The following is a 110,943-nucleotide window of genomic DNA, read 5'->3' on the forward strand; positions in this document are numbered from 1 at the left end:
GGCGGCTTTAGCGCGGTGGTCCCACCTGACCCCATGCCGAACTCAGAAGTGAAACGCCGTAGCGCCGATGGTAGTGTGGGGTCTCCCCATGCGAGAGTAGGGAACTGCCAGGCATCAATTTAGACCAATAAGCGTGAGTTAACCGCTTGTTGCAAGAAATAAGCGTGCTGATATGGCTCAGTTGGTAGAGCGCACCCTTGGTAAGGGTGAGGTCCCCAGTTCGACACTGGGTATCAGCACCAGTAATAAACCGATAACTCGGTAACAGATTTGCCAGGCGGCTTTAGCGCGGTGGTCACACCTGACCCCATGCCGAACTCAGAAGTGAAACGCCGTAGCGCCGATGGTAGTGTGGGGTCTCCCCATGCGAGAGTAGGGAACTGCCAGGCATCAATTCAGACCATTTATGGTCATGACCTTCCCGGTGACAGGGAAAGGGCGAAACACCTGATATCAGAAGCAACATTCTGAATTCAGTACAGAATCGGTGGAGCGGTAGTTCAGTTGGTTAGAATACCTGCCTGTCACGCAGGGGGTCGCGGGTTCGAGCCCCGTCCGTTCCGCCACTTAAACATGAGGCCCTGAGTCATAAGACTCAGGGCTTTTTTGTGTCTGTAATTTGTCTATTGTTGCTTAACAGACAAAGGTGTTGTGACTGTTAGCGGCTTTTTCGTCAATAATTCCTCTGTCATACTCTTCGCAACTTAGCAAACAACAGCAGTAAAAGAGGATTTATGACACTTCCAGCATTTGGTTTAGGCACCTTCCGCCTGCAGGGCGACGTGGTAATGGCTTCAGTGAAAAACGCGCTGGATCTTGGCTATCGTGTGATTGATACCGCCCAAATTTATGACAATGAAGCCGCTGTGGGTCAGGCTATCGCAGAGAGTGGAGTGGCACGCGACCAGCTGTTTATCACCACGAAAATTTGGGTGGAAAACCTCAGCGCAGAAGCAGTGATCCCAAGCCTTAAAGAGAGTCTAAGCAAGCTACGTACTGACTACGTGGATCTGACCTTGATTCACTGGCCATCACCAGGTGCGGCTGTCTCCGTAGCGGAAACCATGCAAGCGCTGGTTGCTGCTAAAGAAGCTGGTCTGACTCGCCAGATTGGAATTTCCAACTTCACTACAGCGTTGATGCAGCAAGCTATTGAGGCCGTGGGTGTTGAGCAGATCGCAACCAACCAAATCGAACTTCATCCTTACCTGCAAAACCGTAAGGTGGTAGATTTTGCTCGTGAGAAAGGTATCCACATCACCTCTTATATGACGTTGGCTTACGGTAAAGCGCTGAAAGAGCCGGTGATAATTGATATTGCCGCTAAGCATCAGGCTACGGCAGCTCAAGTAGTACTGGCATGGGCAATGCAGGAAGGGTGTGCGGTTATTCCTTCTTCTACTAAGCGAGCGAATCTGGAAAGCAATATGGCTTCAGTGGATCTTCGCCTTGATGCTGAGGATCTGGCGAAGATCGCCACATTGGATCGTGCAGAGCGTATGGTCAGCCCTGAAGGTCTGGCGCCAGACTGGGATTAATCCTCCAACCCGTCACTGCTGCGCTCTCTAAGCCCTGGGGAGCGCTGTTTTCACCCAATCATCCAGAAAATCGACAAATGAACGGATCCTCTTACTGACCGCCCGGTCGCTGTAATACACCGCGTTAAAAGGCATTCCTATTGGCAGGATCTTATCAGCCAGTAATTCCACTAACGTCCCCTGCTGAATTTCCTTATTAATCATGAACTCAGACAGACAAGCAATGCCGTTGCCGCCTAAGCAGAGATGCTTGATCGTTTCGCCGCTATTAGAGGTGGGATCTGCGGTGATGTCGTAGAGCTGTCCATCCGCTTTCGCAATCGGCCAACGGTTTAGGCTTAAGGGTTCAACAAACCCCATGCAGGTATGATTCGACAGGTCCTCTGAACACTGCGGTATTCCGTATTGCTGTAAGTAATCAGGACTGGCAACAATCTTGCGGTAGCTGGTGAAAAGAGGGCGGGCCCGCAAGCTAGAGTCCGTCAGGTTGCCTGCTCTGATAGCAATATCCACCTTCCTCTCTATCAGATTAATAAAGGTCTCGGAAGAAACCAGAGAAAGAGTGACTTCAGGATAGCGTTCCCGGAAGGGTTTGATCATCGGCATCAACAGGTGCAGGACGACCGGCGTAGCAGCATCAATCCGCAGCAAACCCTGTGGCACCTGTCGGCTTTCCATCAACTCGTTCTCCGCCGCGGCCATCTCCTGCAAAACAGACTGGACCCGACGAAAATAGATTTCACCCTCCTGAGTGAGGTTGACCTGCCTTGTGGTGCGGGTCAGTAACTCCACACCCAACTTAGTTTCCAGCTTTTTAACCGCCCGGCTCACGGCAGAGTTTGCCATTTCCAGCTGCTCTGCTGCCCGGCTGAAACTGCCGCTCTCAACAACGGCGACAAAAATTGCCAGTTCTTCTGAAGTGGCCTTCATTATTGCTCCTTGAGCAAAATTCTGCGGATTCTTTGAATTATTTTGTTATTTAAACATGCTCGGATCCTGAGCGCTATGAAAACTGAGCTGGCTATGAACAGGCAGATGCCACTGGCCTTGTTATCATTTGTTTACTGACTGAAGGCAGTTATTAGTTTGATCCGATTGAAAGTCACTCCTAAAGCCCCTATAACTGAGTGACGCTATGACTACTTCAGCAGTAAATAAGGCCCGTTAGAGTGCGAAAAAAGACCTATGCCATGAGATATGTAGCAGGACAGCCAGCGGAACGTATTTTTCCGCCTGGTGCAATGCTGCACGTTGGCGAAGCCTTGCCGCCGGGTACTCCCCTGACCACCGAATCCTCGCTGCGTGTGCTGGTGTGGAATATCTTCAAACAGCAGCGTGCCGACTGGCTCTCGGTTTTGCAGAATTTCGGTAAGGATGCGCATCTGGTGTTGTTGCAGGAAGCGCAAACCACACCGGAGCTGGTGCATTTTGCCACCACCAATTATCTGGCCGCCGATCAAGTGCCGGCCTTTGCTTTGCCTCAACATCCTTCTGGTGTGATGACGCTGGCTTCTGCCCATCCGGTTTATTGCTGCCCTCTGCGTGAAAGAGAACCTTTATTAAGGTTGTCTAAATCCGCCCTGGTAACGGCCTATGCGCTGCCAAATGAGCAGATGCTGATGGTGGTTAACATCCATGCCGTCAACTTCAGCCTGGGCATAGACGTCTACAGCAAACAGCTGGGGCCGATAGGTGAGCAGATTATTCATCATCAGGGGCCGGTAATCATGGCGGGAGACTTCAACGCCTGGAGCCGTCAGCGCATCAACGCGTTATATAATTTTGCCCGCGACATGGGGCTGGAAGAAGTAAGTTTTACCGACGATCACCGGCGCAAAGCTTTTGGTCGTCCGTTAGATTTTGTGTTTTACCGCGGATTGGGCGTGGCTGAAGCCTCCGTGCTGGTCACCCGCGCCTCCGATCACAATCCCCTACTCGTTGAATTCCATCCCGGTAAGCCTGCGCTTCTTTAGGGAATATCTGGCCTGCCGTCACGGGCAGGTCGACCAATCGTTCTGCCCATAACTCCAAAAATCAGTAAGGAACACAGAGATATGGCTACACATCATCACGATAACGTCGACAAACAGTTTGGTGACCAGGCAAGCGCCTATCTGAGCAGTGCCGTGCACGCCAGCGGCCGCGATTTAGTGCGTCTGGGTGAACGTCTGTTTGCAGAAAAGGATGCCCAGGTACTCGATTTGGGATGTGGTGGCGGACATGCCAGCTATGTGGCGGCTCAGCACGTAAAAAGTGTGGTGGCTTACGATCTCTCCGCGAAAATGCTAACGGTGGTGGCTGAAGCCGCAAAAGAGCGTGGCTATGAGCATCTGTCAACGGTGCAGGGATATGCGGAATACCTGCCTTTTGCAGACGAATCCTTTGATATCGTCATCAGCCGTTACTCAGCGCACCACTGGCATGATGTGGGGCGGGCACTGCGCGAAGTGAAGCGCATCCTGAGGCCAGGCGGTAAAGCGATCTTTATGGATGTGAATGCACCGGGCAATGCCGTGCTGGACATCTGGTTACAGACCGTTGAGGCGCTGCGAGACACTTCCCACGTGCGTGATTACAATCCGGGCGAATGGCTGACGATGTTCACTGAAGCCGGTTTGGCGATCGCCGCCGTTAGTCATGACCGACTGGATCTGGAGTTCAGCAGCTGGATTGAGCGGATGCGCACGCCAAAGGTCATGGCGGATGCCATCCGGGCTTACCAGCAGTCTGCTTCCGAAGAGGTGCAGCGCTACTATGCTCAGCAGCCGGACGGCAGTTTCAGTACTGACGTGATCTTTATTGAAGCGTTCAAACCTTAAGCCATCGGGGCATAAAAAAAGCCAATCGTGAGATTGGCTTTTTTATTGGTCATCAGTCTTAACTGTCTGGCGTGTTGGTGTTGGTCACAAACAGTGTCAGCTTATCGCCTGGCTGCAGGTTCTGTGAACCGCTGGTGTTCCAGCGCATCACATCCTTAATTTCAACACCGTGCCCTTTAGCAATGCTGGCCAGAGAATCACCTTTACGAACTTTATAGGTGATGCTGTTGCCATTATCGGCCAGTTTGGTCGCGTTGCCGCTACCGCCCGTGCTCAGGGTCTGTCCTGGTCTGATACTCGCGCCACGCAGGTTATTTGCGCGCTGCAGGTCTTTAACCGAGACATTCAGACGTTTGGCGATCCCAGACAGGGTATCGCCATTGCGAACCTTGTAAGAACCGGCTGTCGTGTTGTTAGCCAACGCGGTTGGCTGCACGGCAGCAATATCGCCTGTTGCCAGCGAGTTACGCAACTGCGCTACGTTTGACTTCGGTACCATAATGTACTGAGGTCCCCCTTTCGGTGCCGTAGTGCCGCGTTTGTAGCCCGCGTTAAAACTCTTCAGTTTACTCAGTGACATGCCCGACATTTCTGCCGCCTGCGTCAGTTCAATCTGTTGGCCTACCTCGACTCGCGCCAGAGCACGGGTTTCATTAGGCGCCGGCAGACGTAAACCGTAACGCTTGTTATTCTTCAGGATTTCACCCAAAGCCAACATTTTTGGCACGTAGACCGTGGTTTCGCGTGGCAGAGATAAATGCCAGAAGTCCGTCGGTTTCCCTCGGGCTTTGTTGGCTTTTACCGCTTTCATGACGCGTCCTTCACCGCTGTTATAGGCGGCGATGGTCAGTAACCAGTCACCGTCAAACATCTTGTTCAGACGTTCCATCATGTCCAGCGCAACCTTGGTGGAAGCCACAACATCGCGACGTCCGTCATACCACTGGTTCTGCTTAAGACCGTAGTTTCGCCCCGTCTGCGGTACAATCTGCCAGATGCCTGCGGCATTGGCGGCTGAGGTCGCATGGGGGTCAAAAGCGCTCTCCACTATGGGTAGTAGTACTAGTTCCATCGGCATTTTACGTTGCTTAATCTGCTCGACAATCCAGTACATATACGGCTCTGCCCGTAATGTTACATCGTGGAGATAGCTCTTGTTTCTTAAATATTTTTGTTTTTGTTCGCGTATCCGGGCATTTTCCGGAACCTTCATCTTCAGCTCGGTACTGATGAGATTCCACAAATCTTTATCCTGCGTAACGCTGGTTCCATCATCCTGCCAACGCGGGGATAACAACCGATCTGTGTCCTGCTCTGCTTCATTCTGACCTGCTGAAGACAAACTCTGTGCATGCTGTTCAGGGATGTTGGTGTCATGCTTTGACGCCTGACAACCCACCAGCAAGACCGAGGCGAGTAATATCGCTTTAGCCTTCATATGTGTGTCATTCTTCGCTTAAAAGACGAGCAACTATACTTGCTCGCCCATAGCAACACAACCGGAAAAATCAAAAACGGTCTTTCTTCTCGCGTAGAGTTGCAAATACTTGCCACTCATGTTGTGGAGATGTTTCATAACCGATAAGTCTTTGCAATTCATGCTCTTGCGTTCTTAGAAAAACATTAATTTGTCGCTCTAATTCCAGCTTTGTGGGCACGGAAACGCCGTTTTTCGCGCGTAACTCCTTAATATCACGGTAATAGCTCTCTATCTTCGTATCCTGCGGTAAAAGGGCATGCGCAAAGGTTAAGTTTGATAAAGTATACTCATGCGCGCAACATATCAGAGTGTCGGCGGGAAGCTGGTTAAGCTTCTGAAATGATTCGTACATTTGCTCTGGTGTGCCTTCGAATAATCTGCCGCAGCCGCCAGAGAACATTGTATCGCCGCAGAAAAGGTAAGGGGAGCTGAAATATGAGATGTGTCCTAAAGTGTGCCCTGGTGTGTATATCACGCTGAATTCGGTATTCAGCACAGTGATTTTATCCCCTTCACTGACGATCTCTGTCGCGCCTTTTTCGGCGGTTTCGTTGGGTCCATAGACCACCATGTCCGGGTATTTTTGCAGCAGGTCTTTCACCCCGCCAACATGATCGTGATGATGATGAGTGAGCAGGATCGCCACTGGCTGCCAGTGATTTTTTGCCAGAACGGCAAGCACTGGAGCCGCTTCGCCTGGGTCAACGATCAGGCACTGCCCCTGTTCGTTATTTAATGTCCAGATGTAGTTGTCCTGAAGTGCCGGAATGCTGGTAAGATTCATCATCGCCTCTATTATTGGCTGAAATGGAAAGAAGATGGTAAAGCATGAAGCCCGCTAAAACACGCCAAATTCGTCAGGTGCCAGACTCGTGGGCGGAGATCCCATGGGGGGAGTTTTATCGTGATGCCCTCAACAAGCACCTGCAGCCTTGCCTCGCCAAACTCTACGGTTTTCACCTGCTAAAGGTGGGACATCTTAGCGCTGAAATTGACACGGAAAGCTGTGGTATCTCGCATCAGGTGAATGTCGGGCTGAGCGGGGAAGATCTGCATGTCAAAGCCGATCCAATGAGTCTGCCTTTTGAGTCTAAATCCGTTGATGCCTGCCTGCTGGCGCACTGTCTGGCGTGGAGCAGCGATCCACACCGCATTCTGCGGGAAGTGGATCGAGTGCTGATCGACGACGGTTGGATCATCATCAGCGGCTTCAACCCCTTCAGCGTGTTGGGGATAGGAAAACTGATCCCTGGCATTCATAAACGAGTGCCGTGGAACAGCCGGATGTTTACGCAGATGCGGCTAATGGACTGGCTGAGCCTGCTGAATTACGAAGTGGTTCAGCGGACGCGGTTCCAGGTTGTGCCGTGGAACCGGCAGGGCGGGAAAGTGATCAGCACCCATTTTCCAGCGCTGGGTTGCCTGAGCATTATTGTGGCGCGCAAGCGCACCTTCCCGTTGATCATGAATCCGGCCAAACGAGCTGCGGCGAAAAGAAGGATCACTTCGGCGGTTGGTGCGACCAGCCAGTTTCGCACCAGGCAGCGACATCAGGATTCTGACTTGTAGCCCACATCTTCCTGAGTAGGGTTGCCTGCGGCCGCGCGGGCTAACTCGTCACACTGTTCGTTCTCAACGTGTCCTGCATGTCCTTTTACCCATTCCCATTTGATTTCATGATGGCTGAGGGCACTGTCCAGTCGCTTCCAGAGGTCGACATTCTTCACCGGTTTTTTATCGGTCGTTTTCCAGCCGCGCTTTTTCCAGTTATGGATCCAGGTGGTAATTCCCTGACGGACGTACTGGCTGTCGGTACTTAACACCACTTCGCACTTCTGAGTTAAGGCTTCCAGCGCGACGATGGCGGCCATCAACTCCATGCGGTTATTGGTGGTTAAAAAATAGCCTTCACTGAAGGTTTTTTCGTGCTTACCATAGCGTAAGATAGCGCCATAACCGCCCGGTCCGGGGTTGCCAAGGCAAGAACCGTCGGTGAAAATTTCTACCTGCTTAGTCATCTCTGGTAGACTCCCTGCTGAAAAACGCCAAGTCTGACATAAACGGGTCCTATGAGCACAGTAAATACAACGCGTCAGATCGTACTCGATACTGAAACCACCGGTATGAACATGATTGGGGTGCACTATGAAGGGCATCGCATCATTGAAATCGGTGCCGTTGAGGTAGTGAACCGCCGTCTGACAGGCAATAACTACCATGTTTATCTCAAGCCCGATCGGCTGGTGGATCCTGAAGCCTTCGGCGTGCACGGCATTGCCGATGAGTTCCTCGCAGATAAACCCACGTTTGCCGACATAGCCGATGGCTTTCTTGAATATATTGATGGCGCAGAACTGGTGATCCACAACGCGTCGTTTGATATCGGCTTTATGGACTACGAGTTTGCCAAGCTTGGGCGCAGCATTCCGAAGACAGAAACCTTTTGCCGCATCACCGACAGTCTGGCGATGGCCCGTAAAATGTTCCCCGGTAAGCGAAACAGCCTGGATGCGCTCTGCTCACGTTATGAAATAGATAACACCAAACGAACCCTGCACGGCGCACTGCTGGACTCCGAAATTCTGGCTGAAGTGTTCCTGGCGATGACCGGCGGTCAGACGTTACTGAAGTTTTCGATGGAAGGCGATCAGCAGCAGCAAAGCAACGGGGATACTGTCCACCGTATTACGCGTCCGGCTTCGGGTTTAGTGGTGTTATCCGCCAGCGAAGCGGAAAACATGGCGCATGAAGAGCGGCTGGATCTGGTGATGAAGAAGGGCGGAAGCTGCCTCTGGCGCGCATAAGTGCTGAAAAGTTCAGATTAAATCAGTGAAAAGGCGAAAAAACAGGCAGTCGATCGAAAACCCCTATAAAAAGCGTTGACGGGGGGGAGGGCTCACCGTAATATTCGCCCCGTTCCCGACGGGGAACATCGGTGGAGCGGTAGTTCAGTTGGTTAGAATACCTGCCTGTCACGCAGGGGGTCGCGGGTTCGAGCCCCGTCCGTTCCGCCAAGTATCCAGAAAGCCTGATTCAGTAATGAATCAGGCTTTCGTCGTTTCAGAGGCCAGAAAAAATCCGGCCCCTACTTTTTACCTCTTCTCTACAGCAACCTTACCGCCAAAGCTCTGGCTGCTGACCACACGATCCTCACGAGCAATCCAGCGATAGAATCCACCGGCCAGCGCTACGCCGATAAACCAGCTGAAGTTGGCCACTTCATGCAGGGAAGGGATAAAGCTGATCACCAGACCAATCAACACCGAAGGCACCAGCGCCACGATGGCTTTTGGGTTGAATCCGCCGCGATACCAGTACTGGCCCTGTGGCGTGTCATCAAACAGATCCTTCACGGAAATCTGGCTGCGCTTAATCAGATAGAAGTCGCAAAGCAGGATACCGAACAGCGGGCCAATGAACGCGCCCAGCACATCCAGCGTGTAGTGAATCAGTTCAGGTGACTGGAACAGGTTCCACGGCGTTAACAGCACAGAACCGACGGCGGCAATCATCCCGCCGGTGCGGAAACTGATTTTCTGCGGTGAGCAGTTGGAGAAGTCGAAAGCCGGGGAAACAAAGTTAGCGACGATATTGATACCGATAGTCGCGGTGATCATCGTCAGCAGACCAATGGCTACCGCCAGATCGTTGCCCACACGGCTGACCGTTTCAATCGGGTCAGTGATCATATGGCCGAACAGTGACTGAGTTCCGGAAACAATCACTACGGTAACCACAGAGAACAGCAGGAAGTTGAACGGCAGGCCCCAGCGGTTGCCGCGACGGATTTCGCCCATGCTCTTGCCGTAACGTGAAAAGTCGCCGAAATTCAGTAGCGGGCCAGAGAAATAGGAAACCACCAGCGCTGTAGCGGTAATCATCTCCCAGATTTGCTGACCTCCGGTCAGTTGCTTGCTGGCCAGCGTCAGTGAAATACCGTCAAAGCCCGTCTTGTACACAATCCAACCGGCCAGAGCCACCATCACCACATAGACCGCAGGTCCGGCGATATCGATAAAGCGCTTAATGGCGCTCATGCCGTGCCAGAACACCATTGCCTGTGCCAGCCACATAATGCCGAAGCAAATCCAGCCAAGCTGAGACAAACCAAGCCAGGAAGCGTGGGTCATTGTAGCCAGAGAAGGCCAGAACTTCAGTGACACCAGCATCAGGGCATTGGCGGCAAGATAGGTTTGGATCCCGTACCAGGCAAAGGCAATCAGCCCGCGAATGACTGCCGGGATGTTGGCACCAAACACGCCAAAGGCCTGACGGCAGATAACGGCATAAGGGACGCCCGCCATCTGGCTGGGTTTGGCGACGAGGTTGGCACAGATTTGCACGATGCAGATACCGACCAGCAGGCAAAGCAGGACCTGCCAGCTAGCCAGACCGAGCGTAAAGAAGCTCGCTGCTACCACGTAGCCTCCCATACTGTGCACATCAGACATCCAGAAAGAAAAGATGTTGTACCAGCTCCAGTTCTGGTCGCGAGTAGGCGCCAGGTCTTCGTTACACAGCCGTGGGCTGTAGTTTGCGTGGGCTTCAACCGCCGACGCCTGGGTGACATTCTGACTATTTGGCATGAAACCTGCTCCTGTGAAGGGTACTAAACGCAAATCGGTTTAAGGGGACATTGCAGGAATCAGGCCAAAATCGTTTTCTTGTATACAAAACTTGATAATCATGTGTACGATTCTTTACGGAACTGATGTTTACCGGAGTAGGTAATGAAGAGTGAAACCGGCCTGAAAACGGCCTCTGACCTGAACGACAAGGACGAGCCTATCTATCAGGCGTTGATGTCGGCCATTGTGGAGCACCAGCTGCCGCCGGGCAGTAAGCTGCCGGAAGAAGCGCTGGCTGATGTGTTTGGCATCAGTCGCACCGGGATCCGCAAGGTGCTTCAGCGCCTCGCCGCGGTGCAAATGATCGTCCTCACGCCCAAACGTGGTGCACAGGTAGCGACGCCTTCGGTGGAAGAAGCTCAGGATATTTTTCGCACCCGTGCCTTAATTGAATGCGCCAATCTGCCCGCTATCCTCGAACGCTGTCAGTCCACGCATCTGGTGGCGCTGGAGAAGCTGAATCGCCAGGAGCAACAGGCTCACGAGGCGCATGACGGGCCGGCCGCGATCCGTCTTTCCGCTGCTTTTCATATTCAGCTGCAGGCCATCTCCGGCAATCAAGTGCTGACTGAAATGGTCACGCGCTTAACTCAGCGATCTTCTTTGGTGATTGCGGCTTATGGCGCGCCGTGGCAGCAGGGCTGTCGCTGTGACGACCACGATCGGCTGATTGAGCTGCTGAGACAAAAAGCGCTGCAGCCTCTGTCTGACTCAATGCAGCAACATTTCGATCATATTGTGGCCAGTCTGCACTTTGAACGCAGTGGTGAGCTGCTGCCTGATTTTGGCCGCTTGTTTGCAGGCTTTGGAGTGAAAGCATGACGGCGAAGCAGATCATTCAGGTGATCAACCCGAACACCAGCCAGGCGATGACCGAGACGATTGGCGCTGCTGCGCGCGCCGTCGCTGCGCCAGGTACAGAGATTCTGGCGGTTTGTCCTTCACAGGGCGTGCCGTCTATCGAAGGTCATTTTGATGAAGCCATCGCCGCCATTGGTGTGCTGGAACAGATTAAGGCCGGTCGCGAGCAGGGCGTCAGCGGGCATGTTATCGCCTGCTTTGGTGATCCTGGTTTATTAGCCGCGCGAGAACTGGCTCAGGGGCCGGTGATTGGCATCGCGGAAGCCGCGATGCATATGGCCACGATGGTGGCGACACGCTTCTCCATTGTCACTACTTTGCCGCGCACGGTAATCATTGCACGACATTTGCTACAGCAGTATGGCTTTGAACAGCATTGCGCCGCGCTACACGCCATCGATTTGCCGGTGTTGGCACTGGAAGATGGTACCGGTCTCGCACAGGAGAAAGTGCGCGAAGGCTGTATACAAGCCAAGCGGCTGGATGGCAGCGGAGCCATTGTGCTCGGCTGCGGTGGTATGGCCACACTGGCGCGAGAATTAACGCTTGAGTTGGGCATCCCGGTCATTGATGGCGTGGGAGCGGCAGTAAAAATGGTGGAGTCGCTGGTGGCGTTGGGGTTATCGACCAGCAAACACGGCGACCTGGACTATCCTGTAAGAAAACACCTGTCGGGGCAGTTTGCCTCTCTGAAACTGGATTGAGTCGTTCCGACATAAGGACTTTGACCATGAATGATGCCGTAGAGAAAAAAGAGTACAGCTTCAATAAAAACTACCCTCGTGATCTTCGCGGGTATGCGGGCAATCCTCCCCACGCCGCCTGGCCGGGCAAAGCGCGGATCGCCGTGCAGTTTGTGCTGAACTATGAAGAAGGCGCAGAGAACAACGTGCTGCACGGTGACGCTGGTTCCGAGCAGTTCCTTTCCGATATCATCGGCGCGGCGAGCTATCCAGAGCGGCATATGTCGATGGACTCGCTGTATGAATACGGTTCGCGTGCCGGTTTCTGGCGCATCCACAATGAGTTTCAGAAGCGTGGTTTGCCGTTAACGGTGTTTGGTGTGGCGATGGCACTGGCGCGTCATCCTGAAATCGTGGAAGCGATCAAAGAAGCCGATTACGACGTGGTGAGCCACGGCTGGCGCTGGATCCACTATCAGTCAATGGATCCTAAAGCGGAACGCCAGCACATGCAGCAGGCGGTGGACACCTTAAAAGATCTGTTTGGTAAAGCGCCAACAGGTTGGTATACCGGGCGAGACAGCCCTAACACCCGCAGGCTGGTGGTTGAGCAGGGCGGATTTACTTACGACAGCGATTATTACGGCGATGATTTGCCGTTCTGGACTCAGGTCACCTGTCAGGATGGCACGGTGAAGCCCCATCTGATCATCCCGTACACGCTGGAAACTAACGATATGCGCTTTGCCACGCCGCAGGGCTTTAACACCGCAGAGCAGTTTTACACCTATCTGAAAGACAGCTTTGATGTGCTGTATGACGAGGGCGAAACCTCGCCGAAGATGTTATCGATTGGTATGCACTGTCGCCTGCTGGGGCGGCCTGGTCGTTTCAAAGCGTTGTTGCGCTTCCTCGATCATATTCAGCAGCATGAAAACGTCTGGATCTGTACCCGCCAGCAAATCGCCGAGCACTGGGTGAAAACCCATCCGGCGCCCGAAGCCTGAGTTTCTCTTAAGTCGCGATGTGCAGAGCGGTAAATGACACGACCTCCAGCAAGCGGAGGTCGTTTTATGGCAGTCAGTTACAGCATGATCCCTGAATATTTACGTAGCGAGACATTCAAATCTAAAAATACTGCGGGGAATGGGCGGAATGATCCGCCCGAAAAATGTCAGACCATCAAACTGACCTGAGCCGCCACGATGCGCCACCCACAAGGCAGCTTGACCCACGTCTGCTGCTGGCGGCCAATCTTATCCGTCCCTTCACGGGTGAACTCGGTGCTGCAAACCGCATAATCTTCGCCAAAGGTGGTGATCACCGTGTTGCGAAGATCCCGATTCAGACCTTGTGAGGGCCGTGAAGCGCGATATTCGCGGATCTGCTCAATGCCATACAAATTCTCCCCGGCACCTAAGCGCACGGTACGATCGTCGTGCCAGAACAACTCATCCAGCACCGCCGTATTATTGCTGATTAAGGCTTCTTCGTAACGGTAAAAAGCCGCAGTGACTTCAGCCAGAATTGCCGGGCGATCGATATATTCACTCTTCATTATTTTGTGCTCAAGTTAGCTGGGGCTGCTAGCGCAATACCCATTTTTTCCAGTGCCCAGGCCGCGCGCAAACAAGCCTCTTCTTTGAAAGGTGCCGCAATCAATTGCAGACCCAGAGGTAAACCGCCAGGCGTTTGCAGTGGCACGGTGGTCACCGGCAGGCCAAGGAACGAAATTGGTTGAGTCAGCATTCCCATGCTGGCGCGGATCGGCAGATCGGTGCCATTGATGTGCATCGTTTCCTGGCCGATCGGCGTAGCCGTACTCGGTGTAGCAGGGGCAATCAACACATCAAACTGCTCAAACAGCGGCAAGACCTGCTGCCTGAAGTGATGGCGGAAACGCTGTGCCTGCACATACCAGGCGGACGGGATCATCGCACCGGCAAGCAGACGCTCACGCGACAAAGGCTCGAAACGTTCAGGCATCGTGCGCAGCGCTGGCAAATACTGGTTGCCGCCTTCAGAGGCGGTGATAATAAACGCCGCAGTGCGCGCCAGTTCAGCTTCCGGGAACAGCACTTCATCCTGAGCATTCAGGGCTTTCGCGGCAACCGCGACGGCGGCTCGCGCTTCGTCACTGCACCAGGTCTGGAAATAGCCGCCCAGAACGCCACAGCGCAGGCCTTCAAGTCCGTGTTCCAGCAGGCGATGAGCGGGGTGAATCGCTTTTTCCGCCTGGAAGCTGTCCAGCGGATCTCGCCCTTGCAGGACATCGTAAACCACGGCCAGGTCTTCAACCGAACGGGCAAAAGGACCGATATGATCAAGACTGGCGACAAAAGGATGGCTGCCACTGCGGGAGAGACGACCAAAGGTGGGTTTCAGGCCGAAGATGCCACACAGTGAAGCAGGCACGCGGATGGAACCATTAGTGTCCGTTCCCAGCGAAAAGTTAACCAGACCAGCGGCAACCGCGGCAGCAGAACCACCAGAAGATCCTCCGGCAATCCGCTTCACATCACGTGGGTTTTTAGTCGCGCCGTAATGGGTGTTCTCGGTGGTGAAGCCGTAAGCATAGGCATCCATATTCAGCATGCCGGAGAGCAGGGCACCCGATTCCGCCAGCTTGTTAACAGCGAAACCATCCTGTTTGGCTGCCTGTCGATCGCTGAACAGGCTGGCACCAGCAAGGGTAGAGTGACCGGCAACATCAAACAGATTTTTCACCGCGTAAGGCACGGCGGCCAGCGGAGGCAGTTGGCGTCCCTCTTTACGCAGACGATCGAGGCGATCGGCTTCGTTCAACATGCGATCCTGCGTCACTTCAGTCCAGGCGTTGATCGCTGGATTGGTCGCTTCAATGTTGCTCAGCGTCTGCTGTGCAATTTCACGGGCGCTTAACTCGCCTTTCGTCAGCGCGCCCTGAAGCTCTTTAATGGTCAATGAGGCCGGATTCATGCTTTATACACTCCTGCCACTTCCAGACGGTCATCCAGTGGGAAGGCCATCAGCGGCGCGGCCATCCCGGCGATACGGGTAAACTGTATTAGCAGTTCGGCACGTCGCTCATCATCCAACGGAACGCCCAGAACCTGCTCCATTTGTGCCACATAGGCTGCCCAGTCGGGCGAAGTTTGCTTCATGATCTTCTCCTGTTAAAAACCGGCAGCGCTGCCGTTGCTTCTTGGATCACAGGCCCCTTCCAGCATACCGTTGGTATGACGGACAATGGCTCCGGCGTGGCCAACGGCCTCGCTGTAGTCAGGCAGAGCTTCAACCTCATGACCCAATGCGCGAAGTTGTGCAAAAGTCTCAGCGGAAAAACGGCTTTCCAGCTTCAGCGAATCTGAAGACTGGCCCCAGGTGCGGCCCAGCAACCAGCGCGGTGCGCTGATGCACTGCTGAAGCGGCATGCCCTGAACAACATGACGGGTGAAAATAGCCGCCTGAGTCTGCGGTTGCCCGTCTCCCCCCATCGAACCATACACCAGGGTGCGGCCATCATTCAGGCGTGCAGCCGCCGGATTGAGCGTGTGGAACGGCTGCTTTCCTGGCACCAACGTTAACAGATGATCGGGATCGAGGCTGAAGGCCGCGCCCCGGTTCTGCCAGGTAATCCCGGTGTCTGGCAGCACCACACCGCTGCCAAACTCGTGATAAATACTCTGAATAAAGGACACAGCCATGCCGCTGCTGTCCATCACGCCCATCCAGACAGTGTCGCCAGGGCCTTTGCCTGTTCCCCAGGGGGCGGCTTTCTGATCATCGATTTTTTCGGCCATCGTTGCCAGCACATCAGAATCCAGCAGCGCCTGCATCTCTTCGCTCATGTGCAGCGGATCGGTGAGGTAGCGATCGCGCAGGCTGAAGGCGAGTTTGGTCGCTTCCACAATGCGGTGCACGGTCTGTGCTTCATCGGCTTCGGCCATATTTAACCGGTCGGTAATGCCCAGAATCGCCAGAGACACCAGCCCTTGAGTTGGCGGCGTCATATTGTAGACCTCGCCATACTCATGCTGAATACGCAGCGGAGTCCGGCGTTTAGCTCGGTGATTATTCAAATCTTCCAGGGTAACAGGCATCCCCAGACGCGACATCTCGCTGGCCAGTTTGTTGGCAAGCGGACCACGATAAAAACTTTCCAGCCCGTCTTCAGTCAGCAGGCTGAGCGTATTTGCCAGATCTGGCTGGGTGAAACGGCTTCCTGCTTTCGGCACTTCGCCATCCGGCAAATAGGTGTGAGCAAAGCCAGGCTGCTTAGCGAGTTCATGGTATTTGCTTTCGGTGGCGGAAGACTGTGACTGAGTGACAGGAATGCCATCGGCAGCATAGCGAATGGCATCAGCAAGCAGTCTGGCAACCGGGGTAGGCGTGCCGCCAAACTCCGCCGAGACGTTTAATGCTTCAGCCCAACCGCTGACGGTGCCGGCTACGGTCAGCGCGGCTTTAGGGCCACGATGGGGAATAGCGGCAGCCCCTTCGTAGAAGGCGAGGTCGGCCAGCGATCCGGCGGCCCCGCTGGCATCAATGGCGATCGGCTCGCCCTGCGGTGGGACGATCAACCAAAAGCCGTCTCCTCCCAGACCGTTCATGTGCGGGTAAACCACGGCAATTGTGGCGGCTGCGGCCACCATCGCCTCAATGGCATTGCCTCCTTCACGTAAGACAGCCAGCGCGCTTTCGCTTGCCAGATGGTGCGGAGCCACGGCCATGCCCAGCGGGGCGATATTACTCTGAATCATTCCAGTCTCTTTTTTTAGGGTTACAGGGGAACAAGGAAGCAAGAGATGTTCCAGTTTGTCAGGTTGCAGGTTCTTAGCCGTGGAAAACTGCCGGGCGTAGCGGAAGAGAGAGACAAAATTCTCGTCTGACGGCAGAATGGTTTTTCCCGGATGGGCACGTTATTTGTATATGTTAGGTTCTCTGAAACAAAAGTTACAAGGTCAATGCCATGAAGCAGCTCGATGAACGTTTGAGAAGTCACTATCCGCAGCTTTCCCCACAGGAGCAACGTGTAGGTGATTTTGTTTTCGATCACTTTGATGATTTGATCAGCTATAACAGTGCCGAACTCGCCCGTCTTAGCGGCGTTTCTAAGGCAACGGTCAGCCGCCTGTTCAAGCGGTTAGGCTATGAAAAATATAAAGATATGCGCGATGAACTGCGCACGTTGCGCCAAAGCGGGATGCCGCTAACCGACAACCGTGACGCCGTGCAGGGCAACACGCTTCTCGCCCGCCATTACAAGCAGGAGATGGCAAACCTCACTCAGTGGGTTAACGAAGTGGATGCCACGCAATTTGGCGAAGTGGTCCAGCATCTGGCTACCAGTAAGCGAGTCTTTGTTGTTGGGCTGCGTAATGCTTATCCGGTTGCGCTGCATTTCAGGCAGCAACTATTACAGGCCAGAGGCGGCATTCAGGTGTTACCACAGCCCGGGCAGACGCTGTCTGAAGAGCTGGTGGAAGTGACGCAGGAAGATATGGTTGTGGTGCTCGCTTTCCGCCGCCGCCCCCGAATTATCAAGCCCTTGCTGCAACAGCTGCAGCATGATGGCATCCCAACACTGGTGATCTGCGAACCTCAGGCTCAGGCCATTATTGCTCTGGCCCGCTGGCAGCTTTGCGCACCGCTGGACAGTGTCTCCGCCTTTGACAGCTACGCCTCGGCGAACAGCTTAATCAACCTGCTGGCGAATGCTGTCCTGCACGAACTTTTAACCGAAGGCCGTCAGCGTATCCACCAGATTGCCGACCTTTACAGCCATCTGGACGAGCTGGAACAACGCTGATGGGGCACCGTTTTGGTGCTTTGCCTTTTTATGGGGCGATCTCCGCCCGCTACATTCTTGCTTCCTCTTCGCCCGGTTAAAAAGGGCTGCCACAAGAATAGCAAACGATTGCCTGGCAATTAACTGCCCCTAAAACCTTAACTTCCCGTTTCATAGCTGTTTTTATCCGCAGATCCGCTCCCCGATCTCTGCCGCTTTACTTCGCGTAAAAAAATTCCCGACCTTTTTTTCTCGCTGGCACATTAGTTGCAAATAAATTATTCAAGAATCTTTCGTTTCATGTTTTTATTACTCGGGGAACACCTAATGAAGAAAGCATTACTGGCAGTGGTTGGCGCGGCACTGATGTTGACGCAGGTGACTCATGCCATGGCCGATCAGTTGCAGGACATTGAAAAGCGTGGCGTTCTGCGCGTAGCCGTGCCACAGGACTTCCCGCCATTTGGCTCGGTGGGCACCGATCTGCAGCCGCAGGGTTACGATATTGATATGGCGAAATACCTGGCGAAGCAGATGAAACTTAAGTTGCAACTGGTGCCAGTGAGCAGTGCCAACCGCGTTCCTTACCTGCAGACCGACAAAGTGGACCTGGTGATTTCAAGCATGGGTAAAAACCCGGAGCGCGAAAAAGTTATCGCCTTCAGCCGGGCCTATGCGCCGTTCTTCCTTGGCGTATTTGGGCCGAAAGACGCGCAGCTGAAAGATGCCGCGGCTTTGAGCGGCAAAACGATAGGCGTGACCCGTGGTGCGGTAGAGGACATGGTGCTGACCGATGTGGCGCCAAAAGATACCCAGCTGAAGCGTTATGAAGATAACAACACCACGCTGTCTGCTTACCTGTCTGGTCAGGTGCAGTATGTCGCAACCGGCAATCTGGTCGTGGCAGCGATTGCCCGCCAAAACGCGGATAAAGCGCCAGTAGCGAAATTTATGCTGAAAGATTCACCGTGCTTTATCGGCATGCGCAAAGATGAGCCGGCGCTGAAAATCAAAGTGGACTCGCTGATTGAGCAGGCGATTAAAGACAAGACGCTGAACGGTCTGTCTGAAGAGTGGCTGAAAGCGCCACTGCCTGCAGATCTGGGCGCGTAAGGGCAGACGATGATTGGGCAACTGAACTTTCCCGCTCTTTGGCCCTACTGGCCGGAACTTCTCTCCGGCCTGTGGGTAACCATCCAGCTGACCGTGTTGGCTACTGTAGGTGGCGTATCGATTGGGATCCTTGGCGCTGCACTGCGCAGCGGCAAACCCTCGCTGGTCAGCCGCCTTTGGGGCTGCTATGTGGAGCTGATCCGCAACACGCCGTTTGTGGTTCAGCTGTTCTTTATCGTTTTTGGCCTGCCGAATCTGGGGCTGAAATTAACCGCCGGAGAGGCTGCGCTGCTGGCGATGCTGATTAACCTTGGCGCTTACAGCACCGAAATTATTCGCGCCGGGATTCAGGTTACGCCGAAAGGGCAGTGGGAAGCGGGGCGCGTACTGGGCTTAACCAGGCTGCAAACTTTTATGCGTGTGGTGCTTCCGCCCTCGCTGAAACGTATTTACCCGGCGCTGGTCAGCCAGTGCATTATCGTGATGCTGGGCTCTTCAGTGGTCTCTCAGGTCTCTTATGAAGAGCTGACTTTTGCGGCCAACCTGATCCAGTCGCGCACCTTTTTGAGCTTTGAAGTCTATCTGGTGACCACGTTGATCTACCTGGCGTTGTCGATTGTCATGCGTCAGCTGTTGCTGGCTGCAGGGCGCAAATGGTTAGGGAGCGCACAAGGATGAATACCTTTACCGACTGGGACATCCTGCGCAATCTGCTGCTGGCGGCCCGCTGGACGATTTTGCTGTCGCTGACCGCGTTCTTTGGCGGCACGGTTGTGGCATTGCCGCTGGTGATGGTGCGATTAACCCGCCGTCGCTGGCCGAACCGCCTGATCCGAGGCTATATCGAGTTGTTCCAGGGCACGCCGTTATTGATGCAGCTGTTCCTGGCGTTCTTCGGCGTGGCGTTATTTGGCCTGGATGTTTCCCCCTGGACCGCGGCTTCGCTGGCGTTAACTTTTTACACCAGCGCCTTCCTGGTCGATATCTGGCACGGCAGCATTCTTGCTCTGCCAAAAGGGCAGTGGGAAGCTTCACGCTGTCTTGGCCTGAACTTTGGTCAGACGTTATTCCGGGTTGTGTTGCCGCAGGCGCTGCGGATTGGCATTGCGCCAACTGTCGGCTTTGCGGTTCAGGTGATTAAAGGCACCGCACTGGCCTCGATTATCGGTTTTATCGAGTTAACCAAAGCGGGCACCATCCTGAACAACGTGACCTATCAACCGTTTAAAGTTTTCGGGCTGGTAGCCCTGGGCTACTTCCTGATGTGTTATCCGCTGTCCCGTTACAGCCAGTACCTGGAGAAGAAATTCAATGCCGCTCATCACCATTAATCAGGTGCAGAAATATTATGGCGAGAACCACGTGCTGAAAGGCGTGGATCTGGATATCGATATGGGTGAAGTGATCTCCATTATCGGCCGCAGCGGCTCAGGAAAAAGCACTCTGCTGCGCTGCATGAACGGACTTGAAGGCTACCAGGAAGGCAGTATTAAGCTGGGTGGGATGACCATCACCGACCGCGATTCACAGGCACGTGAAATCAGCAGCTCCATCGGCATGGTGTTCCAGAACTTCAATCTGTTCCCGCATATGACTGCGCTGGAAAACGTCATGCTGGCGCCGCGTCGCGTACTCAAAAAGAACGAAGCGGAATGCCGGGCTCTGGCCGCACAGATGCTGGAAAAAGTAGGCCTGGGCGACCGCATGGACTACTTCCCGGCTAACCTTTCCGGTGGGCAGCAACAGCGAGTGGCGATTGCCCGCGCACTGGCAATGACCCCTAAAGTGTTGTTGTGCGATGAAATCACCTCAGCGCTGGATCCGGAACTGGTGGGCGAAGTGCTGAAAGTGCTGGAGCAGTTAGCCAAAGAAGGCATGACTTTAATCCTGGTGACCCACGAAATGAACTTTGCCCGTGAAGTGGGCGATCGCGTGGTGTTTATGCATCAGGGACGAGTCTGGGAGCAGGGCAACAGCAAAAGCGTCTTTGCCAACCCACAGACGCAGGAACTTAAACAATTTATCTCGTCGGTGCGTGGCTTAAGCTAACCGCACCGGGTCTGACCCAAGAAGGAAAGAGCAGATGGATTTAACCAAATACCCACAGATCAACCCGCCGCAACGTCTGTTGATGGGGCCGGGGCCGATAAATGCCGATCCGCGCGTGCTGCGCGCGATGTCCAGCCAGCTGCTGGGACAATACGATCCGGCGATGACCCATTACATGAATGAAGTGATGGAGCTGTATCGCGGCGTTTTCCGCACGGAGAACAAATGGACAATGTTGATCGACGGCACTTCACGCGCTGGGATCGAAGCGGTCTTACTCTCTGCGATCCGCCCAGGCGACAAAGTGCTGGTGCCAGTGTTTGGCCGCTTTGGCCATTTGCTGTGTGAAATTGCCCGTCGCTGCCGCGCAGAAGTTCACACCATTGAAGTGCCGTGGGGTGAAGTCTTCACGCCGGATCAGATTGAAGATGCGATCAAAAAAGTGAAACCGCGCCTGCTGCTTACCGTGCAGGGCGACACTTCGACCACCATGCTGCAACCGCTGGAAGAGCTGGGCGCGATCTGTAAAAAATACGGCGTGCTGTTTTACACCGATGCAACGGCTTCCTTTGCCGGTAACGCGCTGGAAACCGATGCCTGGGGACTGGATGCCGTTTCTGCAGGAATGCAGAAGTGCCTTGGTGGCCCTTCAGGCACCTCACCAGTGACGCTGAGCCCGGAAATGGAAGCGGTGATCCGCAAGCGAAAATGCGTTGAGGAAGGCATTCGTACCGCTGCCCATCAGGACGGTGATGACGAGATGATCTACTCAAACTATTTCGATCTCGGGATGATCATGGATTACTGGGGACCGGAGCGTTTAAACCACCATACTGAAGCCACCAGCGCGCTGTTTGGCGCGCGTGAGTGTGCGCGTCTGATCCTGCAGGAAGGCCTGGATAAAGGCATTGCCCGTCACAAGTTACATGGCGATGCGATGCTGAAAGGCATTCAGGGCATGGGTCTGGCGACCTTCGGTAACCTGAAATACAAAATGAACAACGTGCTGGGCGTGGTGATCCCTGAGGGGATCAACGGCGACCAGGCGCGCAAGCTGATGCTGGAAGACTTCGGCATTGAAATCGGCACCTCCTTTGGCCCGCTGCACGGCAAAGTCTGGCGCATTGGCACCATGGGATATAACGCGCGTAAAGACTGCGTGATGCAGACCCTCAGCGCGCTTGAATCCGTGCTGACTTATCTGGGTTACAAAACCCCTCAGGGCGCAGCAATGCAGTCCGCCTGGGATCATTACGCAAACGGGAGCGAGTGATGAGCAACGGCCTGATGAATGCCGCCAGCGCGGCGCACGCGGCCGCCAGGGTCATGGCTCGTTGCGATCGGCTGGCAGAGATCACTGAAACGCCAGGCATGTTGACCCGCGTCTACCTTTCCCCCGAGCATCTGCAGGCAAACACGCTGGTGGGCGAGTGGATGCGTGAAGCCGGTATGCGTGTCTGGCAGGACAGCGTCGGCAACATCTGCGGGCGCTATGAAGGGCTGGAAACGGGTGCGCAGGCGCTGCTGCTGGGGTCGCACCTCGATACCGTTCGCAACGCTGGCCGTTATGACGGGATGCTGGGCGTGCTGACCGCTATTGAAACCGTGCAGGCGCTGCATCAACAGCAGCAACGCCTGCCGTTGGCGATCGAAATCGTGGGGTTTGGCGATGAAGAAGGCACCCGTTTTGGCATCACGCTGCTGGGCAGCCGTGGCCTTACCGGCACCTGGCCGGAAAGCTGGGTCACGCATCCCGATGGCAACAGCATCACCGTAGCGCAGGCGATGGCGGATGTGGGTCTGAATAGCGAAGCCATCCATCAGTCCGCGCGGGATGTCAGCGAGATTGTGGCGTATCTGGAACTGCATATTGAGCAGGGACCTTGTCTGGAGCAGGAAGACCTGGCGCTGGGCGTGGTAACGGCGATCAACGGTGCCCGCCGTCTGAACTGCCAGTTTGTCGGCGAAGCCGGTCATGCTGGCACGGTGCCGATGTCGCACCGTAAAGACGCACTGGCCGCTGCGGCTGAATGGATGGTCTACATCGAACAGACCACGCCGAAACACAGCCCTCAGCTGGTGGCTACGGTTGGCACGCTGCACTGTTCACCAGGCGCGGTTAATGTGATCCCTGGCGAAGTAGCCCTAACGCTGGATATCCGTGGGCCGGAAGATCTGCCGCTGGCAGAACTGCTTTCAGAGCTGCTGACTCAGGCCGAAGCCATTGCGTTGCGCCGTGGGCTGACATTCTGTGCCGAAGAGTATTACCACATCCCCGCAACCCGCTGTGATGAGGGCTTGCAGGCGGCATTAAGCCGCGCCGTATCCACTGTGCAGGGCCGCAGCATCTCGTTACCGAGCGGAGCAGGGCATGATGCTATCGCCATGGCTGAACGCTGGCCGGTTGGTATGTTATTCGTCCGTAACGATCGAGGCATCAGCCATCATCCTGCCGAAGCGGTGATGGAAAAAGATGTGGCTCAGGCTGTTCAGGCTTTTACCCAGGTCGTGTTTGAAGTGGCCTCTGGAGGGCTGAAATGAGCCTTGAACAGTTTAATCAGGCTTCCGCTGCAGAAGCCTGTAAGCAGATTGCTCACTGTGTTGCGATTGCTGACTGGTCGGAGGCTCTGGTGGCTGCCAGGCCTTTTGCCTCTCTTCCAGCACTGCTGGCAACGGCTGAGAAGTTGGCCGACAGGTGGGATGAGCAGGCGTTAAATCAGGCTCTGTCAGGCCATCCGCGCATTGGCGAAAAAGCGAAGGGTAACGGCAAAGAAGCTGAGCTTTCGCGGGGCGAGCAATCCAACGTTAACGCTGAAGATCGCCAGCTGAAACAGGCGCTTCAGGCGGGTAATGCCACTTACGAAGAGCAGTTCGGTCGGGTATTCCTGATCCGCGCTAAAGGCCGCAGCGGCGAAGAGATGCTTTCAGAGCTGTTACGGCGGTTGGCTAACGATCCGCAACAGGAGCAACAGGAAGCCCTGAAGCAACTGCGTGAAATTACTCTGCTGCGTCTGATGGAGACTTTTGCATGAACACCATTACCACGCATGTGCTGGACACCGCGTTGGGGAAACCTGCCAGCGGTGTGGCGATTTCGCTTGAGCAGCATAGCAGCACAGGCTGGCTGCCCGTCAGCCAGGGAAGTACCGACGCAGATGGCCGTATTAAGGATCTGACGCCGGAAGGTCTGGGCGCGGGACAGTATCGCCTGGTTGCCGACCTCGCCAGTTTCTTCGCCGCCAGCGGGCGCGAGACATTATATGCCAGCGCGCAAATTGATTTTGTGCTGCCAGAGCAGGGCGGGCATTACCATCTGCCTTTCCTGATCTCACCGTGGTCGTGGTCCACTTACCGCGGCAGCTGATCCAGTATTCCACTCCCGCAGGTTTGCGCCTGTGGGCAGACAGTCAAAAGGGCATCAGTTATGACCATTGATCGCGTCAGGCCAGAAGATACGCGTTATCCGGCAGGGAAATCCTTTGCCTGGGGCTTACAGCACGTCCTCACCATGTACGGCGGAATCATCGCGCCGCCGTTAATCATTGGCTCGGCAGCCGGGTTAAAGGGAGCTGAACTGGGGATGCTGGTGACCGCCGCACTGTTTGTCAGCGGCTTCGCCACTTTGCTTCAGGCGCTTGGGGTTCGTGGCTTTGGCTCACAATTGCCGTTGGTGCAGGGAGTTTCCTTTGCTGGTGTGGCAACAATGGTTACGCTGGTTACCAGCGGCGGTGGATTACCGGTAGTGTTTGGCGCGGTAATCGCTTCGTCATTAATTGGTTTGCTGATTGCCCCGCTCTTTGCGCACATCATCCGTTTCTTCCCGCCAGTAGTCACCGGTACCGTGATCACGGTGATTGGTCTGTCACTGATGCCAGTGGCTGCACGCTGGGCGATGGGCGGAAATCCCGCAGCCCACGACTGGGGCTCTACCTCGAATATTGGCCTGGCCGCCTTAACACTTGGGCTGGTTCTGCTGCTCAATCGGTTTGGCACTGCCGCCGTGAAGCGTCTGGCCGTGCTGCTGGCCATGGCACTCGGCACGCTGTTTGCCGTCTTTAAGGGCACCACGCATTTCTCTGCCGCCTGGCAGGGCGATGTGGTCGCACTGCCGGGTATCATGACCTTTGGCTTTCCCGTCTTTGATGTAGCAGCGATCCTGTCGATGACGTTGATCGTGTTGGTATTGTTGACCGAAACAACGGCGGGTTTGATCGCGATAGGGGAAATTGTTGAAACTCACGTCGATGGCAAGCGTATTGCCAGCGGGTTGCGTGCCGATATGTTGACCAGCGCCCTGGCGCCGATATTCAACTCCTTCCCGCAGAGTGCCTTTGCCCAAAACATCGGATTGGTAGCAATCACCGGGATCAAAAGCCGCTATGTGGTAGCCGCTGGTGGGGTAATTCTGGTGGTACTGGGGTGCTTACCGATCCTGGGAAGAATTGTTGCCGCCGTGCCGATGCCGGTTCTTGGTGGCGCTGGCGTGGTGCTGTTTGGCACTGTAGCGGCGAGCGGCATCCGCACGCTGGCGAAAGTGGATTACAAAGACAACATGAACCTGGTGATTGTCGCCACGTCGATTGCATTCGGCATGATCCCGATCGTGATGCCTTCGTTCTACAATCAGTTCCCTGGCTGGGTGCAGACGATATTCCATTCGGGCATCAGCGCTGCTTGCCTGGTCTCCGTGGTGCTAAATATCCTGTTCAACAGCGTGGCGAAACGAACCGTATCCGTTCGGCCCTCTCAGGAACGAGTCTGATTGGATCGACGTTCTGTCCGATCGAACCAGTGAACGGAGAAAGCTGATTAACCCGATTTTATAAAAAACCCGCCATTGGCGGGTTTTCTTTATAGGGCGGAGTTTAGGGATCAAAATTCTTTCTTAACGATCAGGTAACCTTCAAAGGAAACTGAACACTCGGTATCATCTACCAGCGCTGATGCTATGACAGTATTGTGTTTCTTTTCCTTGTTTTCATAAATGACTTCAAAAACAAGATTTCGGACGTTTTCAAACATATACATCTTCCTTAGACCCTCAAGTCGTTTAGATGAAAATATTTCTCCTTCTAACGTTTTTTTTGCAAGGTAGTCAGCAAAGGTATAACTCACTAATTCACTGTGTAACAGCTTCACTTTAGTGTTTTTAAGTAACAGGTCCGTCTGCTTTATTCCAAAGTCTCGAATCATAGTATTTGTCATGGAGATAGTCACGCCTGTATCAATTCCCAGGCATTCTTCTGATGAAGGAGCAGCATAAGACGAGAAGATAAACAGGAAATTGGCAAGAATAATGATTTTTTTCATAAAACTAATAGCTCCTTGTCTCCACTGATTGCAATAGTCCTTCTGTGGTTTCTTATCAAAACAATGCATCCAGTAGAGGCTGTTCCCTCTGTGTTATCACCATGAATAAGAAATCCCGCTCTCCCACACATTTCATTACTCTTATACGGTGTAAGCCTTAAAACATACGCACCAGCAGTAGGGTGCCTTTGTATAGGATTTCCAATCTTATAACGACCTCTGGGCAACGGTCCTTTTCCCTTCTCGCATTCAAATTTAACATCATCCTTATACCCTTCTGCGCCAGCATAGTTAGAATCAAACTTGTAAACACCATCAAGCGTGAAGGATTTTTTATTGACGTCATAAACCCATGTCATTGTCTTGCTCCCTATTATGCAGGGCGCACTGAACGCCCTGCTGCGACGTTTAACCGCGTTCTCTCCATGAGTCAGAATGCTGAATATTGCCATCACAGTATTTCCAGGTGATGCGTTCATAACGCAGCGTCACCGACTCCAGATGATTCAATTTCTCAGCAGTTTTAATGTTATGCATCCGTGGGAATACCGACACTACACGGACATTCTCCAGAAACATATTAAAGTATTCTTCTTCCTGCCCCGCGTGATTAATGCGATACCACTTCATTTCGGCAGATTTCAGAGTTTGCCCAGAGGAAACCGCTTTGTAGAGATAAGGACTTGACGAGTCGAACTCCTTTTCGAATTCCATGGCGCTGTGTTGGCGGGTACCGGTCAATTTACCACTGTGGTCGTCTGTGGGAATACTGATTCCATGGGTGAAGCTAACCACTTCAATGCTGTTTTCCCGGCCAAGAACATCGACTGACCCTTTAATGTCTGCGCCGCCATCGTCTTTCAACCAAAGGTATGCGGGGATAGCCATGTGAAACTCCTTTTTGTGATGAATGATGTCAAGATCCTTCAGTAAGGAGTGTTATCAGCAGATTTTATTTTACGCTAGCGCTAAATGTAAATATCATATCAGGAATCAAGAAAAGATTGATTTTATCTCATGGAGGACTATTTTGGCTGAATGATGGGCGTTGTATTGGTTTCAGATTCACGGAGCTCTATTAATCGGCGGGGAGTGAGGGTTTTTAAGATTATATACGCTTATAATTAAGAAAATTATTAAACAATCGGCGGTAGGGTGTGGATCTAAATAAAGTTAACGACCCAAAATGGGCCGTTAATGTAGCGTATCTTTTCAGACTAGTGGCTTCAAGTGACCGCGGCTCGGTCGAGCCATCGTAAGCTTCAGCTTAAAAACTGAATGAATCCGCATCGCGCCAGGCCGGGAATTTCTCGCGGTATTCACGCAGATTCTCCAGTGACAGCTCGGCGTTCAGAATAGCCGGTTGATGGGCTTCAGCAGCGGACAGGATCTCGCCCTGCGGACTGATGATCCGGCTGTCGCCACTGTACTGATGATTATTGCCATCAACGCCGACGCGGTTGCATCCGGCAATGTAAGCCTGGTTTTCGATAGCACGAGCCAGCAACAACGCCTGCCAGTGCGCGGCACGAGGTGCAGGCCAGTTGGCGACGTACAGCGCCAAATCGTAGTCATTATTGTTGCGGGAGAACACCGGGAAGCGCAGGTCGTAGCAAATCTGCGGCAGGAGCCTCCAGCCGCGCCACTCAACGATCTCACGACGATCGCCAGCCAGATAATGGTGGTGCTCATCCGCCATGCGGAACAGGTGGCGTTTATCGTAGCTGTGCACCTTGCCTTCAGGCTCAACCAGCAGGAAGCGGTTCACGGCCCCTTTTTCCGTCTGAATGGCTGCACTGCCGCCGACCATGGCTTTGGTTGCTTTCGCTTTTTCACGCAGCCATTCGATCACCCGCGCCTGTGGCAGCGAGCTTTTCGCCGCCTCCATTGCGAAGCCGGTAGTGAACATTTCCGGCAAGATAATCAGATCCTTGCCCTGCAAATCCGCTAACAGCGTGTCGAAGAAGGCGAGATTCGCTTCGCCATCCATCCACACCAAAGGTTGCTGTAATACCGTCAGGTTTAAAGTTGACACAGGCGCTCCGCGGCAGCAATCAGCGTGGCTTCCTGCTTAGCAAAGCACAGGCGGATCAGTTTATGGGGGAAGGCATCCGCACAGAAGACTGACAACGGAATGGCGGCAACGCCTACTTCCTTCGTCAGCCACTGACAGAATTCCACATCGTTCAGATCGGAGACCGCACTGTAATCGGCCAGCAAGAAATAAGTGCCTTCACAAGGCAGCACTTCAAGGCGGCTTTTTGCCAGCGCCTGCACGAAAACATCACGGCGCGCGCGATAGAAATCCGGCAGTTCACGGTAATGCTCAGGCTCAGTCGTCAGCATATCTGCTAAGGCCAGCTGCGCAGGCGTATTCACCGAGAACGTCAGGTACTGGTGTACTTTACGCACTTCAGCCGTCAACGCCGCAGGCGCTACGCAGTAACCCACTTTCCAGCCGGTCATATGGAAGGTCTTACCAAAGGAGGAAACGGCGATTGCCCGCTCACGCAGCTTCGGATGCGCCAGCACGCTGGCGTGGCCTTGCGGATCGAAGCAGATGTGCTCATACACTTCGTCACTCAGCACATAGATTTCCTGCTCTTTAACTGCCTGCCACAAAGACTCAAAATCACTTTTCTGCCAGACGGTTGCAGAGGGATTGTGCGGAGTATTCAGGATCACCAGACGAGTACGCGGCGACAGCAGATCAGAAAACGCCTGCCAGTCAACGCGGAAGGCAGGCGGCTGAAGGGCAATGCGCTTCATTACGCCACCGGCCAGCGTGACGGCAGGGGCATAGCTGTCATAGCTTGGGTCAAAGCAGATCACTTCGTCACCCGGACGAACCAGCGCCGTAATTGCCGCATACAACGCTTCGGTTGCGCCGGAAGTGACCGTGACTTCGCTATTGCTGTCAGGTTGGTAACCATAGAGTTCAGCTGTTTTAGCGGCAATGGCATCACGCAGCGGTTGCACACCTGTCATCGGGGCATACTGGTTAGCGCCCTGGCTGACATGATGTGCCAGGCGGGCTTTGAGGTAGTCCGGGCCGTCGAAATCAGGGAAACCCTGCGACAGATTGATGGCGTTATGTTGCTGGGCCAGGGCGCTCATTTGCGTGAAGATGGTGGTGCCCAAAGCTGGCAATTTGCTCTCAGGAACTGGCGGAGTCTGACTCATGAATGGTAACCCTTGAATAACGGTTTTTATGATGTGTTAACCCTGTATTGCTGCCACTATAGCCTCGATGTTACTATTTGGCAATCGAGACGCTTAGACGTCTAAATGCCACTAAAAGGCCGGAAAATAACCGGCACAATAAGGAAAGGTATGAGCATAACCCCGCAGTTGGATCAGTTGGTGGCCGCCTGCCACTGGATCGGTGCAAAAGGGTGGGCACCGGCAACCGGCGGCAATATGTCGGTGCGCCAGGACAGTGAATACTGCCTGCTGAGTGAGTCGGGCAAGGACAAAGGGGCCCTGACGCGTGACGATTTCATTCAGGTTGATATCGCCAGCAACCAGGTGCCTTCAGGCCGGAAACCTTCCGCTGAAACCGGGCTTCATACCTTAATTTACCGTCTGTTCCCTGAGGCAGGCGCCGTGTTGCATACGCATACTGTCAACTCCACGGTGCTTTCCCGTGTTGAGAAGGGTGCCGCATTGGTATTGCAGGGCTATGAAATGCAGAAAACATTGTCCGGGCAGACTTCGCATCTTGATGCGGTGCCAATTGCACTGTTCGACAACGATCAGGATATTGATGCTCTGGCCGTGCGTATCGCTCAGTTTGCTGAACAGACACCGCTGCGTTACGGCTTTTTACTGCGTGGCCACGGGCTGACCTGCTGGGGAAAAGATGTCAGTGAAGCACGTCGTCATCTTGAAGGTCTGGAATTCCTGTTCCAGTGTGAATTACAACGTCGTGTGCTGGAGGCCAAATGATCCGCGCGATTATCACCGATATTGAAGGGACGACCAGCGATATTCGCTTTGTTCATAACGTCCTGTTCCCGTATGCCAGGGAGAATCTGGCGGCCTTTATCACCGCTTTCCAGCACCGGGAAGATGTGGCACAAGCCTTAACCGATCTGCGTGCCGAAATAGCCCAGCCGCAGGCAACGGTAGACGAATTGATTACCGTGCTGTTTGGCTTTATGGATGAAGATCGTAAATCCACCGCATTGAAAGCCTTGCAGGGCATGATCTGGCACGATGGCTATGTCAGCGGCAGCTTCACGGGCCACCTGTATCCGGACGTGTTGCCAGCCTTTGAAAACTGGAAGCAGCAAGGCCTTGATCTCTATATTTATTCCTCAGGCTCGGTAGCGGCGCAGAAATTGTTATTTGGCTACAGCGATGAGGGTGATATCACTAGCTTATTCAGCGGCTACTTTGATACGCACGTTGGGGCCAAGCGTGAAGTGCAGTCCTACCGCAATATTGCGGCAGAAATTGGCCTGCCTGCGCATGAGCTGCTGTTTTTATCGGATATACACCAGGAGCTGGATGCCGCACAGGACGCGGGCTGGAACACCGTGCAATTACTACGCGGCGAAGCGGATGCCCAAAACCGCCATCGTCAGGTAAACCGTTTTGATCAGATCAACCTGGAGCTGTTTTCCTCATGAGTGCACTGACTATTTTTACTGACAGCGAAGCGACCACCCCGGTGTGGCACAGCACAGACGCTGAAGAGATCCGCCAGAGGTTGAACGCCAAAGAAGTGCGTTTCGAACGCTGGGAAGCAGACCGCGATCTGGGCGAAAACCCCGCAGCAGAAACGGTGATCAACGCGTATCAGCACGCCATCGACAAGCTGGTGGCGGAAAAAGGTTACCAGAGCTGGGACGTGATCAGTATGCGTGCCGACAATCCACAGAAAGACATCCTGCGCGGCAAGTTTTTGTCCGAGCATACTCACGGTGAGGACGAAGTGCGTTTCTTCGTGGAAGGCGCTGGTTTGTTCTGCCTGCATCTGGATGGACACATTTACCAGATCCTCTGTGAGAAGAACGATCTGATCTCTGTTCCAGCCGGAACGCCACACTGGTTTGATATGGGCTCATCACCGCATTTCACTGCCATTCGCATTTTCGATAATCAGGAAGGTTGGATCGCTAATTTCACTGGCGACAGCATCGCGGATGCTTACCCGCGTCTGCCTTAAAAACCGGTAAAGGAGGTGGGCGAGAAGCGTATTTGCCCACCTTTGCAGGCTAAGAAGGGTTCCAAACGGCCCTTTGACATCAGCCATTGACGGCAAAAGGGCCGCTTATTTGATGTTACTGACGTGACGGCTGGAAAATTCCGGCCTCAACCTGCGCTGGCGTGACCACGCCAGTATCCAGCACCCAACCGCTGATAAGCGTAGCTGGCGTGACATCGAAAGCAGGGTTGTAAACCTGTGCATCTTCAGGTGCCCACTGTACGTCACCAAAGCTTCCCGCTACGCCAGTCACTTCGCTGGCTGCGCGCTGCTCGATTGGAATGGCACTGCCGTCCGGGCAGGCTGGATCCAGCGTGGTGTGTGGCGCGGCAACATAGAAAGGAATGCCGTGGTATTTCGCCAGGACAGCCAGGCTGTAAGTGCCGATTTTATTCGCTACATCGCCATTTGCGGCAATACGATCGGCTCCTACCCAAATAGCATCCACCTGTTTTTGTGCCATCAAACTGGCCGCCATGCTGTCGCATATCAGGCGGTACGGTACGCCCAACTCTCCCAGTTCCCAGGCTGTTAGTCGGCCACCCTGTAACAATGGGCGGGTTTCATCTACCCAGACTTTCTCCACGTTGCCTTCCTGCCAGCCGCGCGAAATCACGCCCAACGCCGTGCCCACGCCTGCGGTCGCCAGGCCACCGGTATTGCAGTGGGTCAGCAAGCGGCTGCCTGGGGTAATCAGCTTCGCACCAGCAGCGGCAATGTTGTCACATAAGGCTTTATCTTCTTCTACCAGCCGCAACGCTTCAAAGGTCAGTGCAGTAACAAAATTCTCCTGCGCTAAGGCCAGCTTCATGCGGTCCAGATTATTCATCAGGTTGACGGCCGTAGGGCGTGAAGCACGCAGGACTTCCAGTGCTTCAGCCAGTTCTGGCCTGCTCAGACCGTTTTCCGCTAACAGGGCAAGTAGCAAACTGGCGGAGAGGCCAATCAGCGGTGCGCCGCGCACTCTCAACGCTTTAATATGGCCAACCAGTTCAGCGACGTTTGGCGTCGGGCACCAGATTTTTTTCTGGGGAAGCGCCTGCTGATCGAGGATCCAAAGCTGGTTATCACGAACTTGTAAGCTGGTTGTGCTCAGTGTCTGCATGAAGGTTAAATCCTGGTTGCGTAATCAGGGCATATTGTGCCAACATGCGGAACGGATGTATAGACGTCTGAACGGCTTGCGCAACAAATTTGCGCTAAAAAGAGCCGCACGATAAGCCGGGCAGACTGGAACGATTTGATGAGGATGAGTTAATGTCGCAATACCGTACCTTCACTGCAGCGGATGCCGTGGACTATGCTCGCCAGTTCGGCGGTGTTGAAAATCCAGAGAGTCTGGTGGAGTCACAGGAAATTGGTGACGGTAACCTGAACCTCGTCTTTAAAATCTTCGACAGCGAAGGCGTCAGCCGGGTGATCGTCAAGCAGGCGTTGCCTTATGTGCGCTGTGTGGGCGAATCCTGGCCATTGACGCTTGACCGCGCCCGCATTGAGGCCGAAGTGCTGCAGGTTCACGGCAAATTCTGCCCGCAGCACACGGTAAAAATCCTGCATTACGATCCGCTGCTGGCGGTGATGGTGATGGAAGATCTCTCCAGCCATGCCATCTGGCGCGGTGAGCAGGTCAAAGGCGTTGATTATCCTCTGGCGGCCTCTCAGCTGGGTGAGTATCTGGCGCAGACGTTGTTCCATACGTCTGATTTCCATCAGCATCCTCATCAGAAAAAAGCCGATGTCATTCGCTTCACTAATCCTGAACTGTGCCAGATGACCGAAGATCTGTTCTTCGATGAGCCTTACGAAATTCATGAACGAAACGCCTATGCACCGGCGCTTGAACCGCTGGTTGCCACCCTGCGGAATGACGACGAGTTGCGCCGGAAAGTGGCTGCACTGAAGCACCGTTTCTTGTCTAATGCGGAAGCCTTGCTGCATGGTGATGTGCACAGCGGATCGATTTTTGTAGCCGAAGGCAGCCTGAAAGTGATTGATGCGGAGTTTGGTTATTACGGTCCTGTTGGCTTTGATGTTGGCAGCGCGTTAGGCAACTTGTTGCTGAACTACTGTGCCTTGCCTGGCCTGCTTGCCCCGCGTGAAGCGGCAGATGTGCGTGAAAAACGCCTGCGTGATGTTAGCGCTACCTGGAAAAGTTTTGCCGAAGGTTTCCTTGCGCTGGCGGCAGAGAAAACCACCGATCGCGCGCTGGCTTATCCGGGCTATGCAGCCGAGTTTTTACAGAAAATCTGGCGGGATACGCTGGGCTTTTGTGGCGTGGAAATGATCCGCCGCACCGTGGGTATTTCTCAGATTGCCGATATCAAAACCATTAAAGACGAGACCATGCGCGTTGAATGCGTGCGCCAGTGCATCACTCTGGGTCGGACGTTAATTCTGGCGGCAGAACATATCGCCGACAGCGATGCGCTGATTGCCCGCGTGCGTCAGAACGGCTAAGCCCCTAAATAAAGCTGCTCATCGGGTTTACTTGCCAGGATCAAAAAAAGGCCGGAACAGAGTCCGGCCTTTTTCATTTCGACTTATCGGTCAGGCAGCTTCGGTCTTACGCTGCGGCTCCGGGTCAGCTTGCTTTACAGCGGGCAAACTCTTTTTTACTGGCTGAGTCGCCAACTCCTCAGGGTCAAACTCATCAACATTAATTGAACGCAGACGGCTGGCTTCCGCACGGATCAGCACACTTGCTTCCTCTTCACCGATCCACTTCTCCTGCAGACCTTGTTTTGCCAACTCATCCAGACGGGTGAACGACAGATGTTTCTTCTGTTGTTTGCACAGACGATCGTGGATCACCTCTGCAGCCATCACATCGGCCAGCGCTTCTTCAAGCTGTCCTGCAGGATTGTGCTCCGTCGGCTTCAGGTACATCCCACGGCCCAGACGAGTACGGGTGGCTGAAGGGATCTGCAGAATGCGCGCCAGTTCATGATCCAGACGGTCCGAAGGCGCACGGCAATGGCGGCCAAGTGGGAACACGGTCAGACGTAACACGCCAGCGACCAGACGGTTAGGGAAGTTGCGCAGCAGATCGTCAATAGCGACTTCAGCCTGATTCAGCGCATCCTGAACGCCCCAATGTACCAGCGGCAAGTCGGCTTCATTACGGCCTTCATCTTCATAACGCTTCAGTGCTGCCGAGGCCAGATACAGCTGACTTAATATATCTCCCAGGCGGGCAGAGATACGCTCACGACGCTTCAGGCTGCCGCCCAGCACGGACATGGAAATGTCAGACAGCAACGCCATATTGGCACTCAGGCGGTTCAGATGCTGATAGTAACGGCGTGTGGCATCGCGGGTTGGCGACTTGCTGGTACGTCCGCCGGTCAGACCAAGCCACAGGCTGCGCATCTTGTTGCTGCCTACATGGCCAACGTGGCTGAACAGGGCTTTATCAAACTTCACCACATCGTTGCTTTGTGCGGCAGCCATCTCTTCCAGAACATAAGGATGGCAGCGGATCGCGCCCTGACCAAAGATGATCATGCTACGGGTCAGGATATTGGCCCCTTCTACGGTGATGGCAATCGGCGCGCCCTGATAGGCTCGTGCCAGGAAGTTGCTTTTGCCCAACATAATGCCTTTACCGCCGGCGATATCCATCGCGTCGACAATGGCGCGCTGCCCACGATGGGTACAGTGATACTTGACGATGGCTGACAGTACAGCTGGTTTTTCACCGAGCATAATGCCTGAAGTGATCAGCGTGGCAGCGGCATCCATCACGTAAGCATTCCCGGCAATGCGGGCTAACGGCTCTTCAATCCCTTCCATTTTACCGATAGGCAGACGGAACTGACGGCGGATATGCGCATAGGCCCCAATTGCCAGCGCAATGCTTTTCAGGCTGCCGGTAGAATTCGATGGCAGGGTAATGCCGCGTCCTACGGACAGGCATTCAACCAACATCCGCCAGCCCTGACCGGCCATTTTTGGCCCGCCAATGATGTAATCAATCGGCACGAAGATATCTTTGCCGCGTGTCGGGCCGTTCTGGAACGGCACATTCAGCGGGAAGTGACGGGTACCAATTTCTACCCCAGCGGTATCTGTCGGGATCAACGCACAGGTAATGCCCAGTTCTTCAGTCTCACCCAGCAGATGCTCAGGATCGGACAGTTTAAACGCCAGGCCCAGCACGGTAGCGACAGGCGCCAGGGTGATATAGCGTTTATTCCAGGTTAAGCGCATCCCCAGCACTTGCTGACCTTGCCATTCCCCCCTACACACCACGCCAACATCCGGGATAGCGCCGGCATCAGAACCGGCTTCCGGACTGGTCAGGGCAAAGCAGGGGATTTCCTGACCGCGAGCCAAGCGAGGCAGATAATGATCTTTCTGTTCATCGGTGCCGTAATGCTGTAACAGCTCGCCGGGACCGAGTGAGTTAGGCACGCCAACGGTGATCGCCAGGATCCCGGAAACCCCAGCCAGTTTTTGCAGCACACGGGCTTGAGCGTAAGCCGAGAAAGCCAGGCCGCCGTACTCTTTCTTAATGATCATCGCAAAGAAGCGGTGCTCTTTCAGATAAGCCCACAGTTCTGGCGGAAGATCGGCCATTTCATGGGTGATCTGGAAATCATTTGCCATGCGGCAGGCTTCTTCTACCGGGCCTTCCAGGAACGCCTGTTCCTCTTCGGTCAGTCTTGGTTGCGGATAGTTATGCAGTTTCTGCCAGTCCGGCGTCCCACGGAAAAGGTCGCCTTCCCACCAGGTTGTTCCTGCATCGATAGCTTCTTTTTCGGTGCGGGACATCGGCGGCATCACCTTCTGGAAGGTGTGCAGCACGGATTTAGAGAACATCGCCCGACGCATCGGCAGATAATTGAAAGGCAGCAGAATTATCGCCAGCGGGATCAGCAGCCACGGCGTCCAGAGATGCGCGAATGACCACGCAGCGGTCCAGGCGAGCAGGATCACACTGCTCAGCAGCAGGTTTACGCGGTGATAAAAGAGTGCGCCGATCAGCACGATCGTGGCCACTATACTGAGAACCATCATAGCTAACGCTCCGTAAGTTGTAAGAGGTCTGACCTGTTGATTACAGGTTTAATGGAGAAGCCTCGTGTTAGCAATCTGTTTACATAATAATTACAACCTGGCTCACAAACCGGCCGCACCAAAAGTCAAAGCATCAGCTTGAGGTGCAGGGCGCTTTTCGCCCCTCGCCCAACTTGGTAAACTGATCCAGACCTCACCTCTAAAGGACTTTCCCTATGTATCAGGACATCATTCGCGCCGAGCTCAACGAAGCCGCGGAAACGCTCAATAAATTCCTCAGTGACGATGCCAACATTCATGCCATCCAGCGCGCTGCTGTGCTGCTGGCAGACTCCTTCAAAGCCGGTGGCAAAGTACTTTCCTGCGGCAACGGCGGCTCCCATTGTGATGCGATGCACTTCGCCGAAGAGCTGACCGGGCGCTACCGTGAAAACCGTCCGGGCTACGCGGCGATTGCTATCTCTGATGTCAGCCATATGTCCTGCGTCAGCAACGATTTTGGCTATGATTTCGTCTTCTCCCGTTACCTTGAAGCGGTAGGTAAAGCTGGCGATGTGCTGTTTGGTATCTCCACTTCCGGCAACTCTGCCAACGTGATCAAAGCGGTTGAAGCGGCACGCGCTCAGGGGATGAAAGTGATCACTCTGACCGGTAAAGATGGCGGTAAGATGGACGGCCTGGCCGATGTGGAAATTCGTGTGCCGCACTTCGGTTATGCGGACCGCATTCAGGAGATCCACATCAAAGTGATCCACATCCTGATCCTGCTGATTGAAAAAGAGATGGCTAAGTAATCTTTCTGGCCAGCTGCGGCTGGCCGCTACGTGAGGATTTTCTATGTGCGAATTGCTCGGGATGAGCGCGAATGTTCCGACGGATATCTGTTTTAGCTTTACCGGGCTGGTGCAGCGCGGGGGAGGAACGGGTCCGCACAAAGACGGTTGGGGCATTACCTTTTATGAAGGGAAAGGCTGCCGCACATTTAAAGATCCTCAGCCCAGCTTTAATTCGCCAATCGCGCGGCTGGTGCAGGAATACCCGATTAAGTCCTGTTCGGTGGTGGCGCATATTCGCCAGGCCAACCGGGGCGAAGTCTCGCTGGAGAATACCCATCCCTTTACCCGTGAAGTGTGGGGCCGCAACTGGACTTACGCGCACAACGGGCAGCTGAAAGGCTATAAAAGCCTGGATACAGGGCAATTCAGGCCGATCGGTGAAACCGACAGCGAGCAGGCATTTTGCTGGCTACTGCATAAACTGACCACGCGTTATCCTCGCACGCCGGGCAACTGGCCTGCGGTGTTCCGTTATATTGCTGAACTGGCGGCGGAACTGCGTGAGAAGGGCGTATTTAATATGCTGCTGTCGGATGGGCGCTATTTGATGGCGTTTTGTTCCACCAATCTTTTCTGGATCACGCGGCGGGCACCCTTTGGCAAAGCCACGTTGCTGGACCAGGACGTTGAGATTGATTTTCAAAAGCAGACCACGCCAAACGACGTGGTCACGGTGATCGCCACTCAGCCCCTGACGGGGAATGAAACCTGGCACAAGATTGAACCAGGTGACTGGGCGTTATTTTGTCTCGGTGAGCGCGAGCGCTGATCCGGAAGCTGGCGTGCTGATCAAAGAACCTGGCTGATTCAGCACGTAGTGACCCTCTGTCACACTGACCGAGGGCGGCAAACGGTTTTGCACAAACTGCGCATAGCCCGGCTGCAGCTGTTTCCAGAAGCTGTAATACACCGAATTGCGATGACGCTGCAGATTGCTGTCGGTCATACGGAACGGGTAAATGCTCACCTCAACTCGTGACTGGCCGTTGCGCAGCGCCGCATCCACAAATTGATAAATATCGGCAATATTGGCATCCGTCATGGCGTAGCAACCAATCGACACGCAGCTGCCGTGGATCATCAGGTATTTCCCTTCATAACCCTGCTGGCGATCGTATTCGTTGGGGAAGCCGACGTTAATTGCGCGGTAGAACCGGCTGTCAGGCTTCAGCTGGGAAAGGCCCACGCTGTAAAATCCTTCCGGACTTTTGAAATCGCCCTGACGACGTTTTGGGCCTAATCCGCCCGAAAAATTACAAATGCGGTAGCTGTCCAGCAAGCGGTAGTCGTTACCAATTTTGCCATACAGCTCAAGCGTGCGTTCTTCTTTGAAGATCTGGATATACACGGGCGTGCCGAGTAATTGTTTCTTTAACTCTTTGCTTACCGGCGCGAGCGGAAGTACCGGGGACGTTGGTACGCTGGCGAAGACGACGGCTGGCAGAAAAATCATCGCAAACAGCAGTGCGATTTTGCCCATTCTGGTTCCCTTGAAAAAGAGGGTTGGATGCTATGCCCGAAGGCTGTGTGGCTTGCAATATCGGAGAAATCCGCTATCGCTGCGCCACATTAGCATTGTCTATTTTTTTATCAAGTCACCAGTGAACAAATTCAGAAAGAAAAAATTGCAGGAAGCCTATGCCGGTGCGCTTTGCGTCGTGACCGGCATATTGAAACAGGGTGAAATACCTGTATACTTATCCAGTGCGTCTGGGGGGGATATGCGTAAGATCATTCACGTTGATATGGACTGCTTTTTTGCTGCGGTAGAAATGCGCGACGATCCCAGCCTGCGTGATATCCCGATAGCCATTGGCGGCAGCCATCTGAAGCGCGGGGTTATCAGCACGGCCAACTATCCTGCCCGTAAATTTGGCGTGCACAGCGCCATGTCCACCGCGATGGCGCTGAAGCTTTGCCCGCACCTGAAAGTCATCCCGGGCCGCTTTGAAGCTTATAAAGAAGCCAGCCAGCATATCCGTGAAATCTTCTCGCGTTATACCTCGCTGATTGAACCGCTGTCGCTTGATGAGGCCTATCTGGACGTCACAGACAGCCCGCATTGTCAGGGCTCCGCCACGCTGATGGCGCGGGAAATTCGCCAGACCATCGCCCGTGAACTGAATCTGACGGCTTCAGCGGGAATTGCGCCGATCAAATTCGCCGCCAAGATCGCCTCTGATTTAAATAAGCCCGATGGCCAATATGTGATTACGCCTGAGTCGCTGCCGCAGTTTCTGGTGAGCTTGCCGCTGGCGAAAATTCCTGGCGTGGGCAAAGTTACCGCTAAAAAGCTCGAAGAGATGGGGCTGCAAACCTGTGCGGATGTGCAGAGCACGGATCTTTCGGCGTTATTAAAACGCTTCGGGAAGTTTGGTCGTGTCATCTGGGAGCGCAGCAACGGCATCGATGAGCGGGAAGTGATAACCGAACGCTTACGCAAGTCTCTTGGCGTGGAACGCACGCTTTCGAAAGATATTCACAGCTGGGAAGCCTGCCTGGAGATCATCGATTACCTCTATGAGGAGTTAGAGCGCAGGCTGATCAAAATTAAGCCCGACCGACAAATTGCCCGGCAGGGGGTCAAACTGAAATTCTCCGATTTCCAGCAAACCACTCAGGAACATCTCTGGCCAATACTCAATAAAGAAGATTTGATCGACGTGGCGCGCAAAACCTGGGAAGAGCGGCGGGGCGGCAGAGGGGTCAGGCTGGTGGGTCTGCACGTTACGTTGCTGAACCCTCAGCTGGAAAGGCAGCTATTGCTCGGATTGTAGGTCGCCTGCTGAGACGTTAAATTTTCGCGGAGCGTCAAAACAAAACGGGCGGAATAGCTTCCGCCCGTCAGTCGGCTTAGGACTTAGCCGGAATCGCCTTCAGCAGGGCCGTCAGCAGTTTCCAGTACAGGCCAACGCTTTCGATATGCACCTGCTCATCCGGTGAATGTGGGCCGGTAATGGTCGGGCCGATTGAAACCATGTCCATTTCCGGATACGGCTTCTTAAACAGACCACATTCCAGACCCGCGTGGATCACCTGAATATTAGGCGTTTTACCAAACAGCTTTTTGTAGGTTTCCCCTACCAGCGCCATCACCGGGGAAGACGCATCCGGCTGCCAGCCAGGGTAATTGCCTTTCGCTACGGTTTTGGCACCAGCCAGTTCACCTAACGCCGTCAGCATTTCCACCACGTAGTCTTTCCCGCTGTCGATCAGTGAACGAATCAGGCAGTTGATCTTCGCTTCGTCTTCTTTCAGCGAAACCACGCCAAGGTTCAGAGAGGTTTCCACCACGCCTTTCATCACATCTGAATTACGGATCACACCGTTTGGTGTGCTGTTCATCAGCGCGATAAACGCATCGCGGCTGGCTGCAGTCAGCGCCTGGCCGCCAGCCGCCACGTTCTCAACCACGACGTTGATGTTCTTCTCTTTCAGACTCAGTTCGTTCTGCAACGTGTCCAGATAGCCCAGCGCCAGGCTTTTCAGCTCGTCTACTTTGTCAGCCGGAACGGCCAGCGTGGCTACCGCTTCGCGCGGGATAGCGTTACGCAGCGTACCGCCGGTGAAGTCCACCAGACGCAGGTCCAGCGCTTTTGCGTGAGCGAACAGGAAGCGGGCAAGCAATTTATTGGCATTGCCCAGGCCGACGTGAATATCACAGCCTGAGTGGCCGCCTTTCAGGCCTTTCAGGGTCAGTTTCAGCGGCTCATAACCTGCCGGTACGGCTTCACGGCTGATGGCCAGCGTGGAGGTGAAATCAATCCCACCTGCGCAACCCATGTAGATCTCACCTTCTTCTTCCGAGTCGGTGTTGATCAGGATTTCGGCCTGCAACCAATTGGGCTGAAGACCAAATGCGCCGACCATGCCGGTTTCTTCGGTCATGGTCAGCAGCACTTCCAGCGGACCATGCTCAACGCTTTTGTCGGCCAGAACCGCCAGAGCGGAAGCCATGCCAATACCGTTATCAGCACCCAGCGTGGTGCCGCGAGCTTTTACCCATTCGCCATCAATCCACGGCTGAATCGGATCTGTGGTGAAGTCGTGCACGGTATCGTTATTTTTCTGTGGCACCATATCGAGGTGCGCCTGCAAGGCAACAGGCTTCAGATTTTCCAGACCTGCGGTTGCGGGCTTGCGGATCAGAATGTTACCCACTGCATCGCGGTCGGTCGTAAAACCTTGCTCTTTCGCCCACGACAGAATGTGTTCTGCCAGTGCTTCTTCATGATAAGACGGGTGCGGAATAGAGCAGATTTTGGCAAAAATATCCCACAAAGGCTGAGGGGAAAGTTGAGATAATTCAGACACGACAAATCTCCTGTGTCATCGCCATCGGCCAGCAGAGCTGCGGAAGACGAGGATGTTTAGCGAGTGGATGACTCCCGTCAGATGCTCTGACGCGATGGGCAAAGAATATCATCGTTTCCGCAGGCGTGCTTACTTCGCAGAAGGAAAAAAGGGCCGTGACGCTGGTTTTTAGCCGCTCAGATCACTATAATTCCGCGCAACCTCTCCCATTGTACATTTTTAAGCCAATACCATTGGTCGGGACTCCTTTATGAGCGAAAAATACGTCGTCACCTGGGACATGCTGCAAATTCATGCCCGTAAACTGGCCCAGCGCCTGCTTCCTGTGGAACAGTGGAAAGGCATTATCGCGGTCAGCCGCGGTGGTCTGGTTCCTGCCTCTTTGCTGGCTCGTGAGCTGTGCATCCGTTACGTTGATACCGTGTGCATCTCCAGCTACGATCACGACAACCAGCGCGAAATGACCGTGCTGAAGCGTGCAGAAGGCGATGGTGAAGGCTTTATCGTGATCGATGATCTGGTGGACACGGGCGGCACCGCTCAGGCTATCCGTGATATGTATCCAAAAGCGCACTTCGTTACCATCTTCGCTAAGCCAGCAGGCCGCCCGCTGGTGGACGACTATGTGGTCGACATCCCGCAGAATACCTGGATTGAGCAGCCGTGGGACATGGGCGTAGCCTATATTCCGCCGATTGTTAAAGGCTGATTGACGCACGTCAAAGCAACGCCCGGTTCTGCCGGGCGTTGTTGTTTTTACGAGCGTCGGGGCTGAGCCTGGGATAGACTCATCCAATGCCCCGTGTGGAGGAACGTCACGCCATGTCACCAAAGAATCTGAGTGAAGAGCTGTTTAAACCTCGCTTTAAGCATCCTGAAACCTCATCGCTAGTCCGTCGTCTTCATCAGCATAAGCCGTTGCCTGTTCATTCCGCTCTGGAAGGGGACAGTCATGCTGGCTGGTATCGCATGATTAACCGCCTGCTGTGGACCTGGCGCGGGATCCCTCCGCAAGAAATCAGTGAAGTGCTGGCCCGTATCGCCATTAGCCGCGTAGAACACACCGACGATAACCTGCTGGATACCGTCATCGGTTATCGGGGCGGCAACTGGATCTATGAATGGTCAAAACAGGCAGCACTCTGGCAGAAGAAAGCAGGTGAAGCGGCAACCGATCAGGAAGCGGGGCAATGCTGGCTGCATGCTGCCAATCTGTATGGCATAGCGGGTTATCCTCATTTGAAAGGGGATGAGCTGGCCGAACAGGCCCAGTTACTGGCGAATCGCGCTTATGAAGAAGCCACACCGCGTCTCTCGGGGGAGTTAAAAGAGCTGGAGTTTGCCATTCCCGGCGGCAGCTCTATCTTTGGCTTCCTGCATATGCCACCAGGCGTCAGCGCACCTTATCCCACGGTGCTGGTGTGTGGCAGCCTGGACTCACTGCAAACCGATCATTATCGCTTGTTCCACGATTATCTGGCGCCGCGCGGCATCGCCATGCTGACCATTGATATGCCTTCCGTGGGCTTCTCCAGCAAATGGAAGTTGACCCAGGATGCCAGCTTCCTGCACCAACACGTCCTGCGCCAGTTAGAGAACATTCCCTGGGTAGATGATAAACGAGTAGGGGCTTTTGGCTTCCGCTTCGGCGCTAACGTTGCGGTCAGGCTGGCCTATCTTGAAGCCCCGCGTTTGCGTGCCGTAGCTTGCCTTGGGCCGGTGGTCCACAGCTTGTTATCTGATAAAGCCGTGCAGGACAGTATTCCGGAAATGTATATGGATGTGCTGGCCAGCCGGTTGGGCATGGCGACCGCTTCCGACTCTGCGCTGCGCGTCGAACTTAACCGTTATTCGTTGAAAATGCAGGGATTGCTGGGGCGCCGCTGCCCAACGCCAATGCTTTCAGGCTACTGGCCGAACGATCCTTTCAGCCCGGAAGAGGAGTCGAAACTGATCGTCAATTCTTCCGCTGACGGGAAGTTGATGCCTGTCTCGCTCTCGCCTGCAATGCTCAACTTTGATAAAGCATTACGTGATATTGTCGACTGGTTAGCGAAACGGCTGACGCGATGAGTTGCTATAATTCACGCCTTTGCTATAACCTTTAAGCCTTAACTCGCGGTGTTACAGGGTTTAGCGCGAGAAAGGATTAAATAACAGGCTCAACGATGGAGGTTTACCGATGACGTTACCGAGTGGGCATCCCAAAAGCCGTTTAATGAAGCGTTTTGGATCGCTGGGGCCTTATATTCGCGAAGCGAAATGTGAAGACGAACGTTTTTTCTTTGACTGCCTGGCTGTCTGCGTCAATGTGAAACCCTCGCCTGAGCTGCGTGAATTCTGGGGCTGGTGGATGGAACTGGAAGCGCAAAGCGACCATTTCACCTATGAGTACCACTTTGGTCTGTTCGATAAAGAAGGCAACTGGAAGCCGTCTACCGTGAAAGGGAAAGAGAATAACGAACGGCTTGAAGAGACCTTACGTAATTTCCATGTAAGGCTGAAAGCGCTGCTGGAAGAGATGGAGCTGGGGCTGAAACCTGCCGCAGACTTCGCTGATGAGCCGGTGAAACTGACCGCCTGAAGCCGCGTGACCAGAGAAGCATTAAAAAAGGCTGGCAATTTATTGCCAGCCTTTGTTTTAGACACATAACGAGGGTCGTGCAACCGTAGCAGTGGCGTGTTACGGGGGTAAAACTTAGAACTGGTAAGTCAGGCCAACAGCAACCACGTCGTCGTTGTTCAGACCCAGTTTGTTGTCGTCGTCCAGCTGGTTGATTTTATAATCAACGTAGGTGTTCATGTTCTTGTTGAAGTAGTAAGTCGCGCCAACGTCGATGTATTTAACCAGGTCAACGTCACCCAGTCCTTCGATGTCTTTGCCTTTGGTCTGCACGTAGCCCAGGGAAGGACGCAGACCGAAGTCGAACTGGTACTGTGCCACCAATTCAATGTTCTGTGCTTTGTTAGCTGCACCCGCAACAGACGTGCTGACACCGTTGATCACCGCAGTGCCGCTGATTGGCGTCATATTGCGGGTTTCGGTATAAATTGCGGCCAGGTAAACGTTGTTCGCGTCATATTTCAGACCTGTCCCCCATGAATCCGCTTTGTCGCCCTGGCCCCAGACACGAGCCTGCTGATCGTTGGTGCGGTCTGAAGAGGTGTAAGCACCGCTCAGGCTCACGCCGCTTTCGCCCAGTGCATAGACTGCTGACAGACCGTAACCGTCGCCATTCTGCCTGCCAACATCAGCACGTGAGTTAGCTGAATCCGAGTCGTTTTTACCCTGATACTGTAGGGCGAATTTCAGACCCTCCACCAGGCCGAAGAAATTGCTGTTACGGTAAGTGGCAACACCGGAAGTCCTTGCCGTCATGTAGTTATCGCTACGCGCCGTACCATCACCCCCGAATTCTGGGAACATATCCGTCCAGGCTTCCACGTCGTACAGCACGCCGTAGTTACGACCGTAGTCGAATGAGCCGTAGTCACCGAATTTCAGACCGGCAAAGCCCAGACGGGTTTTGTTGCCCGCGTTAGCATCAGAACTTTCAGAGTTGTTGGTGTTGAACTGGTATTCCCACTGGCCATAACCGGTCATCATGTCGTTGATTTGTGTCTGACCTTTAAAGCCAATACGAACGTAAGATTTGTCGCCGTTTGAGCCATCGTTGTCGCTGAAGTAATGCAGGCCTTTGGCCTTGCCATAGAAATCCAGCTTGTTGCCGTCTTTATTATAAACTTCTGCGGCTTGTGCAGCGGTGGACAGAACCAGTGCTGTGGTTAAGATTGCCAGGGCGCTTTTCTTCATTTTGCTATCAATCCCGAATGAGTAAGTTTTATTGTGGCCTTAAGACTTCTCTGAAGGCAGGAACGTTTTACCCTGAAAACATTAAACTTTTATTACAATTCTACGCATTTCTTGTTATTTGCGAACTTTTGAACTAGTTGATTGTCACGGTAAATTCCGGCTTTTCTCCCGCCGCCTGTTGGCTTCCAGCACCACACCTGTTAAAAAGTCTGTTCGAGCTTTTTTTTACGTATGGCAGGAAATAATGAGCAGCAGCCAGACCCTGGTAGTGAAACTGGGGACCAGCGTATTAACCGGCGGATCGCGTCGGCTGAACCGGGCACACATTGTCGAGTTGGTGCGCCAGTGCGCGCAGCAGCATGCGGCAGGCCATCGGATTGTGATCGTCACTTCTGGCGCCATGGCGGCCGGGCGTGAGCACCTTGGCTACCCGGAACTGCCCCCGACCATCGCCTCAAAGCAGCTGTTGGCTGCGGTGGGGCAGAGCCGGCTAATTCAGCTTTGGGAGCAGCTGTTCTCTATCTACGGTATTCATATCGGCCAGATGCTGTTAACGCGTGCGGACCTGGAAGATCGCGAACGTTTCCTCAACGCGCGTGACACCCTGCGCGCGTTGCTGGATAACCACATCGTGCCAGTGATTAATGAAAACGACGCGGTGGCCACGGCGGAAATCAAAGTGGGCGATAACGACAATCTGTCGGCGCTGGCCGCGATCCTGGCCGGGGCAGACAAACTGCTGTTACTGACCGATCAGCAGGGGTTGTTCACTGCCGATCCGCGTAACAATCCTGAAGCCGAGCTGATCAGCGATGTGCACCTGATCGACGATGCGCTGCGTGCGCTAGCTGGCGACAGCGTTTCCGGGCTGGGGACGGGCGGAATGGCGACGAAGCTTCAGGCGGCCGATGTGGCCTGCCGGGCAGGTATCGACACGATTATTGCTGCCGGAAATCGCGCTGGCGTGATTGGTGATGTGATTGACAGCAAGCCGGTTGGCACACGCTTCCATGCGCTTGAAACCCCGCTTGAAAACCGCAAGCGTTGGATCTTCGGTGCGCCGCCAGCCGGTGAAATCACCGTTGATGACGGTGCGCTTTCAGCCATTCTGGAGCGCGGCAGCTCGCTGTTACCTAAAGGCATTCGCGAGATCACCGGCAACTTCTCCCGTGGTGAAGTGATCCGCATCCGCAGCCTGCAAGGGCGCGATGTGGCGCACGGTGTATGCCGATACAACAGTGATGCGATGCGGATGATTGCCGGGCACCATTCCCAGCAGATCAGTGACATCCTCGGTTATGAATATGGTCCGGTTGCCGTTCACCGTGACGATATGATCGTCAGTTAAGGAGCAGGACATGCTTGAAGAAATGGGCAAAGCCGCGAAAGCCGCGTCTTACCAACTGTCGGTGCTTTCCACCGTGCAGAAAAACCAGGTGTTAATGACCATCGCCGATCGTCTTGAAGCGCAAAGTGCCGAGATCCTGGCGGCGAATGAGCGGGATCTGGCTGATGCCAGGCAGAACGGCATGACTGAAGCGCTGATGGATCGCCTGATGCTCAACCCGGCAAGGCTGAAAGGCATTGCGGATGATGTCCGTCAGGTCTGCCGTCTGGTGGATCCGGTTGGCGTAGTGATCGATGGCGGTGTGCTGGACAACGGCTTGCGTATTGAACGTCGCCGCGTGCCGCTGGGCGTGGTTGGGGTAATTTATGAGGCCCGCCCGAACGTGACGGTAGACGTTGCCAGCCTGTGCCTGAAAACCGGCAACGCGGTGATCCTGCGCGGCGGGAAAGAAACTTACCGGACTAACGGCGCAACCGTACGCGTTATTCAGGGCGCGTTGAAAGAACACGGCTTACCGGCTGGTGCGGTTCAGGCGATTGAAAGCCCGGATCGTGAGCTGGTGAATCAGTTGCTGAAGCTGGATCGCTATGTCGACATGCTGATCCCTCGCGGTGGCGCTGGTCTGCACAAGCTGTGCCGTGAACAGTCGACTATCCCGGTGATTACCGGCGGTATCGGCGTTTGCCATATCTTTGTTGACCAGCAGAGCGAGCTGTATGCGGCCATGAAGGTGATTATTAACGCCAAGAAACAGCGCCCAAGCGCCTGTAACTCGGTGGAAACGCTGCTGGTGCATTCCGCGATTGCGGAGGGCTTCCTGCCCGAATTGAGCCGCAGCATGGCGGAGGAGGGCATTAAATTACATGCTGATCCTCGCTCTCTGCCACTGCTGCAAAAAGGCCCGGCTGAAGTCAGCGCGGTCACCGAAGAGCAGTATCGTGACGAATGGTTAGCGCTGGATCTGAACGTGAAGCTGGTGGATGACCTGGATGAGGCGATTGCCCATATTCGTGAGTACGGTACTCAGCATTCAGACGCGATCCTGACCCGCAGCATTCACAACGCCGATCGCTTTGTGAATGAGGTCGACTCCTCGGCGGTGTATGTCAACGCCAGCACGCGCTTCACCGACGGCGGCCAGTTTGGTCTGGGCGCTGAAGTGGCCGTCAGCACGCAAAAACTCCACGCACGCGGGCCAATGGGACTGGAAGCGCTGACCACTTACAAGTGGGTCGCGTTCGGTAATGATACCGTACGTAGCTAAGAGTAAACGCATTGCCTTACGTTGAGCCTGACTCTTTCGGGCACGCAAAGCCACAGGGAAGTGGCTTGAGCTGTATCCAGGGAGCCGTTGTCACTCTCCCTTGCTCAACATCCTGAGGACATCCAGCATGGTCACCCTCTCGCAAATTCTTCCCTTCGCTGCCATCGCTTTGGGTCTGGTTTTGACGCCTGGCCCCAACATGATTTACCTGATCTCCCGCTCCCTCTGTCAGGGACGTAAAGCGGGTTACATCTCGCTGACCGGTGTGGCGCTGGGTTTCCTGTTTTATATGGTTTGTGCGGCGCTGGGCATCACCGCCCTGATCATGGCGGTGCCGCTGGCTTATGATGTGCTGCGCCTCGCTGGAGCGGCCTATCTGTTGTATATGGCCTGGCAAGCAATATTCGGCGGGAAATCGCCGTTTCATCTTCGCGATTTGCCGCCAGACAGCGCCCGTAAGCTGTTCACTATGGGTCTGCTCACCAACCTGCTTAACCCTAAAACCGCAGTCATTTATCTGACGTTGTTGCCGCAGTTTATCCGGCCGGAACAAGGTCATGTGCTGGCTCAGTCTCTGACTTTAGGCATCACGCAGATCGTCACCAGTATGCTGGTGAACAGCCTGATTATCTTTGCGGCAGGCACCATCGCTACTTTCCTCGCGCAGCGCCCAACCTGGCAAAAGATCCAACGCTGGTTGATGGGCACGGTACTGGCTGGACTTGCCGTGCGCATGGTTATGGACGGCAGAAAATAGTTGCAGCGTCAGAAATCCACCTTGTGAAGAGAAATGTCCTCTCGGGCTGTTTCAGGATCGCTATGTTCATTGCCTGATACTGAAAGAGCTTATTCTGCCAGCACTAAGCGCAGCAGATTTTCCAGTTCGACTTGTTGAGTTTTATTCAGGCCCTGAAGCAGATTTGCCTGAGTTTGCGTATGCACCACCAGCGCCCGCTCGATGAGTTCCAATCCCTTGGGTGTTAAGCCAACCATCAGGCTGCGCTTATCTGCCGGGTCTGGGATCCGTTCAATCAGCTGATTGGCTTCCAGCCTGTTCAGCCGGTTGGTCATTGCCCCAGACGTCACCAGCAGGGAGGTAAACAACTGCGTGGGCGTCAGGCAGAAGGGGGATCCGGCTCGGCGAAGTGTCGCAAGGACATCAAACTCTCCTTCACGGAAACCAAACTCTTCAAGTGCGCTGGCACGCGCTTTCCCCAGATGCTTCATAATCCTCAACATTCTGCCAAACACCGCCATCGACGAGGCGTCCAAATCCGGCATGGCTTCTGCCCATTGAGCGATAACGAAATCAACATGATCCGACATTTTATCCCTTAATTATGTTGTGGCTAACGTGTTCATTCGTGCGCACTGACTATCGGTGGGGCGTTATTTATCTTAACGTTAAGATAAATGATATCACCCTTAATGCTTTGGGGACATCTTCTCCTCAGCAAAGCCCAATCCGAAGGAGTCGGCTATGAAACGCACGTTATCTGCTATGACTTTGTTTGCCTTGCTTGTTCTGTTGGTCGGTCTGAATCTCAGGCCGTTGATGGCCGCCATCGGCCCGCTTTTGCCTTTGTTACAACGCCAGGAGCAGCTTAGCGGCACGACAATCAGTCTTTTAACCACCTTGCCGGTGATGATGATGGGGCTGATGGCGCTCGCCAGCGGCACGTTGTTACGCAGGATCGGTTATTCCCGCGGCATCACCTTTGGATTAGGCATTATTACCCTGGCCTGTTTCCTGAGAGGGTTTTATACGTCCAGCGGGTTGTTGATGGCAACTGCTCTGGCAGGCGGAGTAGGAATTGGGCTGGTTCAGGCGGCCATGCCCGCATTGATCAAGCGGCGCTATGCAACGTCTGCCGGTACGTTGATGGCGCTATTTTCAACAGGGATTATGGGCGGGGCTGCGCTGGCTGCGGCAACGGCTGAACCGATATCTGCCTCTTTGGGGCTGAATTATGCCCTTGGGTTAGCCGCATTTCCTGCCGCATTGGCCTTTATCATCTGGTTTGCGGCGGATAAAAATCCCCAGAAAACGGCGACCAAATCCTTCCAGGCAAGCTGTTCGACATCGCGTGCCTGGCTGTTACTGGCTTTCTTTGGCATCGGCACTGGCGCTTACACGCTGGTGCTGGCCTGGTTGCCGCCGTTCTATATTCAGCAAGGCTGGAGCGCGCGTAACAGCGGCTACTTACTTGCCGCACTGACGATAACCGAGGTTCTGTCCGGTTTTATCGTCTCCGCTGTTATTCATCGCTTCACCGACAGACGCGGCCCTTTACTGATCGTACTGCTGATGATTCTGGCCGGGCTACTTTGCCTGGTTATGTTCGGGGGAACAGCAGCAATACTCTCCACCTTGCTGCTTGGCATGGGGATTGGCGCGCTGTTCCCACTGTCATTGATTGTCACCTTTGACCACGCCAGAACCCCGGAAGAGGCAGGGAAACTGCTCTCCTTCGTTCAGGGGGGCGGCTATCTGATTGCTGCAACGCTGCCGCTGATTGCAGGATTGGTGCGCGACAAAAGTGCTTCACTCACTGCGGCATGGTTAATTATGAGTGTCGGTATTATTTTGCTGCTGATCCTTTCCCGTCGTTTTCGACCTGCATTATAGGAGGAGATGCCGAGCCCTTACGCTTAACCGACATCAGATAGCCTGCTCCGGCGCACAGGGCGATAAACCAGGGAATTAACTGCACCAGTTTTGAGTCACTGCCGCTCAATAACTGCAGGTTATTGATCATCATGATCACGGTGATCGACATTGTGATCAACGCCAGCAGCGGTGCCCAGAATATCTGCCAACTGCTGTAACGGTGTTTTACCGGCCCCCGGAAGAACTTGATAACAGCCGCCGAGACGCCAACCTGCAACACCATAATGGACAGCGTGGCGATGGCGGAACCGAAGGCAAAGATATGCACCATCGGGTCCATATTGCTGCTGCCCATTCCTGCCAGCAGCAGCAGCAGGATTACGCTGTGTAAGTGGCTGGCATTGTGCGGCGTGCCGTTGGTCGGATGGGTTTTACATAACTCTTTCCAGATCAGGCCGTCACGGCTGATGCTGAACAGGTAGCGTGAAATATTGTTGTGAAAAGCGAGAGCAGCGGCGAACAGGCTGGTGATCAGCAACACCGACATCGTCTCTACCGCCCACTGCCCCACATACTGACGGGTGATATCAAAAATGAAATTGCCCGGATCTTTGCTGGCAATCGCCACGATTTGGTCAAAGCTGTAGGCCTGCACCAGCGACCAACTGGTGAAGCAGAAGAATACCGTGATGATTAACAGCGCGCAGATCGTGGCCCTTGGCACCGTTTTGTGCGGATCCCGACACTCTTCGGCATAGATAGCGGTCGATTCAAAACCAATAAAAGCGGCGATGGTAAAGACAAAGGCAATCCCGAGATTACCTTGCATAAACACCGAAGGTTCAAAGGAGCTAAAGTTGAGTGGGCCGGTTTTTTTGATCAGCAACATCACGTCGGTCAGCAGCACAATCGCCACTTCCGCCATCATCAATACGCCAAGCAGTTTGCCGCCCACTTCCACCCGTTTAATCCCCATCACCCAGGCAATCAGCGTGAAGACCATGCTCAGCGCCCACCAGGGAATGTCTAACGCCAGATGCTGTTGCAGGAACAGCTGAGTGAAGAAGCCCAGCATCGCCACAATCGCGGTCTGAATGGAGAAATAGGCTACCAGTGCCAGCACCGAAGCGGATGCACCCCAGTTTTCCCCCAATCCTTGCGAGATATAAGTGTAAAAAGCGCCTGCGCTTTTTACGTACCGGCTCATGGCGATATACCCGACCGAAAACAGCATCAGGATCAGGCAGGCCAGAATATAAATGACCGGGATGCCGCCGCCGTTGCCGGTGAAAATAGCCACCGGCAATCCGCCCACCACGCCGGTTAACGGCGAGGCAGCGGCTACAACAAAGAAGACCAGAGAAAATAAGCCCAGAGTGTTTTTTCGTAAACCGGTAGTGTTGCTCATCGCCAGCGCCTCAGTGGACAGGGAAACGAACTCAGCAAGTCTGAGTCAGGTAACTGGCTTGCATCATTTCCCAGGCAGCGCGGCGGGGGATAGAAAAAATCGGACAAGGGCAAAGTGCAGAACCCGCACCATTTTAGTGCTGAACCGCCGGGTTAATGGCAGCGGATACGGCCGGCATAGGCTCCCTGAACCGTGTGACGTTGGTAATTCAACGGCGTAATGCTGACCAGCTTTTTAAACTCCCGCAGAAAATGCGACTGATCGCTGAACCCCAGATCCAGCGCAAGATCAGAGAACGAGACATTTGCCTGCTGATGCAGCGAATTCAGTGCGGCCTGGCAACGCATCATCCGGCCAAAAGCCTTCGGCGACATGCCGGTATCCTGGCGGAACAGGCGTTGAATAGTGCGACAGGTATAACCGGTTATCTGCTCCAGTTCCTCCACGCGAATATTGCCCTTTTGCTGACGAATAGTGTGAATAATCAATGCGGTGATCGGCGAGGTTTTGCGTACCATCCGCGAGGCGAAATGGCGGGTAAACAGCGCCATTTGCTGGGAGAACTGGCGCTGTTCCATAATCTGTTCAACAGCCAGGCGCGCATCCGGGACGACATCCAGAAAGCTGAATTCGCTGTCGGTAATCTCTTCCGCCATCCCACTAGAAAGTCAGGCATCACGCCAGGCGCAAAACGCACGCCAAAATACCGGTGATTGCTGATCAGCTCTGCGCTGCGTGCATCAAGCGTTGTGCCACAGACTCTGGCCTTCGGGTGACTTTCATCGCAATCAAACACAATATCGACACAGCCGTCCGGCACCGCCAGCGTCAGGCTGGCGTTCTGCGCCACTTCAAAGCTGTAAAAGTGCGAAATAGCGGGGTTCTCAGAGGCGATCAGCGAGTAGTGTTGCGCCGCACTGAGGACAAACCAGGGTTGCTCAGGACGAATATCTGCAGCCTGACCGGACAGAAAAGTGTGTGACATAAGCGAACACCTCAGGAGAGTGACGCTTAACTGATGCAATCCGGATGCCATTTCCTTCGTCTGCTGTTTTTCCCATGTCGCAAATATTCAATACAGCTCCGCGCGCTCCCCGTAATTTTCAAGGTGTTCCTGGCCGGCATTCCGCGTTGACGCTGGCCGTATAACCCTCATTTGCAAAAGGTAACCGACATGGCTGACAGCACCAGAATCGATTTTATCTATCTGTCTGAGCAGGACATGATCCACGCCGGGGTAACCGATATGCCCGCCTGTGTGGACACCATGGAAGAGATGTTTGCGTTGCTCTGGCAGGGCGACTATCGCATGGCGGGGTCTAACAATGATTCGCACGGAGCGATGGTGACGTTTCCTGAAAATTCGCCATTCCCTGCCATGCCTAAACCCACCGCAGACCGTCGTTTGATGGCTATGCCTGCGTATCTGGGCGGCCGTTTTGGCACGGCAGGGGTGAAGTGGTATGGCTCCAATATCGCTAACCGTGAGAAGGGACTGCCGCGCTCCATTCTGATGTTTACCCTTAACGATGCTGATACCGGCGCACCGCTGGCGCACATGTCCGCCAACCTTCTCTCGGCTTATCGCACTGGCGCGGTACCTGGCGTAGGTGCCCGCCATCTGGCCAGAAAAGATTCCAGGGTTATCGGCCTGGTGGGACCTGGCGTGATGGGCAAAACAGCCGTTGCCGCCTTTATTGCTGTCTGCCCGCAAATCGACACGCTGAAAGTTAAAGGGCGTGGCCAGAAAAATCTCGATGGCTTTATCTCCTGGCTGAAAAATACCTTCCCGCAGGTGACTAACGTGCAGGTGGTCGAGAGCCTGGAAGAGGTGGTTCGTGGCTCAGATATCGTCACCTATTGCAGCTCTGGTGAGGTTGGCGATCCGGATACTTATCCGATGGTGAAAAGAGAATGGGTGAAGCCCGGCACTTTCCTGGCGATGCCAGCGTTATGCCAGATCGATGAGGGAATGGAGCAACCGGATGTCCGTAAGGTGCTGGACAATACCGGGCTGTACAAAGCCTGGTTTGAAGAGGTGCCAAAGCCTGCGCATCGCACCATCCCGGTTATCGGCGTGCGGTTTATGGACATGCTTGAAGAAGGGAAACTCACCGAGGATCAGCTTGAGGATATTGGCGAGATCATCTGCGGCGAAGCGCCAGGCCGTAACAATGATCGAGAGATCATCATCATGTCCGTCGGCGGGATGCCCGTTGAGGATGTGGCCTGGGGAACGGTGGTCTACCGCAACGCCCTGAAGAAAGGCATTGGCGTGAAATTAAATCTGTGGGAAACGCCGGAACTGAGCTGAGGGCTGGCGGCTTTACCTCTGAACACACTGTTATCTTTATAAGGAAGCGGAACATGAGCCAGATTATCAAAGTTAAAACCGGATCGAAATTTGAAGAAATGGGCAGCTACTCGCGCATCGTAGCGGTAGATAATTGGATCTATGTGTCGAATACAGCCGGGCGCAACCCGCAGACCAAAGAGATCCCAGAAGAGGTGACTGAGCAAACGCTTCAGGTCTTCGCCAATATCGAACTGGCGCTGGCGGCTATCGATGCCAGTCTGGCCGACGTGGTGTTTTCGCGCGTGTACATCCAGAACCCTGACGATGTTCCGGCGGTAATGGCGATCGTGGGCAGCAAATTCTCTGGCATCAATCCGGCCACTACTATCACCTGTCCGCCACTCGGCTCCTCTGTTTATAAAGTGGAACTGGAAGTAACGGCCTTCCGTGGCGCCGGTAGTGCAGACGTTCAAGAGATTACCGTTTCTCTGTAACCCTTAATCAGGAAGGTTCATTATGGCTCCTGCCATTGCTCCCGTTCAGACCTCTGCCAGCGTTCCCTCAGCCACTACAGTGGTCATTATTGGCGGCGGCATTGTCGGGCTCACCGCGGCTTTGACGCTGGCCGAGCGAAATATTCCCGTAGTGGTATTGGAGAAAGGCCGCATTGCCGCCGAGCAGTCTTCCCGTAATCTGGGTTGGGTGCGCAAAACCAGCCGCCTTGCCGAGGATATTCCGCTGGCATTGGCTTCCGATCGACTGTGGGCTGAGATGCCACAACGGGTAGGAACGGATGTGGGTTACCGCCAGGCCGGGATTATGTTTGTAGCCAGAGCGGAAGCGCAGATGGCGATGTATGAACGCTGGCTCCAGTCAGTGGCGCACCTTGAGCTGGACTCTTGTTTGCTAAGCCCGCAGGAGATAGCAAATCGGGTGCCGGGCGGCAAAGGAAAGTGGGCGGGGGGAATTTACACCGCCTCAGACGGGCGGGCAGAACCGACGCTGGCTTCCAGTGCCATTGCCAGCGCGGCGATGGCCAAAGGCGCCATCATCATTGAGCACTGTGCGGTAAGGACGTTGCAGACTTCGGCAGGCAAAGTCAGCGGCGTGGTGACCGAACGCGGCGAGATCCGTTGCGACCAGGTTCTGCTGGCAGGTGGACTTTGGTCGAGGCGTTTCCTGGGGAATCTGGGTATTTCCTTGCCCACGCTGCCGTTAATCTGCTCGGTGTTGCGAACCAAACCGATGGCAGGGCCTACCGAGATTGCCGTTGGAGCGCCTGATTTCTCGTTCCGCAAACATAAAGACGGCGGGTTTATTATCACCCAGCGCGGTGCGTTGGAGGCGTCGATCACCCTGGATCATTTGCAGTTAGGGATGCGCTATCTGCCGCAGCTTAAGGCACAGAGAGACAATTTACGCATTTCACTGGGGCGGAATTTCTTGCAGGATTTGGCGCTGCCAAGGCGCTGGAAAGAGACCAGCCGCTCGCCTTTCGAGCGCCTGCGCACGATGGACCCCCTGGTGAATCATGCGTTGAATACCGAAGCGATGATCAATCTGCGTGCGGCCTGGCCGGCTTTCGAGAAGGCGGAAATAGAAGAGGCCTGGGCAGGCATGATTGACGTAACGCCGGACTCCAATCCCGTGATTGGGCCGGTGGCACAACTGCCGGGTCTGACCCTTGCCTCGGGGTTCTCAGGTCACGGTTTTGGCACTTCACCCGCAGCCGGACAACTGGCCGCGGATGTCGTGTCAGGGATGAAACCCATTATTGATCCCACTCCCTATCGATTTGAGCGGTTTTAAACGGGCGCAATTATTTTTTACGGTATTCTCTGGGGCTGATTCCCATGTGATTACGAAACAAGCGTGAGAAATAAAGGGGATCGGTGTAGCCGACCGTTAACGCCACATGAGTAATAGCAAAGCTGGTTTTGGTCAGTAACAGGCAGGCTCTGGCTATACGCTGTTTCTCACGCCAGGCAAAAATAGTCTGTCCTGTTTCTTCTTTAAATAAGTGGGCCAGGCGTGAGGGAGAAAGACAAGCACGACGGGACAGGTGATCTATCGTGGTTTCCTCAGCCATATGTTCATTTAAATACTGGCAGAGAGCCTCAATACGAGGATCCCACTTTTGACGGTGCAAATTGGGCTGAGCACGGAAGCATTCAAGAATCACCCGCTCAACCGCATTCATCGCCAGCGCTTCGGATAACGGCTCCTGACTCACGCTCAGCTGAATAACCTCCATAAATCGCGCCTGCATCTGGCTGGCTTCTTCGGCGGCGGCAAAGGTCAGGCGGCCAATGCGATCGGTGTTATTGTCCCACTGCAGCCACTCAATCCAGTACGTTCGCGGGATAAAATAGATCCACAGATGATCCCAGCATTCACTGCCCTCGCTGCGCCCGTAGTGATGCGGTACGCCAGCCGGAAAATGAAGAACCTCGCCCGGCTTGCAGACAAAACTGGCCTGAGGAGTATGAATTTTCCCCTCGCCCTTCAGCGTGATATTTAATACGTGCCCCTTCATCCCGGCAGTCCGGTTGATATAAAAATCGAGTTTACTTCCCCGGGAAATAGGGGTAAATCCGGCCACCATCCAGGCTGTAAAAGTAAAGCGTCTGTAGAGAGGTGAAAAGTTCAGCATCTCGGTATCTTCACTGTGCGCCATTGCTGCGCTTCCTGCCGACAGAATAAAGAGTTGAGCAGCATAGCGCAGAGCGTTAACACTGCAGCGATACGGCTCACATCTTCTCACATTTCGGAATTCCCTTTGCCTACTTAATGCTGCAAAGGGATGGCTGTCTTAGCCTGTTCTGCGGCAACTGGGAGGGCAAATTTGCCTTGCGCCAGGTCAGCTGCAACCCTGGGATAAATAGCATCGAGCTTGTAGAAGTAAAGCAGGATGATATTGGCAACCGCCAGCATGACCGGGAAGAAAATAAACAGGAACTGGATCATCTGAATGGCGCTTGCTGGTTGGATCCCACCACCGCTGGTGAACCCTGCCAGGCTTAACATCCAGCCCACACTTGCTGTACCCAGCCCCATTCCAACGGTCTGGCCAAGCGTGCCAGCGCTGAATAAAATTCCCTCGATACGCAAACCAGAAGCCCACTCACCGTAATCGATGGTGTCTGCGAGGAAAGCGAACATAGTGGCACCAATGCCGCAAAAGCCAATGCTTCTGACCACCGTTGCCGCAATCACAAAAAAGGCATCCTGACGATCGAAGAGCGGCATCAGATAGCCAATACAACAGACCACTAACCCTGACAGCGCCAGCTTACGTTTACCCAGTCTTTTTATTAACCAGGGGATAACCATCAGCGTCAGTAATCCTGGCAAATATTGCGCCACGCTGACCCATGACATCATAGACAGATCTTTAAGAATGTATTTTGTATAATAAACGCTCACGGTGCTGATGGCGGTCAGACTGGTAAACGTGATCATTAAATAGAAAAATATCATCAGCCAGTATTTGTTAGCCCTTATCGCGGGAAGCACTTTTTTTAGCTCGATATTCTCACGGTTATCTTCCCGTACTGGCTTAATACGTTCGCGTGTACCCAGTGCGGTGAGGGTAAGAAATAGCGCGGTGAAAAACCCATAAATAGCGAATATCGTCATCCATGCGCCGCTGCTGTTACCGAACCAGGCCACTAATGGCAGCGTAATGACCCCAACCGTCAGCGATCCACAGGTCGACAGGCCTTTGCGGAATACGCTCAATACCCCTCGTTCTACGGTATCCCGGGTAATTAATGCCAGCAGCGAACCATAAGCGATGTTATTTGCGGTAAAGAGAATATTAGCCAGTAAATAGGTCACACACACCCAGCTGACTTTTACGGCGTAACTGGCGTCTGGCACACAGGCCAACAGAAACGTGGAAAGTCCGAAAGGGACCGCGGTCCAGAGAACCCAGGGTCTGGCTTTTCCCATTCGGGTTTGAGTCTTATCAATACGCACACCGACCCAGATGCAGAGCAGACCGTCCAGCACCCTGGCGAGGAACATTAAAGAGCCCACCAGCAAGGCTGAAACACCGACCACATCCGTATAGTAATAGGCGAGAAACGTCACCATTGTCGTATAAGTCAGGTTAGTGCCGTAATCGCCCAGACCAAAAGAAAGGCGCTCTTTCAGCCCCACAGGCTGTGCTTCCACTGACGTAGTCTTCATACCGCTTCTCCGCCGCATAAAATGACAAAATCCCAGCCTGCTATCTCCAGCATTTCTCCCTGCTCGACCTTGCTGCTGTCGATCAGCGAAGTGGCTTGTCCCACAGGGTTTCGCACTTGCTGCGGTGCTGAGGAGTAATTAAAGATAAAACACAGCGTCTTTTGCGTCTTTGTTTTAGCCGTTCGAATAATCAGCGGGAAACGCACTTCCGATTTTAGCGAACTCAACGCTGGGGCGGTAAACAGGGTCGAGAACACCTGCTCCATCCCTGCGGAGGAAAGGTGACAGCCCACATAGGTAGCAGACCCCAGACCAAACTGATTGCGGGTAATGGCGGCATATTTTCCCCATTGCGGATGCTGATAGCTGGCCAGAACCTCAGTCTGTGGAGACACCGGCTGGAGCAGTTCCATCCAGTCAGTCACGCGGCCAGTTTCTCCCTGGAGCGCAAACGTTTCTGTGGAGAGATGCACTTCATCTGGCTCAACAAACAGCTGGTAAGTGACGCCGCAAGCCTCGCTGATAATGCCTGGCTGGATAGCCGTGCGCACTTTCAGATCCTGATTAGCAAAGCCTGATTTGAAGGAGTAGATGATATGGCCTCCTTGCTCTACAAACTTATTAAGCCGCTTTAACAGCTCATCGGAAGCGGCGTAGAGCAGCGGCACAATCAACACTTCATAGCGTTCAATACGGGGATCTTCGGCATCGAGAATATCCATCTCGATATTTTGCCGGTACAAGGCATCGTACCAACTGCGGAACAGATCGTTGTATTGGTGGTTTTTATCCCCGCCGAACTGATGCCCGCGCCACGGATGCCAGTCAATGGCGGTTAATCCACGGTTACTGACCAGCATTGCCACACGATTGCTTTTGGTTAACCCACTCAGTTCAGGCGTTAACCGCTGGAGTGTAGTGCCAATCTCACAAGCCTCTTCATAAATCGGATTAGGCAGAAGGTCGTGGCTAAGCAGGCCTTTCCAGTAGGTTTCCCACGAATTATGTATCGAGTGCCAGTGCCAGTAGCCCACCAGACTGGCGCCGTTAGCAATATGACTGAATGCCTGAAGACGGAGTTGGCCAGGGTAAGGCGTCCAGTCTTTAAAAGCCTGGGCCTGGGTTTCCAGCACAAAGTAATTTTTATCTTTAGTGGTCCGCGCTATGTCACCGGTGAAGGCAATCTCGGCTCCGGTCAGCCGTGACTGGCTGGGGTGATAGACATCAACGCCGGTGATATCCAGAACCTTTGAAGTGGCGAAGTGATCGACCTCACTTCTCAGACCGAACGACCAGTTACGCCAGTCAAAATCAAAGTTATGGGTGACGAACTGATCTGCCGATTTATATTCCGCGACCAGATCGACCTGCCAGCTAAGAAAATCGATCACCAGCTGGCGCTGAAAAGCCTGAAACTCGGCTCCAAGGCTGGCATTGATGGTGCCCTGAACAGAAGGGAAGTCTTCCCAGGCATCGACACGGTTACTCCAGTAATCCAGACCAAATGCTTGATTTAACGCCGCCAAATCGTCGTTGAATTTTTTACGCAGATATTTCACAAAGGCGAGCTGAACGGCATGGCCGCTGGTTTCATAATATTTTGTTTCGTTGTCTACCTGGAAACCCATGACGGCAGGATGGGCGGCGGTGGCCGTTAAAAGTTTGCGGATAATCCTTTCTGAGTAATAGCGGTAGATGGGGCTGGTAATATCCATTTTTTGCCGTGGGCCATATTTATTCAGGCCTTGCGGAGTGACTGCCATCACATCAGGGTATTTCTTTGCCAGCCAGGCTGGAATGGCATAGGTTGGCGTGCCGATAATGACGCTAATGTCGTTAGCGTGCATCTGGTCCAGCACGGTCATGACCGAAGTGAAATTAAATTCGCCTTCCTGAGGTTCAAAAGTGCTCCAGGTACTTTCGGCAATACGGACATAATTGATACCGGCTGCTTTCATCATGGCGATATCTTTTTCCAGACGTTCCTCTGGCATATATTCGCGGTAATAAGCCGTACCAAACCAGATTTTATCCATTTCAGCCTCAATGCAGTCTCTGTAAGTGTGCTGCTAACTTAGCGGAGAAGACTTAGTCGAAGCTGTAGCTGACTGTCGTCAACATAAAGGAATCTGCTGCCGTCAGTGCATTCCGATCTGGATCACAAATATTATTCGCCAGCGTTACGCTTGCTCCGCCACCAGGATAGCCAGCGTATCGGGTTCCAGCGCGATGAAGATATGTGGCTGGTCGCCTGGGTAACAGATGTAATCCCCTACGCCTAACTCTTCAGGTGAGTCCTTCAGCCCCAAACGTGCGCGGCCTTGAGTCACAATAATGTGCTCCACCGACCCAGACGGATGCGGATGAGATTCACGCTCAGAGCCCGGTTGAGCCATCAACAGATAGATATCCCTTCGCGCACCTGGCGGGCAGGTCGCCAGCAAAATGGCCTGATAATCGGCTTTTTCAGCCACGACTTTGCTGCCTTCACCGCGTCGGATAACCTGGGTTTTGGCACTGACGGGCTCAAGTAATTTGGCAAAAGGGATATTTAACGCCCCGCACAATGCCCATAGCGTTTCGATACTTGGATTACCGTTTCCGGCTTCCAGTTGTGATAGCGTCGATTTAGCTACACCAGCCCGGCGGGCGACTTCAGCCAGTGACAGACCAGCACGAGTGCGCTCTCGTGACAGGCTTGCTGAAATAACGCTGATTGGCTCGGACATCGTGTTCCTCTTGTTCATTAAATCGAACGTATCGTTCGCTTGATCTGACTATTACTTGCGTTCATTATAATGGCGGTTTCGTTCGATTGGGTAAAACTTTATGCTTATGCACTCTTTTTCCAGCCTGAACTCGCAGACTAAAAAAGCCATTTATCTGGTCTGCCTGGCGGTTGGCGTTGTGGGAGCCTCATACGGTTCGTTGGCCAGCGCCTACGGATTTCCTTTGTGGGTTCCGTTGTTCTCAACCTTATTTGTGCTGGCTGGCGCATCGGAATTTATGTTTGTCGCCATCATCGCCAGTGGGGGCAATCCGATTGCGGCGGCGGTAGCAGGATTGCTGGTCAACGCCAGACACTTCCCCTTTGGGATCGCGGTGCGGGATCTGGTCGGTACCCGGCTTAAAGGACTGCTGGGATGCCACATCATGAATGATGAAAGTGTGGTGTTTGGCTTGTCACAATCTACGCCTGCCCAGCGTAAAGCAGCCTATTGGCTTTGTGGGCTGGGTGTGGCTATCGTCTGGCCAGTGGGCGCTATGGCCGGAAGCGTGGTGGGTAAACTGCTGCCAGATATCAATGCGATTGGTCTGGATGCGGTCTTCCCGGCGATCCTGTTGGCGCTGGTCATTCCCGCATTGAAGACGAAAACAACCCTGATCAGGGCTTCTTCCGGTGCAGTGCTGTCATTGCTGGTGACGCCTTTTGTTGCCGTAGGAATGCCGGTGCTGATTTCAATGCTTGGCTTACTGACGAGGAAAAAATAATGCCTTCGACTGGGATGATCATCGCGGGGATAGCCTTGCTGTCCGTCGGCACGTACCTGATGCGCTTTGCCGGGGTCAAGCTGGGTAACCGCATGGTGCTGTCTGAACGCGCACGGGCATTACTGTCCGATGCTGCCACCACGCTGCTGCTGGCGGTTGCGCTAGGTAATACGTTTTATGAAGGCCTGCATTTTGCCGGGATGGCTCGCGTCATTGGCGTAACCCTGGCCGTTATTCTGGCCTGGCGAAAAGTCCCGCTAATTGGCGTGATTCTGGCGGCTGCGTTGGTTACCGCGCTACTGCGTTATTTCGGCGTACCTTGATCGGCGGTTACCAGAACCACGATGACATAGTAAAGCAGTAAGCTATTGTTACAGATAATAAAATAAGTTCTACAGGTTTAAAGTAGGTCATGATGTTGGCAGAAGGTTTAGGTTAAGTCCTCAATACATCGGTAAGAATGGCGGAAACTTTAGGCCAAATTAAGGATTAGTTGCTGGCCCCAGTTTACGCCGTTCTTTTGCAGGCGCTTCTGCCACTCATTCCTCCCTGTCATTCTTTTGTCATAACTCGCTCATGCCGTCGTCAGTTGCCCGGTCGTAAACTCCTCAGCGTAAACCCACTTTAACCCTGAGGAAGTCAACATGAACGCATCACTGAAAAAAACCTTAAAACTGGCCGCAATCACTACCGCTTTTCTGCTGGCAGGGGCGAGCAGCGCCGCTATGGCTCAACCAGTTAAAAATATCGTGCTGGTGCACGGTGCCTTTGTCGGCGGTTCGGGCTGGCGTCCGGTGTATGACATCCTGAAGCACGATGGCTACAAGGTTACGCTGGTACAGGAGCCATTGACCTCTTTCCCTGAAGATGTGGCCGCCACTAAACGTATTCTTGAGCAGCAGACTGGCCCGGCAATTCTGGTGGGGCACAGCTATGGTGGGGCGATCATTACCGAAGCTGGCAATGATTCGCATGTGGCAGGTCTGGTCTATATCGCCGCCCATGCGCTGGATAACGGCGAAACCGAAGCGATCAACGGTAAAAAATTCCCTAATGCTGCCCATCCGTTTATGAAAACGCCGGACGGATTCCTGATGATTGCCCCGCAAAACTTCCACAGTGACTTTGCCGCAGACCTGCCAGCGAAGCAGGCCGATTTTGAAGCCCAGGCACAAATGCCCACTTCAGCCTCGGTGTTTACCGCGAATATTGCCGATCCAGCCTGGAAAACCAAACCAAGCTGGTACATGGTGGCAAAAGCCGACAAAATCATTAATCCTGATTTAGAGCGGATGTATGCCAAACGCGCCCACAGCACCACGGTTGAAGTGGCCGGGGCCAGCCATTCAGTGTATGAGTCGCACCCGAAAGAGGTTGCCGCACTGATTGAGCAGGCAGCACAACACGCGCTGAAATAACCCTGTCCGCTGCGCCCATTCTCCTGGAGAAAATGATGAAAATTCTGGTCATTGATGATGAACCCAAAGCCCGGGACTATATGCGCAGCGGGTTAACCGAATCAGGCTACGTGGTTGATGTCGCCGAAAACGGTCTTGAAGGGCTGTTTATGGTCGGGGAGTACCATTACGATCTGATCCTGCTGGACGTGATGATGCCAGAGCTGAATGGCTGGGAAGTGATGAAAGCGCTGGATGCGAAGAATATCCCGGTGATATTTCTCACGGCGAAAAGTACCGTCGAAGACCGGATCAAAGGGCTGGAGCTGGGGGCAGATGATTACCTGGTGAAGCCTTTCTCCTTCGCTGAATTATTGGCGAGGATCCGGACTGCACTGCGGCGCGGCGCTAACGTTAAGCGCGATGAGGTGTTGCAAGTGGGCGATCTGCAGCTGGACAGGGCCAAACGCCGCGTCGAGCGGGCAGGCGTCAGGATCGATCTGACCAATAAAGAGTTCAACCTGCTGCAATTGTTTATGCTCAACTCCGGTCAGGTGATGAGCCGGACGTTGATTGCTTCCCGAGTCTGGGACATGAATTTCGACAGTGATACCAACGTAGTCGACGTTGCCGTTCGCCGCCTGAGGCAGAAGGTGGATGAACCCTTTGCCACGCCGCTGATCCACACCGTTCACGGCGTAGGGTATCGTTGTGAAGGTGAAGAAACCCAATGAAACCTTTATCGCTTACCGCTCGCCTTTCGCTGCTGATTTCAGGCATGGTGCTGCTGGTGATGATCCTCGTCGGTATGGCGCTTTATCACTCTCTGGCCAGGCAAATCAGCGTGCGGGATGATGGCGCATTGTTGTCGCGACTGGATCAAATCCGCACCTTGCTCCTCAACGAAGATGCCCTGCAGTTAATCCGCGACAAGCCCAAACTGTTTGCCAATATGCTCGGAAACACCGAGTCACTGCTGGTACTGCGCTTCCCTGGTCAACCTCCTTTAATCGAAGTGAATCCTGGCCATGCGGCGATCCCGGACCTGCTTCCGGTACCGGTCGGTCAGTCCCTGGGGTTAGCCAGCGTCCATCATCAACAAGCCAGCGATGGCACGCCGTTTATCTCGGCAGCGGCGATGGCGCAAACTCGTGACGCTCCCGGGCAGCTGGAAATTATTACCGGCAGGCTGATGACTGAACGTACGGCCACGCTCTCCGACTATCGCCGGAAAATTGGCGTGCTGATTGTGCTGGCGACGCTGATAGCGGCGCTGCTGGTGTGGATCCTTACCCGGCGGAGCTTACAGCCTTTACACCGGCTGGCTAAGGAAACGGCAGCTATCGATGTCCGCCATCTGTCGCGGCGGATAACGCTGGAGAATGTCCCGCACGAACTGTTATCGCTGGTGGCTGCGTTTAACCAGATGCTGGATCGGCTGGAAACCAGCTTTCAGCAGCTAAGCCAGGTATCGGCCGATATGGCGCACGATCTGCGCACGCCCATCGCCAATTTGCTGGGTCAGACAGAAGTCGCGCTGACGCAAAAACGCAGTAATGATTACTATCTTGGGCTGATGGGGTCTAATTTTGAGGAGTTGCAGCGGTTGGCCAGAATGATCGACAACATGCTGTTTCTTGCGCGGGCAGAGGATGCCAGCCAGGCGATCCACCGCGACGAACAGCCCTTGTCTGAAGTGCTGCAACCGCTGGCCGACTATTTCGAAGGTCCCGCTGAAGAACGGGATCTTACGCTGCTCTTTCCTCAGCAGGGTGCGGTGTATGCGGATGCCGATCTGCTGCGTCGCGCGGTGGCCAATCTGGTCGCGAACGCTTTACGTTATGCCGATGCAGGCAGCATCATCGCCATCACCAGTCACGCTGTGCCGGGTGGCGTGACTGTTGCCGTAGTCAATCAGGGCTCAACCCTTGCAGAAGCCCAGCAGGCGAGGTTGTTCGATCGTTTTTATCGAGCTGACGTTTCTCGGCATAACTCGTCAACCGGCAGCGGGCTAGGGCTTTCTATTGTTCGTGGCATTATGCAGCTTCATCAGGGGCGTTATGCCGTGCAGAGCCAGGCGGGAGAAACCCGTTTTTCGCTCTTTTTCCCCGATAAGGGTGGGAATCCTCCGCAAGATCGCTAGCTGACTTGCCTGTCGGGTTGAATAGCGACTACTGTTGACGGCAGGTTGGGTTTTTCCCGGAACGATTACGACAGGGAGCCGTCATGAAAAAAGTCCTCGGCACTTTTTTACCGCTTTATACCACCACCTTACTCATGCTGCTGGGCTCCGGCCTGCTCACCACTTATGTTTCGCTGCGGCTTGCCCATGAAGAGGTCAGCGGCAGCCTGATCGGTGCCATCACCGCCGCCAACTATTTTGGCCTGGTGCTGGGAGGAAAAGTCGGGCACAACCTGATTGCCCGCGTCGGCCATATTCGTGCCTACGTTTCCTGCGCGGGGATCATTACTGCCTCGGTGCTTGGGCATGGGCTGACAGACTATCTGCCCATGTGGATCTTCCTGCGACTGGTTATTGGCCTGTGTATGATGTGCCAGTATATGGTGCTGGAGAGCTGGCTGAATGACGGGGCGGAAACCGGCCAACGCGGATTGATTTTTGGCTTTTATATGGTGGCGACCTACCTTGGGCTTTCCGCCGGGCAGATCATTCTGATGACTCAGATTGGCTCTGGCCCCTCAAGCCTGCTCATTGTTGCGCTGTGCTTCGCGCTTTGTCTGGTGCCGATGGCACTGACAACCCGCACCAATCCGCATCCGATGACGCCTGCGCCAATGGAACTGGGCTACTTCTTCCACGCCATTCCCCGCATTCTGCTGGTGACGCTGGCCACCGGCATGGCGGTGGGTGCGTTTTACGGCATGGCGCCGGTTTACACCAGCCAGCTGGGCTTTACCACGCAGCAGACGGGCCTGTTTATGGCGATTACCATCTTTGCCGGGCTGGTTTCCCAGTTCCCGCTTAGCTGGCTCTCTGACCGCATCGATCGCAGTCGTTTGCTGCTGTTCACCTCGCTGTTTTACCTGCTTGCCGCGCTACCCTTAACGCTGCCTTTCCACTTCAGCTTCTTCTGGGTTTTACTGGTAGGTTTTGTCACCAGTATGATGCAGTTCTCGCTCTATCCGCTGATTGTGGCGATGGCTAACGATACCGTTGCACCGGAGCGCCGCGTCTCGCTTACAGCCTGTTTGCTGATGGCTTACGGCGTGGGTGCCTGTATTGGGCCGTTGGTGACCGGGGCGATCATGCAGCCGTTAGGCGGGAATATGCTTTACGTCTTTTTCTGCCTTTGTGGCTGTGTGATTGCCGTGACCAGCTGGCTGACCAGCAGAACGCACCAGATTATCACCGAAGCGCCAATTCCACACGTTGTCCTGCCGGACAGCCTGACCAGCTCACCGCTGGCGGCGGCACTTAACCCGACCATCACCGAAGAAGATATTCAGACGGCAATGTTCGATACCGGTGAAACCGACACCGTCACCGACACCGACACCGACACCGACACCGACACCGACACCGATATCGACACCGAAGCTGGAGCCGAAGTAAAAACGGCAGAAAAAGTCGAAGAAGAGGATAACGAGCCGGAAAGTTATGAGAGCGGCATCCGATAATTTCAATATTTTTTTCCATAAGGAAAATCTGAAAGTTGATCGCCGGTTCTGAATGCTTATACTGCTTATCACACATAGGCTGATTGATAAGAGTATGAGGGATCAATGTCGACCAGAGGAAAGGTTTGGCTGGCGATTATCATCGGATGCATCGCTTTTTGGTCACTATTCCTGTTGTGGGGAATAGGGGCCTGATCCACAAGAATGACCCCGCGGAGGGGCTGGTGCTCAGGCTCCTCCGCGACTCAGCGTATAAAACAAGCTGGGCTGGAACCCTTCCACGTCGAGGATCATTCCAGTGCACTGCATCCCCGCTTTGCTCAGCACTTTTTGTGATGCCAGATGATTTTCTCTGACCGTGGCGGAAATCTCCGTCATAGCCAGCTGTTGAAAACCAAAGTCTATAGCCCAGGTTGCAAATTCAGTGGCCAGTCCTTTTCCCCATGCTACCGTGGCAAAGCGATAACCCAGATTGATAAAGTCCTGCTGATTGACCTGGCGCACCGTCAGGCCGCCAAAACCAACCACCTCGTCACTCCCCGTTAGCGTCAGTGCCCAATAACCAAAGCCATGCTGCTGCCAGTGCGCAATCCACTTATCCAGGGTTTGATCGGCATAAGTTTGGTTGGGGAAAGGGCCCGCAGGATTAAATAAGTTAGTCGCCGGATCGCCATAGATAGCAAATAAGTCCTTGGCATCTTCTGGCGTGACCGGGCGAAGCGTCAGTCTTTGGCTGGTGTGCATAATAGTTGAGGGTTGGTAAGAGATTGATAGCCTTAATTTATAACGCAAAATAGGCCGCTGAAAAATCCAATTATCACAAAAATGTTAACTTTTGATGAGGTCTTTGCCATCACTAACCGCCTACAGTGAAGCCAGCAACAGCGTTTCCGGACGTGATACCTCACGCCCTTCCTTCTGAAATCCACTGGCAGGTAGAGTCATGAAAAAAATTCGGCATTTTTTACGATCGGTCCCTGCGCTTTTTACGGCGGGGGTTCTGTTAGGATCTGGCGCTCTGCTGCTGCAGAGTAACGCGTGGGGCTATGGAGCAGAGCCGGCGGTTGCCATCCCGGCGCCAGCAATGGATGAAACCGTGGCGGGGTCACACAGTGAAACCGCCGTGTTTGCTGGTGGCTGCTTCTGGGGGATCCAGGGCGTTTTCCAGCATGTCAAAGGCGTCACCAGCGCACTCTCCGGGTATACCGGTGGCAGTGAGAAAACCGCCCAATACGAGACGGTTAGCGGGGGCGATACCGGCCATGCGGAGTCCGTTAAAGTGACTTATGATCCTACGCAGGTGACTTACGGTCAGCTTCTGCAAATCTTTTTCTCGGTTGGCCACAACCCGACAGAGTTGAACTTCCAGGGGCCGGACAGCGGCACTCAGTACCGCTCAGCCATTTTTCCGCAAAATGAACAGCAGCAGAAAGTCGCTAAGGCTTATATCGCTCAACTCAATGCCAGCCATCGTTTCAGCGAGCCTGTAGTGACTACCGTTGAGAGCGGTCGGGCATTTTATCCGGCGGAAAGTTACCACCAGAACTACCTGACCAATAACCCTGACGCGCCCTATATTGCGGTGAACGATATGCCTAAGTTGACTCAGTTGAAGCAGATGTACCCGACAGCCTGGCGTGATAAACCGGTGCTGGTCACGCAATAGTTTCTGCCAGACGCTCCCCTGACGGGGAGCCAATCAACCTCGCTGTCATCTCTTCTGCACTAATCTGTCATCTGGCTATGCCAGAGTGGCCTCTGCTGAATATAACCCGATGCAGGGCAGTTCCTTTTGAATGTGGGCTGCACTCATCCAGATATCTGACCAGATGAGGCTTTATGACCGTCATTGACTTGCATCAGCCAAAGTTAGCCGACACCTTTATCGATGAAAGCGTTACGCTGCGCGAAGTTGAGATTGGCCGCTGTTGTGAAATCCTGGCCCACAGCCACCTTGAGTATGCCAGCCTGGGGGATTACTCCTATCTCGGCCCTTATTGCACCGTGGCTGACAGCGACATCGGCAAGTTCACCGCCATCGCCTCAAACGTCCGGCTGGGTGCGCCAAACCATCCTGTCGATCGTCCTTCACAGCATCGCTTTACCTATTGCGCGGAATATTACTGCTCCACCGCCGAGCGTGATCGGGACTTTTTCGCCGCCCGCCGGGCAGATAAAGTGGTGATAGGTAACGACGTATGGATTGGACATGCGGTGACGGTATTACCCGGCGTCACGGTTGGCGATGGCGCGGTGCTTGCCGCTGGGGCTGTGGTGACTAAAGATGTGGCACCTTACACCATTGTAGGTGGCGTGCCTGCCAAAGTGATTAAAGAGCGTTTTTCACGGGACGTGGCGGAATGTCTGGCGCGCATTGCCTGGTGGGACTGGCCGATGAGTGAGATCATGGCGCATCTGGCTGAGTTTAAGGCAACGGATATCGAAGCGTTTTGTCACCATTGGGATCCCTTGTCACTTGCAAAAAAAGAGCCTGCTCAGTAGGCTGGCGCCATTACTTGATGGGGTTAAAATGAGGGCGTGATGCTCAAGACGTTAGTTGCCATTGCTGTTGGCGGTGCCGCAGGCAGCATTCTGCGATGGCTGTTGTCGGTGCGTCTGAACGCACTTTTCCCAAGCCTTCCGCCGGGAACGCTGACGGTTAATCTGGTTGGCGGTTTTATTATCGGCGGGGCGATGGCGTTCTTCCTGCGTAACCCGGAACTGGATCCCGCCTGGAAGCTGCTGATTATCACCGGATTCTGTGGCGGATTAACCACCTTCTCTACTTTTTCGCTTGAGATCGTTTCGTTGATGCAGGCCGGCAACTATCTCTGGGCGATGATCTCCGTCTTCACCCACGTGACAGGCTCTTTGTTGATGACCTTTGCCGGATTCTGGCTGATTTCGCTGCTGTTCTGACCCTGCATGCGTCTCCTGTAGGCTGGCGAACTCAGACCAGCCTACAGGAGGCCCGGCTAATGTCGGGGCGCTTCATCCTCACTTGGCAACGCGAGCGCACTGGCGCTGGCGGCATCAAACAGCGACAGGCTTTCAATCTGATCCAGCATGATCACTTTACGAAATGCCATCGCCGATTTGGGTTCAGAGTCCAGCGTAATGCCATGCTCGTCGTACCATTTGCTGTAGTTATGCTCGATGCAAAGGCTCAGGGTTTTGCCATCGCGGTAGCCGCTTAGCATCGGGATCAGCACGATGTTGGCGGTGGTGGCATTGTCATAGGTTGCGGTGTGGATCATGCCAATATAGATGCGGCGGGATTTCAGCGTGACCCAGGCCAGTTCGCCTTCTTCCATGCACTGGAACAACAGCCCTTCAACGCCATTTGAGCGCGACAATTTCTTATAGAGTTTCTTACGCCCTGAACTGTCCAGTTTCGCGCTGCCAGACCAGCTGGAGCGGTAAAGACAGAAAGCCACGGCAAAGGCCAGCATAATGACCACCGGTGCCTGGATCCCCAGGAAACTCCAGGTCATAAACTCGACCTGCCAGTGATGATGTAATCCTTCATTCAACTGAGGTAAGGCATTGAGACCGGCGGAAGCGATCAGTAGCACCAGCCAGATTAACCCGGTGGCAATCACGCCCTGCAAGACGAAAATACAGCCGTACAGGGCAACCAGGAAGTAAACATCCCAGCCAAAAGAGCGTTTTACCTTAAAACGGGTGGAAAGGTCGCGGCTGGTGTACCAGTAACCGCAGACCATCAGCACCATAAAAATTGCCGTTCCCATCTTAAGCCCTCTTCAGCGCGTTAACATGGCGGGCAAAGTCTTCACGGGCATCCGAGCTGAAGATATTCACCGTCGCGCTGCCATCTTCATCGATGAGAATGCGTTCACCTTCCTCAATAGATTCTTCAATATCCTGCTCGCTCATGACTTGCAGCAGCAATTCCGGACTGGAAAACAGGGAAAACAGAAATCTGAACATGACGATCCTTTCTTAAAAGTGAAAGGTAAGCCTGGTAGGCAAACCGCCTTCGCTCAATAAGAATTATGTGAAATGCAACAATAAGAGGTGAGGTGCCTTCCCTGGCACCGACTATCAGTTTCCGGATTGGGGTGCCGGATCGTCCTGCAGGTGTTTTTTGAAGTGGACTTCAATCTGCTCCAGCGTTTTCCCCCGGGTTTCCGGGGCAAAAATAAGGGCGAAAATCCCGCCGGCTACGCCAATGGCAGCAAACGCGAAGAAGCAGGTAGTCAGACCGAAGCTTTCCAGCAGAATGGGGAACATAAAGGCGATGGAGAAATTGGTCATCTGCATCGCAAAGACCGAGATGCCGTTAGCCATGCCACGAATGCGCATTGGGAAAATTTCTGACAGCAACAACCAGGTCACCGGAGAAAGGGCACCCTGTTGGAAACTGAGGAAAATCAGCATTCCACCCAACACCAGATAACTGCGCAGCACATCAGGTTGCCCCTGCACCGTTTCGGGCATCAACCAGGTCACCAGACCGATAGCCAGTAACGAGCAGGTACAGCCAATCTGCCCGACAAGTAGCAGAGGACGGCGGCCAAAGCGGCTGAGCAACATGATGCCAACAAAGGTCATGATCACCGAAATCACGCCGTTAGCGATAGTCGCCAGCAGCGAAGCATTGGTTCCCAGTCCGGTAGCCTGCAACATCGTTGGCGCATAAAACATGATGGTATTAACCCCTGAAAGCTGCTGCAGCATGGCAATACCAATGCCCAGCGCAACCAGTCGCTTCATCCACACTGAGATGGTTTTCTGTCGGCGTGCATTTTTCTGGCTTTTAGAGTCCATTGATTGACGAATTTCGCCCATCTCTTTCTCTACCATGCGCGAGTGACGAGTGCGTTCCAACACATCACGCGCTTCACGGTAGCGGCCATGCATCGCATACCAACGAGGCGTGTCAGGCAGGAACAACATCCCCACCCACAGAATAACGGCTGGCACACAGGCCACGCCCAACATCCAGCGCCAGGTGGTTTCGCCGCCCCAGACTTCATTGATTGCCGCGTTGCTGGTGTAAGCAATCAGCTGACCGGAAACAATCATCAATTCCTGTAACGTCACAAACTGCCAGCGGCGGTTAGCCGGGACAATTTCAGCGATGTAGATCGGCACGATAGCGGCCGCGCCCCCTACGGCCAGACCGAGAATGAAGCGGAACAGGATCATGAGCACCACGTTCGGTGCCAGCGCACAACCCAGCGAGCCGCACATGAAGATGATCGCCATCACTAAAATCACTTTTTTGCGGCCATAACGGTCAGCAACCCGCCCGGCGCAAATCGCCCCGATGGCCGATCCCAGGATCAGAAAGCTGGTTACCATCCCGGTGGTCAGTGAAGTCAGATGCAGGTCGTGCTTCATAAACAGCAAAGCACCGGCAATCACGCCAGTATCGTAGCCAAATAGCAGGCCGCCCAGTGTGGCAATAAACGCAATTACTTTTACCAGTGGTTCGGTCGGTTGCGGGGCTTTTGCCGCTGCCGTGCCACTGTTCGATGGATCAGTCACAAGTTACTCCCTGGAAAATCGTTATTATTCTGCTTTCGATTGTGTGACGCAGATCACACGACCCTTAAATCTAAGCCAGAAATGTGATTTTGCCAGGAAAATAACGATATTTAATGAGTAGAAGAGGAATTCAGCAGGTTTTAGCGTCAGCAGGCAGGCTACCGGGAGAATTCCGGCAGCCTGATGCCTGTCAGGAAAGGCTTCTTGTCAGCCTTGAAGCAGGGGTAGTGGTATGCAGCCTTGGCTGGTGGTTTCCTGCCACGCTCCGGCAGTTCTCTTTCATTTTGCTGCGAGCAACAATCGGCATTTCCGCAGGAGCGGTCGCGGTGAGGTCCTTGTCGTTGTACTCCTGCAACCAGCTCAGGTATTCACTCAGCACCTGAGTAATGTCTTCACCTGGCTGGGTGGTTCTGATGTAAAGCTGGGCCGAAGATCGGCTCTTGTCCTGAATATAAATCTCGTACTTTTTATTCCATGCTTGTGTGTCTGGGCGTTCACGAGAAGTGACGCCATTAAAGCGCAGATGTTGCCAGCGCGTCAGTCGCTCATAAAAATGTTTTTTATCCATGACGGATAACCTCTCCGTTTTTTCGCTGTGTGTGTCATCAAAAAGTCGCCCTGAACGGCAGGGCGAATAAAGTTGTTATTCGTAGAATGAGTAAAGGGAATGCACCAAATCCGGGGGGACAGCCGGATGGAAGCTTAAATCTAGACTAAATTGGTCTGTTCGCCACCGCAGGAGGCATTTTTAGGAAAATTAGCAGCGGTGAAGCCGGTGGCCGAAGCGACAACCTGATGATAATGAAATGAATGTTGAGGATAGGCCCGTTGCTTGACGGGTAAATAGTCAGCCTAATCCTGTTTACTCATGGCCTGCGGTGGTGGTAATTTCGGGGGCATATTATCTCAGGAGCAGGCCATGAAACAGTTAGTTATTGATATTTTGATGAAGATTGCAAAAATCGATGTGGATGCAAAAGAACTGACTGCGCAAGTCGAAGCCCAATCCCTGCTGATTGCGGCGTTATTGCTGACCGCAGGAAAAGAAGGGGCCAATAACATCTCTGAAAACATCCAGAATGCGATTGTCACCGCGTCAAGCTCTGGTCAGGGTTTCCTGCAGTCTGATGTTGATCTGCTGCTGACTCATGTGAACCGTCTGCTGGCCGTCACCCGTTATGTTGATGAAAAGTCGGATAGCGAAGAGCAGAGCTAACCCCTTCCCAACGGCCTGGGGAGCAGAAACATCGATTCCCCAGCCGTTCAGTAACTCCCCGTTTTACTTCACCGCCCCTTCGGTTACGCCACTGATAAACTTACGCTGGAACACCAGGAAAACGGCCACTAACGGCAAAATCACAATCATCGCGCCCGCCATCAGCACCGGGATGTTTATGGTGTTTTTGTTCTGGAAGAACATCATGCCAATCGGCAAGGTTCTGAGCTCATCCTTATTCACCAGAATCAGCGGGATCAGGAACTCATTCCACGTCCAGATAAACAGCAGCAGCGCCAGCGTTGTCAGCGTCGGCACTATCGCCGGTACCAGGATCCCCCACAATATTCGCGTCCTTTTTGAGCCATCCATCACCGCGGCTTCTATCAGCTCTTTTGGCACCTGCTGGAAGGCCGTGGCAATCATCAGCGTGGTAAAGGGCAGCGAAAGGGCAATCTGCGGCAGGATTAACGCCAGATAGGTATTGGTCAGGCCCATCCAGTGTAATTCGTGATAAAGCGGGATAATAAAGGCTTCACTGGGCAGCACCATGCCTAACGCCATCAGCGCGGCAAACAGCGTTTTTCCGGGAATACGCAGAAAGGCGAAACCAAACCCGGACAGAATGCCAACCAGGATACTGATAATCACTACCGGGAAAACGACCAGCACGGAGTTTAGAAAATAGGTGCTGAAATGGCCTTCCTGCCAGGCAGACACATAGTTGGCAAAATTGAAGTGCGAGGGCAGGGCAAACACGCCGGCAAACAGCTCACTTTGCGTTTTAAACGAGGTCATCAGTGCCATCAGAAACGGCAGAATAGTGACAATGGCTATCAGCCAGATAACCGCACGTGGAACAACAGACGTACCGCGCATCAGTGACGCTCCCGGATGGCAAAGTGAATAATACTGTTGATCGCAAACACAATGATCATCCCGACAATAGCCACCGCAGAGGCATAGCCGTAGTGGCGTAAATCAAAGCCCTGCTGATACATATACAGGTTAGTTACCAGCGTGGACGTGCCGGGGCCGCCATGCGTCATCACATAGACCAGGTCGAAGGCTTTCAGGCTGGATATCACCGTCAGCAGCAGCGCTACGCGGATTTCCGGGCGCAACCCGGGTAAGGTAATGCGCATAAACTTCTGCCGCCGCGACGACCCATCAAGATCGGCCGCTTCCAGCAGTGAAGGGTCCATACGTTGCAGGCCAGACATAAACAGCACCAGACAGAAACCAAAGAAATACCAGGTCGCGACAAAGCCCACCGCCGGTAATGCCCAGTCAAAATCCCCCAGCCAGGAAAGCGCAAACTGCGGCAGCCCGATGGCGCGGAAGAAGTGGTCTATAGGCCCAAAGGCCGGGTTATACAGCCAGCGCCAAACTACCCCTAATACGGCCATCGGCATGATATAGGGCAGAAAGAACAGAATTCGCAGCAGGCTGCGCTCTTTATTATTGCGGGTGTCATTGAGGAAGCTACACAGCAGCAGACCAATACAAAGCGGGAACAGCGTGTAGAACAGCATCAGCACGGCGTTATTTTTGATCGCTACCCAAAATACCGGATCGTTAAACATCTGCACAAAGTTATTCAGGCCGATGAAGATCGGCCTGGTGGCGCCGTCCCATGAGGTAAAACTGACGCCTACCGAAACCAGCAAAGGGAACAGCAAAAATAGCGAATAGATAAGCATTGAGGGCAAAATATAGAGCGCATTTTGCAGTCGTGACTTATTAAGCATAACGGTGTTCTCGCGCTTCATACTGAATAACGGCCCGGCCTGACTGAGCACCGGGCAGAGAAGTTACTTTTTCAGGCTGGAGAGGTACTGCTGGTAGTTGCTGTCCAGTTTATCGGCCATCTGTTGCGGGGTAATTTTATCCGCCAGCAGCAACTGCACGTTTTCATTCAGCGCATTGCCCATGGTAGGCGTCGCCCAGTCCACGTAATGGCCCAGACCATCGTGTGAGTTAACCGTGGTCCAGACGTTATAGACATCGGCCAGCAGCGGATTGTCCGCCGGAAGTTTGGCGTCTTTATTGGCGCTGGCAGGCAGGAAACCGGCCTTCAGCCATTTTTCCGCCATCTTGTCTGAGACGATGTAATCAATATACTTTGCCGCCGCATCCTGTTGCTCTTTGGTTTTCGCCGTCAGGGTAATGGAGAACGGTAAATCGGTTCCTCCCACCATCAGCGGTTTGCTTACGCCTGCAAACTGCGGGAAGGCGGAGAAGTGAATATCTTTGTTATCTTTAAACTGCCCCATATACCAGGTGCCGCTGACAAAGAAGGCTGCCTGACCACTCTGGAACAGGGTTGCCGCATCGTCTTTACCAATCCCCTGGAAGCCTGGGAAAAAGTAGCCTTTCTTATTCCAGTCCTGCATCAGCGCGGCGGCTTTCTGCAGCTTCGCGTCTTTGAAGGTGCCGCCTACGTCATAAATCAGATCGTCCATCGCTTTACGATCGCTACTGCTGATTTGATCCTGCCACAGCGTGGTCAGCATCTGCTGTCCGGCAGCGCCGTCAAGAATGCCCAGCATCAGTGGCGCAGTGCCTTGTGCTTTCAGTTTGGCCATTGCGGCTTCGAACTCAGCCAGGGTTTTTGGCACGGCGATACCGGCCTTATCCAGTAACTGCTTGTTGTAATACAGCCCGACCATTTCACCGAGGCTGGCAACGCCATACAGAGCACCACTGCCGAACTGCTGGGTGTCAGACCAGCGGTTACGTTTCAGCATGGAGTCAGGGAAACGGGTGGTCCAGCCGTACTGCTTCGCATAGCCGTCCAGCGGGATCAGCAGCTTCTCTTTGACCAGCGCACCCATATCACCGCCGCCCTGGTTAACCTGAGCAACCTGCGGGCCGTCACCGGAATTCAGCGACAGCTTTAACGGGATGCGGGTGTCGTCAAAGGAGTGAACAGAGCGATCGATGCTGACGCCGGGATTCGCGGCGGTAAACTCTTTAATCGCTTCATCGATGGCCGAGGTCTGTGAGGGATAATTATAAATATCCCACTCGGCCAGGGCCGTTGCCGCCTGCGCCGGCAGGTTAAACAGTGCGGTAACTAAGCCCACCGCCACTAACGACAGCACCGGGCGGGCAGTAACAACGCGGGAAGAACGGGTAACCCTGGAAGCAGTGAACATGGATCTGTTTCTCCAACATCAAGAGAGCATCCTTTCATGATGACAACCGACTTTCCCGCTGGTTGCATGAGGGCGTTTTTTAGATGATGACCTGGCCTTAGTTCATACTTACTTTAATGATTAAATAAAGTCAAACATCCCCAGCTCCGCATTGCTGAAAGGTGATGCAGAGCAGAAAAACTGATTATTTTTCATTTTTCAGGGTGAAAAGCTGGATAACTCCCCTTTTACTGCTTAAACGCCGGGTTGTCTGGTCTGTTCAGGTGTTCTGTCTGGTGGCCTGTCTTGCAAGCTAATCCACTGAATGGTCATATGAAAATAGTATGTCGCTCTCCGTTATACCTCTAGAAAAAGGCAGGGTGACGGCAGAGTTGAGGGTTTTTCCCGCCAGATTGCCCTCTGCGGGCTCTCTTACGACAGACAAAACGTCAAGACTGTGATCGACTGCATAATCTGATCGATTAAACGGTGATGTCAGGTAATTATTTTTTCTTGAAAACAAAGTCGGCTTTATTTAAGTTGGTGATCTCTTCTTCACCGACCGTATGAGCGTGGACTATGACTTTGCTTGAAGGAAAGATCCGCCCGGCAACAGCCGATGATACCGACGCACTCTATGAGATCTGCCTGAAAACCGCTGATGCCGGGCAAGATGCCAGCGAGCTGTATGCCGATCCTCATTATCCGGGCACCCGCTTTGCTGTGCCCTATGCGCTGTTTTGCCCTGACTTTGCCTTCGTGCTGGAAACAGCAGGCAAGGTTATCGGCTACGTGGTTGCGACGCCGGATACCGTGGCCTTTGAGCAAAGGTTGCTGAAAGAGTGGTGGCCATTACAGGCTAAACGCTTTGCAGACCGTCAGCCGGTGAAACCGCTGGACAGTAAAATTCTGGATTCGGTGCGTCAGCCGGAAACCGCTTCTGAGGCGCTGACCACGCGCTACCCCGCGCATTTGCATATCAATATCTTGCCTGAAGGGCAGCGAGGCGGCTGGGGTAAGCGGCTGATCGAGCATGAGCTTGCGGCGCTGAAAGCCGCCGGAGTGAGCGGTGTCTATCTCGGTATCAGTCTGCAAAATGAACCGGTTGCTTATTTCTATCAGCAATTAGGGTTCCAGCCGCTGTTCCGCAGCAATGCTCTGTATATGGGCCAGGATCTGAACTGAGGACGCTATGGCTACTCTGCACTTAAAAAACGTCAAAAAGTCTTACGAGCACGTCAATGTGATCCACGGTATCGATCTGAAAATCGATAACGGCGAGTTTATCGTGTTCGTTGGCCCGTCTGGCTGCGGCAAGTCCACGCTGCTGCGTATGATCGCCGGGCTGGAGGAGATCAGCAGCGGGGAACTGTTTATTGATCAACAGGATATGACCCATCAGTCGGCTACTGAACGGGGCATTGCGATGGTCTTCCAGTCCTACGCGCTGTATCCCAATATGACGGTCAAAGGTAATCTGGCTTACCCGCTGGAAGTGGCGAAGCGCTCTAAGGCTGACATTGCCGAACAGATAGCGATTACGGCTGAAAAATTACACCTGACCGAGCTGTTGGATCGTCATCCACGGGCGCTCTCAGGCGGCCAGCGCCAGCGTGTTGCTATCGGAAGGGCGATCATTCGTCAGCCAAGAATATTCCTGTTCGATGAGCCGCTTTCCAACCTTGATGCCGAACTGCGGCTGCAGATGCGGATCGAAATTGCCAAACTGCATGAGTCGCTGGGCAACACCATGATTTATGTCACCCACGACCAGCTGGAGGCGATGACGCTGGCGGACCGCATTGTGGTGCTGCGGCAGGGGAAAATTGAACAGGTTGGCGCGCCATTAGATCTTTATCACGATCCGGACAACCTGTTTGTCGCGGGCTTTATTGGCTCACCTAAAATGAACTTCGTCAGTGCCAGAGTGCTGTCCGCTGCGGCTGGTAAGGTGCGTCTGGCGGTTCCTGAGCTGAAGCTGTCCTCTATCGAGCTGCCCGTAAGTGCCTCGCTGGCTGAAGGACAAAGAGTGACGCTGGGCATTCGCCCGGAGCATTTTGTCAGTGCAGAACAGGATAACCGCGACTGGTCATTCCCCGGCACGCTCTCGTTTGCTGAACGGCTTGGGCACACCAACTATCTCTATCTGGATATTGGTCGGGAGAGTTTGCTGGTGATTGAAGCGCGGAAAATGGAGGAGGTCGAACTGGGAGAAGAGGTTTTGCTGGCCCTTAATCCTCAGCATTGCATGCTGTTTGATGAGCAGGGGATGCGCATCCGATAGACTTTACCCCGGCGGCTGGTGTATTCACCCGCCGGGATAAGCTTACCCTTCTTCGTCTGCCTGAGCAGAGAGCACATCAATCAGCCGGTTAACGGTAAATCCTGCGGCACCTAACGCCCACATCCTGCTGGACTCCGTCAGAAATTGTAGCGGCGTTAACTGAGGAGTCAGCTTCAAACGGTACGCCTGAAAACTCTGGCTGATCTGATCGAGTAAAATGCGCGAGGCCATTTGCGGCTCCATCGCCAGATAGATCACGTCGGGATCGTAAGCAACCGCAAGGTTCGCCAGTGACAGGCCCAGATGCTGGCCGGCTGTTGCCAGCGTGCTCAGCGCCAGTGGCGAAGGGTGCTTATCCAGCGCCAGCAGGTTAGCCGGAACCTCTTCACCCGCTTGCTGCAGCGTTTTCAGAATGGCTTTAGAAGAGGCTTTCTCTTCCAGCGTGCATTTTGAGCCGTCGTTGAGCAGCGCATTGCCAATCTCACCAGCGGTGCCTGTGCGGCCACGGTAAAGAGCGCGATCCAGGATGATCCCGGCACCAATACCTTTGCCGTAGGTGGCGATAATTGCCGTCTGAGCGGCGCCAAGCTGACCAAATACCAGCGTAGCCAGCGCCAGGGCATTGGCGTCGTTCTCGATATAGACCGGAATGGCAAAGCGCTCTTCCAGCAGTGAGGCGATGGCGACATGCGTCCAGTCCAGCACCGTCGAGCGAATACAGTGTCCGCTTACCGGATCGACCAGACCAGCCAGCGCCAGGCCAATAGCCGCAACGCGCTTATCCTCAACGGTTTTCAGGAACTTTGCCAGCGCATCACTGAGCTGCTTGGGTGTCAGTTCGCCTGAGGGCATCTGCTGCTCGCCAATCAGGTTACCGGTCAGATCGGTCAGGACAATCAGGTTACGCTCAGCATTGAGCTGGATACCCACCACGGTCGCATAATCAGGATTAAGGCCCAGCAGCGTTTTAGGCCTGCCCATGGAGACACGGCGCAGCCCTTTTTCAATGATGATCCCCCGGCTTAACAGACGGTTTGCCGCCTGTGACACGGTAGACATACTGAGCCCGCTGCGGACTTTCAGATCGGACTGGCTGATCGGGGAGTTCTCAACAATCAGCCGTAAAATGCGTGAGGTAACGTTCGGTGCGATCATAAAAGGTGGCGGTCTCATAGGTAAAGTGGCCTGGCAGCGGTGGCAAAACTCAGCAGAGACTGGCCAGAAGCAGGGCGCCTGAAAGGGCATCTTGCTGAGCGGGCACAATTTTAGTGCGCGTCTCCTCTGCCAGCCAGGGAAGCAAAGGGGCTGCCATTCCGCCCATTAGCGCCAAGGAACCGTGGCTGGCTCGCGCCAGGGCATCCAGCAATTCGGTAACCTCTGCCGCCGTTTCGGTAATCAGCTTAGCGGCCAGGCTATCGCCCTGTTGCGACGCGTCGAAAACCCAGGGAGAGAAATGGCCCCAATCGCCTGGCGTGGCCTGACGCGTCCAGCTGAGCAGCGCATCCGGCGAGTGTGAAAAGTGGCGCATAATCGCTTCAGTCAGCGGGGTTGCAGCAATAATGCCGTCGTGGGCCTGTAACGATTTTCGCAACGCTCGCTGGCCAAGCAGTGCGCCAGAGCCCTGGTCGGCAAGGGAAAATCCCCAGCCCCCCACACGATGAAAACGCGTGCCATCCCAGGCTGCTCCCTGACTGCCGGTACCGGCAATCAGCACTGCGCCAGCTTTGCCCTGATGGGCACCCGCGCAGGCGATATCGACATCGGAGAATAAGGAGAGGCGGGCAAAATCGGACGGCTGTTGCTGAAGTCGCTGGCCAACAGAAGGCACGTTCGCGCCTGCCAGTCCCCATACCGCGTGCGTCTTGCTGCGTGCCGATACAGGCAGATTGGCTGCAAAAAAAGTGCGATCAATCAGTGTGTTGACTCTGTCGATCGCACCAGAGAAATCAGAATAGACGTTGGCCGCTCCCCCGGTGCATTCCGCCAGGATCCTGCCTTCAGGCGTCGTGAGTCGGGTCCGGCAATGCGTGCCGCCGCCATCTACTCCGATCAAAAATTCTGATTGCATGATCCTCCCGTGACCGGCGTTGACCCACATAGTGGCGAAAAACTCCTGGCTATTTTGCTCGAAACGATAAAATAAAAAAACTTAAATCGCAATAACAAATAAATATGGATGACTTTAATTGTATTTAAATGATTAAAATCATGTTGTTATGAATTTTTATCGTTTTTGACAGTGCTTTCATTGTTGACATTAGTTTTTCTGTCGTACTAAGTTGGTGTCCAACAATTGCGCGATCTCCGGTGCTTCTGACTCAACTGGCATCAGGGACTCTTTTCTTTTTCCGTGACCAAGATGGGCAGGGGTCAATATGAAAGTAGCGATCATCGGACTGGGCTTTCGGCTTTCCAACGTAGTGAATGAGTTCAATAAAGCCGACCCGGATTTCAGTATTGTCGGCTACGTCGATCCGGCTCCGGCTGGCATACCGAATCTGCAGACGTTTGGCATTCCCGCAGGCAAAGCGTTCGCCACGCTCGATGAGATGCTGGCTGAAGGCGGGTTTGATTTGCTGATGGTCGGCTCACCAAACTATCTGCACCTTGAGCATATAGAGGCCGGGCTGAAAGCTGGAAAGCGGGTCTTCACTGAAAAACCGGTGGTGATCAACGAAGCTCAAACCATGGCGCTGGCTAAACTGGTCAGTGAGTATGGTCAGGAAAATATTCTGGTTGGGTTGGTGCTGCGCTATTCGCCTCTTTACCATGACTTGTTACAGGCTAAGGCGGAAAACCGGCTGGGCGAAATCACCTCCATTGAAGCCACCGAGCATATCAAGCCCTGGCACGGCGCCTTCTTTATGCGTGACTGGCGTCGTTATGAGCGCTATGCCGGGCCCTATATTCTGGAAAAATGCTGCCACGATATCGATCTCTATCAGGGATTATTGGGGGAAAGACCGGTGCGCGTTGCCAGCTTTGGTGGCCGTAAATCTTTCACGCCTGAACATGCTCCGCAGGGGGCGATTACCTCAGATTCAGAGCTGTATCACAGTAAGCCAAGCGGCTGGTCGAGTACCGATGCGGTATTTGAAAGCGATGCGGACATTGTTGATTATCAGACGGCGATTGTGGAATACGCTGGCGGAGCCACCCTGGCTTTTCACGCCAACCTCAATGTGCCGGATGAGTTCCGCCGTTTCTGCGTGATGGGGACGGACGGGATGGCTGAAGGCGACTTCGTCCGTAATTACTTCCGGGTGCATGACGCGCGGACTGGCGACAAAACGGTTTCAACCACCTACGAAGGCAACGCTTACGATGGTCATTACGGCGCGGATGCGTTGATGGCGGCGGAGATTGTGAAGCACATCAAGACGGGCTCGCTGCTGAAAGTGTCGGTGATTGATGCGCTGGAGGCAGGTCTGACAGCGATTAAAATCGATGAGGCGCGTAAATCGCGGACAGTGATTGATCTGACGGATAGCTGGAACACTTTTGATGCCAATTTAGGCCGTTAAACTCTTCTCTTTCAACTCTGTCAGCCTGGCATTTCCCCCGCAGGCTGGCCTTCTACTGGCAAGCTGACTGCTAACTTGACCGCCAAAACCCGACGGTCATTTTTCTCCGTTGACGCTGGTGACCGTCGTTCCTTCATTGCGGTGTACCTCCCCACAAAGTAAAACGGCGTCTGGCCTGCGTTGATGAATGCGGCCTGCCATTTGTTCACAGGCAACCTGAGTAGGGAAAATGTGCTCAGAGACTGGCAGCGCATCACAGGCATCATGACCACAGGCGCTGACGAGTAAAACGAAGCCAATTAACATAGCTCACTCCTTTGATGAATCAGACCCAGCTATCAGTATAGTCCAGCAGCGAGACGGCGGTGGTTTCGCCCCGTGCGGCGAGGTGATATAAAAATGAACCATGCGTAATCCTTTCAGGAGATGTTCAGATGCAATTCGTAGGCCTTTCTGCATTCCCGATTACCCCCGCCAGTGAACAGGGTGTGGTAGATGTTGTTGCGCTGGAGAAACTTCTGCTGCGGTTGAAGCAGGCTAAAGTGAATTCAGTTGGGCTTCTTGGCAGCACCGGGCTTTATGCTTTTCTGAGCCGGGAAGAGAAGCGCAGGGCGATTGAAGCCGCTGTTGACTGCCTGAAAGGTGAAATCCCGATTATGGTCAGCGCTGGAGCGCTTCGTACTGACGAGGCTATTTTACTGGCACAGGATGCAGAAGAGGCCGGTGCTGGGGGAATTCTGTTGGCCCCGGTTTCCTATACGCCGCTGACGGAAGAGGAAGTGTTCCAGCACTATGCTGCCGTTGCGCAGAGCACTTCGCTGCCTGTTTGCATCTACAACAATCCGGGCACGACGCACTTCACCTTCACTTCCACACTGCTGGCGCGTCTTGCCACGCTGCCAACGGTGAAGGCGCTGAAACAGCCGTCATCGGATCAGACCGATCGGGATTATGTTACCTACCTTCGTAGCCGCTTCGCGGACGATTTTGCGGTTGGCTTCAGCGTCGACTGGCATGCACCAGAGGCTTTATACGCCGGGGGAGACGTTTGGTTCAGCGTGTTAGGCGGCTTGCTGCCAAATCACGCTATGGCCCTTACTCAGGCGGCTCTGCAGAGAGACAGCGAACGGATGAACCAGCTTAACGCTGAACTTCAGCCCATGTGGACGCTGTTTAAAACGCTGAGCAGCCTGCGCGTGATGTATTGCGCGGCGGACATTCTGGGGATCTGCCAGCCGGCATTACCGCGTCCATTATTACCTCTGCGGGCTGAAGACAGTAAAAAGGTCGAAATGGTGCTGCGGGATTTACTTCCGGATTAGCCAAAAATAAGGCCTTTCCATCAGGAAAGGCCTCTGCAATCAGCTTCGCTTCTGCCGAAAGTCCTTCGGCGGCGGGGTTAATGTGCCATGGTGCCGGTTGTGGTGGTGGTAGTGCCAGTATTGGAGCCATCACCGCCGCCGCCGCCCATAGTGGCCAGCGCAACACCCAGCAGTGCGGCTACGGCACCTACGCCAACAGCATTTGAGTTACCATCGGACATCGCAGTAGCTTCACTTCCTGCGGCTGCTCCTGGAGTCGGTGCTGCATAGACGCTGGCACTGGCAGCCAGGGTCAAAATCAGAGCAAACGTCGTTATTTTTTTCATTTTTTTCAGTCCTCAGGAAGGGATAACCAGACAACGCTGAGAGCATAATTTTAAAGTTCAGGGTTGAACAGTGGCCGCCAGAAGGGAGATTATTGATATTCTGATTAGGGTGTTACATAAATAGAGCCAGTAATTTGCAGAGCATGAGAGATACATTAGTTTTTCTGTATCGGCGGGGAGGGTTGTCAATATTGAGGTGGATTGGTTTAAAAGCAGATTATCCTTAAGCTGACATGGAATAACGCTTACTGACAGCGTTGTTGCTACTGGTCATAAATATGATCCAGCCTGAGCTTTATTTTTGGCAGCGTTTTAAGAATAAATACCGGGCTCATTTTCTTTGTTTTTTTCGTTTTTACTTCCTAAGGCAAATTTTTTGCGGCAGGAATAGAGTATGAGGTGATATTGTCATCTGTTGCCAAATATAAATGAAAGCGTTAAAAATCGGCGGTATTTATGCGATTAATCCTGGTTTACAGCTCGGGCGTAAAGGTTTTAAGAAATTGTTAAGTCTCTTGTGGCCTACTGGGAGGAACCATTTTTGCCAGGGGCTCAACTATGCTGTTATCTGCGTTTTCCTATATCAAAGATAAAACCGGTTATTTACAGGAATTCATCTCCGATCCGCGGAAAACGGGCACTATCGCTCCCTCCTCTCTGTCTCTGTGCAAAACCATGTCGGATGCTGTCGACTGGAACCAGTGTCAGCGTATTGCTGAGCTGGGAGCCGGTGATGGCGTGCTGACTCGCCATCTTTTAACGCGGATGCGGCCAGATGCCGAGCTGCTGGCCTTCGAAACCAACAGCCGTTTTCATCCCAAGTTGGCCACCCTTGATGACCCTCGTCTCCAGGTCACCGGCGCTTCAGCAGAGACCCTGAACGGCGAATACGACGCTATTTTCTCTGGTTTGCCTCTGTTGTCGCTTCCGAAAGACGTCCGCCACGGCATTCTTGAGCGTGCAGCCTCACTGCTTAGCCCGCAGGGCGTCTTTGTGCAGTTCCAGTACACCTCGCTTTCTGAACCTTTGCTTTCCGAATATTTTGCCTGGAACCGTAGCCGCGTCCTGTGCAATTTGCCGCCAGCATGGGTTTATCGCTGCCATTCTCTGGATAATTTACCTCAGCAGAATCGCGGAGTTAGCACACTTTTGTGAAGAGTATATGACTTAGAGATGGCAATCTCCGCACTGTCTGCCAGGCTTATTATTTACCCACAACAGGAGGATAGAATGAGTATTGAAAGTGACCTGCCCACCTCAAGTGACGAAGAAGTCTGCACTATCATTGGCAAAGCAGTGGTTGACCTGAGTATTACCGGGCAACCTGTCAATAAGGCTACGCTGGCTCTTAAGCTGTTGGCGATGGCAGATCAGGATGGCGATGAAGAACGCATTTTACTGTACTGGATTGCCCGGAAGGCGATCAATCAGCCACACAGGTTTGCTGCTGCAGCCTACTGATCTCATGTGGCATCCCGGCTTAGGGTCGGAAAAACGGCCGCTCTGCACTCAAAGCGGCCGTTTTTATGGCTATCAGGTAATGCGGCGAACGAAGGGGATCAGCCTTAGCACCCAGACAAGCGCGGCAGAAATCACAAAGCAGGCTATCGCGGCCAGCGGTAGGGTCAGGATAGAGTAGTAGCTTGAGTAATTAAGATTCAGCATGTCCAGCAGCACTTCCAGCACCATGGCATGGACAAAGAAGATGCCTAAGCTCAGCTGCGAAAGGGTTCGTATCACCGAGATAGCCGCTTTGTTGAAGCGCAGTGGCGCATTCAGCAGCATAAAGAAAAAGGCCAGCGAAACCACGACCATAGTCGGTGCAGAGTAGAACAGGAAAATCTGATTCGGTTTAAAGGTACTGATTGACAGCGAGTAAGTCATTACGGCAGTCATTACCACTGACACAATAAAGATGATCGAAGCAATGGTGATTTTAGGATTTATTTTGAAGCGCCGGACCACGCCGCCGATAATATAAAATCCTGACAGATAAACCACCATATCAATATTACTGAGCGTTGGCAGAGGTCGACCTTCCAGCAGGTTGGCCTTCATGTTATCAAACAGCACATAGACCGAGGCCAGCACAAACCAGATGGCCAGCGTGTAGTTAACGCGTTGCTGGCTGCCATAGGTAATAAAGGTGTTCAGCAGCGGCGTCAGGAGATACAACAGGATCATGGTGTAGATAAACCACATATGTGGCCAAGCCGGGGTACTCAGAAGCTCGAGCAGGCTAACCGGTGAGTCGTTCATTCTGACCTGCTGGCCGTAGATAATATAAATAACAGACCAGGCAATTAGCGGGATCACTAAATCGAGCACGCGGGTTTTCAGCGTACTCAGCAGGGATTCATTTTTGTTAAGGGAGACATAACCCGCGACCAGCAATAACAAAGGAAAAGCAATACGTCCCAGCGCTTCATACATCACTGAGACAGACCAGGCTATATGGAAAGTGCTAAAAGGAATAGCCGCTGTGTGCAATAAAATAACCAAAAACGTTGCCACAAGTGTGAGCAGCTTTATATTAATTGTTTTCAATGCCTGATTCCTTGTCAAAAAGCGCAATCTGCCGGAACGATACAGACTGTCGCCATCTGCCTAAAGGTATCATATTTCCCCGTTGCCGATGTATCTTCCGTTAAGAAAAAGGCCAGGAGTTTCTTCAGGTAGGGCTGTGTGTTGACTCAACCGTCAGCGTGGCTGGACAGAGCTGCTGGGGTTGCACAAGGCGAAACTCGGCTTTGCCCTGATGGATGTACATGCAGGCCCGACCGGCGTCACCGCCATCCTGTTCCTGAGAGAGGGTCAGTACCACCTGCTCGGCAGGGGCGAAAGATGACCACAAGAGGAGCATGGTCAGCGTTCCCGCGAGGGAAATGACATTGTTTATTCTGTTCATATCAGACTGCCAGAAAAGTGGGAAGAAGGTTACGATCTGGCACCCTTAGCAAAAGGGTGTCAGAGACCACGACCCTCGCATCAGTGCCTGTCCGACTGCAAGCGTCGGCATGCAATATCGGACGAAGCCTGGGGGTAAACCAGCAGAGTTTTCTTATTTTACCTGGTCTTTATTCCGCTACTGTGATCTGGCAGGTGGAAATGCTTTCGTCTGAAGCTTATTGAGTAAAAAGAGATTTTTTTGGACGATTCTCTGACTCTGGTGTATTTCAGATCCATTTCTTTTATCAAATTTTTCTCAGCTCAGGAAATTTGGCTTACGGGGGGAATCGGCAGAAAGGCAGAGGGAAAGGGTGGGGGAATTTAGTGGGAAAAAATTCACCCGGCGGCGTGAAAGTTGTTAAAATTACGCTTTCGTCCTTTTTATGGAAGCCAAATGGAAGCCAAGATGACAACTGAAATCGCCCATCCCGCCAGTAGCCCAAAGCAGGCCGCCCTACAACTGGTTATTGAACTGGTTCGCGCCGGTAAACTGAGCCCTATGCAGGGTGATGCTACCAATATGATCTCTCTTTACGAGCAGTTTAAAGACCACTTTGAGGCGGATAAGCAGAAGCACTCTTCGGATTCTGCTCTCTCCTGAGCATAAGAAGGCGGCCTGAGGCCGCCCTTCAACACTATTTGCTGACCTGATCGTAATACAGCATGCTGCTGCCAATTCCCTGTTTCGCTCCGGTGATATTACTGCGCAGCCCGACCAATTTCTGCCCCTGTAGCGTCACAACGTAAGGCGAGTTTTGCTGAACTTCAGTCTGCAACTGCTGATAAAGCGCGTTACGTTTCTTCACATCGCTCTCTGCTGCGGCCGCTTTCGTTTCTGCACTCAACTTTGGAATGTCCCAACCCACTCGCCATGCCAGCGTTTTCGGCCCGCCGGGCACGTTATAGGCAAAGGTACTGGCATTAGTGTTCGGGTCTACGTAATCAGCCCCCCAATAAATAAAGATCGACTGGAAGTTTCTGCTGCGCATCTTCGCCCAAAGCTCTGCCTCAGCCACCGGTTTAATGGCTATCTGAATATCCGCTTTGGCGAAGCTAGCCTGAAGCGCCTGTGCCACATCTGTATAAGGCGGCTGATTAACAATGGTCAGCGAGAAATGCGTCCCGGGCTTAATTCCGCCTTTTTGCAGGATCTCTTTGGCTTTTGCGATATCTAATTTGAAGGGCTGGTTGTCGAGCGCACCGTCAAATCCCTGCGGTAAAAAGGCCTGATGAACCTGATACTGTCCTTTAAGTAGCTGTTGCGAAAGACTCTGATAATCCACTAACCAGCGCGCCGCTTGCCACAATGCAGGATTACCTAAAGCAGGCTGTTCTTTATCCTGAGTGTTAAAACCCAGGTAATAAATCAGGCTTGAGGGGAAACTGGCCACTCGAACTGAAGAGACTTTTTTCAGAGCATCAAACTGATCGGCTCCCAGCTCATAGGCCACATCGGCATCACCTTGTTGCAACAGCAGCCGACGAGAACCGGGATCCGAAACCCCTTTCAGGATCACCCGCTTCAATTTTGGCGGTGAGGCCGCATTCGGGTTTTGTTCCAGCACCAGTGCCTGCTGCGGCACATAATTTTTGATGACATAAGCTGCGCTTCCCGCTGAGTGGGTTTTCAGCCAGCTGTTGCCAAAATCATGATTGACGGCATGTTGCTCCGCCAGTTTGCTGTCCACGACAGAGGCAACCGGTGCGCTCAACAGGCGCAAGGCCAAATCACGGCCGATGGCAGAGGTCCAGCGGATCTCCAGCTGGTTTGTCCCCTGGGGCGTGAACTGCCCATCGATATTGTCAGCCGTCCAGCCAAATTCATTGAGGATAAAAGCCGGTGTTTTATTGAGCTTAACGCCGCGAGTCAGCGAGTAGATCACATCTTCAACCGTGAGCGGATTGCCGCTGGCAAACTTTGCCCCGGATTTCAGCGTGAACAGCAGACTGTGCTCGCTGCTGCCTGGCTGCCAGCTTGCCAGCTGTGGCACCAGTTTGCGCGGATCATCCCGATCGGAATCAACCAATTTCTGATAGACATTCAGCAGACTGCTGGTACTGACGGTTTCAAAGCTTTCCGCCGGATCAAAGCTGATGATGCCATCCAAAGGGAGAGCAACAATCAGCGTATCGGCAGGGGTGGCGGCCTGTACAGGCGCAGTAAGGCCTAACGCACAGGCAAAGGCAACGGGCAGTAATTTAGGCATCAGCAAGTCCTGTAAAATGAATAATATCAGGACTATAGAGTGGAAGGCTGAGCGGGGGAAATACCCATTCCGGCAAGCGTAAGCTGATTTACAGATTAGCCGGATTGGCGCATCGGGGCCGACCCGTAAAGGCCAGCCCCTGGAAGAGATCAGTTGACGATATAACCGCGATCCATGTGCACTGCGCGGTCGCACATATGATCAATGACATCGGGATCGTGACTGACCAGCACCATCGTCAGATTGTCCTGACGCTTAAGACTGTTCAACAGATTGAGGATCTCAGCCTGTACCGACATATCCAGCGCCGAGGTAGGTTCATCCAGCAACAAGATTTTCGGCTCAAGCAGTAGGGCTCGCACAATCGCCACGCGTTGGCGTTGCCCACCGGAAAGCTGGTGAGGATAACGATCGGCTAAGGCCGGATCCAGGCCAACGTGACGAAAGCCCTGATCGATACGATCGTTGATGTCGCTCTTCTTCAGTAACGTCAAAGGTTCCGCCAGCGTGCGGCGCAGACGATGCCGGGGATGCAGCGAAGCGTAAGGATCCTGGAAGACCATCTGCACATCCTGACGCAGTTGACCGGTGAACGCTTTACCGGGGTTAACCTGGTGCTCTGCCAGTGACATCTCGCCCTGCCAGTTCGGATTCAGTCCCGCCATCACCCACAGCAGCGACGATTTCCCGCAGCCGGAAGGGCCAACCAGACCGAAACATTCACCGGCCTTCACCTGCAAGGTGACATCATGCACCACGGTACGCTGCTCATAACCCTGGCGGTGGGAAACGCTCAATTTCGTCAGTTCAATCATGTTCACGCCAGGCCTCCAGTGCAGCACGATCCAGTACCGGTAATGCCTGTCCCTGAGTGGCTTTGCTCGGCCGACAGGACCATAAGGTGCTGGTATAAGGATGGGTCGCGTGGGGCAGTTCAGCGGCTGGCAGCGTATCGAGGATCTCGCCCTGATACATCACCATCACCCGATCGCAATGCTCGGACACTTGCTGTAAGTCATGGCTGATCAGCAACAGGCCCATATTGCGCTCTTCCACCAGACGACGGATTAACGCCAGCACCTGATCGCGCATCGCATGATCCAGTGCGGAAGTCGGCTCATCAGCAATCAGGCAGTGCGGATCGGCAATCAGCGCCATTGCCAGCATCACTCGCTGGCCCATACCGCCGGAAAGCTGATGCGGATAGCGCTGCATCAACTGCTTCGGATCGGGCAAACCTACCGCATCCAGCATTTCACACACTTTCTCTTTAATTTCCGCCCGGCCGAGTTTGCTGTGCAACTTCAGAGGCTCCGCAACCTGCCAGCCAATGGTGCGCATCGGGTTTAAGGCGTATTTCGGGTCCTGCATCACCATTGCCAGCTGGCTGCCACGGAGTTGGCTCCAGCGGCGCTCGGTCAGCGTCAGGGCATTCTCTCCGGCGACAGTCAGCGTTTTAGCCTGAAGCTGCAAACCTGGTGCGAGCAGGCCCATCAGGCTGCGGGCGGTAAGTGACTTACCGGATCCTGATTCGCCTACCAGAGCCAAACGTTCACGTCCCAGCGTGAAGCCGATCTCTTTAACCAGCGGCGTGCCGTCCGCACTGGTTATTTTCAGCCTGTCGGCGACGATTAAAGCAGAAGAATCAATTGCCATTTCGGGTATCCAGTCGGTCACGCAGGCCATCACCTGTCAGATTAAACGCAAGGCTGGCAAACAAAATGGCCCCGCCAGGCGCGGCGGCAACCCACCACTGATCGAAAATCACTTTACTGCCTTCCGCTACCATCGAACCCCATTCAGCGGTAGGCGGCTGTACGCCCATCCCCAGGAATCCCAGGCCAGCAGCAGAAAGAATGATGCCTCCCAGACTTAACGCTGCGCGGACGACAGCACTTGGCATACACAACGGAAGAATATGACCAAACATCAGCCGCAGTCCGTTAATGCCCTGCATCCGCGCCGCCGCCAGATAATCACTGCGGCGGAGTGCCAGGGTTTCAGCACGTGCCTGTCGAGCGAAAGGCGGCCAGCTGGTCAGCGCCAGTGCCAGCGCGCCGTTCATCAGGCCCGGGCCGAGCATGGCGACCAGCGCCAGCGCAATCACCAGATTCGGCAGGGAGAGGAAAATATCGGTAATGCGCATCAGCACGCGTTCTGTCCAGCCACCGAGGTAGCCCGCACAGATGCCAATCAGCATGCCGACCGGAATGGTCAGCACCAAAATCAGTGACACCAGCAGCAAAGTAGGGCGCGAGCCATAAATTACCCGGGAAAGCAGGTCACGGCCAAATCCATCGGTGCCCAGCCAGTGCAGGGACGAAGGGGGGAGCAAGCGGGCGGACATCACCTGGGCATTGGGATCGAAAGGGGCCAGTAGCGGAGCAAACAGCGCCGCCAGCAGCAGGATCACCACCAGTGAGCCACCAATGGCCAGTGAAGTCACGCGCGGACGGCGACGGCGTGAAGGTGCCACGTTGTCGAGGTCGGTAAGATTTTGCGTCATCGGGTTCTCGGGTCGGTTAGCCAGGTTAACGCATCTGCCAGCGCATTCAGAATAATAAAGCAGCTGCCGATCAGCAGTGTCGATCCCAGAATAGCCGGGGTATCGGAGGCGAACAGAGCGGTGGTCATATAGCGCCCCACGCCGGGCCAGGCGAAGACGGTTTCCGTAAGAACCGAACCTTCAAGCAGCGTGGCGTAGGACAGTGCCAGCACGGTAATCAACGTGCCACGCACGTTAGGGAAAACGTGCAGCAGTAAAATTCGCCCACGACTGGCCCCTTTTGCCCGTGCCAGCGTAACGTACTCTTTACTGCTCTCTTCCAGCAGCGCCGCGCGGAGCAAGCGGGTAATCCCGGCCATCGCGAGCAGCCCCAACACCACCACCGGCAACCACAGATGCGCGAGGGCATTGCTGAACATCTCAGGATCGCCAGAAAGCCAGCTATCAACCAGCACCAGGCCGGTTTTCGGCTCCAGCGTGTAGATCCAGATATCATCCAGCCGCCCAGGACCGGCGGACCAGTGCAACACCGCGTAAAACAGCAGCAGACCTAACAATCCAAGCCAGAATACCGGCACAGAATAGCCGAGCAGGGAGATCAGACGGGCGAGATTATCCATCACGCTACCGGGCTTCCACGCGGCGACCAGCGCCAGCAGAATGCCAAAGAACGCGCCAAAGATCATCGCACAGGTCGCCAGTTCAATAGTGGCTGGGAAGGTGCGCAGCAGATCGCTGGAGACGGACTGATTGGTCAGGCTGGAAATCCCCAAATCGCCGTGGGCGAGATGCGTCAGATAGTGCCAGAACTGCACGGGCAGCGGCTTATCCAGCCCTAAATCGTGGCGAACCTGGGCGTAAGTGGATTCACTGGCATGATCCCCGGCGATCTGCAAAGCAGGATCGACCGGCGACAGATGAGAGAGCATAAAAGTGAAGGCCAGCAGGCCAAGCAGCGTCACCAGCAGTGAGGCAAGCCCGGTCAGCAGACGTCCACTCTTTAACCAGAAAAGCCGGGCGGACCCGGCTGGTGCAGCAATAACTGTCATTACTTAGTGACCTGGCTGTAGTAAACCATGTCCGGGTTGATTCCCTGGACGTAGCCTTTCAGGTTGTCGCGCAGGGCGATCAGATTACGGGCCTGCAGACCAACAACATAGGGGGAGTTCTTCTGGATTTCCCGCTGCATGTTCTGATAAAGCTCCACACGCTTGGCTTTATCGCTTTCGGCAGTTGCGGCCAGCGTTTGCTTGTTCAATTCCGGGATATGCCAGTTTGATCGCCACGCCAGCGTTTTGCTGCCATCTTCCGGGTTATAAGCGAAGGCTGCTGCGTTGGTATTCGGGTCAAAGTAATCTGCGCCCCAGGCATTCAGGGTCGCTTCATACTTGTGAGCCTTGACCGAGGTAGCAATCTCACTGCTCAGACCAGGGATCAGCTCTACCTTAATGCCCCCTTTGGCAAAGCTGGCCTGCAACGCCTGAGCAATATCCAGATACGGCGGCTGATTGCTGACGCTCAACTTAAAGCTGACGTTGCTCAGACCGGCTTTCTTCAGGATGGCTTTCGCCTTTTCCGGATCGTAGCTGAAAGGGTTGTCGTTCAGCGCGCCCAGGAAACCTTCCGGCAGGAACGACTGATGCACCTGGAACTGACCTTTCAATAAATCGTCAGCAATGCCCTTGTAGTCAAACAAATAGCGAGAGGCTTCCCATAACGCCGGGTTTTTTAGCGCGGGGTTCGCATCGATATTGAACTGCATGTAATACAGAGAAGCCATCGGGATAGCCATTGGCTTAACGCCCGGTTTACCCTTCAGGCCAGCCATCTGATCGGCCCCCAGATTACGGGCAATATCCACATCGCCCTGCTCAAGCAGCAAGCGGCGGGTAGCCGGTTCAGGCACGTTTTTGATCAGCACGTTTTTCAGCTTAGGCGCGCCACCAGGCGAAGTGGGATTCGCTGAAAGCAGCACCACTTCATGCGGGATGTATTTGCGGATCTGGAACGGGCCGCTGCCAGCAGAATGCACCGCCAGCCATTTGTTGCCGAAATCGTTATTTTTGGCATTCGCCATCGCGGTTTTTTCATCAACGATGGAAGAAACCGGTGCGGCCAGCAGGCTCAGCACGTAGGTTGGGCTGACGTCAGCTGTCCAGCTGATCTGCACATGTGTCGCATCCACTTTCTTCAGCTGCGCATCCACATTGTCTTTGGTCCACCCCAACTGGGTCAGGATAAACGAAGGATCGAGGTTCAGCTTCACCACACGGCTCAGTGAGAAGATCACATCTTCCGGGCGGACAGGATTGCCAGAGGCAAATTTCGCCCCGTCACGCAAAGCAAACGTCAGGCTGCGGTTGTCGCTGCCTGGCTGCCAGGAGGTTGCCAGCGTGGGCTGCAGATCGGTAGGATTCTGCGGGTCGGATTGCACCAGGCGCTGATACAGGTTGGTAAACGCCTGCACGGAAGTGAGCTCAAATCCTTCTGCCGGATCAAAGCTACTGGCATCATCAATAGACTGTGCAATCACCAGCGTATCCGGTGGCGTCGCGGCATGTGCCGCCAGTGAAGCGGTCAGTGCAAGGGCAATAATTGACGGAACTAGCGTTTTCATGACGTTTCCTTACCTGTGAGTTGCTGGCGAGTGTAAGGTACCAGCCGGTAAGACAAATAGTAGATTATCGGCTATCGATAGATGAAATTGTTATATCTGACGGAAAACGGTTATAAACCGTAGGGACATTAGCCGTTCACGGCCAGCCACAGCCAGGGCGACACGCCAATCAGGTTGTTAAGCATATGCAGGGCAATCGGCAGTTTCAAACCACCAGAGATCAATCGCGCATAACAGAGTAACAGCGAGAGGGCGATCAGGGCGATCAGCGTCTGAGGATGGGTGTATTGCGTGTGCATGGCGGCAAAACCGATCGAAGTCAGCAGGGCACAAGCCAGCCGTTGTCTCGGCGCCCAGAGCAGTAACCCTTGCAGTACAAATCCCCGAAACAGAATCTCTTCAAAGACCGGTGCCAGCAAAACGACCGCCAGCGAGAACAGCAAAATTTTGCTCTTCCCCTCACCAAACTGCCCGCCAGTCCAACTTTCCTGCTGCAGGTAGAAAGACTGGGAAAGGATCAGGCACAGCAGCAGCCCGCTAAAAATCAGCAGCTGGCGGAGGGTGATCTTGCCAAGGGGGATATTGTTGTAGTGCTTTGCGTACCAGCGATAAAGCGGCACCAGCACGCAGAATTCCAGCGCACAGAGCACCGGCATCAGCAGGCCATTTTCCAGCAAAGCCGGGTAGCCAGGCAGCGCGCGGAGCATCACGGTTAACGAATACCAGACCAGGCACATGCCCATGCACAGCAGCGTACAGGTCACTCTGTCGGCATGATTGTTCATTGTCTGGTCTCTCTGGCTGGGGTGGGCGGATGGTAGCAAGCGCAACGGAAGCTGTCGAGACACCCGCAGTTGTGGAAAAACCCGCTAAACAGTTTGCCCGCCAGGCCGATAGTGCATTGATGATCGCGTCTGGAGGACGAGAGGACCAGCGATTCCCAACACGCCATGCAGGCAATAAACGACAGGCGAAGTGAGTCAGCCTGCTTGAAAAGGTCCGAGTACATGAGATTTCTACCGACCCTGCCCCCGCACTATGCTGCCGAGGGTCATAAAACGACATTTTTCACCCGGCGATTACTGATGTCGCTAACATTATTGCTGAGCAGCGTGATGCTGCTGGCGATGCTGTTGGTGGTAGGGATTGCCTGGCGACAGAATACCGAAGCGGTGAAGCAAGAGACTTTCCTGCTGCACAATACCTGGAAAGCAACCCGGCAGAATCTTCTGACCGACATCCGCGATTATGCCTTCTGGGGCGAAGCCTGGAACCACCTGCATGTGACCGTTGATCCTGTCTGGGCTTATGATCAGCAGAACTTTGGTCCCGGCCTGTTCAGTGAGTATCACTATGAAGGTGTCTTTGTGGTGGATGGCATGGGGCGGACGCGTTATGCGGTCATTAACGGCAAGCAATCAGACCTGAAGCTGGAGAGCTGGCTGGGTATCCATGCAGCGCCGTTAATCAGAAGCGCCCGTGCACTAGCCGCTGACGAGAATGCGCTGACGCTAAACGCGATGATTGGTTCTACGCCAGCGATAATCGCCGCCGCACCCATCACCACCGGCAAAGTTCCTGGCTTGCAATCCATTCCGGGCCCGCCTTCCGTGATGGTGTTTGTGAACCGTTTCACACCTGAAAAACTGAAAGCCTTTGGCGAAAGTATTGGGGTGATCAACGCCAGAGTCCCCAACGGCGTGCAGGACAGCTTCATTCCACCGCTGCTTAATGAAGACGTTGCTGACGAACCCCCGATTGTGATCCGCTGGGACTCGTTAGCGCCCGGCGGTAATTTGCTGTTCATGCTGTTACCTATGCTGCTACTGACCGCCTTTATCCTCGCGCTGGTGGCACGCAGGGTCATTAATCATGCTATGCACAACGCCGCGCTGTCCGACGACAGATATACGCAACTGGTGCACAGCCAGCGTGAACTGGCCGCCAGCGAATCCCGTTTCCGCGATGTGGCAGAAACGGCCTCAGACTGGATTTGGGAAACCAACGCGCAGGGGGAACTGACGTACCTGTCTAAACGTTTTGCTGCCGTAACGCACTTTGATGTTGATAAGCTCCTTGGGCGCTCGTTGGATGAGGTGCTGAAGCATGATGATCACCTTATCTCTGAGTGGATTTTCCAGCAGCGCGCTGATGGTCTGCGCCATGCGCTGCGTTGTTACTGCGTCACTGCGCTGGGAGCAAAGCGCATCTGTAGCCTGATCGCCAATCCTGTTGAGGTGAATGGGCAGATTGCCGGGCATCGCGGCACGGTTTCTGATATCACCCACGAGGTTGAGGCTCAGGCGAAGATCCACTATTTATCGCAACACGATGCGCTGACAGGTCTGCCAAACCGGGTTTATATGAGCGAGTTTCTGCTGGCGCGCTTGCAGGCTCAACCAACGATTGAGCGGCCTCTGGTACTGATCAGTCTGGATCTCGATAACTTCAAACCGATCAATGATACCTGGGGACATGCGGCCGGGGATTGTGTGCTGAATGAGGTCTCTCACCGGCTTCGTAGCGTATTAAAAGCCGGGGATCTGGTTTCCCGGCAGGGGGGCGATGAATTTATCCTGATCGTTTCCGATCTGACGACTGAAGAGGCTATCTCTGCCTGCTGTAAAATGTTGCTAAACGAGCTTCGCAGGCCTTTCCTGCTCGGTCAGCATGACGTTTTCCTTGGGGCCAGCCTGGGCATTGCGCTGGCACCAAGGGACGCGATGCAGGCCGAAGAACTTCTGCGCCTGGCGGACATTGCTTTGTATAGATCGAAGCAGGAAGGGCGCAACCGCTGGACCTGGTACACGCCTGAAATGGCTGAACTGCTGGTTCAGCGCCGGGAGATGGAACATAACTTACGCCAGGCTATCGTCGGGGATGAGCTGCAGTTATTCTATCAGCCACGTTATGACCTGAAAAAAGGGCGGCTGGAAGGGGCTGAAGCGCTCATCCGCTGGCAGCATCCGTCCTCCGGGATGATCATGCCGGACAGCTTTATTCCGCTGGCAGAAGAGACCGGTTTAATCATTGATATCAGTAGCTGGGTATTACATCGGGCCTGCACGGATGCGATGAGCTGGCCGTCACCGATGTATGTTTCAGTGAATATCTCTCCAGTTGAGTTCCGCAGTGGTCATCTGGCGAAGAGAGTCGCCACTGCGCTACAAAACAGTGGGCTGCCGCCGGATCGTCTTGAACTGGAAATTACCGAAAATATTACGCTGGAGAATCCGCAAAGTGCGCTGGAAGTGATGCAGTCGCTGAAGAACCTGGGTGTCAGATTGACGGTGGACGATTTCGGCGCAGGTTACGCCTCACTCGGGTATTTGAAAACCTTCCCGTTCGACGGCATGAAGATGGATCGATCCTATATGAATGACTTCCCGAACTCGCCGCAGGCACTGTCGATAGTGGAAGGGATCATTGGCCTGGGCAGAGCGTTTTCCCTGACGGTAACCGCAGAAGGGATTGAAACCCGCGAACAGCTGCAGGAGCTGCAATCTATTGCCTGTCAGGAAGGGCAGGGTTATTACCTTGGCAGGCCGATGCCAATAGATCGTTTCAGTCTGCTGCTGGATACGCCGTTAACGCCGGTTTCCTGACCGGTTTTCAGGCACAAAAAAGCCCGCGCAAACGGGCTTTTTAGCTAGCGGACACGAACCGCTACCAGCGTCATGATGACGGCGAACAGCACAAAGACGCCCAGTTCCATAAGAACCTCCAACCTAAGAAAACTCTTAAATTATAGCGCTGGGTGCGAGGCATAGCGCAGGCAGTTTGTGCCGTTTTGTCTAAGATCACAGAAATAAACGGCTTTACCAAATGCGATTATCATCACGGCTTCGGGTCTGGTAGGCTGCCAGTGGATTGCCGAAGATAAATGCACAGGAGAGAAGTTATGACGTTTTATGGAAAAATTGCCGTGATTGCCGCGCTGGTGGCGTTATCAGGATGCCAGACCGGGGCAAAGAAAGGGGACACGTCCGCTGCGGTCGATCCAGAGATGGATCGTTGCGGCGCTTCTGAGTATCAGCAGTATGTTGGCAAACCGTTGTCAGCCATTGATGGACTGCGTTTTGAACATGCTGTTCGCGCTATACCATTCAATTCTGCGGTGACAATGGACTTCAACCTCAACCGCCTGAACTTTATGGGCGATATGAAAGGCAACATCAGCCGGGTGTATTGCGGCTAAGAAAAAGGGCCGAATTTTCGGCCCCTCAGGTTTTAATGCCTTTTCTGCGCCCACCAGAGGCGCAATTTCATTCCCCAGTAGCTGGTCCATCCGGTAGTGCTCTGTACCACTTTACCGTTCGACACGATCAACAAGGTAGGCGTTACGCTGACATCCCAGCTGGCTGCCATCGTGCCTTGAGGATCGTTCACGACTGGCAGCGTCAGATGTTTGCCATTCAGGTAGCGTACCACGCGACCATCATCACCCGAACGTAAGGCCACGGTCAGCACGTTGGCACCGTTATCGCGCAGCTTCATCACGTCTGGCGTGGTGTAGCGGCAGATACCGCACCAGCTCGCCCAGAAGTAAACCAGCAGCGGTTTTTTCGTGCTCAGCTCAGCCAGCGTAACGTCCTTGCCATCAATGGTATGAAGCGGCGCTTCCGCAAATCCTGATGGCGCCTGGGGCGCACGGAAAAAATCAATCACGGTAAACATCACCACCAGCATGATGGCCAGCAGCAGCACATCGCGGACAATGCGTCGGCCATTACCCATGTTACCCATGGTTAACCAGCTCAAGCTGGGCTTTAACCAGGGCTTCCAGCTGGTCGTAAGGGATCGCGCCGGAGATCATCTGCTCACCAATCAGCGTGGCAGGCGTGCCGGAGACGCCAAGATGTTGAGCCAACTGCAGGTTGCTGTTGATGGTTTCTGTACTGCGCTGGTCGGGTTCGACGAAGCTCAACCCCACTTTTTTCTCAGCAGCTTTGATGCTGGCCTCATCGTGATAGCCTTTTTTAGCCATCAGCCGCTGATGCAGTGCCCAGAACCGATCCGGCTTTTCACGCCAGAACATCAGCGCCTGACGCGCTGCGGTCAGAGAGGTTTCAGAACGGTAAGGCAACGGCTTGATCACCACGGCAACCTCCGGGTAATTTTTCACTAATTTCTCCAGTGCAGGATCGAACTGCTTACAGTAAACACAGTTGTAATCGGTAAAATTAACCAGTGTCACTTTGGCCTCTTTCGCGCCTAACCTTGGGCTGCTCTCGTCCAGGAATAACGCCACTTTATTTTGTTCAATCACCTGGCGAAGAACAGCGCCTTGCTCTTTTTGCGCCTGCTTGTCATAAGCCTGTGCGGCTTCTGCCAGAATTTTAGGGTTCTCTACCAGCGTTTCACGGATCAATTCCTTGATGCGGACTTCCTGCTCTGGGGTGAACGGTGGGGCAGCCAGCACCGGTGAACTGGCCAGAAGCAGGGTAATCAGTAACTTTTTCATTTCGCCTTTCCTTTTGCGTGAGATAACGCGGTTAATAATTGTTGACGATCAAGCAGTGGAGACAGCACCGTTCCCTGCCGGTCGCCTGGTCCATAAACCTGATTGAAGGGGACTGCAACGCTGCCGCGACGCTTTAAAAATGTGTTGATGGCTGCTGAGGGACGACTCCAGTCTCCGCGCAGCGCAACAACATCTTCAGCCTGCAAAGCCTGCTGCACGTCGGGACGCATCAGCACGTTGAATTTGTTCGCTTTGCAGGTAATGCACCAGTCGGCAGTGACATCAATAAACACCCGCTTATTGCTGGCGAGGGCATCGGTAATGGCTTGCTCACTGAGCGGCTGCCAGGCGATTTGGTCATGAAGCGGACTGCGCCATAAAGAGGAGGTCAGTGAAGCGGTTAACAGCACGCCGCCTGCCACAAGCAAAGCCGCAACGGCACTGACAGCCGCCACTTTATTACCAAAGCGGCGCCAGACTGCGATACAGAGCAGCAACAGTAGACTGCCAGCCAGCATCAGGGTGAGGCTGCCCCCAAGATGGCCGACCAGCAGACTTACCAGCCACAGGCAGGAAGTCAGCATCAGCAGGCCCATCGCGATACGCACGCCATTCATCCAGCGACCTGCTTTAGGCAGTTTGAGTGCCAGGGCAGGGAACAGGGCAATAAGCAGCCACGGCAGGCTCATGCCCACACCCAACGCGATGAAAATTCCCCACAACATCGGCAGGGGAGCCCCCAGCGCAAAGGCTACGGCCGTACCCAAAAACGGGGCGGAGCAGGGCGTGGCCAGTAAGGTGGCAAATGCACCCTGCCAGAAGTGCCCGGCAATGCCTTCACCGTTGTGCGTCGCCAGCCGGGTTGAGAAAGAAGAGGGCAATCGGAAGTAGAACAGACCCAACAGGTTGGCGCTGAACAGCAACGTGATCAGTACCATAAAGCCGATAAACCATGGATTCTGGAACTGAATTCCCCAGCCCAGCGCATGGTTGCTCAGCCGCAGCACGGTCATCAACAGCGCCAGGGCCATAAATGAAGCGATAATCCCGGCGCTGGAAGCAACAAATTGCAGCCTTATCGAGCGTTTATCCCGTTGTTCAACTTGCAGAATGGAGCTCAACTTCATGCCAAGCACCGGCAGCACACAGGGCATCAGGTTGAGGATAAACCCCCCTGCCAACGCCATTAATACCGCCTGCCAAAGTGCAATGCCGCCGCCGATGGAAGCCACCGGTCGACCAATTATGAGCTCGCTTTGTTGCGCCAGTCCGCGATCGGCAAGCACTAAAGAGAGCGTTTCGCCTTGCAACTCTGGCGCGCTTTCACCCCATTGATCGCTGACCGGCACCGTGGCTTGCAGCTGGTCACCTTTGAGGGTCAGAACGGGTTTGCCAAAACTGGCCTCGTTACCCTCGTCAATGAACAGCTCGGGCTGGCTCCAACCGCCAGCACGTGAAGCGGTAATTTGCAGCTTGCCAGACTGATAGCCAGCCTGCAGCTGGTCAGTCAGCACGTTGGCAACAGGAACTTGCCCCATCGCCTGAGCAAAATCATGGGCAAAGAGTTTGTCGGCTGGCCGCTGCAGATCCAGGCTGAACGGGTAATCCGTCAGAATACAGACGTTGCTACAGGTCGAGAGCGTCAGTGTGCCGCTAAGGCGCCGGACTTTGCCCGCCAGCTCAATCGGCAGCGCAACCTGATGGTGGTAACCCTGAGTCGTCAGGCCCGCTACGTCAAAGCGTTGCGGGGTTGGCCAGAACCATTGGGCTTTGGGGGGCGAGTCATTCCAGCGGATTTCTGGCGCAATTCCGCCTTCACCTGGCGAGCGCCAGTAAGTCTTCCAGCCGTCCTGCAGCTTGATATCCAGCAACACGCGAGTTGACTCGCCTGCGGGATTTTCTGCGCGGATCCGTATCTGTGCATGATTGTTTTGTGGGTTGGTTAGCCAGCCGCTGTCTGCTGCCTGCAACGCAGGCAGCCAAAGGCTAAGCAGGACAACCAACAACGTCCTGATAAGTGTTTGCATTGTTTCTCCGTGAATAAGTTAGGGACACCGAACCTGATGGGCGGTGGCTTATTCACGAAAGACGCAGTGGCAGAGATGGAGCCTTCGCTCGGGAGGGGCGAGTGGCGGACGCAGATAGAGCCTTGGCAGACGCATCAACAGTGGCGTATACAGCAGGATCACGGTAGCCAGTGCCAGCAGCGCCATACTGGCAATTTCAGGTGAGGCGGAGAGCAGGGACTTCAGGCTGAGCTGGCAGGGAGAAGGGTAAACGTCATTGCCTGCTGAGTCGCTTTGCGCCGTGAAGGGAGGGGCTGGCAAAGATACCGACGTGCTAAGCATCCGGGCACCCAGACAAAGCAGGATAACCAGACAGGCCAGACTCAATAATCCCGTTGCGCGCCGCCGCTGAGCGTTCATGCCAATTCCCTTAAAAACCGTGCGCCAATGATAACGGCGTGGTCAGCGTTAGCAATCTGCTGGCTTGTAAACATACGTAATATCAGGAAAAGGAAGTTCAGCATGTCACAGAATTGCAACCTGAGGGCTGTAGGGTAACGTCGTAATAAAGGTGATCCCCTGGTCACTGCGAAACACGCAATGCTCGTCTTTATTCCCGCCTTGTGCGGGATTTTTTTTGGCCGCAGGAAGGCAACGAGGCTGGCAACACTTTCGTGGGCACCTTTAACGTTTCAGGAGGACAGGGCAGAGATTACTCTTCTTTCTCTTCCAGCAGCTGTGTCAGTAAATTGCGATACCCTTGCAGCAGCGCCTCATCAACTTCCCCTTCCAGTTTGGCAATCACTGTGGCGATAATGACTTTGCTGTGGGTTGGCCGTCCCCGACGCATTAATTCAGTCAGAATGGCCGCCAGCAGTTCACTCTCTTTCGGCGCATGGAAAGCCGGACTATTAAAATAATCAGTGATTGCGCGACCTGCGCCTGGCGAGGAATGTCTCATGATTAACCTCCAGATAGGCACCATCTATCGCCCAGCGGCGAACCGATGAGTTCAGGATTATCATTATTAACTACGCTTCGATTCACCAGGACGGTCAATCGCTACTGAGCCTGCGAAAAATCAGTCGGAGATTTTTATTACTCTAGATTGCGGCTACAGGAAATCCAGTAACAATCAGAAATATTTTTCATTCTGCTTTTTCCCCTCTGGCGAAGTGTGCCGATTCACTGGGCTGCAGGCGGCTTTTCCTGTCGGGGCTGGCAATCCGATTCAATAGCTAATGGGGATGATTTCCGCTCTTTACAAATGAATAAATTATTTTTTGTTTATTTACAGGTATTTAGATTGGTTTTTGGGTTTTTTTAGTCATCACCTCTTGAACTGCCTTCTGTGTTATGAGTAAATGCATCGTCGGTTTTGAAACAGACAACGTATGCGAGCAATTTTATTAAAGCAGTTTTCAGTTAAAGGTTATCTTTGATATCTCTTCCTGACTTCCTTCTTAAGTGCCTCATAAGTCCACCCTGTTGAAAAACCCGTGCCCTTTGCGGCTTAATACTTATTGAAGGAAAGACAAATGTCTAACAAAATGACTGGTTTAGTAAAATGGTTCAACGCTGAGAAAGGTTTCGGCTTCATCTCCCCAACCGACGGCAGCAAAGACGTATTCGTACACTTCTCTGCAATCCAGAACGGCGGCTTCAAAACGCTGGAAGAAGGTCAGAAAGTTGAGTTCTCTATCGAAAACGGCCAGAAAGGCCCAGCAGCTGCTAACGTAACTGCTCTGTAATTAGAGAACTTTTCGCAGGCGAACCGGAGTTTACTCTGAGTAGAGCTGGCGAGAATACGAAAACCCGCTTAACGGCGGGTTTTTTGCGTCTGGGCCTTAGCGAATTTATCCAGATGCTGAAGACCGTCTTTTGCTCCCCCACGCTTAGGTTCTTACAGTGAGAAATACTGCTCATACGGCATGAAATACCGGTGCCAGAGCCGATCCTTCATTCTGCAGAGCACTTCAACAGGGTAATGCTTCAAAGTTATCCCCATCCCGTTATTTGCCACTCATTGCTAAAATGTCCTTGTTACACTTCGAACTCGCACTCTCGCTATAAGGCCCTCAGCACAGCAAGATGGAATCCTGGAAGGTTAACCTCATCTCAGTCTGGTTCGGCTGTCTCTTTACCGGCCTTGCAATCAGTCAAATCATTCCCTTTTTGCCGCTCTATGTTGAGCAACTCGGTGTAACCGACCCCAGCTCGCTGACTCTCTGGTCAGGGCTTATCTTTAGCGTGACATTTATGGTCTCGGCAATTGTCGCGCCGATGTGGGGCAGCCTTGCCGATCGTAAAGGCCGCAAGCTGATGCTGCTACGAGCCTCTTTGGGCATGGGCGTGGTGATTTTTTTGCAGGCTTTTGTCACCGATGTCTGGCAGTTATTCCTGCTGCGCGCCCTGATGGGGCTGACCTCCGGTTATATTCCCAACGCGATGGCGATGGTGGCTACGCAGGTTCCACGGGAGCGAAGCGGTTGGGCAATGAGTATGGTGACCACTGCGCAAATTTGCGGGGTGATCATGGGGCCGATGATGGGCGGTTTCCTGGCAGACTGGGTTGGGCTACGTGCCGTGTTCCTGATTACCTCCGCGTTACTGCTGACCAGCTTCCTGATCACGCTATTCCTGATCAAAGAGGGTGGCCAGCCCAGAGTCAAAAAAGAGGATAAACTTTCCGGCACCATGGTTTTCCGATCGCTCGGCAATCCTGGTCTGATTATCAGCCTGTTTCTGACCACGCTGACTATTCAGCTGTGCAATGGCTCAATCAGTCCTATCCTGACGCTGTTTGTGCGGAAACTTGAGCCAAACGTGCAGAATATTGCCTTTATCAGCGGCGTGGTGGCGGCTATTCCAGGCGTGTCGGCGCTTTTTTCAGCCCCAACGCTGGGGAAACTGGGCGATCGGATTGGCGCCCAACGCATTCTGTTTACAGCCTTAGTCCTGACCTTTGTGCTGTTTGTGGCCATGTCCTGGGCCGGCAGCGCTTTCCAGCTTGGCGCACTGCGTTTCCTGCTGGGGTTTGCGGAAGGTGCAATGATGCCAGCGGTGCAAACCATGCTGCTGCGCTATTCCAGCGATCGGGTAACGGGGCGTATTTTTGGGTATAACCAGTCATTTATGTATCTTGGCAATGTCGTGGGGCCATTGATTGGCTCCGGCGTGTCAGCCATTGGAGGATTCCGCTGGGTATTTGCGGCAACGGCTGTCGTGGTATTAGCCAACACCGTTCAGCTGATCATCACCTGGCGGAACCGCAAAGTGGTGACAGCGAATCAGGTCTGACGCCATCAACGTCAGACCTGCGCGAAGACTTATTCTGCTTTCAGCGTCAGCGCATAGCTGTAGCGTGAAGCGGTTAGCAGAAATTCCGGGCTCACGCTGGGGCTCCAGGAGTCATCTCCTCCCACGCCCATATGGTAGCCATCCAGCAGCAACCAACAGCCTTCTTCTTTCTGTAGCAGGTGACGGTGGCTCACTTCGCGAAGCTGTTGCTGGCTGTAGCGACTGACCGAGAAATGAAATTCCCCCTCGACCTTAATTCTGCCTACATTCAGGGACTTTGTTCCGCAGCGCAGGCCATTTTCGCTGGGGAACACATAAGGCGTGTACAGATCTTCCAGCGGCCGTGTCCAGCGTGAGAACTGTGCAGACAGCAGGCGGTCCGGGTAGTTTTCATGCGGCCCCAGTCCAAGCCAGCTGACGCTTTCGGCCGCCTGACTCAACTGGCAGCTCAGGCCGATTCTGGCGGGCGCCGGTAACCCAGCCGCGATGTTTACCTCAACCTGAATACTCAATTCTCCTGAGTCATTAATAAGGTAGCGTTTCTGGCTGATAAAACGCAACTCACCCTGAACCCTCCAGCCCTGTGTGGTCATCAACTGCACGCTACAGCTGAGTGGATCAGCCTGATAATCGAGCAGTTCACTTTCCAGCTGATTGAAGCCAGCTCGCTGCCAGCGCTCTACCCAGGCATTAGGATCCACTTTAGTCACTTCGCTGATGCCGATATCGTTATCCAGCGGCGCGCGAGTGAAGTTATCCCGTAGAGGCGAAAGTAGCTGAGGCTGTTCATCAATCAGCCACTGTACCAGGTCGCCACTCTGCTTAGAAAATTGCCAGCGTTGGTTATGCTGACGGACTTCGAGCAACTGAGTTGTTTCCTCAATTTCAGGCGTGGAGTGCTGAGCAACCCGCAAAGGCATCGGCAAATGAGAAGGGAGTTGCCATTGATCCCAGGCTACGCGGTGATTCGCCTCCGACCACTCTGTAGCCTCTGGCTGAATGATCTCGACGTTCAGCCACACGTGTTCATCCAGGCCGGCTTCCTGAGGAAGGTCGATTTCTAGCTGCCCTTCCGCTGGGATCGCCAGTCGTTGTTCGCCAGCCGAGATTTCCACGCCATTGCGCTCAATACTCCAGCGCAGGATTTCATTGTCGCTCTGCCGGAAGAGATACTCGCTTTGAATACGCAGCCGTAAGGGCTGGGTACTGAGCAGCGAAAACTGGAAGAATTGCTGAGCGCGCTGCGCCTCATACAGCGAAGGATGCGGCGTGCGGTCGGCAAAAACCAGGCCGTTCATGCAGAACTGACGATCGTTGGGTTTGTCACCAAAATCCCCGCCGTAAGCCTGCCAGGGATTACCCTGCGCATCGTAACGGGTCAGACTTTGATCGACCCAATCCCAGACAAATCCTCCCTGCAAGCGGGGAAACTCCCGGAAGGCCTGCCAGTATTTGGCAAAGCCGCCAAAACTGTTGCCCATCGCATGGGCATATTCACACAGGATCAGCGGACGGGTTTCTTCAGGCAGGCCGATCCACTTTTTCAGTGACCATTTCGGCACGGCTTCAAACGGCTGATCCTGATCGACCCTCGCATACATTGGACAGATGATGTCGGTGGCGGCGGTATCTGCTCCACCACCTTCATACTGAACCGGGCGGGTGGGATCGCTGCTTTTTACCCAACGCCAGAGTGCGTCATGCGTGCTGCCATGACCAGATTCGTTGCCCAGCGACCAGATGATAATGCAGGCGTGATTGCGGTCGCGCTGAACCATCCTGGTCACGCGTTCGCTGAAGGCATTGAACCACACCGGATCGTCAGACAAACGGTTCATTGGCTGCATTCCGTGGGTTTCAATATTGGCTTCATCTACGACATACAGCCCGTAGCGATCGCATAAGCGGTACCAGAGCGGATGATTTGGGTAGTGAGAGCAGCGCACGGCATTGAAATTATGCTGCTTCATCAGCGTGATATCGCGGATCATCGTCGCTTCATCCATCACCTGACCCTGCTCAGGGTGGTGTTCATGGCGATTGGTGCCGCGGATCAGCAGCGGTTTGCCGTTCAGCTTCAGCAGCCCCTGATGGATCTCCACTTTCCGGAAGCCGACATCATAAGCTTCGACCTCCAGTAACGTCCCTTCGGCATCGAGCAGTGCCACGGTAGCCCGGTAGAGATGGGGTGTTTCCGCGCTCCATAATTCCGGATTCTCCACCCGAAGCTGGAGCGTGGTGCGATCGCTGTAGCGGCCTCGTTCATCAATCGTTACGCTGCCAAAAGGCTGACGAACCGTGCCAGTCAGGACATTATGCCGCCACAGTTGAACTTCAACCTGATACTCAGCGGCCTGTTCAAGCGAGCAAACGGCCAGAACGTTAAGCTGGGCTGAGTGAAACTCGGGGCTCAGATGGGTTTCAATCTGCACATTACTGAGCTGCACGTCGGGTTTATGCAGCAGACTGACGTCGCGGAAGATCCCGCTCATGCGCCACATATCCTGGTCTTCCAGATAGCTGCCGTCACTCCAGCGCAGCACTAATACCGTCAGCCGGTTATCACCGCTGGTCAGTGCCGCAGATAAATCGAATTCTGCCGGTAGACGGCTATCCTGTGAATACCCAATAAACTGCCCGTTGCACCATAAGTAAAAGGCAGAATTCACGCCGTCGAACTGGATCCTCGTTTGCCCGGCGGTCAGCCAGTCAGCCTCACAGCGGAAGAGGAGTGAATAACAGCCGGTAGGGTTTTCCTGCGGGACGGTGGGCGGAGTAACTGGAATAGGGTACTGAACGTTGGTGTAAATTGGCGCATCGTAGCCAGCCATCTGCCAGTTTGAGGGCACCTGCAACGGCTTGGTTTCTGGCACATCCTGAAACAGCCAGCCATCCGGGACCTGCTCTGGTTGACTGAAGTAGCTGAAGTTCCAGATCCCATTCAGTGACTGGCGACGTTCGCTGGCACGATCTTCTCTGGCTGCTGCAAGCGATCGCCAGCTTGAGAACGGAGGATGCGCTGGCAGACGATTAAGTTGCGTCACGGCCGGATTTTCCCAATCACGGCGGGTCAGTTGCTGTTGCAGGGAGAGAGAAGGGGCTGGTTTCATCAACGATACCTCAGAAATGTTATGCGCTCACATTGCGCTGGATCGCCGCATTTGTAAAGCAGATCCCGCCGATCGTGCGAGCTAGATCGCACAGTAAATGGCCTGCGGAAGATCCAGGAAATCGTCCCTTACCCCAGCATTGTTACGGGGTTTTGACAGGAAAGTGTTAAGCAGGGTGACTGGCGGTAAAAACGGCCCTGAACCGGAGGATTCTGCATTGTCTGGGCCTGAAGTGACGATTACTATCAGCGCCACTGTTCCGTGGAGGGGTAAATAATGAACCGATTAATGAAAGCAGTAAGTGTGATTGCGCTGGTAACCGCCTTAAGTGGTTGCCTGTTCCCACCTCCTGGTGGCGGCGGTCACGGTGGGGGTGGTTGGGGCGGTGGCGGCGGTCCACGCGGTGGATTCACTCAGGGACACGGCTGATACAGCCCTAAATCAGAGGCAATATGCCTCTGATTTTTACTGGCCCCAAGTATTTTTTGTGACATTAATTGGCAGCAAAACGTTTCGCTCGCAATAAAGATTGCCCGGTTTCACAAAAGTGAATAATGAAATCAACACCGTGCTTAAGTAACGAAAAAATATAGCGATTATCTATTTTCTTTTTTTTTAACTGGTGTTAACGTCTTGCTTTAACTCGCTGAGACGTCCGCATGAAAAACCTCATTGCAGAACTACTGGTCAGGCTGGCGGAGAAAGAAGAAGAGTCCAAAGAATTAGTGGCTCAGGTTGAGGCGTTAGAAATAGTGGTTACCGCGCTACTGCGTAAGCTGGACAGTTCCCAATTTCAGCAGATCACAGACAGCATCACCACGGCTATGGCAACGGCGACCAAATCAGAGGCTATCAATCCTGAAGATTCGTCATTGCTGGAAAATTATATTCAGCGCCTTTTGCTTCATCCCCGCCAGTAATCTGCTTTTATCAGACCCGTCGCTCGCATGTATGTGGTGACGAGTTAATGCCTGTCAGTGGTTCTTTATGACTATTTATTCTGTTCTTTCTCACTCCCCGCTGAAATTCTGCCAGACTTTGATCGCGAGTTAATCAAATAGGGATGGAAAAACATGAAGCTGAAATATCTGATGATGGCGGCGATGCTTTCTTTACTGGCCGGTGGTTATGCCAGCGCAGCCGAAAAGACCGCCCAACAACAAAAAATGACGATGTGTAATCAGCAGGCCGGCGATAAGGCCCTGAAAGGCGATGAGCGTAAAACCTTCATGAGCAGCTGCCTGAAAAAAGACAGCAATATGGGCTCAATGACCCCGCAACAGATGAAAATGAAAACCTGTAATAGCCAGGCTGGCGAGAAAATGCTGAAAGGGGATGAACGTAAAACCTTTATGAGCAGCTGCCTTAAAAAAAGTTAATCTAAGGTGGGCCTGTCCGGGCCCACCTTTACGCGCATTGGCACTTTCATTCTTCCTTCTGACCTTCTCATTCATATTTACTTAAATATTTATAATCGCCGTTAAACAACAGGTTACTGCATTTTTTCCTCGCTTCCTCCCTCCCTTTTCGATCCTTTCCCCTGTGAATGCCAGGCTTATTACTGTTGATGTGAAAAACAGAAAATAATAAGGAGCCTTGTCGTGAGCTATCAAAATGCCCTCGTTTTGCAGGATCTTCCTGAGCGGAAACCGGTCAGAGTTCCCATTGGTGACACTGGAATTATCTTGATCCGCGAACAGCAGCAGGTGAAGGCTTTTCAAAGCAACTGCCCCCATTCTGGCGCGCCTTTAGAGCAGGGCGCGATCTATGGCGACCGATTGGTTTGCCCGTGGCATAAAGCCAACTTCAGCCTGAAGGACGGCAGCCTGTGCGAACCTTTAGCGTTGAGCGATCTTAAGCGCTATCCGGTCAGGATTGAGAATGGCATGGTGCAGGTCGATCCTGAGGCTCTTCCGCCGCTGGCCTCCTTTTCTGCCGATCGGGAAGATCCTGTATTCGTCATACTTGGTACAGGCGCTGCGGGAGCCGCCGCGGCATGGACCCTGCGCAGGGAAGGATTTAACGGCAAACTGATCCTGATCGATCGTGAAAGCGAAGCCCCTTACGATCGTACCGTGCTGACCAAATTTGTCCCTTCAGGCAACATGAAGATCAGCGAAGTTCCTCCCCTGTTGAAAGAGGACTTCTCCCCCTATGCAGAGCGCAAGTTGGCGGAAGTAGAACGCCTTGAAACCCGCGAACGGACACTGCATTTCTCTGATGGCAGCACGCTGAAGTATGACAAGTTACTGATTGCCACCGGTGGCATTCCTCAACGTCCGGATCTGGAAGGGAAGGCATTGGTTGGAGTGCATGTGCTGCGCAGCCTGGAGCAAGCCGACTGCCTGCTGAAAGAGGTCGAT

At 53.8% G+C, this 110,943-nt stretch carries 112 protein-coding genes, 3 tRNA genes, 2 rRNA genes and 1 pseudogene (1 of these 118 only partly in view); 65 read left to right on the forward strand and 53 right to left on the reverse strand.

The features are described 5' to 3' along the window. From rrf (WCC56_RS13085) to dkgB, 5 genes are all read left to right on the forward strand, one after another. Positions 1 to 113: ribosomal RNA gene (gene rrf, locus WCC56_RS13085) — 5S ribosomal RNA — on the forward strand; the annotation flags it as partial. A gap of 53 nt (positions 114 to 166) precedes the next feature. Continuing rightward, positions 167 to 242: transfer RNA gene (locus tag WCC56_RS13090), tRNA-Thr, on the forward strand. A gap of 31 nt (positions 243 to 273) precedes the next feature. After that, positions 274 to 389 (forward strand): 5S ribosomal RNA (rrf, locus tag WCC56_RS13095). Positions 390 to 489: 100 nt separating this feature from the next. Then, a tRNA-Asp gene (locus WCC56_RS13100) sits at positions 490 to 566 on the forward strand. A 168-nt stretch (positions 567 to 734) separates the two neighbouring features. Then, complete coding sequence (gene dkgB / locus WCC56_RS13105; RefSeq protein WP_424692792.1) at positions 735 to 1,538, forward strand: 2,5-didehydrogluconate reductase DkgB; 804 nt, start codon at positions 735 to 737, stop codon at positions 1,536 to 1,538. Positions 1,539 to 1,565: 27 nt separating this feature from the next. Here dkgB and yafC read toward each other — a convergent pair whose 3' ends face one another. Continuing rightward, entirely contained in the window at positions 1,566 to 2,468 is a 903-nt protein-coding gene (gene yafC, locus WCC56_RS13110; protein WP_424692793.1) for a DNA-binding transcriptional regulator YafC, read from the reverse strand. 239 nt (positions 2,469 to 2,707) lie between these two features. Between yafC and WCC56_RS13115 the strand changes: the two genes are divergently transcribed. Further along, positions 2,708 to 3,511 carry an endonuclease/exonuclease/phosphatase family protein gene (locus WCC56_RS13115; RefSeq protein ID WP_424692794.1) on the forward strand — a complete coding sequence of 268 codons (804 nt, stop codon included), beginning with the start codon at positions 2,708 to 2,710 and terminating at the stop codon, positions 3,509 to 3,511. An 81-nt stretch (positions 3,512 to 3,592) separates the two neighbouring features. Further along, on the forward strand, positions 3,593 to 4,357 hold the full coding sequence (locus WCC56_RS13120; RefSeq protein ID WP_424692795.1) for a class I SAM-dependent methyltransferase: 765 nt from the start codon (positions 3,593 to 3,595) through the stop codon (positions 4,355 to 4,357). A gap of 58 nt (positions 4,358 to 4,415) precedes the next feature. Here the strand turns inward: WCC56_RS13120 and mltD are convergent, their stop codons facing one another. Next, complete coding sequence (gene mltD, locus WCC56_RS13125; RefSeq protein ID WP_424692796.1) at positions 4,416 to 5,795, reverse strand: murein transglycosylase D; 1,380 nt, start codon at positions 5,793 to 5,795, stop codon at positions 4,416 to 4,418. A gap of 70 nt (positions 5,796 to 5,865) precedes the next feature. Beyond that, a complete protein-coding gene (gene gloB, locus WCC56_RS13130; RefSeq protein ID WP_424692907.1) occupies positions 5,866 to 6,621 on the reverse strand; it encodes a hydroxyacylglutathione hydrolase in 756 nt (251 codons plus the stop codon). A gap of 44 nt (positions 6,622 to 6,665) precedes the next feature. Between gloB and WCC56_RS13135 the strand changes: the two genes are divergently transcribed. Next, on the forward strand, positions 6,666 to 7,406 hold the full coding sequence (locus WCC56_RS13135; protein ID WP_424692797.1) for a class I SAM-dependent methyltransferase: 741 nt from the start codon (positions 6,666 to 6,668) through the stop codon (positions 7,404 to 7,406). Here the strand turns inward: WCC56_RS13135 and rnhA are convergent. Then, positions 7,388 to 7,855, reverse strand: a complete 468-nt coding sequence (gene rnhA, locus WCC56_RS13140; protein WP_424692798.1) for a ribonuclease HI — start codon at positions 7,853 to 7,855, stop codon at positions 7,388 to 7,390. The genes WCC56_RS13135 and rnhA overlap by 19 nt on opposite strands. 51 nt (positions 7,856 to 7,906) lie before the next feature. Between rnhA and dnaQ the strand changes: the two genes are divergently transcribed. Together dnaQ and WCC56_RS13150 are read left to right on the forward strand one after the other, a co-directional pair. After that, positions 7,907 to 8,641, forward strand: a complete 735-nt coding sequence (gene dnaQ, locus WCC56_RS13145; protein WP_424692799.1) for a DNA polymerase III subunit epsilon — start codon at positions 7,907 to 7,909, stop codon at positions 8,639 to 8,641. Positions 8,642 to 8,774: 133 nt separating this feature from the next. Beyond that, a tRNA-Asp gene (locus tag WCC56_RS13150) sits at positions 8,775 to 8,851 on the forward strand. Between the two features lie 78 nt (positions 8,852 to 8,929). On the opposite strand, the gene WCC56_RS13155 is transcribed toward WCC56_RS13150, so the two are convergent. After that, positions 8,930 to 10,423, reverse strand: coding sequence for an NCS1 family nucleobase:cation symporter-1 (locus WCC56_RS13155; protein WP_424692800.1), 1,494 nt, complete (start codon positions 10,421 to 10,423; stop codon positions 8,930 to 8,932). 144 nt (positions 10,424 to 10,567) lie between these two features. Here WCC56_RS13155 and WCC56_RS13160 point away from each other — a divergent pair, with 144 nt between their 5' ends. The 3 genes from WCC56_RS13160 to puuE are packed head-to-tail and all read left to right on the forward strand — an operon-like array spanning position 10,568 to position 13,016. Further along, a complete protein-coding gene (locus WCC56_RS13160; RefSeq protein WP_424692801.1) occupies positions 10,568 to 11,287 on the forward strand; it encodes a GntR family transcriptional regulator in 720 nt (239 codons plus the stop codon). After that, entirely contained in the window at positions 11,284 to 12,030 is a 747-nt protein-coding gene (hpxA, locus tag WCC56_RS13165; protein ID WP_424692802.1) for an allantoin racemase, read from the forward strand. The genes WCC56_RS13160 and hpxA overlap by 4 nt, the downstream gene beginning before the upstream one ends. A 26-nt stretch (positions 12,031 to 12,056) precedes the next feature. Beyond that, positions 12,057 to 13,016 (forward strand): allantoinase PuuE, encoded by a 960-nt coding sequence (gene puuE, locus WCC56_RS13170; RefSeq protein ID WP_424692803.1) that lies wholly within the window; start codon positions 12,057 to 12,059, stop codon positions 13,014 to 13,016. A gap of 167 nt (positions 13,017 to 13,183) precedes the next feature. Here the strand turns inward: puuE and hpxZ are convergent, their stop codons facing one another. Genes hpxZ through WCC56_RS13190 form a run of 4 tightly spaced genes read right to left on the reverse strand, consistent with a single transcriptional unit; the run spans position 13,184 to position 16,751 of the window. Then, positions 13,184 to 13,567, reverse strand: coding sequence for an oxalurate catabolism protein HpxZ (hpxZ, locus tag WCC56_RS13175; RefSeq protein WP_424692804.1), 384 nt, complete (start codon positions 13,565 to 13,567; stop codon positions 13,184 to 13,186). Next, complete coding sequence (locus tag WCC56_RS13180; RefSeq protein WP_424692805.1) at positions 13,567 to 14,967, reverse strand: AtzE family amidohydrolase; 1,401 nt, start codon at positions 14,965 to 14,967, stop codon at positions 13,567 to 13,569. Before WCC56_RS13180 ends, hpxZ begins: the two co-directional genes overlap by 1 nt. Further along, positions 14,964 to 15,152, reverse strand: a complete 189-nt coding sequence (gene hpxX / locus WCC56_RS13185) for an oxalurate catabolism protein HpxX (protein ID WP_424692806.1) — start codon at positions 15,150 to 15,152, stop codon at positions 14,964 to 14,966. The genes WCC56_RS13180 and hpxX overlap by 4 nt, the downstream gene beginning before the upstream one ends. 12 nt (positions 15,153 to 15,164) lie before the next feature. Then, positions 15,165 to 16,751: a gamma-glutamyltransferase family protein gene (locus tag WCC56_RS13190; RefSeq protein ID WP_424692807.1), complete on the reverse strand. Its 1,587-nt coding sequence runs from the start codon at positions 16,749 to 16,751 to the stop codon at positions 15,165 to 15,167. A 209-nt stretch (positions 16,752 to 16,960) separates the two neighbouring features. Here WCC56_RS13190 and hpxU point away from each other — a divergent pair, with 209 nt between their 5' ends. The 10 genes from hpxU to WCC56_RS13240 all read left to right on the forward strand — a co-directional run bounded on the left by hpxU (position 16,961) and on the right by WCC56_RS13240 (position 25,703). Beyond that, positions 16,961 to 17,800, forward strand: a complete 840-nt coding sequence (gene hpxU / locus WCC56_RS13195) for a MurR/RpiR family transcriptional regulator HpxU (protein ID WP_424692808.1) — start codon at positions 16,961 to 16,963, stop codon at positions 17,798 to 17,800. 306 nt (positions 17,801 to 18,106) lie between these two features. Further along, positions 18,107 to 18,892 carry a transporter substrate-binding domain-containing protein gene (locus WCC56_RS13200; RefSeq protein WP_424692809.1) on the forward strand — a complete coding sequence of 262 codons (786 nt, stop codon included), beginning with the start codon at positions 18,107 to 18,109 and terminating at the stop codon, positions 18,890 to 18,892. 9 nt (positions 18,893 to 18,901) lie between these two features. Beyond that, complete coding sequence (locus WCC56_RS13205) at positions 18,902 to 19,570, forward strand: amino acid ABC transporter permease (RefSeq protein WP_424692810.1); 669 nt, start codon at positions 18,902 to 18,904, stop codon at positions 19,568 to 19,570. After that, positions 19,567 to 20,223, forward strand: coding sequence for an amino acid ABC transporter permease (locus WCC56_RS13210; RefSeq protein ID WP_424692811.1), 657 nt, complete (start codon positions 19,567 to 19,569; stop codon positions 20,221 to 20,223). The genes WCC56_RS13205 and WCC56_RS13210 overlap by 4 nt, the downstream gene beginning before the upstream one ends. Beyond that, positions 20,204 to 20,941, forward strand: a complete 738-nt coding sequence (locus WCC56_RS13215) for an amino acid ABC transporter ATP-binding protein (protein ID WP_424692812.1) — start codon at positions 20,204 to 20,206, stop codon at positions 20,939 to 20,941. Before WCC56_RS13210 ends, WCC56_RS13215 begins: the two co-directional genes overlap by 20 nt. A gap of 34 nt (positions 20,942 to 20,975) precedes the next feature. Continuing rightward, positions 20,976 to 22,214 (forward strand): pyridoxal-phosphate-dependent aminotransferase family protein, encoded by a 1,239-nt coding sequence (locus WCC56_RS13220; RefSeq protein ID WP_424692813.1) that lies wholly within the window; start codon positions 20,976 to 20,978, stop codon positions 22,212 to 22,214. Continuing rightward, entirely contained in the window at positions 22,214 to 23,482 is a 1,269-nt protein-coding gene (gene hpxK, locus WCC56_RS13225) for an allantoate amidohydrolase (protein ID WP_424692814.1), read from the forward strand. The genes WCC56_RS13220 and hpxK overlap by 1 nt, the downstream gene beginning before the upstream one ends. Beyond that, positions 23,479 to 23,973 carry a 2-oxo-4-hydroxy-4-carboxy-5-ureidoimidazoline decarboxylase gene (uraD, locus tag WCC56_RS13230; RefSeq protein ID WP_424692815.1) on the forward strand — a complete coding sequence of 165 codons (495 nt, stop codon included), beginning with the start codon at positions 23,479 to 23,481 and terminating at the stop codon, positions 23,971 to 23,973. The genes hpxK and uraD overlap by 4 nt, the downstream gene beginning before the upstream one ends. Beyond that, a complete protein-coding gene (gene uraH, locus WCC56_RS13235; RefSeq protein WP_424692816.1) occupies positions 23,970 to 24,305 on the forward strand; it encodes a hydroxyisourate hydrolase in 336 nt (111 codons plus the stop codon). Before uraD ends, uraH begins: the two co-directional genes overlap by 4 nt. A 60-nt stretch (positions 24,306 to 24,365) precedes the next feature. Beyond that, entirely contained in the window at positions 24,366 to 25,703 is a 1,338-nt protein-coding gene (locus tag WCC56_RS13240; protein WP_424692817.1) for a nucleobase:cation symporter-2 family protein, read from the forward strand. 110 nt (positions 25,704 to 25,813) lie between these two features. Here WCC56_RS13240 and WCC56_RS13245 read toward each other — a convergent pair whose 3' ends face one another. The 5 genes from WCC56_RS13245 to WCC56_RS13265 all read right to left on the reverse strand — a co-directional run bounded on the left by WCC56_RS13245 (position 25,814) and on the right by WCC56_RS13265 (position 29,434). Further along, a complete protein-coding gene (locus WCC56_RS13245; protein WP_424692818.1) occupies positions 25,814 to 26,251 on the reverse strand; it encodes a hypothetical protein in 438 nt (145 codons plus the stop codon). Continuing rightward, positions 26,248 to 26,610, reverse strand: coding sequence for a tlde1 domain-containing protein (locus tag WCC56_RS13250; protein WP_424692819.1), 363 nt, complete (start codon positions 26,608 to 26,610; stop codon positions 26,248 to 26,250). Before WCC56_RS13250 ends, WCC56_RS13245 begins: the two co-directional genes overlap by 4 nt. Positions 26,611 to 26,659: 49 nt before the next feature. Next, positions 26,660 to 27,139: an Hcp family type VI secretion system effector gene (locus tag WCC56_RS13255; protein WP_424692820.1), complete on the reverse strand. Its 480-nt coding sequence runs from the start codon at positions 27,137 to 27,139 to the stop codon at positions 26,660 to 26,662. 379 nt (positions 27,140 to 27,518) lie between these two features. Beyond that, positions 27,519 to 28,286, reverse strand: a complete 768-nt coding sequence (locus WCC56_RS13260) for an amidohydrolase (protein ID WP_424692821.1) — start codon at positions 28,284 to 28,286, stop codon at positions 27,519 to 27,521. Next, on the reverse strand, positions 28,274 to 29,434 hold the full coding sequence (locus WCC56_RS13265) for a pyridoxal phosphate-dependent aminotransferase (protein ID WP_424692822.1): 1,161 nt from the start codon (positions 29,432 to 29,434) through the stop codon (positions 28,274 to 28,276). Before WCC56_RS13265 ends, WCC56_RS13260 begins: the two co-directional genes overlap by 13 nt. 150 nt (positions 29,435 to 29,584) lie before the next feature. Here WCC56_RS13265 and WCC56_RS13270 point away from each other — a divergent pair, with 150 nt between their 5' ends. From WCC56_RS13270 to WCC56_RS13280, 3 genes are read left to right on the forward strand one after another with little or no spacing between them, the layout of a single operon-like run. Beyond that, positions 29,585 to 30,199, forward strand: a complete 615-nt coding sequence (locus WCC56_RS13270) for a methylthioribulose 1-phosphate dehydratase (protein ID WP_424692823.1) — start codon at positions 29,585 to 29,587, stop codon at positions 30,197 to 30,199. After that, entirely contained in the window at positions 30,196 to 30,885 is a 690-nt protein-coding gene (gene mtnC, locus WCC56_RS13275) for an acireductone synthase (RefSeq protein WP_424692824.1), read from the forward strand. The genes WCC56_RS13270 and mtnC overlap by 4 nt, the downstream gene beginning before the upstream one ends. Beyond that, entirely contained in the window at positions 30,882 to 31,424 is a 543-nt protein-coding gene (locus WCC56_RS13280; protein WP_424692825.1) for a 1,2-dihydroxy-3-keto-5-methylthiopentene dioxygenase, read from the forward strand. The genes mtnC and WCC56_RS13280 overlap by 4 nt, the downstream gene beginning before the upstream one ends. 115 nt (positions 31,425 to 31,539) lie before the next feature. Here the strand turns inward: WCC56_RS13280 and mtnA are convergent, their stop codons facing one another. Then, positions 31,540 to 32,568, reverse strand: coding sequence for an S-methyl-5-thioribose-1-phosphate isomerase (gene mtnA / locus WCC56_RS13285; RefSeq protein ID WP_424692826.1), 1,029 nt, complete (start codon positions 32,566 to 32,568; stop codon positions 31,540 to 31,542). A 152-nt stretch (positions 32,569 to 32,720) separates the two neighbouring features. Between mtnA and mtnK the strand changes: the two genes are divergently transcribed. Beyond that, positions 32,721 to 33,920 carry an S-methyl-5-thioribose kinase gene (mtnK, locus tag WCC56_RS13290; protein WP_424692827.1) on the forward strand — a complete coding sequence of 400 codons (1,200 nt, stop codon included), beginning with the start codon at positions 32,721 to 32,723 and terminating at the stop codon, positions 33,918 to 33,920. Positions 33,921 to 34,010: 90 nt separating this feature from the next. On the opposite strand, the gene fadE is transcribed toward mtnK, so the two are convergent. Further along, positions 34,011 to 36,482: an acyl-CoA dehydrogenase FadE gene (gene fadE, locus WCC56_RS13295; protein WP_424692828.1), complete on the reverse strand. Its 2,472-nt coding sequence runs from the start codon at positions 36,480 to 36,482 to the stop codon at positions 34,011 to 34,013. Between the two features lie 215 nt (positions 36,483 to 36,697). On the opposite strand from fadE, the gene lpcA reads away from it, so the two are divergent. Then, entirely contained in the window at positions 36,698 to 37,276 is a 579-nt protein-coding gene (gene lpcA / locus WCC56_RS13300; protein WP_424692829.1) for a D-sedoheptulose 7-phosphate isomerase, read from the forward strand. Positions 37,277 to 37,319: 43 nt separating this feature from the next. After that, positions 37,320 to 38,087 carry a class II glutamine amidotransferase gene (locus WCC56_RS13305; RefSeq protein WP_424692830.1) on the forward strand — a complete coding sequence of 256 codons (768 nt, stop codon included), beginning with the start codon at positions 37,320 to 37,322 and terminating at the stop codon, positions 38,085 to 38,087. Here the strand turns inward: WCC56_RS13305 and dpaA are convergent. After that, the gene (gene dpaA / locus WCC56_RS13310) at positions 38,058 to 38,798 is read right to left on the reverse strand and encodes a peptidoglycan meso-diaminopimelic acid protein amidase (protein ID WP_424692831.1); all 741 of its coding nucleotides are present in this window, start codon (positions 38,796 to 38,798) and stop codon (positions 38,058 to 38,060) included. The two genes, WCC56_RS13305 and dpaA, sit on opposite strands and share 30 nt — an antisense overlap. 241 nt (positions 38,799 to 39,039) lie before the next feature. Here dpaA and dinB point away from each other — a divergent pair, with 241 nt between their 5' ends. Beyond that, on the forward strand, positions 39,040 to 40,095 hold the full coding sequence (dinB, locus tag WCC56_RS13315; RefSeq protein ID WP_424692832.1) for a DNA polymerase IV: 1,056 nt from the start codon (positions 39,040 to 39,042) through the stop codon (positions 40,093 to 40,095). Positions 40,096 to 40,171: 76 nt separating this feature from the next. Here the strand turns inward: dinB and pepD are convergent, their stop codons facing one another. Next, entirely contained in the window at positions 40,172 to 41,632 is a 1,461-nt protein-coding gene (gene pepD / locus WCC56_RS13320) for a beta-Ala-His dipeptidase (RefSeq protein WP_424692833.1), read from the reverse strand. A gap of 250 nt (positions 41,633 to 41,882) precedes the next feature. Between pepD and gpt the strand changes: the two genes are divergently transcribed. From gpt to crl, 3 genes are all read left to right on the forward strand, one after another. Beyond that, the gene (gene gpt, locus WCC56_RS13325) at positions 41,883 to 42,341 is read left to right on the forward strand and encodes a xanthine phosphoribosyltransferase (protein WP_424692834.1); all 459 of its coding nucleotides are present in this window, start codon (positions 41,883 to 41,885) and stop codon (positions 42,339 to 42,341) included. A gap of 113 nt (positions 42,342 to 42,454) precedes the next feature. Continuing rightward, positions 42,455 to 43,705, forward strand: coding sequence for an esterase FrsA (frsA, locus tag WCC56_RS13330; protein WP_424692835.1), 1,251 nt, complete (start codon positions 42,455 to 42,457; stop codon positions 43,703 to 43,705). A gap of 109 nt (positions 43,706 to 43,814) precedes the next feature. Further along, complete coding sequence (crl, locus tag WCC56_RS13335; protein WP_424692836.1) at positions 43,815 to 44,216, forward strand: sigma factor-binding protein Crl; 402 nt, start codon at positions 43,815 to 43,817, stop codon at positions 44,214 to 44,216. Positions 44,217 to 44,330: 114 nt separating this feature from the next. Here crl and ompC read toward each other — a convergent pair whose 3' ends face one another. Next, on the reverse strand, positions 44,331 to 45,446 hold the full coding sequence (gene ompC, locus WCC56_RS13340) for a porin OmpC (protein ID WP_424692837.1): 1,116 nt from the start codon (positions 45,444 to 45,446) through the stop codon (positions 44,331 to 44,333). A gap of 244 nt (positions 45,447 to 45,690) precedes the next feature. Here ompC and proB point away from each other — a divergent pair, with 244 nt between their 5' ends. The 3 genes from proB to WCC56_RS13355 all read left to right on the forward strand — a co-directional run bounded on the left by proB (position 45,691) and on the right by WCC56_RS13355 (position 48,815). Continuing rightward, positions 45,691 to 46,794 (forward strand): glutamate 5-kinase, encoded by a 1,104-nt coding sequence (gene proB / locus WCC56_RS13345; RefSeq protein ID WP_424692838.1) that lies wholly within the window; start codon positions 45,691 to 45,693, stop codon positions 46,792 to 46,794. A gap of 10 nt (positions 46,795 to 46,804) precedes the next feature. Beyond that, entirely contained in the window at positions 46,805 to 48,058 is a 1,254-nt protein-coding gene (proA, locus tag WCC56_RS13350) for a glutamate-5-semialdehyde dehydrogenase (protein ID WP_424692839.1), read from the forward strand. A 127-nt stretch (positions 48,059 to 48,185) separates the two neighbouring features. Next, a complete protein-coding gene (locus WCC56_RS13355) occupies positions 48,186 to 48,815 on the forward strand; it encodes a LysE family translocator (protein WP_424692840.1) in 630 nt (209 codons plus the stop codon). A gap of 89 nt (positions 48,816 to 48,904) precedes the next feature. Here WCC56_RS13355 and WCC56_RS13360 read toward each other — a convergent pair whose 3' ends face one another. Then, entirely contained in the window at positions 48,905 to 49,384 is a 480-nt protein-coding gene (locus WCC56_RS13360; protein WP_424692841.1) for a MarR family winged helix-turn-helix transcriptional regulator, read from the reverse strand. A 154-nt stretch (positions 49,385 to 49,538) separates the two neighbouring features. Here WCC56_RS13360 and WCC56_RS13365 point away from each other — a divergent pair, with 154 nt between their 5' ends. Continuing rightward, positions 49,539 to 50,687 (forward strand): MFS transporter, encoded by a 1,149-nt coding sequence (locus tag WCC56_RS13365; RefSeq protein ID WP_424692842.1) that lies wholly within the window; start codon positions 49,539 to 49,541, stop codon positions 50,685 to 50,687. Here the strand turns inward: WCC56_RS13365 and WCC56_RS13370 are convergent. Both WCC56_RS13370 and WCC56_RS13375 read right to left on the reverse strand, forming a co-directional pair. Continuing rightward, entirely contained in the window at positions 50,641 to 52,077 is a 1,437-nt protein-coding gene (locus WCC56_RS13370) for an APC family permease (protein WP_424692843.1), read from the reverse strand. The two genes, WCC56_RS13365 and WCC56_RS13370, sit on opposite strands and share 47 nt — an antisense overlap. Before the next feature lie 152 nt (positions 52,078 to 52,229). Continuing rightward, positions 52,230 to 53,062, reverse strand: a pseudogene (locus tag WCC56_RS13375) (helix-turn-helix domain-containing protein). A 189-nt stretch (positions 53,063 to 53,251) separates the two neighbouring features. On the opposite strand from WCC56_RS13375, the gene WCC56_RS13380 reads away from it, so the two are divergent. From WCC56_RS13380 to WCC56_RS13390, 3 genes are read left to right on the forward strand one after another with little or no spacing between them, the layout of a single operon-like run. Next, positions 53,252 to 54,391 (forward strand): tyramine oxidase subunit B, encoded by a 1,140-nt coding sequence (locus WCC56_RS13380; RefSeq protein WP_424692844.1) that lies wholly within the window; start codon positions 53,252 to 53,254, stop codon positions 54,389 to 54,391. A 53-nt stretch (positions 54,392 to 54,444) separates the two neighbouring features. Further along, a complete protein-coding gene (locus WCC56_RS13385; RefSeq protein WP_424692845.1) occupies positions 54,445 to 54,867 on the forward strand; it encodes a RidA family protein in 423 nt (140 codons plus the stop codon). A gap of 22 nt (positions 54,868 to 54,889) precedes the next feature. Then, positions 54,890 to 56,182, forward strand: a complete 1,293-nt coding sequence (locus tag WCC56_RS13390; RefSeq protein ID WP_424692846.1) for an NAD(P)/FAD-dependent oxidoreductase — start codon at positions 54,890 to 54,892, stop codon at positions 56,180 to 56,182. A 10-nt stretch (positions 56,183 to 56,192) separates the two neighbouring features. On the opposite strand, the gene araC is transcribed toward WCC56_RS13390, so the two are convergent. The 4 genes from araC to WCC56_RS13410 form a co-directional block, all read right to left on the reverse strand. Next, positions 56,193 to 57,050 carry an arabinose operon transcriptional regulator AraC gene (gene araC, locus WCC56_RS13395; protein ID WP_424692847.1) on the reverse strand — a complete coding sequence of 286 codons (858 nt, stop codon included), beginning with the start codon at positions 57,048 to 57,050 and terminating at the stop codon, positions 56,193 to 56,195. A 110-nt stretch (positions 57,051 to 57,160) separates the two neighbouring features. Beyond that, positions 57,161 to 58,567, reverse strand: coding sequence for an MFS transporter (locus tag WCC56_RS13400; protein ID WP_424692848.1), 1,407 nt, complete (start codon positions 58,565 to 58,567; stop codon positions 57,161 to 57,163). Then, positions 58,564 to 60,603 carry a beta-galactosidase gene (locus WCC56_RS13405; RefSeq protein ID WP_424692849.1) on the reverse strand — a complete coding sequence of 680 codons (2,040 nt, stop codon included), beginning with the start codon at positions 60,601 to 60,603 and terminating at the stop codon, positions 58,564 to 58,566. Before WCC56_RS13405 ends, WCC56_RS13400 begins: the two co-directional genes overlap by 4 nt. Before the next feature lie 144 nt (positions 60,604 to 60,747). Further along, the gene (locus tag WCC56_RS13410) at positions 60,748 to 61,296 is read right to left on the reverse strand and encodes a helix-turn-helix domain-containing protein (protein WP_424692850.1); all 549 of its coding nucleotides are present in this window, start codon (positions 61,294 to 61,296) and stop codon (positions 60,748 to 60,750) included. A gap of 100 nt (positions 61,297 to 61,396) precedes the next feature. Between WCC56_RS13410 and WCC56_RS13415 the strand changes: the two genes are divergently transcribed. From WCC56_RS13415 to WCC56_RS13440, 6 genes are all read left to right on the forward strand, one after another. Beyond that, positions 61,397 to 62,059 (forward strand): AzlC family ABC transporter permease, encoded by a 663-nt coding sequence (locus tag WCC56_RS13415; protein ID WP_424692851.1) that lies wholly within the window; start codon positions 61,397 to 61,399, stop codon positions 62,057 to 62,059. After that, on the forward strand, positions 62,059 to 62,382 hold the full coding sequence (locus tag WCC56_RS13420) for an AzlD domain-containing protein (RefSeq protein WP_424692852.1): 324 nt from the start codon (positions 62,059 to 62,061) through the stop codon (positions 62,380 to 62,382). The genes WCC56_RS13415 and WCC56_RS13420 overlap by 1 nt, the downstream gene beginning before the upstream one ends. Positions 62,383 to 62,703: 321 nt before the next feature. Then, the gene (locus tag WCC56_RS13425; RefSeq protein ID WP_424692853.1) at positions 62,704 to 63,477 is read left to right on the forward strand and encodes an alpha/beta hydrolase; all 774 of its coding nucleotides are present in this window, start codon (positions 62,704 to 62,706) and stop codon (positions 63,475 to 63,477) included. Positions 63,478 to 63,512: 35 nt separating this feature from the next. After that, positions 63,513 to 64,190, forward strand: a complete 678-nt coding sequence (locus WCC56_RS13430) for a heavy metal response regulator transcription factor (protein ID WP_424692908.1) — start codon at positions 63,513 to 63,515, stop codon at positions 64,188 to 64,190. Next, the gene (locus tag WCC56_RS13435) at positions 64,187 to 65,599 is read left to right on the forward strand and encodes a heavy metal sensor histidine kinase (protein ID WP_424692854.1); all 1,413 of its coding nucleotides are present in this window, start codon (positions 64,187 to 64,189) and stop codon (positions 65,597 to 65,599) included. Before WCC56_RS13430 ends, WCC56_RS13435 begins: the two co-directional genes overlap by 4 nt. Before the next feature lie 83 nt (positions 65,600 to 65,682). Continuing rightward, complete coding sequence (locus WCC56_RS13440) at positions 65,683 to 67,095, forward strand: MFS transporter (protein WP_424692855.1); 1,413 nt, start codon at positions 65,683 to 65,685, stop codon at positions 67,093 to 67,095. A gap of 228 nt (positions 67,096 to 67,323) precedes the next feature. Here WCC56_RS13440 and WCC56_RS13445 read toward each other — a convergent pair whose 3' ends face one another. Further along, complete coding sequence (locus tag WCC56_RS13445; protein WP_424692856.1) at positions 67,324 to 67,839, reverse strand: GNAT family N-acetyltransferase; 516 nt, start codon at positions 67,837 to 67,839, stop codon at positions 67,324 to 67,326. A 199-nt stretch (positions 67,840 to 68,038) separates the two neighbouring features. On the opposite strand from WCC56_RS13445, the gene msrA reads away from it, so the two are divergent. From msrA to crcB, 3 genes are all read left to right on the forward strand, one after another. Then, positions 68,039 to 68,761, forward strand: a complete 723-nt coding sequence (gene msrA / locus WCC56_RS13450; RefSeq protein ID WP_424692857.1) for a peptide-methionine (S)-S-oxide reductase MsrA — start codon at positions 68,039 to 68,041, stop codon at positions 68,759 to 68,761. A 173-nt stretch (positions 68,762 to 68,934) separates the two neighbouring features. Then, positions 68,935 to 69,597, forward strand: coding sequence for a DapH/DapD/GlmU-related protein (locus WCC56_RS13455; RefSeq protein ID WP_424692858.1), 663 nt, complete (start codon positions 68,935 to 68,937; stop codon positions 69,595 to 69,597). Positions 69,598 to 69,636: 39 nt separating this feature from the next. Beyond that, the gene (gene crcB / locus WCC56_RS13460) at positions 69,637 to 70,014 is read left to right on the forward strand and encodes a fluoride efflux transporter CrcB (RefSeq protein ID WP_424692859.1); all 378 of its coding nucleotides are present in this window, start codon (positions 69,637 to 69,639) and stop codon (positions 70,012 to 70,014) included. 56 nt (positions 70,015 to 70,070) lie between these two features. Here crcB and WCC56_RS13465 read toward each other — a convergent pair whose 3' ends face one another. From WCC56_RS13465 to WCC56_RS13480, 4 genes are all read right to left on the reverse strand, one after another. Beyond that, positions 70,071 to 70,847, reverse strand: coding sequence for a hypothetical protein (locus WCC56_RS13465; RefSeq protein ID WP_424692860.1), 777 nt, complete (start codon positions 70,845 to 70,847; stop codon positions 70,071 to 70,073). A gap of 1 nt (position 70,848) precedes the next feature. Further along, positions 70,849 to 71,046, reverse strand: a complete 198-nt coding sequence (locus WCC56_RS13470) for a hypothetical protein (RefSeq protein ID WP_424692861.1) — start codon at positions 71,044 to 71,046, stop codon at positions 70,849 to 70,851. A gap of 114 nt (positions 71,047 to 71,160) precedes the next feature. Further along, positions 71,161 to 72,609 carry a sugar porter family MFS transporter gene (locus tag WCC56_RS13475; protein WP_424692862.1) on the reverse strand — a complete coding sequence of 483 codons (1,449 nt, stop codon included), beginning with the start codon at positions 72,607 to 72,609 and terminating at the stop codon, positions 71,161 to 71,163. Positions 72,610 to 72,799: 190 nt separating this feature from the next. Then, complete coding sequence (locus WCC56_RS13480; RefSeq protein WP_424692863.1) at positions 72,800 to 73,177, reverse strand: hypothetical protein; 378 nt, start codon at positions 73,175 to 73,177, stop codon at positions 72,800 to 72,802. A gap of 351 nt (positions 73,178 to 73,528) precedes the next feature. Here WCC56_RS13480 and iraP (WCC56_RS13485) point away from each other — a divergent pair, with 351 nt between their 5' ends. Further along, a complete protein-coding gene (iraP, locus tag WCC56_RS13485) occupies positions 73,529 to 73,825 on the forward strand; it encodes an anti-adapter protein IraP (RefSeq protein ID WP_424692864.1) in 297 nt (98 codons plus the stop codon). A 63-nt stretch (positions 73,826 to 73,888) separates the two neighbouring features. Here iraP (WCC56_RS13485) and WCC56_RS13490 read toward each other — a convergent pair whose 3' ends face one another. From WCC56_RS13490 to WCC56_RS13500, 3 genes are all read right to left on the reverse strand, one after another. Further along, positions 73,889 to 74,704, reverse strand: coding sequence for a carbohydrate ABC transporter permease (locus WCC56_RS13490; RefSeq protein ID WP_424692865.1), 816 nt, complete (start codon positions 74,702 to 74,704; stop codon positions 73,889 to 73,891). Continuing rightward, positions 74,704 to 75,576 carry a carbohydrate ABC transporter permease gene (locus WCC56_RS13495; RefSeq protein ID WP_424692866.1) on the reverse strand — a complete coding sequence of 291 codons (873 nt, stop codon included), beginning with the start codon at positions 75,574 to 75,576 and terminating at the stop codon, positions 74,704 to 74,706. Before WCC56_RS13495 ends, WCC56_RS13490 begins: the two co-directional genes overlap by 1 nt. Before the next feature lie 63 nt (positions 75,577 to 75,639). Continuing rightward, the gene (locus WCC56_RS13500; protein WP_424692867.1) at positions 75,640 to 76,986 is read right to left on the reverse strand and encodes an extracellular solute-binding protein; all 1,347 of its coding nucleotides are present in this window, start codon (positions 76,984 to 76,986) and stop codon (positions 75,640 to 75,642) included. Positions 76,987 to 77,544: 558 nt separating this feature from the next. On the opposite strand from WCC56_RS13500, the gene WCC56_RS13505 reads away from it, so the two are divergent. Together WCC56_RS13505 and WCC56_RS13510 are read left to right on the forward strand one after the other, a co-directional pair. Continuing rightward, positions 77,545 to 78,150: an N-acetyltransferase family protein gene (locus tag WCC56_RS13505; RefSeq protein ID WP_424692868.1), complete on the forward strand. Its 606-nt coding sequence runs from the start codon at positions 77,545 to 77,547 to the stop codon at positions 78,148 to 78,150. 7 nt (positions 78,151 to 78,157) lie between these two features. Beyond that, positions 78,158 to 79,249: an ABC transporter ATP-binding protein gene (locus tag WCC56_RS13510; RefSeq protein ID WP_424692869.1), complete on the forward strand. Its 1,092-nt coding sequence runs from the start codon at positions 78,158 to 78,160 to the stop codon at positions 79,247 to 79,249. Between the two features lie 42 nt (positions 79,250 to 79,291). Here WCC56_RS13510 and WCC56_RS13515 read toward each other — a convergent pair whose 3' ends face one another. Together WCC56_RS13515 and WCC56_RS13520 are read right to left on the reverse strand one after the other, a co-directional pair. Then, positions 79,292 to 80,404: an ROK family protein gene (locus tag WCC56_RS13515; RefSeq protein ID WP_424692909.1), complete on the reverse strand. Its 1,113-nt coding sequence runs from the start codon at positions 80,402 to 80,404 to the stop codon at positions 79,292 to 79,294. A gap of 49 nt (positions 80,405 to 80,453) precedes the next feature. Continuing rightward, positions 80,454 to 81,317, reverse strand: a complete 864-nt coding sequence (locus WCC56_RS13520) for a BadF/BadG/BcrA/BcrD ATPase family protein (protein WP_424692870.1) — start codon at positions 81,315 to 81,317, stop codon at positions 80,454 to 80,456. Between the two features lie 307 nt (positions 81,318 to 81,624). Between WCC56_RS13520 and WCC56_RS13525 the strand changes: the two genes are divergently transcribed. Beyond that, positions 81,625 to 82,773 (forward strand): Gfo/Idh/MocA family protein, encoded by a 1,149-nt coding sequence (locus tag WCC56_RS13525; RefSeq protein ID WP_424692871.1) that lies wholly within the window; start codon positions 81,625 to 81,627, stop codon positions 82,771 to 82,773. Between the two features lie 96 nt (positions 82,774 to 82,869). On the opposite strand, the gene WCC56_RS13530 is transcribed toward WCC56_RS13525, so the two are convergent. After that, the gene (locus WCC56_RS13530) at positions 82,870 to 83,079 is read right to left on the reverse strand and encodes a hypothetical protein (protein ID WP_424692872.1); all 210 of its coding nucleotides are present in this window, start codon (positions 83,077 to 83,079) and stop codon (positions 82,870 to 82,872) included. A 128-nt stretch (positions 83,080 to 83,207) separates the two neighbouring features. Between WCC56_RS13530 and WCC56_RS13535 the strand changes: the two genes are divergently transcribed. Continuing rightward, complete coding sequence (locus WCC56_RS13535) at positions 83,208 to 84,095, forward strand: dihydrodipicolinate synthase family protein (protein ID WP_424692873.1); 888 nt, start codon at positions 83,208 to 83,210, stop codon at positions 84,093 to 84,095. A 77-nt stretch (positions 84,096 to 84,172) separates the two neighbouring features. Here WCC56_RS13535 and yjbE read toward each other — a convergent pair whose 3' ends face one another. Beyond that, positions 84,173 to 84,421 carry an exopolysaccharide production protein YjbE gene (gene yjbE, locus WCC56_RS13540; protein ID WP_424692874.1) on the reverse strand — a complete coding sequence of 83 codons (249 nt, stop codon included), beginning with the start codon at positions 84,419 to 84,421 and terminating at the stop codon, positions 84,173 to 84,175. A 558-nt stretch (positions 84,422 to 84,979) separates the two neighbouring features. Here yjbE and WCC56_RS13545 point away from each other — a divergent pair. Together WCC56_RS13545 and WCC56_RS13550 are read left to right on the forward strand one after the other, a co-directional pair. Next, positions 84,980 to 85,576 (forward strand): class I SAM-dependent methyltransferase, encoded by a 597-nt coding sequence (locus WCC56_RS13545; RefSeq protein ID WP_424692875.1) that lies wholly within the window; start codon positions 84,980 to 84,982, stop codon positions 85,574 to 85,576. Between the two features lie 75 nt (positions 85,577 to 85,651). Further along, positions 85,652 to 85,882 carry a hypothetical protein gene (locus WCC56_RS13550; RefSeq protein WP_424692876.1) on the forward strand — a complete coding sequence of 77 codons (231 nt, stop codon included), beginning with the start codon at positions 85,652 to 85,654 and terminating at the stop codon, positions 85,880 to 85,882. 72 nt (positions 85,883 to 85,954) lie between these two features. Here the strand turns inward: WCC56_RS13550 and WCC56_RS13555 are convergent, their stop codons facing one another. Continuing rightward, positions 85,955 to 86,935, reverse strand: a complete 981-nt coding sequence (locus WCC56_RS13555; RefSeq protein WP_424692910.1) for an acyltransferase — start codon at positions 86,933 to 86,935, stop codon at positions 85,955 to 85,957. Between the two features lie 157 nt (positions 86,936 to 87,092). Then, positions 87,093 to 87,329, reverse strand: a complete 237-nt coding sequence (locus tag WCC56_RS13560) for a hypothetical protein (RefSeq protein WP_424692877.1) — start codon at positions 87,327 to 87,329, stop codon at positions 87,093 to 87,095. Positions 87,330 to 87,776: 447 nt separating this feature from the next. On the opposite strand from WCC56_RS13560, the gene WCC56_RS13565 reads away from it, so the two are divergent. Then, positions 87,777 to 87,971, forward strand: coding sequence for a hypothetical protein (locus WCC56_RS13565; RefSeq protein ID WP_424692878.1), 195 nt, complete (start codon positions 87,777 to 87,779; stop codon positions 87,969 to 87,971). Positions 87,972 to 88,005: 34 nt separating this feature from the next. Here the strand turns inward: WCC56_RS13565 and WCC56_RS13570 are convergent, their stop codons facing one another. From WCC56_RS13570 to WCC56_RS13600, 7 genes are all read right to left on the reverse strand, one after another. Continuing rightward, positions 88,006 to 89,577: an ABC transporter substrate-binding protein gene (locus WCC56_RS13570; protein WP_424692879.1), complete on the reverse strand. Its 1,572-nt coding sequence runs from the start codon at positions 89,575 to 89,577 to the stop codon at positions 88,006 to 88,008. A gap of 149 nt (positions 89,578 to 89,726) precedes the next feature. Continuing rightward, positions 89,727 to 90,392: an ABC transporter ATP-binding protein gene (locus WCC56_RS13575; protein ID WP_424692880.1), complete on the reverse strand. Its 666-nt coding sequence runs from the start codon at positions 90,390 to 90,392 to the stop codon at positions 89,727 to 89,729. Next, complete coding sequence (locus tag WCC56_RS13580) at positions 90,385 to 91,233, reverse strand: ABC transporter ATP-binding protein (RefSeq protein ID WP_424692881.1); 849 nt, start codon at positions 91,231 to 91,233, stop codon at positions 90,385 to 90,387. Before WCC56_RS13580 ends, WCC56_RS13575 begins: the two co-directional genes overlap by 8 nt. Further along, entirely contained in the window at positions 91,223 to 92,083 is an 861-nt protein-coding gene (locus tag WCC56_RS13585) for an ABC transporter permease (protein ID WP_424692882.1), read from the reverse strand. The genes WCC56_RS13580 and WCC56_RS13585 overlap by 11 nt, the downstream gene beginning before the upstream one ends. After that, positions 92,080 to 93,132: an ABC transporter permease gene (locus WCC56_RS13590; RefSeq protein ID WP_424692883.1), complete on the reverse strand. Its 1,053-nt coding sequence runs from the start codon at positions 93,130 to 93,132 to the stop codon at positions 92,080 to 92,082. The genes WCC56_RS13585 and WCC56_RS13590 overlap by 4 nt, the downstream gene beginning before the upstream one ends. Then, positions 93,132 to 94,700, reverse strand: a complete 1,569-nt coding sequence (locus tag WCC56_RS13595) for an ABC transporter substrate-binding protein (protein ID WP_424692884.1) — start codon at positions 94,698 to 94,700, stop codon at positions 93,132 to 93,134. The genes WCC56_RS13590 and WCC56_RS13595 overlap by 1 nt, the downstream gene beginning before the upstream one ends. A 128-nt stretch (positions 94,701 to 94,828) precedes the next feature. Then, positions 94,829 to 95,485, reverse strand: coding sequence for a lysostaphin resistance A-like protein (locus WCC56_RS13600; protein WP_424692885.1), 657 nt, complete (start codon positions 95,483 to 95,485; stop codon positions 94,829 to 94,831). A gap of 300 nt (positions 95,486 to 95,785) precedes the next feature. On the opposite strand from WCC56_RS13600, the gene WCC56_RS13605 reads away from it, so the two are divergent. Then, the gene (locus tag WCC56_RS13605; protein WP_424692886.1) at positions 95,786 to 98,305 is read left to right on the forward strand and encodes a bifunctional diguanylate cyclase/phosphodiesterase; all 2,520 of its coding nucleotides are present in this window, start codon (positions 95,786 to 95,788) and stop codon (positions 98,303 to 98,305) included. A 296-nt stretch (positions 98,306 to 98,601) separates the two neighbouring features. Further along, positions 98,602 to 98,898 (forward strand): I78 family peptidase inhibitor, encoded by a 297-nt coding sequence (locus WCC56_RS13610; RefSeq protein ID WP_424692887.1) that lies wholly within the window; start codon positions 98,602 to 98,604, stop codon positions 98,896 to 98,898. Between the two features lie 32 nt (positions 98,899 to 98,930). On the opposite strand, the gene WCC56_RS13615 is transcribed toward WCC56_RS13610, so the two are convergent. From WCC56_RS13615 to WCC56_RS13635, 5 genes are all read right to left on the reverse strand, one after another. Then, positions 98,931 to 99,437, reverse strand: a complete 507-nt coding sequence (locus tag WCC56_RS13615) for a protein disulfide oxidoreductase (RefSeq protein WP_424692911.1) — start codon at positions 99,435 to 99,437, stop codon at positions 98,931 to 98,933. 1 nt (position 99,438) lies between these two features. Beyond that, complete coding sequence (locus WCC56_RS13620) at positions 99,439 to 100,164, reverse strand: DsbA family protein (protein ID WP_424692888.1); 726 nt, start codon at positions 100,162 to 100,164, stop codon at positions 99,439 to 99,441. Next, positions 100,161 to 102,191 carry a protein-disulfide reductase DsbD family protein gene (locus tag WCC56_RS13625; protein WP_424692889.1) on the reverse strand — a complete coding sequence of 677 codons (2,031 nt, stop codon included), beginning with the start codon at positions 102,189 to 102,191 and terminating at the stop codon, positions 100,161 to 100,163. The genes WCC56_RS13620 and WCC56_RS13625 overlap by 4 nt, the downstream gene beginning before the upstream one ends. A gap of 48 nt (positions 102,192 to 102,239) precedes the next feature. Then, positions 102,240 to 102,590: a suppressor protein gene (locus tag WCC56_RS13630; protein WP_424692890.1), complete on the reverse strand. Its 351-nt coding sequence runs from the start codon at positions 102,588 to 102,590 to the stop codon at positions 102,240 to 102,242. 292 nt (positions 102,591 to 102,882) lie between these two features. Continuing rightward, a complete protein-coding gene (locus tag WCC56_RS13635; RefSeq protein ID WP_424692891.1) occupies positions 102,883 to 103,131 on the reverse strand; it encodes a biofilm development regulator YmgB/AriR family protein in 249 nt (82 codons plus the stop codon). Between the two features lie 577 nt (positions 103,132 to 103,708). Between WCC56_RS13635 and cspE the strand changes: the two genes are divergently transcribed. Together cspE and WCC56_RS13645 are read left to right on the forward strand one after the other, a co-directional pair. Further along, on the forward strand, positions 103,709 to 103,921 hold the full coding sequence (gene cspE, locus WCC56_RS13640) for a transcription antiterminator/RNA stability regulator CspE (protein WP_013200976.1): 213 nt from the start codon (positions 103,709 to 103,711) through the stop codon (positions 103,919 to 103,921). 340 nt (positions 103,922 to 104,261) lie between these two features. Continuing rightward, positions 104,262 to 105,470: a multidrug efflux MFS transporter gene (locus WCC56_RS13645; RefSeq protein WP_424692892.1), complete on the forward strand. Its 1,209-nt coding sequence runs from the start codon at positions 104,262 to 104,264 to the stop codon at positions 105,468 to 105,470. Positions 105,471 to 105,499: 29 nt separating this feature from the next. Here WCC56_RS13645 and WCC56_RS13650 read toward each other — a convergent pair whose 3' ends face one another. After that, positions 105,500 to 108,580: a beta-galactosidase gene (locus WCC56_RS13650; protein WP_424692893.1), complete on the reverse strand. Its 3,081-nt coding sequence runs from the start codon at positions 108,578 to 108,580 to the stop codon at positions 105,500 to 105,502. A gap of 288 nt (positions 108,581 to 108,868) precedes the next feature. Between WCC56_RS13650 and WCC56_RS13655 the strand changes: the two genes are divergently transcribed. The 4 genes from WCC56_RS13655 to WCC56_RS13670 form a co-directional block, all read left to right on the forward strand. Further along, on the forward strand, positions 108,869 to 109,009 hold the full coding sequence (locus WCC56_RS13655) for a hypothetical protein (protein ID WP_424692894.1): 141 nt from the start codon (positions 108,869 to 108,871) through the stop codon (positions 109,007 to 109,009). A 230-nt stretch (positions 109,010 to 109,239) separates the two neighbouring features. Next, complete coding sequence (iraP, locus tag WCC56_RS13660) at positions 109,240 to 109,500, forward strand: anti-adapter protein IraP (protein ID WP_424692895.1); 261 nt, start codon at positions 109,240 to 109,242, stop codon at positions 109,498 to 109,500. Between the two features lie 153 nt (positions 109,501 to 109,653). Then, positions 109,654 to 109,959 carry a PsiF family protein gene (locus WCC56_RS13665; RefSeq protein WP_424692896.1) on the forward strand — a complete coding sequence of 102 codons (306 nt, stop codon included), beginning with the start codon at positions 109,654 to 109,656 and terminating at the stop codon, positions 109,957 to 109,959. A 222-nt stretch (positions 109,960 to 110,181) separates the two neighbouring features. Further along, on the forward strand, positions 110,182 to 110,943 hold the start of the coding sequence (locus tag WCC56_RS13670) for an FAD-dependent oxidoreductase (RefSeq protein WP_424692897.1). The gene runs 768 nt beyond the window's last position; the window shows 762 of its 1,530 coding nt (coding positions 1–762); its start codon is at positions 110,182 to 110,184; the stop codon falls past the right edge of the window.

Source organism: Erwinia sp., assembly GCF_049696395.1.
In the GTDB taxonomy this organism is placed as follows: Bacteria; Pseudomonadota; Gammaproteobacteria; order Enterobacterales; family Enterobacteriaceae; genus Erwinia.

What these genes read in the sequence shown, in the direction of transcription:
- mtnA (WP_424692826.1), bottom strand. Translation starts at nt 32,568, where the DNA reads ATGCAGACACTGAGCACAACCAGCTTACAAGTTCGTGATAACCAGCTT.
- WCC56_RS13365 (WP_424692842.1), top strand. Translation starts at nt 49,539, where the DNA reads ATGAAACGCACGTTATCTGCTATGACTTTGTTTGCCTTGCTTGTTCTG.
- WCC56_RS13385 (WP_424692845.1), top strand. Translation starts at nt 54,445, where the DNA reads ATGAGCCAGATTATCAAAGTTAAAACCGGATCGAAATTTGAAGAAATG.
- uraD (WP_424692815.1), top strand. Translation starts at nt 23,479, where the DNA reads ATGAGCCTTGAACAGTTTAATCAGGCTTCCGCTGCAGAAGCCTGTAAG.
- WCC56_RS13545 (WP_424692875.1), top strand. Translation starts at nt 84,980, where the DNA reads ATGCTGTTATCTGCGTTTTCCTATATCAAAGATAAAACCGGTTATTTA.
- WCC56_RS13600 (WP_424692885.1), bottom strand. Translation starts at nt 95,485, where the DNA reads ATGAACAATCATGCCGACAGAGTGACCTGTACGCTGCTGTGCATGGGC.
- gloB (WP_424692907.1), bottom strand. Translation starts at nt 6,621, where the DNA reads ATGAATCTTACCAGCATTCCGGCACTTCAGGACAACTACATCTGGACA.
- WCC56_RS13630 (WP_424692890.1), bottom strand. Translation starts at nt 102,590, where the DNA reads ATGAACGCTCAGCGGCGGCGCGCAACGGGATTATTGAGTCTGGCCTGT.
- uraH (WP_424692816.1), top strand. Translation starts at nt 23,970, where the DNA reads ATGAACACCATTACCACGCATGTGCTGGACACCGCGTTGGGGAAACCT.
- WCC56_RS13380 (WP_424692844.1), top strand. Translation starts at nt 53,252, where the DNA reads ATGGCTGACAGCACCAGAATCGATTTTATCTATCTGTCTGAGCAGGAC.
- dinB (WP_424692832.1), top strand. Translation starts at nt 39,040, where the DNA reads ATGCGTAAGATCATTCACGTTGATATGGACTGCTTTTTTGCTGCGGTA.
- WCC56_RS13405 (WP_424692849.1), bottom strand. Translation starts at nt 60,603, where the DNA reads ATGGATAAAATCTGGTTTGGTACGGCTTATTACCGCGAATATATGCCA.
- mltD (WP_424692796.1), bottom strand. Translation starts at nt 5,795, where the DNA reads ATGAAGGCTAAAGCGATATTACTCGCCTCGGTCTTGCTGGTGGGTTGT.
- WCC56_RS13135 (WP_424692797.1), top strand. Translation starts at nt 6,666, where the DNA reads ATGAAGCCCGCTAAAACACGCCAAATTCGTCAGGTGCCAGACTCGTGG.
- dpaA (WP_424692831.1), bottom strand. Translation starts at nt 38,798, where the DNA reads ATGGGCAAAATCGCACTGCTGTTTGCGATGATTTTTCTGCCAGCCGTC.
- WCC56_RS13520 (WP_424692870.1), bottom strand. Translation starts at nt 81,317, where the DNA reads ATGCAATCAGAATTTTTGATCGGAGTAGATGGCGGCGGCACGCATTGC.
- araC (WP_424692847.1), bottom strand. Translation starts at nt 57,050, where the DNA reads ATGGCGCACAGTGAAGATACCGAGATGCTGAACTTTTCACCTCTCTAC.
- lpcA (WP_424692829.1), top strand. Translation starts at nt 36,698, where the DNA reads ATGTATCAGGACATCATTCGCGCCGAGCTCAACGAAGCCGCGGAAACG.
- WCC56_RS13190 (WP_424692807.1), bottom strand. Translation starts at nt 16,751, where the DNA reads ATGATTCAGAGTAATATCGCCCCGCTGGGCATGGCCGTGGCTCCGCAC.
- WCC56_RS13420 (WP_424692852.1), top strand. Translation starts at nt 62,059, where the DNA reads ATGCCTTCGACTGGGATGATCATCGCGGGGATAGCCTTGCTGTCCGTC.
- dkgB (WP_424692792.1), top strand. Translation starts at nt 735, where the DNA reads ATGACACTTCCAGCATTTGGTTTAGGCACCTTCCGCCTGCAGGGCGAC.
- msrA (WP_424692857.1), top strand. Translation starts at nt 68,039, where the DNA reads ATGAAAAAAATTCGGCATTTTTTACGATCGGTCCCTGCGCTTTTTACG.
- rnhA (WP_424692798.1), bottom strand. Translation starts at nt 7,855, where the DNA reads ATGACTAAGCAGGTAGAAATTTTCACCGACGGTTCTTGCCTTGGCAAC.
- WCC56_RS13215 (WP_424692812.1), top strand. Translation starts at nt 20,204, where the DNA reads ATGCCGCTCATCACCATTAATCAGGTGCAGAAATATTATGGCGAGAAC.
- proB (WP_424692838.1), top strand. Translation starts at nt 45,691, where the DNA reads ATGAGCAGCAGCCAGACCCTGGTAGTGAAACTGGGGACCAGCGTATTA.
- WCC56_RS13635 (WP_424692891.1), bottom strand. Translation starts at nt 103,131, where the DNA reads ATGAGACATTCCTCGCCAGGCGCAGGTCGCGCAATCACTGATTATTTT.
- WCC56_RS13220 (WP_424692813.1), top strand. Translation starts at nt 20,976, where the DNA reads ATGGATTTAACCAAATACCCACAGATCAACCCGCCGCAACGTCTGTTG.
- WCC56_RS13495 (WP_424692866.1), bottom strand. Translation starts at nt 75,576, where the DNA reads ATGCTTAATAAGTCACGACTGCAAAATGCGCTCTATATTTTGCCCTCA.
- WCC56_RS13625 (WP_424692889.1), bottom strand. Translation starts at nt 102,191, where the DNA reads ATGCAAACACTTATCAGGACGTTGTTGGTTGTCCTGCTTAGCCTTTGG.
- iraP (WP_424692895.1), top strand. Translation starts at nt 109,240, where the DNA reads ATGAAAAACCTCATTGCAGAACTACTGGTCAGGCTGGCGGAGAAAGAA.
- WCC56_RS13360 (WP_424692841.1), bottom strand. Translation starts at nt 49,384, where the DNA reads ATGTCGGATCATGTTGATTTCGTTATCGCTCAATGGGCAGAAGCCATG.
- WCC56_RS13210 (WP_424692811.1), top strand. Translation starts at nt 19,567, where the DNA reads ATGAATACCTTTACCGACTGGGACATCCTGCGCAATCTGCTGCTGGCG.
- WCC56_RS13615 (WP_424692911.1), bottom strand. Translation starts at nt 99,437, where the DNA reads ATGGGTAATGGCCGACGCATTGTCCGCGATGTGCTGCTGCTGGCCATC.
- WCC56_RS13305 (WP_424692830.1), top strand. Translation starts at nt 37,320, where the DNA reads ATGTGCGAATTGCTCGGGATGAGCGCGAATGTTCCGACGGATATCTGT.
- WCC56_RS13665 (WP_424692896.1), top strand. Translation starts at nt 109,654, where the DNA reads ATGAAGCTGAAATATCTGATGATGGCGGCGATGCTTTCTTTACTGGCC.
- yjbE (WP_424692874.1), bottom strand. Translation starts at nt 84,421, where the DNA reads ATGAAAAAAATAACGACGTTTGCTCTGATTTTGACCCTGGCTGCCAGT.
- WCC56_RS13155 (WP_424692800.1), bottom strand. Translation starts at nt 10,423, where the DNA reads ATGCCAAATAGTCAGAATGTCACCCAGGCGTCGGCGGTTGAAGCCCAC.
- WCC56_RS13440 (WP_424692855.1), top strand. Translation starts at nt 65,683, where the DNA reads ATGAAAAAAGTCCTCGGCACTTTTTTACCGCTTTATACCACCACCTTA.
- WCC56_RS13585 (WP_424692882.1), bottom strand. Translation starts at nt 92,083, where the DNA reads ATGACGCAAAATCTTACCGACCTCGACAACGTGGCACCTTCACGCCGT.
- yafC (WP_424692793.1), bottom strand. Translation starts at nt 2,468, where the DNA reads ATGAAGGCCACTTCAGAAGAACTGGCAATTTTTGTCGCCGTTGTTGAG.
- WCC56_RS13200 (WP_424692809.1), top strand. Translation starts at nt 18,107, where the DNA reads ATGAAGAAAGCATTACTGGCAGTGGTTGGCGCGGCACTGATGTTGACG.
- WCC56_RS13575 (WP_424692880.1), bottom strand. Translation starts at nt 90,392, where the DNA reads ATGATTGAACTGACGAAATTGAGCGTTTCCCACCGCCAGGGTTATGAG.
- WCC56_RS13160 (WP_424692801.1), top strand. Translation starts at nt 10,568, where the DNA reads ATGAAGAGTGAAACCGGCCTGAAAACGGCCTCTGACCTGAACGACAAG.
- WCC56_RS13470 (WP_424692861.1), bottom strand. Translation starts at nt 71,046, where the DNA reads ATGTTCAGATTTCTGTTTTCCCTGTTTTCCAGTCCGGAATTGCTGCTG.
- mtnK (WP_424692827.1), top strand. Translation starts at nt 32,721, where the DNA reads ATGTCGCAATACCGTACCTTCACTGCAGCGGATGCCGTGGACTATGCT.
- mtnC (WP_424692824.1), top strand. Translation starts at nt 30,196, where the DNA reads ATGATCCGCGCGATTATCACCGATATTGAAGGGACGACCAGCGATATT.
- hpxZ (WP_424692804.1), bottom strand. Translation starts at nt 13,567, where the DNA reads ATGAAGAGTGAATATATCGATCGCCCGGCAATTCTGGCTGAAGTCACT.
- ompC (WP_424692837.1), bottom strand. Translation starts at nt 45,446, where the DNA reads ATGAAGAAAAGCGCCCTGGCAATCTTAACCACAGCACTGGTTCTGTCC.
- WCC56_RS13430 (WP_424692908.1), top strand. Translation starts at nt 63,513, where the DNA reads ATGAAAATTCTGGTCATTGATGATGAACCCAAAGCCCGGGACTATATG.
- WCC56_RS13355 (WP_424692840.1), top strand. Translation starts at nt 48,186, where the DNA reads ATGGTCACCCTCTCGCAAATTCTTCCCTTCGCTGCCATCGCTTTGGGT.
- WCC56_RS13605 (WP_424692886.1), top strand. Translation starts at nt 95,786, where the DNA reads ATGTCGCTAACATTATTGCTGAGCAGCGTGATGCTGCTGGCGATGCTG.
- WCC56_RS13560 (WP_424692877.1), bottom strand. Translation starts at nt 87,329, where the DNA reads ATGAACAGAATAAACAATGTCATTTCCCTCGCGGGAACGCTGACCATG.
- hpxU (WP_424692808.1), top strand. Translation starts at nt 16,961, where the DNA reads ATGAAGCAGCTCGATGAACGTTTGAGAAGTCACTATCCGCAGCTTTCC.
- WCC56_RS13595 (WP_424692884.1), bottom strand. Translation starts at nt 94,700, where the DNA reads ATGAAAACGCTAGTTCCGTCAATTATTGCCCTTGCACTGACCGCTTCA.
- proA (WP_424692839.1), top strand. Translation starts at nt 46,805, where the DNA reads ATGCTTGAAGAAATGGGCAAAGCCGCGAAAGCCGCGTCTTACCAACTG.
- gpt (WP_424692834.1), top strand. Translation starts at nt 41,883, where the DNA reads ATGAGCGAAAAATACGTCGTCACCTGGGACATGCTGCAAATTCATGCC.
- WCC56_RS13580 (WP_424692881.1), bottom strand. Translation starts at nt 91,233, where the DNA reads ATGGCAATTGATTCTTCTGCTTTAATCGTCGCCGACAGGCTGAAAATA.
- WCC56_RS13550 (WP_424692876.1), top strand. Translation starts at nt 85,652, where the DNA reads ATGAGTATTGAAAGTGACCTGCCCACCTCAAGTGACGAAGAAGTCTGC.
- frsA (WP_424692835.1), top strand. Translation starts at nt 42,455, where the DNA reads ATGTCACCAAAGAATCTGAGTGAAGAGCTGTTTAAACCTCGCTTTAAG.
- WCC56_RS13390 (WP_424692846.1), top strand. Translation starts at nt 54,890, where the DNA reads ATGGCTCCTGCCATTGCTCCCGTTCAGACCTCTGCCAGCGTTCCCTCA.
- hpxK (WP_424692814.1), top strand. Translation starts at nt 22,214, where the DNA reads ATGAGCAACGGCCTGATGAATGCCGCCAGCGCGGCGCACGCGGCCGCC.
- hpxX (WP_424692806.1), bottom strand. Translation starts at nt 15,152, where the DNA reads ATGAAGCAAACTTCGCCCGACTGGGCAGCCTATGTGGCACAAATGGAG.
- WCC56_RS13370 (WP_424692843.1), bottom strand. Translation starts at nt 52,077, where the DNA reads ATGAGCAACACTACCGGTTTACGAAAAAACACTCTGGGCTTATTTTCT.
- WCC56_RS13565 (WP_424692878.1), top strand. Translation starts at nt 87,777, where the DNA reads ATGACAACTGAAATCGCCCATCCCGCCAGTAGCCCAAAGCAGGCCGCC.
- fadE (WP_424692828.1), bottom strand. Translation starts at nt 36,482, where the DNA reads ATGATGGTTCTCAGTATAGTGGCCACGATCGTGCTGATCGGCGCACTC.
- WCC56_RS13245 (WP_424692818.1), bottom strand. Translation starts at nt 26,251, where the DNA reads ATGAAAAAAATCATTATTCTTGCCAATTTCCTGTTTATCTTCTCGTCT.
- WCC56_RS13410 (WP_424692850.1), bottom strand. Translation starts at nt 61,296, where the DNA reads ATGTCCGAGCCAATCAGCGTTATTTCAGCAAGCCTGTCACGAGAGCGC.
- WCC56_RS13500 (WP_424692867.1), bottom strand. Translation starts at nt 76,986, where the DNA reads ATGTTCACTGCTTCCAGGGTTACCCGTTCTTCCCGCGTTGTTACTGCC.
- WCC56_RS13270 (WP_424692823.1), top strand. Translation starts at nt 29,585, where the DNA reads ATGAGCATAACCCCGCAGTTGGATCAGTTGGTGGCCGCCTGCCACTGG.
- WCC56_RS13425 (WP_424692853.1), top strand. Translation starts at nt 62,704, where the DNA reads ATGAACGCATCACTGAAAAAAACCTTAAAACTGGCCGCAATCACTACC.
- WCC56_RS13620 (WP_424692888.1), bottom strand. Translation starts at nt 100,164, where the DNA reads ATGAAAAAGTTACTGATTACCCTGCTTCTGGCCAGTTCACCGGTGCTG.
- WCC56_RS13480 (WP_424692863.1), bottom strand. Translation starts at nt 73,177, where the DNA reads ATGGATAAAAAACATTTTTATGAGCGACTGACGCGCTGGCAACATCTG.
- WCC56_RS13415 (WP_424692851.1), top strand. Translation starts at nt 61,397, where the DNA reads ATGCTTATGCACTCTTTTTCCAGCCTGAACTCGCAGACTAAAAAAGCC.
- WCC56_RS13205 (WP_424692810.1), top strand. Translation starts at nt 18,902, where the DNA reads ATGATTGGGCAACTGAACTTTCCCGCTCTTTGGCCCTACTGGCCGGAA.
- WCC56_RS13505 (WP_424692868.1), top strand. Translation starts at nt 77,545, where the DNA reads ATGACTTTGCTTGAAGGAAAGATCCGCCCGGCAACAGCCGATGATACC.
- WCC56_RS13435 (WP_424692854.1), top strand. Translation starts at nt 64,187, where the DNA reads ATGAAACCTTTATCGCTTACCGCTCGCCTTTCGCTGCTGATTTCAGGC.
- WCC56_RS13280 (WP_424692825.1), top strand. Translation starts at nt 30,882, where the DNA reads ATGAGTGCACTGACTATTTTTACTGACAGCGAAGCGACCACCCCGGTG.
- WCC56_RS13255 (WP_424692820.1), bottom strand. Translation starts at nt 27,139, where the DNA reads ATGGCTATCCCCGCATACCTTTGGTTGAAAGACGATGGCGGCGCAGAC.
- crl (WP_424692836.1), top strand. Translation starts at nt 43,815, where the DNA reads ATGACGTTACCGAGTGGGCATCCCAAAAGCCGTTTAATGAAGCGTTTT.
- WCC56_RS13120 (WP_424692795.1), top strand. Translation starts at nt 3,593, where the DNA reads ATGGCTACACATCATCACGATAACGTCGACAAACAGTTTGGTGACCAG.
- WCC56_RS13535 (WP_424692873.1), top strand. Translation starts at nt 83,208, where the DNA reads ATGCAATTCGTAGGCCTTTCTGCATTCCCGATTACCCCCGCCAGTGAA.
- WCC56_RS13570 (WP_424692879.1), bottom strand. Translation starts at nt 89,577, where the DNA reads ATGCCTAAATTACTGCCCGTTGCCTTTGCCTGTGCGTTAGGCCTTACT.
- iraP (WP_424692864.1), top strand. Translation starts at nt 73,529, where the DNA reads ATGAAACAGTTAGTTATTGATATTTTGATGAAGATTGCAAAAATCGAT.
- WCC56_RS13400 (WP_424692848.1), bottom strand. Translation starts at nt 58,567, where the DNA reads ATGAAGACTACGTCAGTGGAAGCACAGCCTGTGGGGCTGAAAGAGCGC.
- WCC56_RS13490 (WP_424692865.1), bottom strand. Translation starts at nt 74,704, where the DNA reads ATGCGCGGTACGTCTGTTGTTCCACGTGCGGTTATCTGGCTGATAGCC.
- WCC56_RS13650 (WP_424692893.1), bottom strand. Translation starts at nt 108,580, where the DNA reads ATGAAACCAGCCCCTTCTCTCTCCCTGCAACAGCAACTGACCCGCCGT.
- dnaQ (WP_424692799.1), top strand. Translation starts at nt 7,907, where the DNA reads ATGAGCACAGTAAATACAACGCGTCAGATCGTACTCGATACTGAAACC.
- WCC56_RS13610 (WP_424692887.1), top strand. Translation starts at nt 98,602, where the DNA reads ATGACGTTTTATGGAAAAATTGCCGTGATTGCCGCGCTGGTGGCGTTA.
- WCC56_RS13590 (WP_424692883.1), bottom strand. Translation starts at nt 93,132, where the DNA reads ATGACAGTTATTGCTGCACCAGCCGGGTCCGCCCGGCTTTTCTGGTTA.
- WCC56_RS13525 (WP_424692871.1), top strand. Translation starts at nt 81,625, where the DNA reads ATGAAAGTAGCGATCATCGGACTGGGCTTTCGGCTTTCCAACGTAGTG.
- WCC56_RS13645 (WP_424692892.1), top strand. Translation starts at nt 104,262, where the DNA reads ATGGAATCCTGGAAGGTTAACCTCATCTCAGTCTGGTTCGGCTGTCTC.
- WCC56_RS13530 (WP_424692872.1), bottom strand. Translation starts at nt 83,079, where the DNA reads ATGTTAATTGGCTTCGTTTTACTCGTCAGCGCCTGTGGTCATGATGCC.
- WCC56_RS13180 (WP_424692805.1), bottom strand. Translation starts at nt 14,967, where the DNA reads ATGAATCCGGCCTCATTGACCATTAAAGAGCTTCAGGGCGCGCTGACG.
- WCC56_RS13250 (WP_424692819.1), bottom strand. Translation starts at nt 26,610, where the DNA reads ATGACATGGGTTTATGACGTCAATAAAAAATCCTTCACGCTTGATGGT.
- hpxA (WP_424692802.1), top strand. Translation starts at nt 11,284, where the DNA reads ATGACGGCGAAGCAGATCATTCAGGTGATCAACCCGAACACCAGCCAG.
- puuE (WP_424692803.1), top strand. Translation starts at nt 12,057, where the DNA reads ATGAATGATGCCGTAGAGAAAAAAGAGTACAGCTTCAATAAAAACTAC.
- WCC56_RS13445 (WP_424692856.1), bottom strand. Translation starts at nt 67,839, where the DNA reads ATGCACACCAGCCAAAGACTGACGCTTCGCCCGGTCACGCCAGAAGAT.
- WCC56_RS13240 (WP_424692817.1), top strand. Translation starts at nt 24,366, where the DNA reads ATGACCATTGATCGCGTCAGGCCAGAAGATACGCGTTATCCGGCAGGG.
- crcB (WP_424692859.1), top strand. Translation starts at nt 69,637, where the DNA reads ATGCTCAAGACGTTAGTTGCCATTGCTGTTGGCGGTGCCGCAGGCAGC.
- cspE (WP_013200976.1), top strand. Translation starts at nt 103,709, where the DNA reads ATGTCTAACAAAATGACTGGTTTAGTAAAATGGTTCAACGCTGAGAAA.
- WCC56_RS13515 (WP_424692909.1), bottom strand. Translation starts at nt 80,404, where the DNA reads ATGATCGCACCGAACGTTACCTCACGCATTTTACGGCTGATTGTTGAG.
- WCC56_RS13510 (WP_424692869.1), top strand. Translation starts at nt 78,158, where the DNA reads ATGGCTACTCTGCACTTAAAAAACGTCAAAAAGTCTTACGAGCACGTC.
- WCC56_RS13655 (WP_424692894.1), top strand. Translation starts at nt 108,869, where the DNA reads ATGAAAGCAGTAAGTGTGATTGCGCTGGTAACCGCCTTAAGTGGTTGC.
- WCC56_RS13465 (WP_424692860.1), bottom strand. Translation starts at nt 70,847, where the DNA reads ATGGGAACGGCAATTTTTATGGTGCTGATGGTCTGCGGTTACTGGTAC.
- WCC56_RS13265 (WP_424692822.1), bottom strand. Translation starts at nt 29,434, where the DNA reads ATGAGTCAGACTCCGCCAGTTCCTGAGAGCAAATTGCCAGCTTTGGGC.
- WCC56_RS13455 (WP_424692858.1), top strand. Translation starts at nt 68,935, where the DNA reads ATGACCGTCATTGACTTGCATCAGCCAAAGTTAGCCGACACCTTTATC.